At 61.2% G+C, this 115,018-nt stretch carries 102 protein-coding genes and 5 pseudogenes (2 of these 107 only partly in view); 49 read left to right on the top strand and 58 right to left on the bottom strand.

Annotated features, from left to right (window positions below; all coding sequences use genetic code 11):
- Window positions 1-259, top strand: the 3' portion of a protein-coding gene (locus AC0L2M_RS06605; RefSeq protein WP_473534381.1) for a thermonuclease family protein. Its footprint begins 188 nt before the window's first position; only the last 259 of its 447 coding nucleotides appear in the window; its start codon lies off the left edge, out of view; it ends in the stop codon at window positions 257-259.
- Window positions 260-373: 114 nt separating this feature from the next.
- Window positions 374-688 (top strand): sunset domain-containing protein, encoded by a 315-nt coding sequence (locus tag AC0L2M_RS06610; RefSeq protein WP_473534382.1) that lies wholly within the window; start codon window positions 374-376, stop codon window positions 686-688.
- Window positions 689-1,807: 1,119 nt separating this feature from the next.
- Here AC0L2M_RS06610 and AC0L2M_RS06615 read toward each other — a convergent pair.
- From AC0L2M_RS06615 to AC0L2M_RS06670, 12 genes and pseudogenes are all read right to left on the bottom strand, one after another.
- Window positions 1,808-2,461 (bottom strand): hypothetical protein, encoded by a 654-nt coding sequence (locus tag AC0L2M_RS06615; protein WP_473534383.1) that lies wholly within the window; start codon window positions 2,459-2,461, stop codon window positions 1,808-1,810.
- A 29-nt stretch (window positions 2,462-2,490) separates the two neighbouring features.
- Window positions 2,491-3,237 carry a hypothetical protein gene (locus AC0L2M_RS06620; protein ID WP_473534384.1) on the bottom strand — a complete coding sequence of 249 codons (747 nt, stop codon included), beginning with the start codon at window positions 3,235-3,237 and terminating at the stop codon, window positions 2,491-2,493.
- A 494-nt stretch (window positions 3,238-3,731) separates the two neighbouring features.
- The gene (locus tag AC0L2M_RS06625; RefSeq protein ID WP_473534385.1) at window positions 3,732-4,013 is read right to left on the bottom strand and encodes a hypothetical protein; all 282 of its coding nucleotides are present in this window, start codon (window positions 4,011-4,013) and stop codon (window positions 3,732-3,734) included.
- Window positions 4,014-4,521: 508 nt separating this feature from the next.
- Window positions 4,522-4,602, bottom strand: a pseudogene (locus AC0L2M_RS06630) (IS5/IS1182 family transposase); the annotation flags it as partial.
- Between the two features lie 659 nt (window positions 4,603-5,261).
- On the bottom strand, window positions 5,262-6,635 hold the full coding sequence (locus AC0L2M_RS06635; protein ID WP_473534386.1) for a transposase: 1,374 nt from the start codon (window positions 6,633-6,635) through the stop codon (window positions 5,262-5,264).
- A 151-nt stretch (window positions 6,636-6,786) separates the two neighbouring features.
- Window positions 6,787-7,254, bottom strand: a complete 468-nt coding sequence (gene ligD / locus AC0L2M_RS06640) for a non-homologous end-joining DNA ligase LigD (protein WP_473534493.1) — start codon at window positions 7,252-7,254, stop codon at window positions 6,787-6,789.
- 51 nt (window positions 7,255-7,305) lie between these two features.
- On the bottom strand, window positions 7,306-7,437 hold the full coding sequence (locus AC0L2M_RS06645; RefSeq protein ID WP_473534387.1) for an SHOCT domain-containing protein: 132 nt from the start codon (window positions 7,435-7,437) through the stop codon (window positions 7,306-7,308).
- A gap of 384 nt (window positions 7,438-7,821) precedes the next feature.
- A complete protein-coding gene (locus AC0L2M_RS06650) occupies window positions 7,822-8,154 on the bottom strand; it encodes a sunset domain-containing protein (RefSeq protein ID WP_473534388.1) in 333 nt (110 codons plus the stop codon).
- An 87-nt stretch (window positions 8,155-8,241) separates the two neighbouring features.
- Window positions 8,242-8,508 (bottom strand): hypothetical protein, encoded by a 267-nt coding sequence (locus tag AC0L2M_RS06655; RefSeq protein WP_473534389.1) that lies wholly within the window; start codon window positions 8,506-8,508, stop codon window positions 8,242-8,244.
- 56 nt (window positions 8,509-8,564) lie between these two features.
- A complete protein-coding gene (locus tag AC0L2M_RS06660) occupies window positions 8,565-9,332 on the bottom strand; it encodes a thermonuclease family protein (protein ID WP_473534390.1) in 768 nt (255 codons plus the stop codon).
- Window positions 9,333-9,753: 421 nt separating this feature from the next.
- A complete protein-coding gene (locus tag AC0L2M_RS06665; protein WP_473534391.1) occupies window positions 9,754-10,254 on the bottom strand; it encodes a hypothetical protein in 501 nt (166 codons plus the stop codon).
- Window positions 10,255-11,006: 752 nt separating this feature from the next.
- Window positions 11,007-11,357, bottom strand: a complete 351-nt coding sequence (locus AC0L2M_RS06670) for a hypothetical protein (RefSeq protein ID WP_473534392.1) — start codon at window positions 11,355-11,357, stop codon at window positions 11,007-11,009.
- A 730-nt stretch (window positions 11,358-12,087) separates the two neighbouring features.
- On the opposite strand from AC0L2M_RS06670, the gene AC0L2M_RS06675 reads away from it, so the two are divergent.
- Together AC0L2M_RS06675 and AC0L2M_RS06680 are read left to right on the top strand one after the other, a co-directional pair.
- Entirely contained in the window at window positions 12,088-13,680 is a 1,593-nt protein-coding gene (locus tag AC0L2M_RS06675) for a hypothetical protein (RefSeq protein ID WP_473534393.1), read from the top strand.
- Entirely contained in the window at window positions 13,664-14,875 is a 1,212-nt protein-coding gene (locus AC0L2M_RS06680) for a PAN domain-containing protein (protein WP_473534394.1), read from the top strand. Before AC0L2M_RS06675 ends, AC0L2M_RS06680 begins: the two co-directional genes overlap by 17 nt.
- Window positions 14,876-15,653: 778 nt before the next feature.
- Here the strand turns inward: AC0L2M_RS06680 and AC0L2M_RS06685 are convergent.
- Complete coding sequence (locus AC0L2M_RS06685) at window positions 15,654-16,823, bottom strand: recombinase family protein (protein WP_473534395.1); 1,170 nt, start codon at window positions 16,821-16,823, stop codon at window positions 15,654-15,656.
- A 63-nt stretch (window positions 16,824-16,886) separates the two neighbouring features.
- On the opposite strand from AC0L2M_RS06685, the gene AC0L2M_RS06690 reads away from it, so the two are divergent.
- Window positions 16,887-17,084 carry an nSTAND1 domain-containing NTPase gene (locus AC0L2M_RS06690; protein WP_473534494.1) on the top strand — a complete coding sequence of 66 codons (198 nt, stop codon included), beginning with the start codon at window positions 16,887-16,889 and terminating at the stop codon, window positions 17,082-17,084.
- Here the strand turns inward: AC0L2M_RS06690 and AC0L2M_RS06695 are convergent.
- The 9 genes and pseudogenes from AC0L2M_RS06695 to AC0L2M_RS06735 form a co-directional block, all read right to left on the bottom strand.
- A pseudogene (locus AC0L2M_RS06695) lies at window positions 17,003-17,227 on the bottom strand (NAD-dependent epimerase/dehydratase family protein); the annotation flags it as partial. The gene AC0L2M_RS06690 and the pseudogene AC0L2M_RS06695 sit on opposite strands and share 82 nt — an antisense overlap.
- 15 nt (window positions 17,228-17,242) lie before the next feature.
- Window positions 17,243-18,313, bottom strand: a complete 1,071-nt coding sequence (gmd, locus tag AC0L2M_RS06700) for a GDP-mannose 4,6-dehydratase (RefSeq protein ID WP_473534396.1) — start codon at window positions 18,311-18,313, stop codon at window positions 17,243-17,245.
- Between the two features lie 610 nt (window positions 18,314-18,923).
- Window positions 18,924-19,712, bottom strand: a complete 789-nt coding sequence (locus AC0L2M_RS06705; protein ID WP_473534397.1) for a hypothetical protein — start codon at window positions 19,710-19,712, stop codon at window positions 18,924-18,926.
- Between the two features lie 41 nt (window positions 19,713-19,753).
- On the bottom strand, window positions 19,754-21,091 hold the full coding sequence (locus AC0L2M_RS06710) for an NAD(P)H-dependent oxidoreductase (protein WP_473534398.1): 1,338 nt from the start codon (window positions 21,089-21,091) through the stop codon (window positions 19,754-19,756).
- Window positions 21,092-21,137: 46 nt separating this feature from the next.
- Window positions 21,138-21,671, bottom strand: a complete 534-nt coding sequence (rfbC, locus tag AC0L2M_RS06715) for a dTDP-4-dehydrorhamnose 3,5-epimerase (RefSeq protein WP_473534399.1) — start codon at window positions 21,669-21,671, stop codon at window positions 21,138-21,140.
- A 102-nt stretch (window positions 21,672-21,773) separates the two neighbouring features.
- Window positions 21,774-22,856: a GHMP family kinase ATP-binding protein gene (locus AC0L2M_RS06720; protein ID WP_473534400.1), complete on the bottom strand. Its 1,083-nt coding sequence runs from the start codon at window positions 22,854-22,856 to the stop codon at window positions 21,774-21,776.
- 33 nt (window positions 22,857-22,889) lie between these two features.
- Window positions 22,890-23,945 carry an NAD-dependent epimerase/dehydratase family protein gene (locus AC0L2M_RS06725; protein WP_473534401.1) on the bottom strand — a complete coding sequence of 352 codons (1,056 nt, stop codon included), beginning with the start codon at window positions 23,943-23,945 and terminating at the stop codon, window positions 22,890-22,892.
- Complete coding sequence (locus AC0L2M_RS06730) at window positions 23,938-25,206, bottom strand: HAD-IIIA family hydrolase (protein ID WP_473534402.1); 1,269 nt, start codon at window positions 25,204-25,206, stop codon at window positions 23,938-23,940. The genes AC0L2M_RS06725 and AC0L2M_RS06730 overlap by 8 nt, the downstream gene beginning before the upstream one ends.
- Window positions 25,203-25,820 carry an SIS domain-containing protein gene (locus tag AC0L2M_RS06735; RefSeq protein ID WP_473534403.1) on the bottom strand — a complete coding sequence of 206 codons (618 nt, stop codon included), beginning with the start codon at window positions 25,818-25,820 and terminating at the stop codon, window positions 25,203-25,205. Before AC0L2M_RS06735 ends, AC0L2M_RS06730 begins: the two co-directional genes overlap by 4 nt.
- 166 nt (window positions 25,821-25,986) lie before the next feature.
- On the opposite strand from AC0L2M_RS06735, the pseudogene AC0L2M_RS06740 reads away from it, so the two are divergent.
- From AC0L2M_RS06740 to AC0L2M_RS06780, 9 genes and pseudogenes are all read left to right on the top strand, one after another.
- Window positions 25,987-26,109 (top strand): annotated as a pseudogene (locus tag AC0L2M_RS06740) (bifunctional Delta(1)-pyrroline-2-carboxylate/Delta(1)-piperideine-2-carboxylate reductase); the annotation flags it as partial.
- Between the two features lie 164 nt (window positions 26,110-26,273).
- The gene (locus AC0L2M_RS06745) at window positions 26,274-27,062 is read left to right on the top strand and encodes a WecB/TagA/CpsF family glycosyltransferase (RefSeq protein WP_473534404.1); all 789 of its coding nucleotides are present in this window, start codon (window positions 26,274-26,276) and stop codon (window positions 27,060-27,062) included.
- A 164-nt stretch (window positions 27,063-27,226) separates the two neighbouring features.
- Entirely contained in the window at window positions 27,227-28,540 is a 1,314-nt protein-coding gene (locus AC0L2M_RS06750; RefSeq protein ID WP_473534405.1) for an oligosaccharide flippase family protein, read from the top strand.
- A gap of 12 nt (window positions 28,541-28,552) precedes the next feature.
- Window positions 28,553-30,373 (top strand): Wzz/FepE/Etk N-terminal domain-containing protein, encoded by a 1,821-nt coding sequence (locus AC0L2M_RS06755; protein WP_473534406.1) that lies wholly within the window; start codon window positions 28,553-28,555, stop codon window positions 30,371-30,373.
- Between the two features lie 8 nt (window positions 30,374-30,381).
- The gene (locus tag AC0L2M_RS06760) at window positions 30,382-31,692 is read left to right on the top strand and encodes a hypothetical protein (RefSeq protein ID WP_473534407.1); all 1,311 of its coding nucleotides are present in this window, start codon (window positions 30,382-30,384) and stop codon (window positions 31,690-31,692) included.
- A gap of 311 nt (window positions 31,693-32,003) precedes the next feature.
- Complete coding sequence (locus AC0L2M_RS06765) at window positions 32,004-33,302, top strand: polysaccharide biosynthesis/export family protein (RefSeq protein ID WP_473534408.1); 1,299 nt, start codon at window positions 32,004-32,006, stop codon at window positions 33,300-33,302.
- Window positions 33,303-33,323: 21 nt separating this feature from the next.
- On the top strand, window positions 33,324-33,458 hold the full coding sequence (locus AC0L2M_RS06770) for a hypothetical protein (protein WP_473534409.1): 135 nt from the start codon (window positions 33,324-33,326) through the stop codon (window positions 33,456-33,458).
- Complete coding sequence (locus AC0L2M_RS06775; RefSeq protein WP_287288813.1) at window positions 33,458-34,354, top strand: glycosyltransferase family 2 protein; 897 nt, start codon at window positions 33,458-33,460, stop codon at window positions 34,352-34,354. The genes AC0L2M_RS06770 and AC0L2M_RS06775 overlap by 1 nt, the downstream gene beginning before the upstream one ends.
- A 76-nt stretch (window positions 34,355-34,430) precedes the next feature.
- Window positions 34,431-34,844, top strand: coding sequence for a recombinase family protein (locus AC0L2M_RS06780; RefSeq protein WP_473534410.1), 414 nt, complete (start codon window positions 34,431-34,433; stop codon window positions 34,842-34,844).
- Window positions 34,845-34,958: 114 nt separating this feature from the next.
- Here the strand turns inward: AC0L2M_RS06780 and AC0L2M_RS06785 are convergent, their stop codons facing one another.
- Window positions 34,959-36,176: a right-handed parallel beta-helix repeat-containing protein gene (locus tag AC0L2M_RS06785; RefSeq protein ID WP_473534411.1), complete on the bottom strand. Its 1,218-nt coding sequence runs from the start codon at window positions 36,174-36,176 to the stop codon at window positions 34,959-34,961.
- 206 nt (window positions 36,177-36,382) lie between these two features.
- Here AC0L2M_RS06785 and AC0L2M_RS06790 point away from each other — a divergent pair, with 206 nt between their 5' ends.
- The 6 genes from AC0L2M_RS06790 (at window position 36,383) to AC0L2M_RS06815 (ending at window position 44,078) form a co-directional block, all read left to right on the top strand.
- Window positions 36,383-38,038 (top strand): GMC family oxidoreductase, encoded by a 1,656-nt coding sequence (locus tag AC0L2M_RS06790; RefSeq protein ID WP_473534412.1) that lies wholly within the window; start codon window positions 36,383-36,385, stop codon window positions 38,036-38,038.
- A gap of 35 nt (window positions 38,039-38,073) precedes the next feature.
- Window positions 38,074-39,234 carry a glycosyltransferase gene (locus AC0L2M_RS06795; RefSeq protein WP_473534413.1) on the top strand — a complete coding sequence of 387 codons (1,161 nt, stop codon included), beginning with the start codon at window positions 38,074-38,076 and terminating at the stop codon, window positions 39,232-39,234.
- A 432-nt stretch (window positions 39,235-39,666) separates the two neighbouring features.
- Window positions 39,667-41,106: an exopolysaccharide biosynthesis polyprenyl glycosylphosphotransferase gene (locus AC0L2M_RS06800; protein ID WP_473534414.1), complete on the top strand. Its 1,440-nt coding sequence runs from the start codon at window positions 39,667-39,669 to the stop codon at window positions 41,104-41,106.
- 452 nt (window positions 41,107-41,558) lie between these two features.
- Window positions 41,559-42,731, top strand: a complete 1,173-nt coding sequence (locus AC0L2M_RS06805; RefSeq protein WP_473534415.1) for a PqqD family peptide modification chaperone — start codon at window positions 41,559-41,561, stop codon at window positions 42,729-42,731.
- On the top strand, window positions 42,728-43,732 hold the full coding sequence (locus AC0L2M_RS06810; RefSeq protein ID WP_473534416.1) for a nucleotidyltransferase family protein: 1,005 nt from the start codon (window positions 42,728-42,730) through the stop codon (window positions 43,730-43,732). Before AC0L2M_RS06805 ends, AC0L2M_RS06810 begins: the two co-directional genes overlap by 4 nt.
- A 106-nt stretch (window positions 43,733-43,838) precedes the next feature.
- Window positions 43,839-44,078 (top strand): hypothetical protein, encoded by a 240-nt coding sequence (locus tag AC0L2M_RS06815; protein WP_473534417.1) that lies wholly within the window; start codon window positions 43,839-43,841, stop codon window positions 44,076-44,078.
- A 211-nt stretch (window positions 44,079-44,289) separates the two neighbouring features.
- Here AC0L2M_RS06815 and AC0L2M_RS06820 read toward each other — a convergent pair whose 3' ends face one another.
- The 3 genes from AC0L2M_RS06820 to AC0L2M_RS06830 form a co-directional block, all read right to left on the bottom strand.
- Entirely contained in the window at window positions 44,290-45,735 is a 1,446-nt protein-coding gene (locus tag AC0L2M_RS06820) for an HlyD family type I secretion periplasmic adaptor subunit (RefSeq protein ID WP_473534418.1), read from the bottom strand.
- 73 nt (window positions 45,736-45,808) lie between these two features.
- Window positions 45,809-47,602 carry a type I secretion system permease/ATPase gene (locus AC0L2M_RS06825; protein WP_473534419.1) on the bottom strand — a complete coding sequence of 598 codons (1,794 nt, stop codon included), beginning with the start codon at window positions 47,600-47,602 and terminating at the stop codon, window positions 45,809-45,811.
- 217 nt (window positions 47,603-47,819) lie between these two features.
- On the bottom strand, window positions 47,820-48,695 hold the full coding sequence (locus tag AC0L2M_RS06830) for a right-handed parallel beta-helix repeat-containing protein (protein ID WP_473534420.1): 876 nt from the start codon (window positions 48,693-48,695) through the stop codon (window positions 47,820-47,822).
- Here AC0L2M_RS06830 and AC0L2M_RS06835 point away from each other — a divergent pair.
- Together AC0L2M_RS06835 and AC0L2M_RS06840 are read left to right on the top strand one after the other, a co-directional pair.
- A complete protein-coding gene (locus AC0L2M_RS06835; RefSeq protein ID WP_473534421.1) occupies window positions 48,676-49,059 on the top strand; it encodes a hypothetical protein in 384 nt (127 codons plus the stop codon). The genes AC0L2M_RS06830 and AC0L2M_RS06835 overlap by 20 nt on opposite strands.
- 311 nt (window positions 49,060-49,370) lie before the next feature.
- Window positions 49,371-49,516: pseudogene (locus AC0L2M_RS06840) on the top strand (DegT/DnrJ/EryC1/StrS family aminotransferase); the annotation flags it as partial.
- Between the two features lie 870 nt (window positions 49,517-50,386).
- Here AC0L2M_RS06840 and AC0L2M_RS06845 read toward each other — a convergent pair.
- The 3 genes from AC0L2M_RS06845 to AC0L2M_RS06855 form a co-directional block, all read right to left on the bottom strand.
- Window positions 50,387-51,142, bottom strand: coding sequence for a LuxR C-terminal-related transcriptional regulator (locus tag AC0L2M_RS06845; protein ID WP_287062366.1), 756 nt, complete (start codon window positions 51,140-51,142; stop codon window positions 50,387-50,389).
- Between the two features lie 678 nt (window positions 51,143-51,820).
- On the bottom strand, window positions 51,821-51,961 hold the full coding sequence (locus tag AC0L2M_RS06850; RefSeq protein ID WP_128246330.1) for a helix-turn-helix domain-containing protein: 141 nt from the start codon (window positions 51,959-51,961) through the stop codon (window positions 51,821-51,823).
- A gap of 288 nt (window positions 51,962-52,249) precedes the next feature.
- Complete coding sequence (locus AC0L2M_RS06855; RefSeq protein WP_128246329.1) at window positions 52,250-52,456, bottom strand: hypothetical protein; 207 nt, start codon at window positions 52,454-52,456, stop codon at window positions 52,250-52,252.
- A gap of 169 nt (window positions 52,457-52,625) precedes the next feature.
- Here AC0L2M_RS06855 and AC0L2M_RS06860 point away from each other — a divergent pair, with 169 nt between their 5' ends.
- The 5 genes and pseudogenes from AC0L2M_RS06860 (at window position 52,626) to AC0L2M_RS06880 (ending at window position 56,700) form a co-directional block, all read left to right on the top strand.
- Window positions 52,626-52,988, top strand: a complete 363-nt coding sequence (locus AC0L2M_RS06860) for a CoxS/CutS family dehydrogenase iron-sulfur subunit (protein ID WP_473534422.1) — start codon at window positions 52,626-52,628, stop codon at window positions 52,986-52,988.
- Window positions 52,985-53,281, top strand: coding sequence for a (2Fe-2S)-binding protein (locus AC0L2M_RS06865; protein ID WP_473534423.1), 297 nt, complete (start codon window positions 52,985-52,987; stop codon window positions 53,279-53,281). The genes AC0L2M_RS06860 and AC0L2M_RS06865 overlap by 4 nt, the downstream gene beginning before the upstream one ends.
- Window positions 53,281-55,689 (top strand): xanthine dehydrogenase family protein molybdopterin-binding subunit, encoded by a 2,409-nt coding sequence (locus AC0L2M_RS06870; protein WP_473534424.1) that lies wholly within the window; start codon window positions 53,281-53,283, stop codon window positions 55,687-55,689. Before AC0L2M_RS06865 ends, AC0L2M_RS06870 begins: the two co-directional genes overlap by 1 nt.
- A gap of 28 nt (window positions 55,690-55,717) precedes the next feature.
- Window positions 55,718-56,362 (top strand): annotated as a pseudogene (locus AC0L2M_RS06875) (FAD binding domain-containing protein); the annotation flags it as partial.
- Window positions 56,363-56,499: 137 nt separating this feature from the next.
- The gene (locus tag AC0L2M_RS06880) at window positions 56,500-56,700 is read left to right on the top strand and encodes a hypothetical protein (RefSeq protein ID WP_473534495.1); all 201 of its coding nucleotides are present in this window, start codon (window positions 56,500-56,502) and stop codon (window positions 56,698-56,700) included.
- A 541-nt stretch (window positions 56,701-57,241) separates the two neighbouring features.
- On the opposite strand, the gene AC0L2M_RS06885 is transcribed toward AC0L2M_RS06880, so the two are convergent.
- On the bottom strand, window positions 57,242-60,424 hold the full coding sequence (locus AC0L2M_RS06885) for an efflux RND transporter permease subunit (protein WP_473534425.1): 3,183 nt from the start codon (window positions 60,422-60,424) through the stop codon (window positions 57,242-57,244).
- On the bottom strand, window positions 60,421-61,632 hold the full coding sequence (locus AC0L2M_RS06890; RefSeq protein WP_473534426.1) for an efflux RND transporter periplasmic adaptor subunit: 1,212 nt from the start codon (window positions 61,630-61,632) through the stop codon (window positions 60,421-60,423). Before AC0L2M_RS06890 ends, AC0L2M_RS06885 begins: the two co-directional genes overlap by 4 nt.
- 1,097 nt (window positions 61,633-62,729) lie before the next feature.
- Here AC0L2M_RS06890 and AC0L2M_RS06895 point away from each other — a divergent pair.
- The gene (locus AC0L2M_RS06895; RefSeq protein ID WP_473534427.1) at window positions 62,730-63,410 is read left to right on the top strand and encodes a hypothetical protein; all 681 of its coding nucleotides are present in this window, start codon (window positions 62,730-62,732) and stop codon (window positions 63,408-63,410) included.
- Window positions 63,411-63,460: 50 nt separating this feature from the next.
- Complete coding sequence (locus AC0L2M_RS06900; protein WP_240992696.1) at window positions 63,461-63,676, top strand: hypothetical protein; 216 nt, start codon at window positions 63,461-63,463, stop codon at window positions 63,674-63,676.
- Window positions 63,677-63,798: 122 nt separating this feature from the next.
- Here AC0L2M_RS06900 and AC0L2M_RS06905 read toward each other — a convergent pair whose 3' ends face one another.
- The 10 genes from AC0L2M_RS06905 to AC0L2M_RS06950 all read right to left on the bottom strand — a co-directional run bounded on the left by AC0L2M_RS06905 (window position 63,799) and on the right by AC0L2M_RS06950 (window position 72,930).
- Window positions 63,799-64,815 carry a formate dehydrogenase subunit gamma gene (locus tag AC0L2M_RS06905; protein ID WP_473532869.1) on the bottom strand — a complete coding sequence of 339 codons (1,017 nt, stop codon included), beginning with the start codon at window positions 64,813-64,815 and terminating at the stop codon, window positions 63,799-63,801.
- 54 nt (window positions 64,816-64,869) lie between these two features.
- Entirely contained in the window at window positions 64,870-65,466 is a 597-nt protein-coding gene (fdh3B, locus tag AC0L2M_RS06910) for a formate dehydrogenase FDH3 subunit beta (protein ID WP_027151217.1), read from the bottom strand.
- Window positions 65,467-65,481: 15 nt separating this feature from the next.
- Window positions 65,482-68,394, bottom strand: a complete 2,913-nt coding sequence (locus tag AC0L2M_RS06915) for a formate dehydrogenase subunit alpha (protein WP_473534428.1) — start codon at window positions 68,392-68,394, stop codon at window positions 65,482-65,484.
- Between the two features lie 7 nt (window positions 68,395-68,401).
- Window positions 68,402-68,620, bottom strand: coding sequence for a formate dehydrogenase (locus tag AC0L2M_RS06920; RefSeq protein ID WP_287305002.1), 219 nt, complete (start codon window positions 68,618-68,620; stop codon window positions 68,402-68,404).
- A 33-nt stretch (window positions 68,621-68,653) separates the two neighbouring features.
- Window positions 68,654-69,313, bottom strand: a complete 660-nt coding sequence (locus AC0L2M_RS06925) for a TorD/DmsD family molecular chaperone (RefSeq protein ID WP_128246372.1) — start codon at window positions 69,311-69,313, stop codon at window positions 68,654-68,656.
- A 115-nt stretch (window positions 69,314-69,428) separates the two neighbouring features.
- A complete protein-coding gene (locus AC0L2M_RS06930) occupies window positions 69,429-70,124 on the bottom strand; it encodes a DUF3306 domain-containing protein (protein WP_287219760.1) in 696 nt (231 codons plus the stop codon).
- Entirely contained in the window at window positions 70,121-70,633 is a 513-nt protein-coding gene (locus AC0L2M_RS06935; RefSeq protein WP_023797599.1) for a DUF3305 domain-containing protein, read from the bottom strand. Before AC0L2M_RS06935 ends, AC0L2M_RS06930 begins: the two co-directional genes overlap by 4 nt.
- A 13-nt stretch (window positions 70,634-70,646) precedes the next feature.
- On the bottom strand, window positions 70,647-71,663 hold the full coding sequence (locus tag AC0L2M_RS06940) for a DUF6352 family protein (RefSeq protein ID WP_473534429.1): 1,017 nt from the start codon (window positions 71,661-71,663) through the stop codon (window positions 70,647-70,649).
- A complete protein-coding gene (locus tag AC0L2M_RS06945) occupies window positions 71,660-72,202 on the bottom strand; it encodes a DUF6505 family protein (protein ID WP_473534430.1) in 543 nt (180 codons plus the stop codon). Before AC0L2M_RS06945 ends, AC0L2M_RS06940 begins: the two co-directional genes overlap by 4 nt.
- A complete protein-coding gene (locus AC0L2M_RS06950) occupies window positions 72,193-72,930 on the bottom strand; it encodes a biotin/lipoate--protein ligase family protein (RefSeq protein WP_473522919.1) in 738 nt (245 codons plus the stop codon). Before AC0L2M_RS06950 ends, AC0L2M_RS06945 begins: the two co-directional genes overlap by 10 nt.
- Window positions 72,931-73,031: 101 nt before the next feature.
- On the opposite strand from AC0L2M_RS06950, the gene AC0L2M_RS06955 reads away from it, so the two are divergent.
- Window positions 73,032-75,071, top strand: a complete 2,040-nt coding sequence (locus AC0L2M_RS06955; protein ID WP_287171287.1) for a 4Fe-4S binding protein — start codon at window positions 73,032-73,034, stop codon at window positions 75,069-75,071.
- Window positions 75,072-75,317: 246 nt separating this feature from the next.
- On the top strand, window positions 75,318-76,553 hold the full coding sequence (locus AC0L2M_RS06960) for a GGDEF domain-containing protein (protein WP_287171350.1): 1,236 nt from the start codon (window positions 75,318-75,320) through the stop codon (window positions 76,551-76,553).
- Window positions 76,554-76,562: 9 nt separating this feature from the next.
- Here AC0L2M_RS06960 and AC0L2M_RS06965 read toward each other — a convergent pair whose 3' ends face one another.
- Window positions 76,563-77,849, bottom strand: coding sequence for a hypothetical protein (locus AC0L2M_RS06965; protein ID WP_473534431.1), 1,287 nt, complete (start codon window positions 77,847-77,849; stop codon window positions 76,563-76,565).
- A gap of 109 nt (window positions 77,850-77,958) precedes the next feature.
- Here AC0L2M_RS06965 and AC0L2M_RS06970 point away from each other — a divergent pair, with 109 nt between their 5' ends.
- Window positions 77,959-78,165 carry a DUF6494 family protein gene (locus AC0L2M_RS06970; protein WP_031254328.1) on the top strand — a complete coding sequence of 69 codons (207 nt, stop codon included), beginning with the start codon at window positions 77,959-77,961 and terminating at the stop codon, window positions 78,163-78,165.
- 42 nt (window positions 78,166-78,207) lie between these two features.
- On the opposite strand, the gene AC0L2M_RS06975 is transcribed toward AC0L2M_RS06970, so the two are convergent.
- Window positions 78,208-79,083, bottom strand: coding sequence for a helix-turn-helix transcriptional regulator (locus AC0L2M_RS06975; protein ID WP_128166296.1), 876 nt, complete (start codon window positions 79,081-79,083; stop codon window positions 78,208-78,210).
- 100 nt (window positions 79,084-79,183) lie between these two features.
- On the opposite strand from AC0L2M_RS06975, the gene AC0L2M_RS06980 reads away from it, so the two are divergent.
- From AC0L2M_RS06980 to AC0L2M_RS07000, 5 genes are read left to right on the top strand one after another with little or no spacing between them, the layout of a single operon-like run.
- Window positions 79,184-79,876 carry an ABC transporter permease gene (locus tag AC0L2M_RS06980; RefSeq protein ID WP_128173391.1) on the top strand — a complete coding sequence of 231 codons (693 nt, stop codon included), beginning with the start codon at window positions 79,184-79,186 and terminating at the stop codon, window positions 79,874-79,876.
- Between the two features lie 2 nt (window positions 79,877-79,878).
- Window positions 79,879-80,601: an ATP-binding cassette domain-containing protein gene (locus AC0L2M_RS06985; protein ID WP_473534432.1), complete on the top strand. Its 723-nt coding sequence runs from the start codon at window positions 79,879-79,881 to the stop codon at window positions 80,599-80,601.
- Window positions 80,602-80,609: 8 nt separating this feature from the next.
- Entirely contained in the window at window positions 80,610-81,461 is an 852-nt protein-coding gene (locus AC0L2M_RS06990) for an ABC transporter substrate-binding protein (protein ID WP_473534496.1), read from the top strand.
- Between the two features lie 50 nt (window positions 81,462-81,511).
- Entirely contained in the window at window positions 81,512-82,633 is a 1,122-nt protein-coding gene (locus AC0L2M_RS06995) for a molybdopterin-binding protein (protein ID WP_473534433.1), read from the top strand.
- 7 nt (window positions 82,634-82,640) lie between these two features.
- Window positions 82,641-84,602, top strand: a complete 1,962-nt coding sequence (locus AC0L2M_RS07000; protein WP_128246308.1) for a molybdopterin biosynthesis protein — start codon at window positions 82,641-82,643, stop codon at window positions 84,600-84,602.
- Between the two features lie 10 nt (window positions 84,603-84,612).
- Here the strand turns inward: AC0L2M_RS07000 and mobA are convergent, their stop codons facing one another.
- Both mobA and fdhD read right to left on the bottom strand, forming a co-directional pair.
- The gene (mobA, locus tag AC0L2M_RS07005) at window positions 84,613-85,245 is read right to left on the bottom strand and encodes a molybdenum cofactor guanylyltransferase MobA (protein ID WP_473534434.1); all 633 of its coding nucleotides are present in this window, start codon (window positions 85,243-85,245) and stop codon (window positions 84,613-84,615) included.
- Window positions 85,235-86,125, bottom strand: coding sequence for a formate dehydrogenase accessory sulfurtransferase FdhD (gene fdhD / locus AC0L2M_RS07010; RefSeq protein ID WP_473534435.1), 891 nt, complete (start codon window positions 86,123-86,125; stop codon window positions 85,235-85,237). The genes mobA and fdhD overlap by 11 nt, the downstream gene beginning before the upstream one ends.
- A gap of 181 nt (window positions 86,126-86,306) precedes the next feature.
- On the opposite strand from fdhD, the gene AC0L2M_RS07015 reads away from it, so the two are divergent.
- The 4 genes from AC0L2M_RS07015 (at window position 86,307) to fdhF (ending at window position 92,604) form a co-directional block, all read left to right on the top strand.
- The gene (locus AC0L2M_RS07015) at window positions 86,307-87,563 is read left to right on the top strand and encodes a molybdopterin molybdotransferase MoeA (RefSeq protein ID WP_023797618.1); all 1,257 of its coding nucleotides are present in this window, start codon (window positions 86,307-86,309) and stop codon (window positions 87,561-87,563) included.
- A 129-nt stretch (window positions 87,564-87,692) separates the two neighbouring features.
- Entirely contained in the window at window positions 87,693-87,932 is a 240-nt protein-coding gene (locus AC0L2M_RS07020) for a sulfurtransferase TusA family protein (protein WP_031254334.1), read from the top strand.
- Between the two features lie 207 nt (window positions 87,933-88,139).
- Entirely contained in the window at window positions 88,140-89,813 is a 1,674-nt protein-coding gene (locus tag AC0L2M_RS07025; RefSeq protein ID WP_473477784.1) for an NADH-ubiquinone oxidoreductase-F iron-sulfur binding region domain-containing protein, read from the top strand.
- Between the two features lies 1 nt (window position 89,814).
- On the top strand, window positions 89,815-92,604 hold the full coding sequence (gene fdhF / locus AC0L2M_RS07030; protein WP_473534436.1) for a formate dehydrogenase subunit alpha: 2,790 nt from the start codon (window positions 89,815-89,817) through the stop codon (window positions 92,602-92,604).
- A 69-nt stretch (window positions 92,605-92,673) separates the two neighbouring features.
- Here fdhF and AC0L2M_RS07035 read toward each other — a convergent pair whose 3' ends face one another.
- The 6 genes from AC0L2M_RS07035 to AC0L2M_RS07060 all read right to left on the bottom strand — a co-directional run bounded on the left by AC0L2M_RS07035 (window position 92,674) and on the right by AC0L2M_RS07060 (window position 99,191).
- Window positions 92,674-93,423, bottom strand: coding sequence for a ribonuclease activity regulator RraA (locus AC0L2M_RS07035; protein ID WP_023797622.1), 750 nt, complete (start codon window positions 93,421-93,423; stop codon window positions 92,674-92,676).
- A 23-nt stretch (window positions 93,424-93,446) separates the two neighbouring features.
- Window positions 93,447-94,610, bottom strand: a complete 1,164-nt coding sequence (locus AC0L2M_RS07040) for a mandelate racemase/muconate lactonizing enzyme family protein (RefSeq protein WP_473477777.1) — start codon at window positions 94,608-94,610, stop codon at window positions 93,447-93,449.
- 84 nt (window positions 94,611-94,694) lie between these two features.
- Window positions 94,695-95,792 carry an ABC transporter ATP-binding protein gene (locus AC0L2M_RS07045; RefSeq protein WP_473534437.1) on the bottom strand — a complete coding sequence of 366 codons (1,098 nt, stop codon included), beginning with the start codon at window positions 95,790-95,792 and terminating at the stop codon, window positions 94,695-94,697.
- Window positions 95,793-95,802: 10 nt separating this feature from the next.
- Window positions 95,803-96,693, bottom strand: a complete 891-nt coding sequence (locus AC0L2M_RS07050; protein WP_473534438.1) for a carbohydrate ABC transporter permease — start codon at window positions 96,691-96,693, stop codon at window positions 95,803-95,805.
- Window positions 96,690-97,649, bottom strand: coding sequence for a carbohydrate ABC transporter permease (locus tag AC0L2M_RS07055; protein WP_473534439.1), 960 nt, complete (start codon window positions 97,647-97,649; stop codon window positions 96,690-96,692). The genes AC0L2M_RS07050 and AC0L2M_RS07055 overlap by 4 nt, the downstream gene beginning before the upstream one ends.
- Window positions 97,650-97,715: 66 nt before the next feature.
- Entirely contained in the window at window positions 97,716-99,191 is a 1,476-nt protein-coding gene (locus AC0L2M_RS07060; protein ID WP_473534440.1) for an ABC transporter substrate-binding protein, read from the bottom strand.
- A 212-nt stretch (window positions 99,192-99,403) separates the two neighbouring features.
- Between AC0L2M_RS07060 and AC0L2M_RS07065 the strand changes: the two genes are divergently transcribed.
- The 6 genes from AC0L2M_RS07065 (at window position 99,404) to AC0L2M_RS07090 (ending at window position 106,829) form a co-directional block, all read left to right on the top strand.
- Complete coding sequence (locus tag AC0L2M_RS07065) at window positions 99,404-100,111, top strand: GntR family transcriptional regulator (protein ID WP_027151244.1); 708 nt, start codon at window positions 99,404-99,406, stop codon at window positions 100,109-100,111.
- Between the two features lie 59 nt (window positions 100,112-100,170).
- Window positions 100,171-101,337, top strand: a complete 1,167-nt coding sequence (locus AC0L2M_RS07070; RefSeq protein WP_473534441.1) for a mandelate racemase/muconate lactonizing enzyme family protein — start codon at window positions 100,171-100,173, stop codon at window positions 101,335-101,337.
- Window positions 101,338-101,400: 63 nt separating this feature from the next.
- Window positions 101,401-102,756, top strand: a complete 1,356-nt coding sequence (locus AC0L2M_RS07075; protein ID WP_473534442.1) for a mandelate racemase/muconate lactonizing enzyme family protein — start codon at window positions 101,401-101,403, stop codon at window positions 102,754-102,756.
- Window positions 102,757-102,774: 18 nt separating this feature from the next.
- A complete protein-coding gene (locus AC0L2M_RS07080; RefSeq protein WP_473534443.1) occupies window positions 102,775-103,974 on the top strand; it encodes a mandelate racemase/muconate lactonizing enzyme family protein in 1,200 nt (399 codons plus the stop codon).
- Window positions 103,959-104,864 (top strand): 5'-3' exonuclease, encoded by a 906-nt coding sequence (locus AC0L2M_RS07085; protein WP_473534444.1) that lies wholly within the window; start codon window positions 103,959-103,961, stop codon window positions 104,862-104,864. Before AC0L2M_RS07080 ends, AC0L2M_RS07085 begins: the two co-directional genes overlap by 16 nt.
- Window positions 104,865-105,323: 459 nt before the next feature.
- On the top strand, window positions 105,324-106,829 hold the full coding sequence (locus tag AC0L2M_RS07090; RefSeq protein WP_473534445.1) for an Ig-like domain-containing protein: 1,506 nt from the start codon (window positions 105,324-105,326) through the stop codon (window positions 106,827-106,829).
- A gap of 247 nt (window positions 106,830-107,076) precedes the next feature.
- Here AC0L2M_RS07090 and AC0L2M_RS07095 read toward each other — a convergent pair whose 3' ends face one another.
- The gene (locus AC0L2M_RS07095; protein ID WP_236473698.1) at window positions 107,077-107,280 is read right to left on the bottom strand and encodes a DUF6074 family protein; all 204 of its coding nucleotides are present in this window, start codon (window positions 107,278-107,280) and stop codon (window positions 107,077-107,079) included.
- Between the two features lie 31 nt (window positions 107,281-107,311).
- Here AC0L2M_RS07095 and AC0L2M_RS07100 point away from each other — a divergent pair, with 31 nt between their 5' ends.
- Window positions 107,312-107,584 (top strand): hypothetical protein, encoded by a 273-nt coding sequence (locus tag AC0L2M_RS07100; protein ID WP_473534446.1) that lies wholly within the window; start codon window positions 107,312-107,314, stop codon window positions 107,582-107,584.
- A gap of 3 nt (window positions 107,585-107,587) precedes the next feature.
- Here the strand turns inward: AC0L2M_RS07100 and AC0L2M_RS07105 are convergent, their stop codons facing one another.
- The gene (locus tag AC0L2M_RS07105) at window positions 107,588-108,457 is read right to left on the bottom strand and encodes a LysR family transcriptional regulator (protein WP_473534447.1); all 870 of its coding nucleotides are present in this window, start codon (window positions 108,455-108,457) and stop codon (window positions 107,588-107,590) included.
- Between the two features lie 234 nt (window positions 108,458-108,691).
- Here AC0L2M_RS07105 and AC0L2M_RS07110 point away from each other — a divergent pair, with 234 nt between their 5' ends.
- A complete protein-coding gene (locus AC0L2M_RS07110) occupies window positions 108,692-108,847 on the top strand; it encodes a YjiS-like domain-containing protein (protein ID WP_084833633.1) in 156 nt (51 codons plus the stop codon).
- A gap of 49 nt (window positions 108,848-108,896) precedes the next feature.
- Here AC0L2M_RS07110 and AC0L2M_RS07115 read toward each other — a convergent pair whose 3' ends face one another.
- From AC0L2M_RS07115 to AC0L2M_RS07135, 5 genes are all read right to left on the bottom strand, one after another.
- The gene (locus tag AC0L2M_RS07115) at window positions 108,897-109,979 is read right to left on the bottom strand and encodes an ABC transporter ATP-binding protein (RefSeq protein ID WP_473534448.1); all 1,083 of its coding nucleotides are present in this window, start codon (window positions 109,977-109,979) and stop codon (window positions 108,897-108,899) included.
- Window positions 109,980-109,987: 8 nt separating this feature from the next.
- On the bottom strand, window positions 109,988-111,040 hold the full coding sequence (locus AC0L2M_RS07120; protein ID WP_419694133.1) for a carbohydrate ABC transporter permease: 1,053 nt from the start codon (window positions 111,038-111,040) through the stop codon (window positions 109,988-109,990).
- Window positions 111,037-112,062, bottom strand: coding sequence for a carbohydrate ABC transporter permease (locus tag AC0L2M_RS07125; protein ID WP_473534449.1), 1,026 nt, complete (start codon window positions 112,060-112,062; stop codon window positions 111,037-111,039). Before AC0L2M_RS07125 ends, AC0L2M_RS07120 begins: the two co-directional genes overlap by 4 nt.
- Window positions 112,063-112,077: 15 nt before the next feature.
- Window positions 112,078-113,340 carry an ABC transporter substrate-binding protein gene (locus AC0L2M_RS07130; protein WP_473534450.1) on the bottom strand — a complete coding sequence of 421 codons (1,263 nt, stop codon included), beginning with the start codon at window positions 113,338-113,340 and terminating at the stop codon, window positions 112,078-112,080.
- 82 nt (window positions 113,341-113,422) lie between these two features.
- A protein-coding gene (locus AC0L2M_RS07135; RefSeq protein ID WP_473531651.1) for a hypothetical protein crosses the window boundary here: on the bottom strand, window positions 113,423-115,018 show its 3' portion. It continues 930 nt past the right edge of the window; only the last 1,596 of its 2,526 coding nucleotides appear in the window; its start codon lies off the right edge, out of view; the stop codon is at window positions 113,423-113,425.

Here is a 115,018-nt window from a genome sequence, read left to right on the forward strand (position 1 = left end):
AGGCCTCCAGAGCACGATAACAAATTGGACAGAGCCGCTGCCTAGGCCGATGCAAGGCCGGGCATCTATCATCGACGGCGACAGCGTCGAGATTGCTGGCCAGCGCATCCGCTTCAATGGCATCGACGCACCGGAAAGCCGGCAATATTGCAGCGACGCCAAGGGCTTTGACTACCCCATGCGGGCGCCGCGCTGCCCAAGCCTTGGACAAGTTCCTGGCAGCTTCGCGACCGCTGCATTGCAGGTTTGTCGATCGTGATCGGCACGGGCGTCTTGTCGGTAACTGCGATCGCGCCGACGGCCGAAGCGTTCAGAAAATGGCTCGTTGAACAAGGCCTCGCTCTAGATTGGCCTCGCTATTCGAACGGCGCATTTGCCGCCGAGCAAGTCTCAGCCAAGGCCGCGCATCGCGGAGTTTGGGCAGGGCCGCTTCGATCAACCATGGGACTGGCGGGATGCGAATGCCGACAAGGTCGAGACCGTCAGCGAGCAATCGACCGGCTTCGGTCTGCTCGGCTCCGGCTGCAACGTCAAAGGCAATATCAGCGTGAACTCGGGTGAGCATATTTACCATCTGCCGGGCCAAGAGTATTACGATGAGGCAGTGATCACGCCGAGCAAAGGTGAGCGCTGGTTCTGCAGCGAGGCCGAGGCGCGCGCGGCCGGCTGGCGTAAGGCAAGGCGGTAAGGGTCGACAAAAACGTCGATTTTTCACATACGGCCAAGACCAAAACGCCCCGCGTGCTCCCTCCGCCATATCAATCGATTTTATCCGACGCGTCACATCCGCGTGATCTAGCGGCCTCTAATGAAACCGGCTAAGGGGAAGCGCGGGTTTGGGGGAAACTTCTCGTGACTAGCCACAAAGATGCAGAGCGTATCCGTGCCGAAATGTCGATCGCACAGGCGATTTACGATGCCATTTGCGAGATGAACGGATCTTCGTACAGGCAAGACAAAGCACCTTTGCGGTGGGACACTTCGTCAGGCCAACCATTGTGCCTAATGAGTATTGACGGCTTTTTCGAATTGCGGGAACTCGCCAGGCGCATAGCGTCCAAGATCGACACGCCTGCGCTCATCAGTCTCCAAAGCCACACCTCGCAGTCGTCAAAAAAGATTGACTTCCACTAGGTAGAAACTGCGGTCGCGCTGCGACGTGCCTCTGGTCTGAGCGCCGACAAAACCCGGCGATCGGGAAGCGCCCGCCGCACCTTTCGGCACGGCGGGCGATCAGTCGTTCGCCAGGCACGGGGTGTGGGCGGGGTGGTGTGCCCGGTGCACGGATTAGAAACCTATGCTCGTCGGCGGCGTGCGTCTACCAACCGGCAGTTGGAATGTTTCAACAGCTTGCCTGGTACGACCGCGGCTCGATCAAAACCATCAACGATCGGAGTTGCTATAGTGTTCCTAGCTCATCGCCACGCAAAAACCCGCCGCTACTTGATTGCGGCCCAGTGACCCAGCGGCCGATTCACTCCTCCGCCGCCGGCCTGAACTTCCGCACGATCAAGTCCAACGTCAAACGTCCGCTGCAAGTCGCCTAATCGTGTCGGCAACACAAGACGGCCTGCGGGAGGCCGCCAGCCAATAGCCGCCGCTCCCGTTGCGTCGTTCACTAGATGGAATGGGGCAGAGCCGGTGGGCTGGGTAGAGCTCTACAACCGCTCGCAAGCCGTTTGCGTGCGGGGGTCATCAGCCAGCTAACTCAGGTTCCGGATCATCAGACAATGACGACGAATGATCGTTACCCTCCCCGGCCACTCGCTACACGGTGCTGTTGCTGTTGCTGTCGCGAGGCAGTTGTTCAATCCCATCGCCCGCCGATCCGCGTCCCGGCATATCGCGCTAGATACCGCCCGAAGCGCTTGGACGAAAATGCGCCGCTTCGTTCGATGAAGCCGCCTAGCGATTCCTTGAGAGGCAGGCTATCGGCGACCCGGAGAGCTATTTCCCGTGTCGTGAACGGCCCGTTTGGCAGGGCTTCGATGATCTCGGCAAGTTCGTCCTTCTCCGGGTCCGCTGTTCTCTGAGCCGCTACATCGCCCCGGAAATCAGCTAGCCCGAGCCAGATCAAGGAAGATCGTATCAGATCGCTCCAATCTTCAAACCCGCCCATGGGTGACGCTCTGTTAGGTGCGGCCGCCGACAGGTAGGCGCGCTCGACTGTCAGTGCGGCCGCAACAAGCTCGGGCCGCTTGCGCATGGCCAGGTCAATCGCGTCGAACTCGAAAAGCCTTTCCTCAGGCCGCTCACACTTGGCGTCTAGCCGGATTTGGATTGTTCGCCTGTTCAAATCACCACAGACCGTGAGATTGTTTCCCGTGGCGCAGATCAGGCTGGTCGCGGGAATGCGGACGTTCTTTGATGACCCAAGCACGCGGACCTGAACCTCATCTTGCGTGAGCATCTCGCAAAGTTGGTCACTGCGCAGGATGCAGGTGACGTTGTCGATGCTCATGATCTGATCGCCAGCGAGCGCGCACGCCCCTATCCTCTTTTCAAGTTCCGCCTCGTCCGGCGTGGAGTGATGACAGCCGCCCGCCGACCCGTCGCCATCACCGCCGCGACATCGACCACAAGGCTCTTGCCCGTGCCTGCAGATGGGGCGGATACCGCGAACATAGGCGCGCTTTTCAGGCTGGGGCGCAGAACGCTGGTGATCAGCAGTGCCAGGGCAGCGGCGCGGTCGCTTTCGTTCACGAAGTGAAGCGCGGCGATCGGTTCTGACAAGACGGCAAGAGCTTCCGTAGCTTCGCGTTTAGACGGGCTTTCAGGTACATGCCGCCAGAGCCGTTCACCTACAAGGAGTAGGGCAGTCTCAGCGTCATACCCCGGCTCGCTGATCACTATTCCGTCAGGCCGGAGCGTCGGCGCGCTGATAACCGCTCTCAGTCGCGGCATGGTCCAGTTATGGCCCTTTCTCGCAAGGATCATTTTTGCCACCTTAGGCGGGCAGTCGCATGCAACGAAGTCATTGACCCGCAGATTGAACTTCATAAACAGCGCTGCTTCCGTTAGGGCCTCAGTTAGCGCGGCCTCAGTAAGGGTTGTGACGACCACCGATCCGTCAGCGCGGCTGATATTCTCGCCCTGCTTGGCAACGGTCAGGGTCTGAGAGGGAGAGCGGTGGGTGACCGGGCGAACAAGTTCGTCTGCGCGTGAGAAGATGCCAAAGTCCCGGTTTGAGAGGACGGCGATCGCTTGGTTGACTGCCCGGTGGATTTCGCCCTTCACGACATTGATCCGGGGCTTGAGGCGTGGGGGCTCAGCCTGAAGCGTGGAGATTGTCTCGACCGCGCGCTCGCTCTCAGCGGGCTCGCCTGCCGGTTTCTGTTGCGGTGGCGACCACGGCCTAGCGGTAGCCACCCGGCCAAGGCCGCCCGGATTGGCTTTTCGGTCTCGCAATCTCTGCGGTAAACCGATTATGCTGCTGACCAAAGCGACTGCCGCCATAATCGGAGACTACCCTGATGCATGAACGGAATGAAAATGCGAAGCGCGCCCGCGAAATCCTGAAGGCGTGCGAGATCGATATATGCACAGCCTTCGAGGCGCTGGATGGGCGGCAAATCGATGCGCTGCTCGCACATCTGGATCAGCATCGGTTCAACAAGTACGGCCCTATGAGCAAACTTCGCCAACCGCCGGGAAGCGTTAATTCGCGAGTGCGATCGTATCACGGCCTGCTTCAGGGCCGCGCTGCACTCCGGCAGCCTCGAATCGCTGCATCAGTGGGTACTGAACTCAGGTCGGAGACTGAAGAGTAGCTTGGCGACCGGATAGCTTCTCTCAGCTAGCCGTCCGCAGTCGGTTAGTCCCATGTGCTCGGTGGCTACGGTGAAGAGATAACCCGCGATCTCGCTCGCGGTGGCGCCTTCGTCCATCAGCATGACGTAGGCCCTGTTTGCGTGTGCGTCGTATTCGTCGGTGGCCTCTGGTATGCCGTAGAGACCGATAGGATCCGCAGCATCATCGACCAAATCAGCGGCCGGTGGTAGCTTTGGCGGCATGAGCAAATCCGAAAAGATTCGCGAATTGGCTAAATCCGGTGACCACGGCCGAGATCGCTCGCGCCCTCGGGATCCGTTATCAACATGCCTACGGTGTGCTTCAAGGTTCAAACCTCGGCCAGAAGGGTCGCCACGGCCGCCCCAAATGCCACCGCGGCCAAACCTAACAAAGAGCCGCTTCTATGGCCGTCCCGCAGTTTCGCAGCGGACAAGCCTTCGCATCAACGATCATTTCTGAGTTGGCGGCGTATCCTAGAATAGATGTTTACGCTGCCTTTCCACGCGATATGGAGTGGAATGGCCTTCCGGTTCACGGCAGCGCCGGGCTAGAGTTGGGTCTGATCAAGAAATACGCCCTCCCTTGGAACATCCGGGCGCCAGATAAGGTTGCGCGCTCTGTGTTTCCTGATTAGGACGGATGGAACCAAGAGAATCTAACAATGGCAAACGAGGGTGAAGCAACTACAAGCGCAGGTTTGTTGGAACTCACTGCGGACATTGTGGCGGCCCGCCGCTCATCTACGCGCGGTACCCCTCGCGGCTTGTTGGGCAACAGCGGCTCGATCGCGCGCCATTCGAAATCGGTCAGGTCATATCAGCTCATGCTGAACCTGAATCAGATTCCGCCACAATATAAAGTCTCGGTAGGAAAACGCCCATTGGGGATTGGTGCTCAGTCAGTCAGACAGGAAGGTCTCCATGGCGCCTCCACGGCACGCGTGAAACATTCCGATGAACACTGCGCCACGAGCCGAAAGGCCCGCCCGGCCCCAAAGCGCTTTGCTTGACTTTCTGTCCGCTGCAGTTGTGCGGAGAGCAGAGGGAAGTGTGCTGTTCATGCAGCCGAGGATGTGGGCTCGAACTGCGCCGATCCCGCATTGAGCGCCACGCGCGTTGAGAGCGCGAGACTGCACCTCCTTTAGCCGCTGTTCTGCACCAGCCAACAAAAAGGCCCGCTCGTCCTTTGAGAAGCCATTTGATGACAGAAGCTGTTGCAGCTTGCCGCGTTCTGATGCTTGGTTGAGGCTCTGGCAAGCGCTCGCGGCATCAGCTATGTCCCGCTGCAGGCGAGAAGTGTAAACGTGAGGCCGAGGCTCAAGGTGAATTTGGAAAGCGAGAGCATCTGGGAAGCCTAGTGGCACTCACCAATGTCCGCAATCCACCGATTGTGTTGAAGAAGTCGGTGATTAAGCCGGGCGTTCTTTTCGCCGCGACGAGTTGCGGTTGGGTCGAGGCGGCTCCTTGGCCCTAAGTGGCTGGGATTGGTGTCCGGGTGGTGCAGATCTTGGCCAATTTCCTGAGGTTCTGGGCGGTGGCTGCGAGGTGGAACTCATCGCGGGCACCGCAGGGACCGCGCAATCGCAGTCTGTCGAGCTTCAGGATGCGCTTGAGGTGCGCGAACAGCATCTCGACCTTCTTCCGTTGATAGCGTGAGGTTTGGTAGGCATCGGTCTTGGCGATATCGCGGGCCATGTCGCGCGCACCCTCATAGATCGAGCGCAGCACTTTGCGCGCCGGCTCCTTCGGGCAACAGCGGAGCTTCAGGGCACAGGCGTCGCAATCCAGCTTGCTGGCGCGATAGCGCATCATGCCATTCTCGTCGACGAGAGGGTGTGGCACCCGATAGGTCTTCTGGCGCTGCCTGAGCGTCTTTCCGCCCGGGCAGCGGTAGGTATCGCTTGCATGGTCGTAGGCGAAATCCTCACGCGAGAAGGTGCCGTCCTTGCGCTTCGAGTGGTCGAACACCGGGATGTGCGGCTCGATCCCACGCTCATGCACCAACCAGTTCAGCATTTCGGCCGAGCCGTAGCCGGTGTCGGCAATCAGCCGCTCCGGCCAGAGGCCGAACTCGTCGTGCGCCCGCTCGATCATGGTCTTGGCGGCCGTCACCTCGGCTTGGCGCACCGCGGTCGAGGGCTCCACATCGACGATGACGGCGTGCTCCACGTCGATCAGATAGCTGGTGCAATAGGCGTAGACGGCCGGGCCGCCCCAAGAGGCGGTCCAGCGTGCTGCAGGATCGACAGGCGATACGAACTTTGGCTCTACCGGCGTGGCGGCCCCGAAGGCGGCGTCATCCAGAGTGGCGAGATACTCAGCCACGGCCCGCTTGGCTTTAGGATTGAGGTCCTCGGCCGTTTCGATCCCGCGCTGACGATGGGCGTCGGCGACGATCATGCTGGCATCGACCGCAAAGCCTTCGCCGCCGACGAGCCCTTCCGCTATGCAGCGCCGGACGACGGTCTCGAACAGTTCGCGCAGCAGATCGGCATTGCGGAAGCGGCCGTGGCGGGTCTTGGAGAAGGTTGAGTGGTCAGGCACATCACCCTCGAGGCCAAGCCGGCAGAACCACCGATAGGCCAGGTTCAGATGTACCTCCTCGCACAGCCGCCGCTCCGAGCGGATGCCAAAACAATAGCCGACGATCAGCATGCGGATCAGCAGCTCAGGGTCGATCGAGGGACGGCCGATCGGGCTGTAGAAGGGCGCCAGATGCTGGCGGATGGCGGACAGGTCGACGAAGCGGTCGATCGCTCTGAGCAGGTGATCTGCCGGCACATGCCGCTCCAGGCTGAAGCCGTAGAACAGCTCCTCCTGCATCACACTTTGCTCGCCCATCATCGACTCAATCTCCTCTTACGACGAACATTGAATCAGTGCTTCAGGACTGCTGCAACCCGGACTTTTTCAACACAATCCACCCATCCCTGTCATGAGGTGTTTATGAGTTCACGGCCTAACCGAACAAAAGCACCACGTCCCAGCAGCGACATCACGCTGCCGCCGCCCTGAATGGGCGACTAATGTCGAAGGCGTCTGGGCGGATACATCGCTCGACCTGTTTCCAAGTCACAGGATGGGCAATTGGGAAGCCGGGCCGAGCTCGTGGGGAGAAGGCTCCGACCGCCGTGTTGCCTCTTCCATTGCGAAGGTAATCGATGAAGATACGGCCCCTTCGAGCGGAAGGTGCGGCGGACAGGAGATACCTATCAGGATGAGCCTGAACGAGTTGTTGGGCGAACGTCCGCGCGAGGGTCCGGGCATCATCGTGTGTGATCTTCGTCTCAAGCGGTGCCATCAGGTGAATACCCTTGCCGCCTGTCACCTTCGGCCAGCTCTTTAGGCCTTCTGGTTCCATGATGTCGCGGAGCCCCAGCGCAGTCGCGATAACCTCCTCCCATTCGACACTCTCGCCCGGATCGAGGTCTAGAACGATGCGGTCGGCTGATTTAACCCGCAGCTAAGCATGATCTGGCGGGGCGATGCAATCTTGGGACCGTGGCGCCGGTCACTAAATCCGCGCCAATATCTCCGCTTTCTTGGCCTTGAATTCCTCTTCGGTGAGGATACCGGCTTCACGCAATTGACCCAACTTTGAAAGAAGGTCTGAAGGCGCCTCGGTCGGTGCGGTATGCACATTCATTGGCGGGTGCCGCAGTGACTCTAGGCTTTAGTACGCGGCGTCAAAAACCTCTTTCACCTCGAACGTTTTGAACGCCAAATCGTCGTGCGAAGTGTGCAACCGAAGCACCCGGTATCCCATGCCCGAAAGCGTTTCGACCGAAGTTATTTTCGAGAGGGGTATCGTTTCAAAGACTTCTCCCACAAAGCCCTTGCGGAAAAACACGCTCGCTCGTTCGTTAGTATGAATTGACCGTTACGTTGTGTATTGCGGCCAGTTCCCATCATTTCGCCGATCCAGCCTTCAAGGTGAGCTTTGATGCTCTCCCCAGGTTTCAACTTACTTCCACGGAAACCTATGACGTGTTTGTTGTCTTTGCCTTTCATAATGAGCCCCCAGATCTCCTTATCGTCTCGCCTTGCGCCAACCGGCCGCTCGTGCGGCCTCTTCGCTGCAGAACCATCGCTCGCCCTTCAACAGGCTGATGCGCGTTTCGGAGTAATATTCCTGGCCGGGGACGTGATAAATCTTCTCGCCACCGTTGTAGCTGATGTTCCCTTTGATATTGCAACTGGTGAACTCGGGGCCGATCTGGATTGCCAAACCGATGCCCAGCAGCGTCAGGAGCCCGAGCAGCCCAACCCACCATTGCGCCCGTTCGGGCGGCCGCCTATGCCGGCGATACCGTCGCCGGTTGTACTCGTTGTCCGCGACATCGCGGTAGCGCTTGTTGCTCACGCGCTTCCCTCCAGACGGCAGATTGCGTCCGGGGCGTCCCGGCCGCGCTGCACGCGCGTGTATTCACGGCTGAAGCGAACTGATGCACTATCCATAGTACGTCAGGGTCTCGTTTCCGGGCGCCGAAATCGATACCGATGAGGGCAACCGCAATGAAAATGTAAATTCTTGAACCCCAACTTCGGCGAGCATCAAGCCCGAGCCGATGCTTAGTGGGATCGGCGGCGTTTGGCGGATTTGCAGGGTGTTGTCATTCGCGCCCATCCCACCGCGGACAATCATTAGCATCGGCGGCAAATGCTCAAAGTTGCATGAGATCATTGTGGGTTTGCCTGCCATGCTAGCTGTAGTCACGACGCAACTCCCGGCACATAGAAGTGCCGCTCGCACTGCACTCGTTCGAACGACGCTCAACACATGCCCTCGCAAGGGATGCCGTCCTTGTCGCGATCGAGCTTGCCGCCCCAAGAGCAGTTGGCCAGATACCAATTTGCTTCGTCGCATGAACTGATCTGCGGGCACGTTCGCCGCGGCTGACATGAGAAGCCAGATGCTTGCGATTGGCTGCTAATGATGCCCAAAGGTTGACGGGATCTCGCAGCCTGTTCAGCGCGCCAAGTCCAAGGCTCCTCAAAGAACCCTCTCCAGAGGCCGAGCTTAGCAGCCTTGGCCGCCGACTGTTGGCTTGCATAGGCACCCTGACTGTATTTCGGCCATTCGAGCGCTAGCCCATTCTTGACGAGCCAGGCCGCGACGTCGGCTCCGTCCGCTCGGTAGCAATTGCCTACGAAGCGTCCGTACTGATCCCAAGTCACAAACTCACACCGTATGGGCTTCGATGCGGCCATGAATTTTTCAAGGGAAGCTCTGACCTCCCATCCGCATGAATACCGAAAGTGCTTCGCATCCTCGCATTGCTGGTCATATTCGGGAGCGTCGATACCGTTCAAACGAACGCGCGTGCCATTGATCTCAATCGTGTCCCCATCAACGGCAGATGCGCGACCCTGAAGCACTTCCGCACTACCTTGCTGAACGGGTGCGGCCTGCTCCTCAACCTTTTGCGAAACAATCTGGGTCGGACTGCTGGTGTCCGGTTCTGTCTGAACTGTAGCCTGCGGGTTCGCCGGACTAATGTCCGGTTGTTGGTGCGGAACGGGATAGTAGTAAGCGACCAACGCAATGACCGCGAGCCAGCCTAGCCCTCTCGCTCTGGACAATCTATTTCCCCTCACACCCAATGCCGTCGTGGTCACCATCGAGCCTGTTAGTGTCAGGGCCGTTGATCGTCACGGGTCCAACGACGACCGGCCTATTCCCCTGTCCACCGGCACAATCCAAGTCGCCACTACCGCTCGGGGCCGTACCTCGATATCGTTGGACGACTGCTACAGCCCGTGCGCCATCGCCCTCGATGTGCGTGTTCTGGCTGTTCGGATTAAACGGGTCCACGGTCTGCGCGAGGCTGTTGGCGCGGTTCGCATCGCCGGCCGCGAGCGTCACCGTGTCGTAGTTGTTGAGGTAGTCCGCAGCGCAGCCGCTGACCGCCACAGCGATGCAGAAACAGATCGGAACTCGCCGTTTCATCTGCTGCGCTCTTTATACAGGTGACGGGTTTATGCCGGCGGCTCTCAGTTGCGCACCAAGCTTCGCCCGAGTAGCACAAGCGGCCTTGTCACCCGCGATGCACTTGTTGTTGGCGGACGACCAATCGAGCAACGCCGTATTGATCCAACTGCCAGGCGCGCGCTGTATCCGATAGGGCGTCGGTGGCGCGCCAGCAGCAACGGCTGCAGCAGCCGTGCCACCCTGGCCACGCGGGGCGCGCTTCCACCCGCTTAGGATGAGGCAGTTCTTCATATATTGGTCTTCGGCAGCCAAGTTGCCCACGGCATTGCCAATTCCGGCTCCCGCAACAAAGCCCGGAGACCCGATAGCAATATAGCCTTGGTCAACCGACCCCTTTTGCATTTCGCATTGAGCATGGGCTACGTCGAAACTCGGCCCGTAGCCTATTTGCATGTAGTCGGCTTGATTGCTTGTTTGACAGCCACACAGCGCTGCCGTGGCACCAAGTGCCATGAATGCTTTTATTTTCATCCCCCAGCCCTCCCAAGGCTGAGTTAACATCTACTAAAGTTGGGATTGGCGCAAGAGTGAAGAACACATCTGGTAGGTTCTGCCAAGTTTGGCCGCTGGCAATTGGTAGACTTTCCCGCAACGCCGGATATATCCTGTTATTGTCAATCGATCCTTGAGATTATAGATGCGAGACAGCAATTTGACCGAACGGCCAGGTAAGGGCTGGATGTCATAGGGAGGGGTCTGTACGATCACGACAGCGACGGAGGTGTTACACTTCGCGTTCTCAACTACAGCTTCTGGTTATAGCTAACTGTTAATCTGCCGACCCCTTCGGCTCTCGATAGTGTGAACGGAATCTGATCACTTAGTTCGACTCCGCCGCCGCTTCACTGCATAGCGCAAGGACCGCGTGCAAAGCGACTGCTCTGCGGCTCCTGTCCCTATCTGTCAAGAATAGGAGCGCCACTTAGACGAAAAAGTATCTCGCTGTACGGAAGCCGGGCCAAGATAGTGCTGTGGTTGGCAATCGCTGCCGCCGTTATTCCCCGACAAAGCAGGCTTACGCCTCCTTGAGTTCGCTGGCAGATGGCATCAGGACTATCGATAAGGCGTAGGTTGGGGACGCCGTAGACGATCGCAGTCACACCATCAGGGATGGCCCCTATTGGTTGGATTACAAGAATGCGCACCCCTGCCAACCATGCGATTAGGATGGCGACTATACAACTAGCGATCGCGAGGACAGCGGGCTTCCTCACACCGGCGCCCTATTGTCCGCATCCGACGATGGTGCCTGACGGCGTGATGGTGCATTCGTTTCCGTCGCTGTCCATTGAATGGACACCGCTGCTGTCAGACCAAGAGCGAATGGAATAGGATTTTCCATCGCTGTCGCTGCTGGTGATTTCTTGGCCGCCATTCGGCAGCTTCTGCGTATCAGTGTCGATCGAGTAGCTATTGCGCTCGGTGTCGTACGAGCGAATGTGTTGATCACCGTCAGGATCGGAGTAGGAATCGGTGCAAACTCTGTAGTCGCCTTCACCGACGCATTCAGCGTGGGCGTACGGCATGTAGCCAAATACAATTGCCGTAACCAGTGTTATGATTTTAGCCCTCATGGAAGTCCCCATCCCCAAAATACTCTACGCAGCAAAGATCACGCGACTAAATCGCTACGTTTTTCAGTCTAATATATTACTGCCAAGTATGCCCCTGCTGAACAATTGCGCAGTTTATGGAAGCCGTCAACGAAGAAATGAATTTGTTTTACGAGTCGATGCCGCGTTGAAATTCCGAGAGAAACGTTGCCTACCGCTTCGACAAGGTTTGCGGGGAAGCATGCGTAGGTTGTTGGGTCTTCTTTTACGCGGGTGCGGCGGCGAACGCGCAGGCGTTCACCTCCAACCTTTGTTAGCGGGCCGCACGTCTGTCTTGCAGTGACATGGAGTCGATCGTAATCCCAGTGCTTTGACCAGATGACGTGTTTTTCCGGGCGGCTTCGTCTGTAAGTCAGGCCTGGAGGAGTTACGAACCAAGGCCAAGCGTATTGCCTCCAAGTACGATGATTTGCGCCTCTGCTTGTCGCACGTGACCGATATGGCAGGTTTGAATTCCTGCTCGTGCTGACCTGCTGCATCAGTGTTGATCAAAAAGCAGGTCATCGTGCATTGTACCTGTTCTACGGTCCGAATGCAGGCATGCAGAGTAGTCCGGCAAGAAACGGTTGGCGGCGGCTTTAACTACGAGTCCCGATATTTGCCGGTTACGCATCAAGAACAGTTGCGAACATAGTTACTTTTCGGTGTAATGCCCGGAATCCGCGAGTGGGGTACGGGTTGGGGGTGTAAAATGCAAACGACGATGAGCCAAAAGCTCGCGACCTATGGGCAATGGACCTATAGAGGTGCGTGGGCGCTGGAGATAGCGGCGGCAACTATCGGTCTCACGACCGGTGTTGCGCTTGGTTATCAGGCCTTCGCGGCAAGCGAATCCGTCACTGCAATGGATTTGACGTTGGCGAGTGCGCCATTTCTCATGGTTGCGATTGCCGAGCTAACTAAGATCCCGATTGCGACGCTGCTTTTCAGCGTATCCTGGATCTGGAAGCCCATTGTGCTTGTCTTCCTCTTGATCCTGGCCGGTATCACCTTCGAGACGGTCTTCATGGGCATGGAGCGCGCAGGCGCGCTTCGTCAGCTCCGCTATGAGGAATTGGTCAACAAGATCGACGCGCTTGAACAGGAGGCTTCAAAGCTCGCCTCTGCGGACGAGCTGGGACGCAAATCTGACCAGGTTGACCAGGCTCGCGCCGAGTATGACGAAATCACTGCCCTGTCGGAAAAGTCCCGCGCCAGCTTTCAGACACAGATTGCGGAAGTCGATGCTGAATTGCAGGGGTCCACAGCTCTTACCCCGGAGGCGTCTCGTGTGCGCGACCAGATCGAAGAGAAAAATGCGGTTCGATCATCGCTGATTGAGCAGCGCGACGCTGAGATCAAGGGCGCCGTCGACCAATTTGAACGCCAGCGCGACAGCTTTGTTGAACGCATCAAGATGGCGCGAGACTCGGGCGATAGTGATTCAGCACGGAAGTTGGAAGCTGAGGTCGCAAAGCTGGCAAATCCACGATCCAAGATCGGTGCCAAATTCGATGCCCAGATCGATCCGCTGGATCAGGAGATAGCGTCTCTACGGTCCGATTTTGATCGGCTGCGCGCAAACAGCCCGCCGATGACAGCCGATCAGCGGCAAAAACTAACAGATCGGAGGTCGAATCTTGAGCAGACACGCGATGCAGACGCTGCAGGCTGGCAGAGAAGGCTCGACGATGCGGGTAAGAGGCTGGCCAACGCCCAGAGCACTGAAGCCAACAAGGCGACCGTGTCCGCGCAAAATCAGGTTAGGCAGGATCAAATTGCCAAGGAACTCGCGGCCCTGGAAAAGGAGCGGATTCCAATGGCGCGCACCGACCAAGTCCGAAGAATTGCGGCCAGGTGGTACGGTGTAAAGCCGGAGAAGGTGACACCTGAACAGGCAGGTGTGATCTCAGTCATTTGGTTTAGTTCGTTGGCGGTGATCGCGGCTCTGGCAGGGCCAATCACAGCGATGGTTGCACTCGCTCTGCAGCGGATAGCCGCTCGCGGAGAAGTCCAGTCGCAAAGTCGTCTGTCGTCTCTTATTCGCCGCATGCTGTTGAGATGGCGGTGGCGCCGCGTTCGTACGATCGAAGTGCCGGTCGAAAAAATCGTTGAGAAAGAAGTCGAGAAGCGTGTCGACGTGCCCGTCGAGATTGAAAAGGTCGTCAAAGAAATCCTCTACGTTCCGCTGTTCACTGATGATCCAGAGGTCCTGCGAACGACTTTGAACCAAGAGCTGCCGCCAGATGTTGCCGATCTGGTGAAGCTGTCGATGAAGGGGCAGGGCAATGCTCGTCCGGCATAATACGGCTCTTCTTGAGCAAGCCGTTGGCCTCGTCGTCAAGCGGTCCGCAATTCCAACGCTTCAGGCAGAGGCCGCTGCTCAGGACAAAGTCGCTAAAGCGGCGGCGCTCAGGCGGATGGCGACCGGAGGCGCGATTGCAGTGGCTGCAATTGGAATAGGCTTAGGTTTAAAGTTGGGACTTTGGCAAAAGCCCCAAGTAACTCCACCACCGACGACTTTTCCGCGGACAGAGTCCCCTGAGACGCCCGTGGAAAAGAAAGCGGATCGACCAACCGTACCGGTTCCCACCCCACGGCCGACGCAAGTGCCGGTCCCGCCCGCTCCGCCAAAAGATCCCGACGTCGTCACCGTGGACTTTACGAAGTTCGCTAATAAGACGGTCGATTTCCAAGGAGACAAATGGGAGTTGATTTCAGGCCATCATTTCAAGGATGAAAAAGACAGCTCCTGGGACACCGCTTGGTGCTATTCGCGCCGAGTGGTTGGCGGGGTCGACCTGAACGTTGAGCTCGTAAACAGACTAGGTCCAGATGCTCAACCGGTCTCTCCTATCTCGACACCGGAAACTTTAGCGCAAGTCGGCTTGACGGATGCCACGGCAAAGCAGTTGGCAACGAATTGTGCTTGGCTCGACGGCCGGGCTTTTGCCGCCGAGGATTTCGCAACAGATCCTCGTCGACAGACGGCCGGGTTGCCCCCCCAGCCACCAGCAATGCGCACTGGGCCGGACCCCGATGGTGGATTTGTCGTCGTGTCCGGATGGGACGCTATCGGGAACGACTTTCCCAATATGCCCATAAGAGGCATCACTGCCGAGGAATGCCAGAGTGCGTGCGACCGCGATTTCAAGTGTCTAGCCGTAACGTACAATACCAAATATCAGGCCTGCTTCATGAAAGGCGACGCGTCCATTCTTGTGAAGAGCGAAGATTCGTTCATGGCGGCCAAGAAGGTCGTGGAGAGCAACCTCCATTACTCGAATCTCGTGTTTGCAAAGAACACGGAAGTTTCGGGCGATCCCTACTGGTCAGGGCAACTGAGATATCCAGACTGCATTTTGCAGTGTGCGAATGAAAATTCGTGCCAGGGGTTCAATTTCCGCAGCAAGGAGATGTCGTGCACGCTGCTCAGCAACGTCTCGCAATCGTCGGACAATTCGGCGGTCGCCTCCGGAATTAAGAGCGTCGGGAACTAACAAAGCTGCACCGCCAAGGACGGCAAGCAATACGTCAACACCTATCCCTGGTTCCTCGATCTCGACAACGGCAAGATAGCAAGGATCGGCCTGCTTCGATTCCATCGCCTTCAACGATCTGTGGTCCTCGGTGAAGCCCTAGGTTCGTGAAGAGATGCACCGAGCAGCTGGCGCCGTGTTTCGAGGTTGCCCCGTGTCTGATTTCTGTGGCTATCAGCCGACAGCAGCCGGTCCGCTTCCTGCCAAATGCGGTCATTCTGGAGTATGACTCCCAACGCTTGCAAACGAGGCTAGGATGGGCTGTATGGCGTCACGGGAGCATGCGGAACGATACGGGAAGATTTCTGATTTTGGCCCACGAAAAACGCAACAAAATCAAGGATTTTAATACACCCTCCGGGCCCACCATTCAGTCCACCGGATTTCCGGGTTTTTCGCCCGTCTCAGAATAGCTACGACATGTCCGTGGGTTAGCGCCGAGTAGTGGGCAACACTTGGCTGAGGCTCCGCAGTGAGCGTCCAAAACACCTGACTTTTGGCCGTCCGTCTCTGTCGGGCGAATTCCGTAGCCAAGTGTTTGGCAAAGCGATGGTTGGCTGATCAGCCAGATGCACGCCGGATTGGTGTCAGAAGCCGAGGAGAGCAGTCTGGCTGGTCCAGGCGTGTGGCAGGTCAGAGACCCGCAAGAGTCTGTGCGCCGTCAGTTGGACAGGCTGATCACCGGCAACGATGCTGGCCGTTATTTTCGGAGCGAGGAACGCGAAGGGAAGAAGTCGACTCACCTCAGACGTGTCGGTGCCATTGAGCATGGCAACGTCGGTGACGCTGCGGTTGCTCCGTCCGTAAGTTGCTCCAGGTAGAGGCGGGCTCGACGCACAAGGTCGATTAAGGCGCCGTCGGGTTCTCGGCTGATGTTGGACCCGTCTGTAAGCACGATCCGCGTCTCGACACCGCGCCGCTTCATACCGCTTGGACATTCGATCGAAGTTACTTGGGCGCTATCGTTGGGAGGCAGAGTACGGTCGAGAAGCAATTCCGATAGCGAGCGGCAATCGAGTTCGATCGTCAACGATCCGGGCTTGAGGGTGATCCTCCGAACGATCTTTTGAAGCATAAATCGCTTCGCTTCCGCAGTGTCTGATGCCCAGCACGACCGCATCACTTCTGCCCGCCGCATCGCCGACTGAATTTCGCCAGCGTCGGCCCATTGCTGAATCCAACCAGACAGTTGGGCCTGATCACTGAGAATTCGATTCAGGCGATGCTCAACAACTGATTCAAGTGTGGGCGCTGGAAGACGCCAACCCGATGACCCTTTCCGGCGCTCATCGACGAATTGCTTTGAGACATAGTATCGGTAGCGGACACCTTGCTTGTTGGCATGAACCGATCGCAATTTCTCGCCGGCTTCGTCGACGATCAAACCGGTGAGCAGATGAGGCTGCGTGACATTGGACTGGCTTCGCCGCCGTGGCGCTTGCGAGGCGAGAAGTGCCTGGGCCTCCTCGAATGTGGCAGACGTGACGATCGGCTCGTGCTCTCCATCGTAGACCTGATCCTTGTGCCTGATCTTGCCGATGTAGATCGGGTTCGAAAGCAGGTGGTAGAGATTGCCGCGACCAAACGGCATTGTGACGGCAACAGATCCGTCTTTGCGTTGTCGCGTCCTTGCCGAGAGCCCGTCACTCGACTCATCGACAAGATCCCGGACCGACTTCAGGGCGAGATAGCGATCGAATAGGTGTCTAACTGTTTGCGCTTCGGTTTCGTCAATCGCCAGCTTGCGGTTGTCGACGCGATAGCCCAGGGGCACCACGCCGCCCATCCACATGCCTTTCTTCTTCGATGCGGCGATCTTGTCGCGGATACGCTCTGCTGTGACCTCTCGCTCGAACTGAGCGAAGGACAAAAGCACGTTGAGCGTGAGCCTGCCGAGATTGACGAGCAAGCTGAAGGTTTTATCCAGGCCACCGGCGCGCGCATCGAGAGCGGCGGCAGCCGTGCATGTTATGTGCGCGATGCCGGCGCCGAGCGGGCGCTCGTGGTTCTCGGCGCTTCAGGAGCTGGCAAGTCGTCGTTCCTGCGAGCGGGGTTGTGGCCGCGCCTGCGCCGGATGACATTCGCTTCGAGAATCCCGCCGACCTTTGCGGCTGCAAGGACCACGGCGTGGGGCCTGGTTTCTGTCATCCAGCGATACACGGCGTCCTGATTTCGAAGGTCGAGAACGTCGCGCGGAGCCATTAGGACCTCGCAGTTTTCCTCCTCCAATCGCCGCGCCACAGCCGAGCCGACCATGCCGCGGTGGCCAGCCACGAATACGCGTTTTGCGTCGAGCCGATAAGTGTAGTCCATGACCGGTGGCCCACTCTAGACGCTACTGTCCATGTGCCAGCTCTCTCGCTCCAGACGTTTCAGATCGGCGGCCACCATTTCCGCCACGAGGTCGCTGAACGTCGTCTTAGGCGACCAGCCGAGCTTTGAGCGGGCTTTCGCCGGATTTCCCATCAGGAGATCGACGTCCGTCGGACGGAAATGGCGTGGGTCGACTCGGACGAGGATCTCTCCTGTCTTGCCATCCCGGCCGATCTCGTCCACCCCCTTACCTTCCCAGACGATGACGCGGCCGACTGCCCGAAAGGCACGTTCCACGAACTCGCGCACCGAATGGATTTCGCCCGTGGCGAGGACGAAGTCGTCAGGCTCGGCGTGCAGAAGAATCCGCCACATGCCCTCCACATAGTCGCGAGCATGCCCCCAGTCGCGTTTCGCGTCCAGATTTCCAAGATAGAGGGTGGACTGAAAGCCCCGCTCGATACCTGCAACCGCACGTGTGATCTTGCGGGTCACAAACGTCTCGCCGCGCGTGGGACCTTCATGATTAAACAGTATGCCATTGGAAGCGAACATTCCGTACGCTTCACGGTAAGTGATCGTGATCCAATAGGCATAGAGTTTGGCCGCCGCATAGGGAGAGCGCGGGTAGAACGGCGTCTTCTCCGTCTGGGGCACCTCCTGGACTTTGCCGAACAGCTCGGAGGTTGACGCTTGATAAAAGCGCACCCGCTCTTCCATCTTCAGGATGCGTATGGCTTCAAGCAGCCTGAGTGTGCCAAGGGCATCGGCGTTGCCGGTATATTCCGGCGTCTCGAAGCTTACCTGGACATGGCTTTGGGCCGCAAGATTGTAGATTTCGGTAGGGCACGTCTGCTGAATGATACGAATGAGATTGGTCGCATCGGTCAGGTCGGCGTAGTGGAGAAAGAAGCGTGCGTCCGGTTCGTGCGGATCGACGTAGATGTCGTCGATGCGTTCGGTATTGAAGGAGGAGGATCTGCGTTTCAGTCCGTGGACAGTATAGCCTTTCTCCAGCAGCAGTCTTGCAAGGTAGGCACCGTCCTGACCGGTCACACCAGTTATGAGCGCAATGCGATCTGTCATCGTGTCCCATCCAATCGTTGAGGGCTGTGGTGGCGCCGTCGAGCTACGGTCCGCCCCCGCACTCCTCAAATGAAAGGCGAAAGCGCTGTGTTCGACCAGAGTGTCATTGTGGGAGGCACGCCACCAAACGGAGGTAATCCCACCGCTCAATGCCCGTCACAGCTACTTCCCGTGCGTCCCCTTTCTGCTTGGCTAGCCTCGTCGGACGTAGCCGCCCGCCGCGAGCCGTCAGTTCACAAGCGCTTGCGCCCATGCTGCCGTCGGCAATGCCGAACATGTGGGTCGTTTGACCAGTGCGGCGCGGCCATGCCGGCTGAGAAACGTTCGCGTCCAGCCTGTATCTCGGGTCACCTGGCAAGCGTGGCGTCGGGGCGCTTGTTGCCGACGATCCCCGCCACCGACGCTGGCTTGTCGAAGTTCTCGTAAGGCTTGTTATCGCGTCAGCAAAAATGACAATTCGTGCCCGCAGGAGAAACCGTGGAGGGGCCTTATCCAGCTGCCGGATTTTTGACCTGTTGCATTGAGGTAATTCGCCGCTGTTGCGAACCCTTCAGCATGATTGTTGTTGCTTGGCCAAGATGACGTTTCCTGGCCGGCTTCACACCAGTTCCTACTGGAGAAGCCCTTTGGCAAGTTCGCGCAAGTCCTGAAACGCAATAACAAGGTATGAGACCAGAAAGCTGCACAGATAGAAGCTTGGTGCGGCGCCGCGCTCCCACCGGAGAAACAAGGCGCCGAGTTCAAGGCTCGGGCGCGTTTGTGCTAGCCATGCCAGGGTCGCGGCCAAGGCGAGGCTACCCAGAGCATTGGTCGGATAATGCAGCCCCAAGTAGACTCGCGCAAGCTCTATTACCAAGGTGCAGGCCAGGGCGAGGAGTCCAAGTTCGAAGCGAACGAGAAGAATGGCGATCGCTAAACCCGCGAACAGAACCGCTCGCTCACTGGGGAACCCGGGGCTGCCGGCGAACGGCGCTGAGCGCAGGACGGCAGCGTCGCCCAGAACCTCCGGGATATGAAGCCCAAGTGCGGCGTCAAAAATCGGCTTTGGCGTCGTCGGCAGAGTGCCCTGCAGGAAATGCGCGACGAGCGCCGCGAGGACAGCTGCGCAGACGCCGCTCACCAGCCTTGCCCTCGATTCCGGCCTGTCATGGGCGAACCAGCAGTACCAAAGCAAGGACACAACTATAGCGCCCTCGGTTGTTGGGTAGACGGCACCGAAAGCGAGCCGGCTGGCGAAGGGCTGATTGCTCGCTACGGTGTTAATGGCCTTTACGAGGGGCCTGTCGATCCAATCCGGGTTAAGGGCCAGGAAAGTCGTACCCACAAAGAGGAGGCAAAGCGCGGCGGCATGCTTCAGGTAATGGAAGTCGGATAGCATTCGCGCCATCGGTTCGGCCATCTCGAACCTCCTCGGGCTCGGTCTGCGGAACATCCCGCTAACTAAGCGGTTGTAAGAACCTCGCGCTGCGGTGACGCGGCAGAGCTGCCGAAGAAGACAAGATCCTGCGCCCGGCGCAGCGCGTCGCACAGCCGCCCTATCGGAAGATCGATGTCGTCATAGCCGAGCACCTCGTCGCGCTTGACGTCGCGCAGCAGTCGGCAGCCCTCGGCGAGCCCGATCGGCACAAGCCGCTCGGCGTGCACCGTCCGCGCGTTCTCGCAGAGGCCATAGGTCATGTAATGTCCGAGGCCATCGAGGATCTCTCCGGCACTAAGGTCCCGCTTGGCGGCGGCCACCACGTCAACGGTCGGCGCGCCCAGGGGCGCAATCGCAGCATCGCGGAAGATCGCGGCCCTCGCCACTGTGAAGGGCACCTCGAAATGACACAGATGATAAGGCCAATAGAAACAGTAGAGCGGCCCGGGGCCCATCTTGTAGAGTGACAGATAGTGTTTCTCGACGGCATTCTCAGTGGTGCCAAGAACGAAGACGCCGGGGTTGGGCATGGCGCCGACACAATAATCAACTATCCCCGGCCCCTCGAGGAGCTGATTGAGCGGATACCAGCCGACCGCCTCCTGGATCGGGGTCCCGGGCTCGACCACAGGCCCGTACATGCCGCGCTTGGCCACCAGCATGCCTGTGGCGTTGGCGACGATGGCGTTCTCGAATGAGATCTTCGTGCCGTCCGCGAAGGAAGTGACCATCGGGGCCTTCATCCCCCATTTCTTGGCAAATCCCTCCTGGGTCGTCGGATTTCGGTAGGGATCGTGCAGGCCCTTGATGTTCCCGCAAAGCACGGGACGTATGCCCAGGCCCCTGACCCAACGGTAGAGGTTCATGATGACGCCGGGCTGATCCCCCTCCACATTGGTGAGGACCACGCCTGCCTGGTCGGCATACACTTTCAGGATTGGGCCGATCGTGCCGTCGAGTTCGGCATTCATCAGGGCGACATGCTTGCCGTGCCCGATCGCGCGCATTGTGACGTGGGCAGCGAACTCGATCGCGCCTGTCGCCTCGACGACGATGTCGATGCCTTCGGCCTCGCAAATGTGCATCGGGTCCGCCGTGATCGCGCGGCGGCCGCGGGCCACGAGATCCTCAAGCGCTTTGGTGCTGGTCGCCTCCGTCACATCGTCCGCGCCTGCAGCGGCATAGGCCTCTCTCGCCTTTTCCACGTGTCTGTTGGAAATGGCTACGAGTTCCATGCCCGGAACATATCGCAGCATCTGCATCGCGATGCCTCGGGCCATGAAACCGGCCCCCACCATACCCACGCGAATTGGACGCCCCTCAGCCTGGAGCAACTCCAACTCCCTGTCGACGATGAACATTTGCGTCTCCTCTGTAGCGCTCCCGCAAGTTCGTCGCCGAGAAAGGTCAGTCGGCGTAGTCCGGCCAAGTCCGGTCCTTATCTGAGATCACCGCCGGCTCATCCACTGGCCACTTCACGGCGAAAGCAGAATCGTTCCAACGAACACCGCGTTCGGCTGCCGGTGCATAGAATTCGGAGACGAGATACGTGGCCTCGGTTTGGTCCTCAATGGTGAGAAAAGCATTCGCGCAGCCCTTCGGTATCACCAGCATCCGTTGGTTCGCCGCGGAAAGTTCCACAGTGAGGTGCTGCTTATAGGTGGGCGACTCGGGCCGCAGGTCGATCAACACGTCGTACAGGCTGCCCCGGATGCAGCGAAGCATCTTGTCCTCGCCATGGGGAGCCAGCTGGTAGTGGAAGCCGCGCAGTGTATGCTTGTGCCTGTTGAATGAAATATTCATCTGCACGACATGATCCGGAAGTCCCTGCTCGGCAAATTCCCGTGAACACCAGCCGCGCGCGAAAAAGCCCCGCTCGTCTTCGAATTTCTGCAGTTCCACCAGGGTGGCGCCGGGAATATCGGTCTTTGTGAAAACCATCGTAGATCCATTGATCAAATGAGTGTCACGTCGGGTCGCATCTCCGACGCTCTCCTCATGGTTGCTCTCGCCGGCGATCCGCTTGTGCGATCGGGGACGGCATTAGACTTGCGCCGGATGCAAGAGCCGCGAGCCGTGGACTTCATAGCCGATAGGCACATAGGCTAGGTGTGAAAGTGCGCGTCTTACGCTTTCCCGGCGTTCCGGCTTGACCGCGAACATAAGGAACCCGCCGCCGCCGGCGCCGCACAGCTTGCCGCCTTCCGCGCCTGCGTCCCTGGCGAGGTCGTAGTGGCCATTGATCGCCGCGTTACTCACGCGGGACGCCAAACTCCGCTTCATCTCCCACCCTGCGTGAAGGACGGCACCGAAGCGTTCTATGTCGATGACGGGCTCCGAAAAGATCTCCTGAAGCATGAAGGCATCGTCCCGCATCCGCCTGAGCGTATCGAGATTGCTTGACGTGTTCGCCTTCTGCTCTGCCAGCACGGAACTGGCCGGTCGCTGATGCGATGTCCAGAACATCATCAGGTTGCTGAAGAGATGTTCGACGGCGCCATTGCGCACCCGCTGCGGCTCGACCGTTACCGCGCCGCCAGGCTGGAAGCGGAACAGGTTCATGCCCCCGAACGCGGCGGCATACTGGTCCTGCTTGCCAATCGGCTCCTTGAGGATGTGCATCTCGATGTGACATGCCTCTTCGGCGAGTTGGCCAGGGGTGACACGTTCTCCCCGGAATGCATGCAGGGCGTTGAGCAGTCCCACCGTGAACGAGCTCGACCCCCCCATGCCCGTCGAGGCCGGCATGTCTCCGACCGTCGAGATGTAAATGGGCGGTTCGACCTCCAGGAAACGCAGGCATTCGCGAGCGATGTTGTTCTTGATCTCCCCAATGGTGTTTACCTGCTCTGTCTGTGAATAGTTCAAGCGGATGGGTTCATTAAAAATCTCGCTGTGACGCTTGACGGTGACATAGATGTACTTGTCCACTGCCGCGCTGAAGACCGCGCCGCAATCGAGATTGTAGAAATCGGGCAGGTCGGTACCGCCGCCAGCAAAACTGACGCGCAAAGGAGTGCGCGTCAGGACGAGAGACGGTAGACGCTGTGCAGCGCGGTCGATGATGGTCGGAAGGTCCAGTCCTGAGCGGCGCCCCACGGCTTTGGTATCGTCTAGCTGTTCCATATTTTGCCCTCACGAAAATCAACGGAATGAAAATTAGGCAACACGCGGCTGTGCGGTTCGCCAGCGCAGCTGATCATCGAGCATCCCCGCCTTGAGCAAATGATCGAGCCAGCGCAGCCGCGTGAAGCGCTTGTCGGTAAAGTCTTCAAATCTAAGTGCGATCGAGCGGAACGCCTCGTAAAGCTCCTGCGCTCCCTTTCGCGCCGTCGACTGAAACTCGAAATCCGGGAAAGTCCGTGAGAACTTGGTGAAGTCCGCCTTGTAGGTCCTTTGGTCCGCGCCCGGCTTCGGTGTCATTGTGAGCTGCGCGCCGGGGACGGCCTCAACGGCGATCTCCGCTATCTCGCGCACCTGAAGATTGAGGCCTTCAACACCCATGTTGAACGCCTCATTGTGAATGTCCTGTAGCGGCGCCTCCAGCATCAATTTGAAATAGCGCGCGACATCCTGGACATGAACCACGGGCCGCCATGGCGTGCCATCGCTGTGGACTTCGACACGTCCAGTTGTGAAGGCGCTGCCCATGAAATTGTTCAGCACGGTGTCGAAGCGCATTCGCGGCGAGAGACCATAGACGGTGCCGTTGCGGCAATAGACGGGCGAGAACCGGTCGTCCGCCAGCGAGCGCAGCGCTTCTTCGGCAACAGCCTTCGATCTTGCGTACTCTGTTTGCGGCGCCAGCGGGGCGGTTTCGTCGACGACGGCTGCTTTCGACATGCCATACATGATGCAGGAGGAGGAAAATAGGAACCGCCGGATGCCGGCCGCCTTAGCCATCGTGGCCAGACGAACTGTCCCGTCCGCATTGATCTGCCTCGTCCAATCCGCGTTGAGATTTCCGATCGGGTCGTTCGAGAGTGCCGCCAGATGGATCACCGCGTCAAAGCCTTGGAGTTCCGGGGGTTCGATGGCGCGCAGATCCTTTGTGATCTCGGGCACACTGGTATTGTCGGCTCCCAGGGTGCACGCACGAAAATATCCCACGTCCAACCCGACCACCTGATAGCCCGCTGCCTGCAACACGGGCACTATGACAGAACCGAGATATCCATTGTGTCCGGTGACGAGAACGCGTGTTGGTTCATTCATGTCTGCCCTGCTCCGCTTTCGAAAGAAGTTGACGGGTGAGGTCCAGAAGCGAGCATTGCTCGCTTACTTGCGCATATAGGCAGTCCGCGGCTTCGGCCGCTTGACGGTCACGATCGTCATCGCCGACAAAGAGTGTGCGTGTGAGGTCGAGATCAAAGTCGCGCTGTGCCTGATACAGCATGCCGGGTTTGGGCTTGCGGCAGTCGCAGCCGTCGTCCCAGCCATGTGGGCAGTGGTAGATCTCCGCGATTTTGCCGCCGACGGCTTCGGACTCGGCGCACATGCGCTGGTGAAGCGCCTCGAGATCAGCGGCGGTCATCGCTCCGCGCGCTATCCCTGCCTGGTTCGAGATGATGATTACGCGGTAGCCGGCCTCGTTCAGAAGGGCCAACGCCTGCTTTGCACCCGGAACCCACTCCCACTGGTCCCATGAACACACATATTGAGCCCGTGGCGGTCTGCAGTTGAGTACGCCGTCCCTATCTACGAGCATGGTTTTTTCGCGCCTCATAAAGCGCTCCGTCGCGGGTAGACGCTCGATCGAACCCACGCTGTAATAGCGGTGCTCGCTCACGAAGCTGGCGAGGCGATGCTGCGTCGCGAGCGGCGTGTAGATGGCCTCCTCGAAGAGGACGTCCTCGTCGGGCAGGAGTTCGAGGGCGAGATCGGTCAGTATGGCATAGCTGATCTCGACTCCCTGCAGCCCGGGCGTGGTGCGGAGCCGGTCGAAGACGGTCACATTGTCGTCCGCATCAAGGATCACGCTGCCGCGTGAATAGCCGTCCTTGTTGCTGTAGACCGTGATCATTCCAGGCTTGCCGGCCGCACAGAAGCGTTGCCACAGCCGCTCCATGCGCATCGGCCAGTAATTGTCACAATACAGCAGCAGGAAGCACGGATCTATGAGGTGACGGGCATTGGATACCCGGCTGCTGGTGAGGTCGTCGGGACGGGTGACGGCATATTCGATACTGAGGCCCAACCTGCTGCCGTCGCCGAAGTGGTCCATCACCACATGGGGCAAATACCCGAGTAGAAGAAGAACCCTTTCGAACCCCTCCTGCCGCAGCTGTTCGATCTGGTATTCCAAAAAAGGCCGGCCGAGCACGGGCACCATTGGTTTCGGGCGGTCGAGTGTGATCGGCCGCATGCGCGTGCCACGCCCGCCGGCCAGGATGACCGCCTGGCGCGGCCGGCTGTAGGTGCGGCCCTCGACATTTGCCTTTTGCAGGCGGGGAGAGCTCGGCAGGACAATATTCATTGACCGCGCTCCGGTCGGTCGGCGACGAGGTATCGCGTGATGGCATGACAGATCGCGGCGTGGGCGTCCTCGACGAGTTCGTAGGTGCCTTTTTCAGACCGCACCCATACTGGCTGATCGACGAGCTCTTTAAGCGTGCCGCCGTCAAAACCGACAATGCCGATCGTGGCTACCTTCCTTTCGCGAGCGAGTTCGACTGCCCGCACGAGATTAAACGAGTTCCCGCTGGCTGAAATCACTATGAGCACGTCACCCGGCTTGGCGAAGTTCTCCATCTGGCCGGCAAAGATGCGCTCGTAGCCTTCGTCATTGCCGAGCGCCGTTATCCAGGAGACGTTGTCTGTCAGGCCCATGACCCGGATTGGCCGCCTTCCCGAGCGTTTCGTGGCCTTACCGAGGTCATTGACCCAGTGGGAGGCGGTCGCTGCGCTGCCGCCGTTGCCGGCGACGAAGACTGTGCCGCCTGCATCGCGTACGGCGCGCAGCATCTGTATCGCCTCCTCCACGGCATCCGTATCGATCTGCGCCAATGCGATGCACAGCGATGCCAGATAATCCTGCGCGAATTCTTTGGGCTGCAACCAGAGGGCATCATCCGCGAACATTTGCGACATCTCACCACTCCCTGATCGATCGCGAGCTCTGTCACCTCGATTGCTGATAGGTGAGCTCCATCACAGCCTGCGAGCACTTCGAGTTCAATTGCTATTCCGACGGGAAGCTGGCGGGCGGCGCGCTCACCGGAGGTACCTAAAAGGAAACTCCCTTGTTCTCTCCGTTGCGGCCGGCACGTCGTCAGGCGGCCATATCGGCGTCAAGATCGTCACAGTGTCGCCCGACAACAATGCCGTAGGCAAACCCGCGGTGATGGGGCTTTGCCTCCTGCTCGACGACGCGACGGGCTGCGCATTTCATGCGCTCTTTCGGCACCACGAAGAGAACGAGGGAGTTTCCTTTTAGGTACCTCTGGTGAGCGCCCCGCCCGCCAGCTTCCCGTCGGAATAGCAATTGAACTCGAAGTGCTCGCAGGCTGTGATGAAGCTCACCTATCAGCAATCGAGGGTGGCATGACAGAACTCGCGATCGATCCGGGACAGTTGCGCGAGCAAGTGCTTGAGATACCCGTGCACGCCCTTGACTGGGCGCAGGCAGTCAACTGCGTCTTCGACTGGGCCCTACGGCGAGAGAGCCGAACGGTTTTCCTGGGCAATGTCCACAGTGTCGTCACCGCCCGCCGCAATCGCGCCCATGCCGAAGCGATGGAAAGCGCCGACCTTGTCGCGCCGGATGGAGCGCCGGTAGCCTGGGTCCTGAGGCGGCAGGGACACCCGGATCAGCCGCGCATCAGCGGACCGGACCTGATGTGGATTTGTTGCCGGAGAGCGTCAGAACTCGGCACGGAAATGTTCCTGTACGGCGGCAGCCCCGGCACCCTCCAGCGTCTTGAACATTGCATTCGAACCGAGTTTGCCGGCATAAACATCGTGGGCTCTTACTCACCTCCGCGCCGCCCTCTGTCGGCCGAGGAGGATGAGGTAGTGGTCAGAATGATCAATCAGTCCGGTGCGAGGATCGTGTGGGTGGGGCTCGGATGTCCCAAGCAGGAAAGCTGGATGCAGGCGCATCGCGGCCGGATCAATGCGGTCATGCTGGGGGTAGGAGCAGCTTTCGATTTCCACGCCGGAGACGTCAGGCGGGCGCCGCAATGGATGCAGAGGAGCGGGCTGGAATGGCTGCACCGGCTCTTCCAGGATCCCCGCCGCTTGGCGAGCAGGTATCTCGTGACGAACAGCCTGTTCATCCTGGCTTTGCTGCAGGCATCGCTCCTTCCCGGGCGCGGAGTTCGTAACGATTAGAGGGAGGGCGGAACCAGTGAACACACTCGGACCGCCGTGTTGCCGATTTGCGCCAACTCCTCCACGGGCGGCTGTTTTTGGCTCTGCTGCTGGGAGGCGGCGCTGCCCATATCTGGACGGTGTGGTTTGCATTGCCTCGACAGGCACCTGACGGGAGGCTCTCCATGACTCTGAGCAAACAGGCCGCCAGTCTGGCTGTCCTGCATGCCACCGACGTCCTGCAGCCGCTGATCATCTTGCCCTATGCCGGGCGTGTCCTCGGACCCATGAGTTTCGGGCAGTACGCGTATGCGCTCGCCATCGGACAACTCGCTGCCGTCGCCGTGGCCTATGGATTTCACTGGACCGCGCAACGCAGAGTTGCTTCCCTTCGATACGAGCCGGCGGAGATCGCGTCACTCTTTGCTCAGGTCATGGTCACCAAGGCAGTGCTGTTCGCTGCCGTATGTCTGGTTGGTCTTGTGCTGGCCGGCGACGTCCTGGCGCTCGACAGGCCGACATTCCTGTGCGCGATGCTCTCGGCCGCCGGCGGCGTTATTTTTCCGGCCTGGCTCTTCGTCGGCCTGGAGCGCGCCTGGCAGGCGGCCGTCGCGGGGGTTGTCGCTCGCGTTCTGGCGCTCGTCTGTTTCGTCGCCATGGTTGCATCACCTGACCAGGTCGCGCTCGCCGTTGCCATCCAAAGCGCAGTTCCCGTCGTCAGTGGCGTCATTTGCTTACCCTTCATCCTTCCGATCGGGTTCGGCGGCTTCAGGTCCGTGACGCTTTCGACGATTGGAATGCAGCTACGCAACGGCTGGAGGGGATTCCTCTTCACCGCCGTGGATACTGCCCTCGTCACCCTCCCTGTCGCCCTTGTCGGACATTTCGCAGGTTATGTTGCAGCCGGACAATATTCTGTCGCCGAAAAATTCCTACTAGCCGCGCGGGTATTTTTCAGGTTGCTTATGGATACCCTCATACCGAGGGTTTCATACTACGCTCATGTCGACCCTGCTGCCGGGGTACAACTAATAAGGAGGTCACTATTCACCGTAGCAGGCGGAGCGGCGATGAGTATCGGAATGTTCTTTGTTGCTCCATATATAATATTGACCCTCTTTGGAGATGAATTTTCAGGAGCGACACCTATCGTGCGCGCAATGGCCATTATACCATTGCTGATGAACATAAATACATTCACATCAAATATATTCATGTTTAGTTACGGATACGAAAATGAATGGACCGCCCTTAACGCATCCGGTCTGCTGGTATTCCTGGTGGCCTCGTATTTTTTATCTTTCGTCATGGCAGAGCAAGCCATTGTTTATGCGATGGTGGCGAAGGAAGTCGTCGTGCTGGTGGTTTCAACCGGCTTCTTCCTCATTGGCGGAGCGGCCGTCCTTCGCACGGCGGCGGCTTGCGACGCAGGCCGGGTGCGAAGATGTCTGCCAGCGTCCGCGCCGTTGGAGCATGATGCCGATCGTTTCCGGCCGTAGGAGATTCTCTACATGTTCGCGTCCGATCACTTTGTCGTTCAGCCGTCCGGGTCGCCTCACCAGCCGATCCCCCCCAAGGATCGCGACGAGCTGACCGTGAAAGACATCTTGAGATTTGTTCGAAGCAGTTGGCGCCTTTGCCTCCTCTGGATGGTTTTGAGCCTCGGTGTCGGCGGCGCATATGCGGTCCTTTCGCCTGGATATTACACCGCCTATGCGACGATCCTCCTTTCACCTCCGCCCGCTTTGGAACCGGGCGAAGCTGAGGCAGATGAGCGGGTCTATGTAGAGAGCCAGATACAGGTCATTCAGTCGGACGAGGTCGTCGGACGCGTTGTTGACGACACTGACCTAGCAAACGAAGAGTTTGTGATGGATGACAGCTTGCGCGCGCGGATCTCCAGTTACGTGCGGAGCCAATTGGCGTCTCTCTTCGGCACCGAACTGCCGACGGTGGAGCCCAATATTCGGCATCAGGCGATGGTCCTTGTTAGGCGCGCGTTTTCCGTTCGTCAGTTGGGTTTCTCCAGCGCCGTCGAGATCGGGGTCACCTCTACCGATCCTCAGTTCTCGGCCATGCTCGCGAACGCGATCGCCGCCGGTTACATCGGAAATCAGCGCGAACGCCGGCGGGCTGCTCGCGCGGAAGAAACATCTGATCTGCACAAGCGGCTGGCGGAACTTCGGGAAAAGGCTTTTGTGACCGAATCACTGAAGGAACTCCCGTCGGACCCTGAATCCGCGGAGAGGGCAAGAGTCCTTTTCCGCGAGCAGCAGAGCGCGGCCGAGGTTTATCGCTCGCTTTACAATGCCCTACTGCAGCGGAGCCACTCCGATTTTAGCGCCTCGTCGCTGATCCCGAGCGCAAGGGTCATCACGGCGGCCGAACCGCCTCGCAAACGCAGTTGGCCGCCCACGGTCCTGGTGGTAGCGCTCTCCGTTATGGCGGGTGGGGTTGCCGGCGTTGGTCATGCATTGATCAGGCAAGCAATGAACCACCGCCTGATGACGGTCGAGGATGTGCACAGGTCGACCGGCCTCGATCGGATTGTAGGGATCCCCAGAATTCCCCGCCGCAGGTGGACTGTCGTGGGGCCATGCGAGCAGTCTTTGCAGCCCGTCTACTCAAAGGACGCTCCCGAGCTTCACAGCTCGCTGAGCAAGGTTGCCACTCGGATGCGCGGAGTTCAGGGCCACCAAGTGAGCAAGATTGCCACCCGGATGCGCGGAGTTCAGGGCCGCCAAGGCGGATTTGTAATCGGCGTTGCTTCACCCCTCGGCAAGTCCGGAAGCTCCACGGTGGCGGTTCATCTCGCAAGGGTCATTGCGGCGACCGGGCAAAAGACACTGCTCGTTGATGCCAATTGGCAAAAGCCATCAATGGACCAGCCAATGCTGAACGCGGAGCCAGGTCGCAAGCTCGCCAGGGCGTTTGCCACCATTCCCGCGGATCAGGAAGGGCTGGAAGTTCTGGCTCTCAGGCCCACGGGGTCAATCTCCGACTTGAATGCCTCGCTCTCCATCTCCGCTGCACTCCAGCATCTGCAGCAAGAATACAGTTGTATAGTGGTTGATTTTCACAGCACCGACCGCACCGCTGATCTGGAAGCGGCCATGGGCGTCATCAGCGAGGTCCTCCTGGTGCTGAAGGCACGCCGCACTTACGCGGACCATCTCGAGGGAATTCTGCGCATCATCCCCGCAGAGAAACTCTCGGCAGTAATTTTGACCAGGATCAACCGTGCGCCATCCTTCGCCGTGCGCCGCCGCACTGATCGCGGGAATCCACGCGGACCAATCTGGCTCGCGAAGGCTTTCAGTGCTAACCGGTGACACAGGCCATGGCCTCGCCAGCGACATTGTCACGCAGGAAGGGTTCAAAGCCGGTCGACCTCGTTTGCAGCCATTCCCCTGACGTGCTCGACTACACGCTCTTTCTCTCCGGCATTTGGCTGGCCTGCGCCCTGGCAATATCGCTTAAACTGCTTGGCCCTTTCTTCATAGTGATCCCGGTCGGTGTCTGTCTGGCCTATGCCGTGCTGCGGCAGACGGTGCCGCCTCGTCTGCTGGCGGTCTACACCGCCTTCTGCCTCTTCATTGCCCTGCTGTCCAGATACAGGCTGATGCCGGATTCCTGGCAGGTTTACTTCCTTCAAGAAGCAGTCATAAGGCAAATCGTCCCGATTGTGGGATTCTTCGCCGTCGCATGGGCATCCAAGGCTTATTTCCGCCGCAGGCTGAAGAGCGGCAATGCCTTTTTTGGGGCACCCGTTTTCCTGTTCCTGTCTCTCGTTGTCGCGCCGGCGGTGATGTTTCAGCAGGGTGTGCAATACGAGGGCGCACCTCCGGGAGCCACGATGCTGATTCTCTACGGCTCGCTCCTCAATAACATTGCAATTGCCGTGTTCTTCATTGCAGGCAGTATTTTTCTGACGAATGACTGGCGCCGCTACGGCGGCATTTTGCTCTTATTGGGATTTGCCCTTGTGAGCCCCTTGGGTCAGTTCAAGGTGCTCGCGGTCACCATAGTGGTCATTCTAATTGGCGTGCCAGGCCGATTGGTAGCTATAGCTCTGGCGACGGCATTAACTGCTGCCTATGCCCTCGGGCTGAATTTCATACCTCAAACCTTTGCCTTGGACCCGAACGCCGGGATCCGACTTGCGTTCATTTCGGACGCACTCGCATCCGTGGCGGATACATACGGCATTGGCATAGGATTTGGAAAAGAGTCGGTTCAGTGGCGATATGAGATCCCAGGTTTCTTGGATTTCACCTTTCTTCCTGACACCAGGAACATCACGCATGCCAGGATGCTTGAAATACTCTCAACGGGAATCCACAACTCGTTCCTTCAATCCATGCTGCGGACGGGAGTCATTGGATTCATTTTGATTGTATCTGCAATTGCGGCGGCGTTCCCACCACGCAGACTGCCGCGCGGCGTTCGAAACCATGCTTCGGCGGTCTTCGTCATGATTTTCCTCGCGATGTTCGTCAATGCAGTCCTGGAGACTCCTCTACAGATAGTGGGAATTGCATTCTCATACGGCTACCTGACTGCACTTCGCGCCACTGCTTGGGCCGAGGATGCGGAACCCGTTCCGCCAAATGGGATCGAAATGCAGCAAGGCGGTTCTTGGCGTACCTGACCGAATACGGATGCGGTCCGTCCGAAACAGGCGATCCACCGGTCTCGGTAGAAGGGGTGCGCGTCGTACCGGTTTTGGCACGGTAGGGGCATGAGAGCCGTCCGGCCAGTGCGCACACGCCTGCGATTAGGCGTCCTCGTCCGTTTCCATGAGGGGTGCCTCGAAAGAGCCAGCGAGCCAGCCATTTTGCCTCGGCCTCGGCCATGCCTCTTCTGGTAGCATAGGGCCATCCACTGCGCAGGTTCGCCCGCGCCGGAGAAACCCATGCTCAGTCGCCCGTAGAGATACGGGGGCAACCCGTTGGGGGACCCATGAAGCTGTTGAGAACCTTGTTGTCGGCGCTGTCGATGACCATGGCTTCGACCCGCCTCGCTTCGTTCGCTGGCGCCATCGCTCTGATTCCGACAGCGGCACTTGCCGACTACAAGCTACAGCCCGGAGATACGCTGGAAGTCTCGGTCCCTGGTATTCCGGATTTCAGGCAGCGATTGCAGATCGGAGTGGACGGCGAGGTGAACTTGGCGCTGGTTGGAGCGGTTCAAGTCAGCGGCCTTTCCATTCAACAAGCGCAGGAAATAATCGCTGGCAGTCTCGCCAGCAAGCAGTATCGGCAGGGGACCACGGACGGCCGTGAGATAACGCACCTGATCCAGGCCGATCAGGTCTTCATTTCTGTTGCCGAATACCGGCCCATCTATGTTTATGGTGATGTGGCCAGGCCGGGAGAGTACATCTTCCGGCCGGGTATGACTGTCCGACAGGCTGTGGCGGTTGCGGGTGGCTACAGCGCTGCCCAAGTTCGCATCGCCAATCCGCTCATGGAAGCGGCCGATTTCCGTTCGGAATACAAAGCCCTATGGGCGCAATTCGCAACGGAACAGGCTCGCATTTGGCGCCTTCGCACCGAACTCGGCGAAGAAGTAAAACATGTCGAGAACGTGGCCGTGCCTGAGGCGCTCGCCGAACGATTGAAGCAAGCGGCAACAGCGCATATCGAAGCTCGTCTGTCAGACAGTGAAAAGGACAAGGAGCTTCTGCGACGTGCTGTCGAGGAGACCAGCCTGCAACTGGAGCTCCTGTCTGAAAAGAAGAAGAAGGACGAAGAGGGAAGCAAGGCCGACACCGACGATTACGAGAGCGTCAGGACGCTGTTGCAGAAGGGCCTAGCGCCGACCACGCGCCTATCTGAGGCCCGTCGAGCGGTGCTTATGTCATCAACCCAACTGCTCGAGACGATCGTCCAGGCATCGAACATCGAGCGCCAGCGCGGCGAATATGTCAGACAGCTGAACAAGATCGACAGTGAACGACAAATCGCGGCCTTGGGAGAGCTACAGGGGGCCTATATGAATCTGGCCCAGATCTCGGCGCGTCTTGAGGGTACCGCGCAGAAGCTGGCGCTTACAGGTCAAGCGCAATCCAGCCTGCTGACAGCCGCGGGTCGGCCCGAGATAAAAGTCCATAGAAAGCGAGAGCAGGGCGACGAAACGCTCCCCGGCAACGAAGATCTCGGGCTTGCGCCCGGCGACGTTGTGGAGGTCGTTTTGCCAAAGGTGGACTTTGCCGGAGCCGTCGCGTCCTCGCCAGGGGCGTCAGCAGTGCCGAACTGAGTTTCAAAGGAGCGACCACCGATGCGCGTCTTGCTGGTTCTCGCCGCACTTCTTTGGAAGGATGCTCTCGACGGCCTTCTGTTGTGGAATGCGCCCGAGCCGGTCTTTCTGTGCGCGCGCTCGGCCTATCGGCTCGGCCGGAAGGTGCTTGCGTGATGAGCGTCACCGTCCCTCTCCCCTGCGATATCGTCTTCCTGGGACTCGCGCGCAATTGTGCGAGGACGCTTCCAAACTTCTTCCGCTTCATCGCCGAACTGCGGGGGGCGGGCCTGCGGGTCCGGGCAGTCATCGGCGAAAACGGGTCAACGGATGACACCCGCGCGCTGCTCCTCGAGCACTTCCGGGCCGATGCTTCGGTCGAGATCCTTGCGACGGATTTTATGGCGACGATCCCCGAGCGGCTGCCGCGCATGGCGGCCGGTCGGGAATTCCTTCGCCTGCACGCGAGCAAAAACCATCCCGCCACGCACCATGTCTGCGTCGTCGACCTGGACTCCGTGTTCGCAGCCCCCCCTACGGTCGCCGCGTTCGTCTCATCGCTCGATCGGCTCGCCGCCGACGCGAGCCTCTTCGCCGTGGCCGCGAGCTCGAAGCCGCGCTACTACGATCTGCTGGCGCTGCGGTGCGAGGGCCTATTCATGGAGAATCTTCAGCATATTATCGTTCGCGCGAAACGAAATCCGCTCACCTATCGCTCCACCCTGGCACGATGCGTCCACGATGCACAGGAACGGGTGTCGGCGAGTTCTCTGCGGCACTGCGTCTCGGCTTTCAACGGCCTCTGCCTCTATCGGGCGGAACCCTACTATGCCCACTCCTACATCGATGCCCAGGATCGCGAGAGCTGCGAGCATGTCGTCCTCAATACGGCGATACATGCCTCGACCGGCAGTCATGTCCTTATTGACGACGGTCTGATTGTGACCGCTCCGCCCGAGCATCTTCGCGAGCAACCGCTTCGCTTTTACACGGTTCGCCTTTTGCGGCTGATGAGGCGCGTGTCGATATGGTGTGCTGGCTCAGGCCCACTCGGCTCGGGGCACCGGCCATGACTGCGATCACGTCATCGGTACGGCGGGAGCCGCCCGCCCTCGGCCTCTCATCGTAACGGCGCAAGGCTTCTTACGATTGGGCAAGGCGATGATCATCGGCTACTGTCGTATCAACACCTTCGAACCCACCGCAAGGCTGGAGGCGCAGAAGCTTTATCTTGCCCGGCTGGGAGCCGAGAACTTCTTCTGCGAGAGGGCCAGCATGTTCGGCTCGACGCCGGAGCTGGAGAGGGCGATCGCATGTGCCAGGAAAGGAGACGTGATTGCTGTCACGAAGCCCTACCGTATTGCGCGCACAACCCGGCAGGTTCTGGCGCTCATCGAAAGGCTTGGCAACAAGGATGTCGGTCTCCGCATCGTCGACACACCTGTCGATACGAGCACGACGACGGGACGCATGATCCTTGCGTCAGCGCCTCTCTGGACGCTTGGGATGTCCCCGCCGCGGTCAATGTTGGCAGACCTGTTTCTCTTTTGGCGTCGCGGGTAGGGCATGATCGGAGGCAACGCTACTGCATGTTTCCTTGTAAATCCTAACCGATTTAAGGATACAGCGACCTTTGCGCGTCTGATAAGACGCGCGGCGCTGTAGCGCCCCCTCCGCTCACTGCCAGTCGAAGGCAAGCTGCAATGGCGGCCTGGGATCAAATGCCTTGCGCTCGATGGACCACCCGGCATGCACAGCCGCCGTTTCCCAGATGATGTTGCCGGGATTGGCGAGCGCGTAGACGCAGCAGTTCTTAATGCTGTGCTTTTCAGCGCCTTCTGATATCCGGGTCTGGAACGACAGGCCGTTGGATGTCGGGGCGTCCCGGCCGTCCCGCTGCTCGTTGTAGGTGTTCCGGATCCGGCAGCGATTGAACGAGCATCCGCCACTGCCGACCTTACCCTGCGGGACAGCCGAGAAGGCGCCGTTGCCCTGTTGAACGGTATCGACGTCTTCGACAAGGCAATTGAAGCTTCCCTCCAGCATGACGCCAGCCCCGGTCGGACTGTTGTTATAGAAGACGAGTCCACGCCGAACGACACAGCGGTCCGAGTGAAAGACAGAAATATTGTCCTCGGTCCAGGAGGTGGGACCATTCTCGGCCGAGAAGTCTTCCAAGCTCGTATCCGGAGAGCGGTTGAACTGCACATTCTGTCCACGCGGGAACGGCCCGCGCGCGTCGTGGAGTTCGAGGAAGCTCATCTGGCTGCCCGGACAGTCGACGACATAGATGTTGGAAGAGCCGCGGGACGCCTTGACTCGGGTGATGATCGCATCCGGGCAGCTTTCCAGCTTTATGTTGTTGCGGTTCTGGCTTGGTCCGGTCCCCGAGGGGGGAGCCCCGACATGATCGATCTCGAGGTCCTGCAAGCGTATTCCGGCGGCTCCCCGGGCGTATATCCCGCTGCCCATGGCATGACGGATGCGGCAGCTGCGAACAATGACGCCCTGATGGAGTATCGTGATCCCGTTGCCTTGGGGCGCATAAATGTCAAGATTTTCAATGATCTGCCCATCTGCGCGCGAAAGCACCGGTCCGCTTGGACGCAGAAAGGCGGCCGCTCCCCCGAACCATTTACCGCCGTCCGATCGCCCCATGCCCAGATGCAGTTCTGCGCCGACGACGCCCGAGACGGGCAGCGCCAGCAGCCCGGCAAGGAGATAGCGCCGATTAAGGCGGGGTTTCAAGAGACTGCCGGCCGCGCGACCCGTTCGGGTGCCAGACGTCGGCTCCGCTTGTGCGGAGACGTCGAGGTGGCCGACGAGATGCAGATGGGCCTGCCGCGTCCGTCCTCTCGGCAAGGCGGCTTCCTCGGCAAGATTGTCGTCAGGCATCCCCATCTCCCCCTGTGCGCCAGCCGGCGCAGGTTCCCGAAGAATGCGGATTGGCGGCAGGCTTATGCCCGCACAGCATTCCGCACACCATCTCTCTATTCAGCCCGCCGCGAAAGCCTTCATAAGGCTTAATCCCGATGGGCAAAGTGCCATCTGCCGGATTCCCTGCCATTCTCTGAAGCTGGCGATAAGCTGAGCGCGAAGCGATGTCGGTTGAGGCGGATGTCTTTGACTATGTGATCATCGGAGCCGGGGCGGCAGGCTGCGTGTTGGCCAATCGTCTGGCGGCTGATGGCACCAATACGGTCTGCCTGCTCGAGGCGGGGCCATCCGACAGCAGCATCCTTCTGCACATTCCCGCGGGACTCTACAAGACATGCTCGAATCCGAAATATGCCTGGCAGTTCGAAACGGAGCCGAGCCCGGGGACCGCCAATCGCTCTATTCCGATGCCGCAGGGCAAGACACTGGGTGGTTCGACCGCAATTAACGGGATGATCTACAACCGTGGCGCCGCCGCGGACTTCGACGAGTGGGCCCGCCAGGGCAATCGAGGCTGGCGCTACGCCGACTTGCTGCCCTATTTCAAGAGAAGCGAGCGCAGGATTGGGGAATGCGATCCCTTCTACCGCGGGACAGACGGGCTACTTCCGGTTACAGACTGCGATTGGCGACATCCGCTTTGTGATGCATTCATCGAGGCCGCGCTCAATGCCGGCGTCCCGCGCAATCCCGACTACAATGCGGCGAGCCAGGCCGGCGTGGGCTACTATCAGCGCTATATCGACAAGGGATGGCGCGTGAGCGCTGCGCGGGCTTTCCTGCGGCCGATAGCCAAAAAGAAGAACCTGGAGGTCCGCACGAAAGCGCAGGCCACTGCCGTCCTGTTCGAGGGAAGGCGGGCCATCGGCGTTCGGTATGCACGAGGGCCGGGTCATCCCATGAGCGAGGTGAAGGCCCGTAGCGAGGTGATCCTCTGCGCCGGAGCCGCGAACTCACCAAAGCTGCTGCAGCAGTCCGGCGTGGGTGCCGCGCGTATGCTCTGCGAGCTCGGGATTCCGGTCGTGCACGATTTGTCCGGTGTCGGTGCAAATGTCCAGGACCACTATGCGGTCCACCTGATCGCCCGGGTAGAGGGCATTGAAACGGTCAGCGGACACGGCGTCACCCTCCTGCGCGAGGCGGCCAAATGGATGCTGGGTCGCCCGAACTTTCTCGCCGTCGGCCCGTCGCTCGTCTACGGGTACCTCAACTCGCGGGATATTCACTCCACCCCCAATATCCAGCTTGAACTTGCATTGGGCAATTATACTGACCACCGCGCGCGGCGGTTTCCTGTCATCAAGCTTGGATACTATCAGTTGCGGCCGAAGAGCATCGGACACGTGCGGGCCGTCTCGGCCGATCCGTTTCGAGCTCCGCTCGTCCAGCCCAACTACCTCGCCGATGATCAGGACCGACAGGTCGTCGTCGATGGCATGAAGACTGTCCAGCAGCTGTTTCGCGCCCCCGAGCTAAGGCGCTACAACTGCACGGAAGAGCTTCCCGGCCCGAAGATAACGGACGACGCTGACCGTCTTCAGTTCGCCCGCGAAATCGGGCTGACCACCTATCATTTGTGCGGATCGTGCCGAATGGGCCCATTGGACAGTGCAGCATCTGTCGTGGACGACCAGTTGCGGGTCCACGGCCTCGAGGGCCTGCGGGTCGCTGATGCTTCCATCATGCCCGCCGTTCCCTCGGCCAACACCTCGGCCGCTGTCTTTATGATCGCGGAAAAGGCGGCAGACATGATCCTTGGCCGGCAACCCCTCCCGGCACTGGAGCGCGACAAGCCGCCGTGGCGGGCTGCAGCGGGGTAGCCGAAAACCTGAACGACAACTGCCGGGAGAATTCCTTGAAGAGACGTACGCTGGTTGCCTCTGAATTCAATGCGAAGGACCGAGCACACTTTGCGTTGGCGTATGAGTTCTGCCGCATTGTTGCGGAATGCGAGGACGCCGATCTTATCGCCCCCGGCCTCGACAACTACCTGACGAGACACTTTCACGCCATCTTGCCAAAGCACGACCCTCACAACGTCCAGCGTGACTTCAACCGACTGACGAATGCGGTTCGGAAAGGGCTAGGCTTGAGGAACGCGCCAACCATGGAGCATGCTCAGCTCACGCAAGACTATGACCTTTTCTTCTTCGTCGCCTGGAGCCCGCAAAGTCTTGTAGAATTGTCTCGGATCCACGACTGGCGCGGCCGCTGCAAGGTTGCTGTCGCGTATCTGTTCGAACTCTGGTCGAGCACGCTCGAACAGGACCGCCAATATCTGAAGCTCCTGGACCAGTTCGACCACGTGTTCCTGTTGCACAGCGCGTGCCTACCGCGCCTGCCTCAATACACCCGCACGCCCTGTTCCTTTCTTGCCACGGGTGTCGACGGCCTTATTTCAACGCCGTATCTGGCCCCGGTCAAACGCGTGGTCGACGTATACTCGTACGGCAACCGAGCCGCGAAAATACACCGGCAGCTTCTGAACCGAGCCCAAGACCGGGACTTCTTCTATCTCTACGACACGCTCGCAAGCACAGATTCCCGGGTCAGGGACTGGCATGAGCATCGGTTGCTGCTCGCCAATATCATCAGGCGCGCGCGCTATTTCATGGCATTCAGTCCAGCGGCACTTGCAAACTCCAAGTCCGTCACGGTCGCTGGCGAGCAGGTGCTGCCTGCCCGTCTCTTCGAAGGGGCCGCGGGCGGCGCCGTCATGCTTGGGACCGCGCCGCAATGCGCCGAATTCGGCGAGCACTTTGACTGGCAAGACGCGGTGATCGAGGTATCACCAGACTCGAGCAGTATCGCAGACGTAATTGGCGAACTCGACGCAAACCCCCGCCGCACGGAATTGTTGCGCCGGACAAGCGCGGTCCGTTGCCTAGAGATGCACGATTGGGTTTACCGTTGGGAGCACATCCTTGCCACGATCGGAATGGAGCCGCTGCCGCGACTCCATATTCGCAAGTCCCTGCTGCGACAGATCGCCGCCGATGCGATGGCGCTCGCCTAGACGATCAGGCCCGAAAGTGGGAACCGGTTTCGGGTTCGGTGCTCAAACAATGAGAAGAGCGGCAGTTCCGAACCGGTTGCTTCCGTCGGAGCGTCCGCCGCTCCAGTGCTGCGCGCGAGAGCATTTCATTTCGAGCTACTCCGAAGAGCTAGCAGGCGCGGGAAGCGGGCAAGGAGAAGGTCGTGTGTCCGCCGGCTCTGCCCTTTGGAGTTAGAGCTTATGCCGAATTGGATTCGCACAGTGTCGCTGCCATTCTCTCAACTCCAAGAACCGAGTGCTACCGCAGCCCACGGCAATCGAACTTCGCGTGAAGGGCAATGACCGCAGGCGGCGGATGCAGTCACGCTGGGCATTTCGGCGGTTTTCAGCCGAGGAGGGGGCGGTCGTCACGACATTGGTGGATCGATGCGGCTTTGAACGCAGGTGAACGTCATGGCACTTCTTCATGAAGACCCCCGTGCGGGCGTCACGTCAAACGCGCCGCGGTGGAACCTCAAGGGCAATGTTCTTCTGCAGTCGTTTCCGCTTCTCGAGGCAATGTCCGTCGTGCTGCTCAGCATCGTCTCGGGAATGGTATATGATCTTGTGAGTTTCGGACATTTCGGCGAGTACGGCCGGAACTTCGGGCTCGGTGTTGTTGTAGCCGCCCTTTTTTCGACTTCCGCATATGCGCGCGGGCTATATCTGAGTTCCGAGCCGCGGTCGCTGGCCTCTCAGATCAAGGAGGTCGTGCTGATCTGGACGGCGGTCTTTCTTTGCCTGTCGGTTGTGGCGCTTGCACTCAAGGTGGGAGACATGTTTTCGCGCCAAGCCGTCATGCTGTTCTTCGTGACGGGAGTTGGCGGCATCATCTTCGTGCGCTTGGGCGCCGGACGACTGGTTGCCTCCTTGACCAGGTCGGACATGCTTGCCAAACCGCAAGTAGTGATCGTAACGCAATCGGACGTGCGCGTGCCAAGTGGCGTAGTCCAGGCAATCGAGGCTTCCGGATGCGACGTCTGCCAAACGATTACATTGCCGGCGGCATCCAGCGAGGGCTCGCTCCTTGGGTGTATGGATAACCTCATTGAACATGTGCGTCGGCGTTCTGTCGACGAGATAGTCCTTGCTGTCAGTTGGGCTGACATATCCCTGATTGAGAAAATCACGGCTCACCTTTGTGTGGTTCCGGTACCTGTAAGGCTCCTTCCGGACCACGTCGTTAGCGCGCTCTTGAAGCGACCTGTCGTCAACCTGGGGGGGACGAGGGCGATAGAACTGCAACGCGCGCCCCTAACGGCGCCTCAGCTGCTTACGAAGCGGCTCTTCGACGTTGTGCTGACCACTGCCGCCCTTCCATTTCTTCTGCCCCTTCTGGCCGTTGTAGCGGGGCTGATTGCGCTCGAATGCGGGAGGCCGGTGCTCTTCTGTCAGCGTCGGGCTGGATTCAATGGCCGCACGTTCAAGATCTATAAGTTCCGAACGATGACGATCCTGGAGGACGGGCCTGTTGTCCCTCAAGCCTGCAGGGGCGATCCCCGCGTCACCCGCGTTGGGCGCATACTGAGAAGGTTCAGTATCGACGAGGTTCCGCAGCTGTGGAACGTGCTGAAGGGCGACATGTCGTTGATAGGCCCGCGGCCGCACGCGCTGGCGCATGACAGCGAATACAGCCAGATCATTTCTCTCTATCCGGCTCGGCACAAGGTGAAGCCGGGGATCACCGGCTGGGCACAAATAAATGGCTGCCGCGGCGCGACGCCGCATGTCTACATGATGATCAAGCGTGTCGAACACGATATGTGGTACGTCAACAACTGGTCGGTCTGGCTCGACGTAAAGATCCTGCTTCTGACCATCCCCCGCATCTGGACGGGGCGAAACGCCTTCTAGCTCAACTTTGCCGGTCCGAGGCCGCTGGAGGCGATTTTGTGTGGCAAGCGATTGATTGCAAGGAGTGGCGGGGCGGCTGGCAGACGACCCCATCAATTAACTGCCAAGCGACACACTCGGAAAAAGCGAACCTCTTCTTCGACGCTATCAGTTGAATACCACTTTGGATGAGGCTCGACACCATGAGATGCGGCTCTACTACCAAAGGCGCTGTTACAGAATAGCTGTTACAGAACATCTGAATGCAAGCGATGATCAGGGCGAAACACAGCGACCGCTCAATGCATAACCTGCGACTTCAAGCAAAAGTGGCCGCACGGCAACGGCGTTTGGCAAGGTACCGCTATGGGAGCGGAGAGGAATGCTATGACTCGGGCGATTGACGAAGATCGTGTCTCTCTGATCGTGAGTTCCACTCGAATCGAACGATCTCCACGCCCAGACAAACGAGGATGACGGCTTCTGTGAGTCCGCAACAAACCCGGACCACTGACCGAACTGCGGGGCCTCCCCTTGTCGAGTATGCTGCGGGGAGGTTAGTTCCCCAAGGTCGGCTTGCATGCATCAAAGGGCAAAATATCCTGCTCAGCTCGACACAGGGGGCAGTTTTTGCGCTCAATGACACTGCGGCGGATATCTGGCGCTCGCTTCAAGAAGGCGCGCCGGTCGAGGCTATTTTGGGCGAGATGGCAGCCCGTGGCGTTGATAGGCAAGAGGCCTATGGCTATGTCGAGGCTGCCCTTCGAGACTGGGAACGGCTCGGCTTAATCCAGCCTGCTCCACCGCCGTCCCCAACCGCAGTTCATCAATATCTCTGCCAGGTCGTTGCTGTTCCAGGCGTGTGTGCGCGCATACTGTATCCGGCCGCCGGCGCCTTTCCGGCCGCGACCGTACTGCAGCATCTCGAGGTTCGAAACAGGACCGTCGACGTTCTATTCCATCTGGTTGAGCGCGGGGAGCGGATCCACCTGTTCCGGGATGGCCACTGGACTGATTCCTGCGGTCGCGACGAGATACCCATTATGGTCAAAGGGCAACTGCTGGCCGAAGTGCTTGAGCACAGTGAATATGAACTCGCCCTCCATGCGGCGGCCCTGTTCAAGAACGACCGCACGCTCCTCCTTTGCGGCGGCCCTGGCTCGGGCAAGACGACCCTGACCTTAGCGCTGGTCCACGCGGGGTTTGGCTTCGCGGCAGACGATGTGATACTTCTCGACTCGGCCGGACAGGGTATCGGCCTTGCTTTTGCGCCTGCAGTCAAATCGGGATCATGGCCCATTCTGGAAGAACATTTCCCCGAACTCGGCAGGTCTCCGGTTTACCGGCGCCCCGATCACAGGCGCGTGCGTTTTCTTCTGCCTAAGGATCATGTCCCTCCCGTTCCCCGGCCCGTGGGCTGGGTGGTCATGCTCTGTCGGACGCAGGATGCCAAACCTTCCCTGCGGGTGATTGAGCCGACCGACATCCTGGGTGGCCTGCTGAACGGCGCCTTTGCGCGGAACAAGGAGCTAAGCAGCACTGCGTTTGACGTTCTTTGCCAAGTCATCCGATCGGCACAGGGCTTTTGCCTGACCTATGCCAAACTGGATGACGCGTTGGAACTGCTGAAGGCGGCGTGCCGATGAAGCCCACCAGGAATGCGCTCGAGGCCCTGATCGCGGGACTTAGCGGCCGCCTGGTGCTAACGGCCGACTGGCAGGCGGTGATTGCACTCGCCAATCATACTCTGCTTACGCCCGCCTTGTTCGCCGCTCTTGCGCGTACGGGCCAGCTTGACCGGCTCCCCGAAGACGTGGGCGAGTATCTTCAGTTCATTTACCGCTGCAACCGGCAACGCAATTTGCGCTTGCGCAGGCAGCTGAATGAAGCCGTTGCTGCCCTCAATCAGTGGGGCATCGTTCCGGTCCTGCTCAAAGGGGCCGCTCCCTTGTTCCTTTCGTCGAGCGGCAGGATTCCCGACAGGATGATGAACGATCTCGACCTGGCTGTGGAAACGAACACAGTAGAAGCTGCCCGCGCTTGCCTAGCCAAGCTTGGCTATGCCGAAGCGGCGTTCTCTTGCGACGGCATGGGACGCCCACAAGACGTCGGTCTCCTGGAGCTCCGGCCGTACCGGGAGATTGACCGCGAGTCCCCGAGGCTTGCCCGCCGTCACGGCCTTAGGACGAAAATCCCCGCCCCACAGTCGCGGGCCCTCCACTGGATCATGCATGATCTCATCAAGGAGGCGGACTACTGGCGCGGAAGGACCGACTTTCGCCACCTTTATGATCTGGCACGGTTGGCGGAACAGCATAAGCTGGATTGGGCGGTGCTCCGAACATCCTTGCCTGACCAGAGCGCGCGGAACGCGTTCGATACTCAACTCCTGGCATTGAGTCACTTCTTTGGCGTCAGAGCACCGGCGCAATATGTGCGGCGCCCATTGGTTCGCTTTCAACACTGGCGGCGTGTCTTCCCCTTGTACCATCCCGTCCTCGGCGTTCCATTGCGCCTGGTCGGCAATTCGCTGTGGGGTATGTGGCGACTCTTACATGGCGATGGCTTGGGCGGACGCAATCCGCTCGACTTTGGACGCCGCGCCACTACCATCCTCCTTGACGGCGATCTCGGGTCAAAAATGTAGTAATACTTAAATTCCTGAATTGTATCTTGACGGCGCGTATGTCTTCACGAGTCGCATATGATAGCTTATTTGGTTAGAGCTGTTATTATAAGTCTGGAGTACGTTGATGAAGAGAGGGAAATATTCCAAGGGAAAGACAGATAAACTTGTCCCGGAAGAACAGGCACGTCGCGAATTTCTAAAGAATGCCGGGCGTTTTGCTGTTGTAACACCTCCATCCATTGCTCTGTTGCTTGGCACGAGCTTGAACTCGCAAGCTATTGCCGCATCGCATGGCGCACGTCCCGGACATGGATGGGGCGGCAAGAAAGGCATCCACTCTGGTCCTCCTGGCCGCAAGCGCTAGAATGTTCCTTTGGTCGCTCTGGCCGACCATAGATGACGCGTAGTCCGGAACGCCTGAATCGGTTGGAGGCGGCCGCGGAAACGGAAGCGCGCTTGGCCCGATCTTTGCGCCAGCGGTCATCGATCCTGCCATAATTGCCGCGTCTCTGCGGTCTACCCTGATCCCGTCTCAGGAAGGGTCGATCGCAGAATGGCAGCAGCCCGGCAAAGGCTCAGTTTTCGCGCATGCCGAGACGGAACGCGTCCGTCAGAGGTTGCGTCAAGTAGGACAGCACGGTCGTCTCGCCGGTCGCAACGATCACCTCCGCCGGCATGCCGGGCCTAAGTTTCTCGCGGACCTGTTCGGGGAATTGAGAGACCTGCACGGAAACTTTCAACTCGTAGTAGGGCTCACGCGTCACTTCGTCATGGAGCGCGTCTGCGGCAACGGTCTGCACCTCGCCGATCGCGACCGGCGTCGAGCGAGCCTTGAACGAAGGCAGTCGGATCTCGGCAGGAAGGCCCTCGGCAACATTGTTGATGTCGACCGGCGACATCTTCGCCGAGACGATCAGAGTGTCGTCATCAGGGACGATCTCCATCAAGGTTTCGCCGGGGCGAACCACGGCTCCTATCGTGTGTACCTTAAAGCCGACAACGCGCCCGGACCGCGGTGCGCGTATTTCGGTGCGGTTGAGCACGTCATCTGCAACGTGCAGCTTTTCGCCGGCGTCGGTAAGCTTGGCACTGATCTCGGCAAACTGTGCCGAGACCTCTTCGATGGCCTCGCGCCCGACTTGCTCGATCTGGAGTCGCGCCTCGCCGATAGTGTGGCGCTCGCCCGCTATTTCGGCAAGGAAGGCACCAAGCTGACCTTGGAGATCGGCCTGCTGCCGTTTGAGCGCGGTCAGCCGCGTGCCCAGAATGATGCCCTTATGGGCTAAGGGCGCCAGCATATCGTGCTCTTCTGTGATACTCTCGATCTGCAAACGGACAGCCTCGCTTTGGGATTGCATGGCCTCGATCTTCCGTTCGGACTGGGCGATGCGCTCCTGCAAAATGGGAACCTCGTTCGTACGGGCCAAGCGGCGCTTGTTGAACAGTCGCAACTGGTCTTCCATCGCGCGCTGGGCGAGGGGGGCGCTCCCTAGCGTAAGTTCGCGCGGGAAAGTGACCATTTCGGCTCCGTCCAATTCCGCCTGCAGCCGTGCCTTCTCGGCAAGCAGCGAGAAGACAGCGGACCTCGCGATTTCGCCCTGCGCCTGCGCCTCGGTGAGATCAAGGCGCACGAGCACCTCACCCTCGGTCACATGTGCGTTGGGCGAGACGAGAATGTCGCGCACGATACCGCCCGCAAGGTGCTGAACCGCCTTGCGGTCGGTTTCGACCACAACTGTACCCGAAGCGATCACCGCGCTGTCGAGGCTGGCCAGAGAGGCCCACCCGCCGAGGATGCCGAAGGTCAGCACGACGATGCCAAAGCCCATCCGCGCGGGCTTGCGCCAGTCGCCGGAGAGGTTTGCGTGCGCCGGCTTGTGGTCTGAGCCGGCAAGATCTAACGGCGCGAAAATCTGCGGGAGGCTAGCTCGAGTCACGCGTCCTGCACGCAAGAGCGCGGAAAGTGTCGGCCCCACCGCGCTTGTACAAGCGGGGGCAGGGGTCGAGCGGGCCGCCCGCATCGGGAGCCCGCGAACCCGTGCTATGATTGCCGTCCTTTTCGAGGTGTCAGGCATCATCATTGGTTTCGACTCGTTATGCATCGACGCGTGTCCGGCGGAGGAGAGAGTGCGCTGGATCTGACGCCGGCGGTCCGGCGCGCCCTCCATCCCAGACGGGCCGCCGCGGTGCCGGCGCTACGTTCGGGCCGACGAGCGACGGCAGCAACTGGTCACGACTGCCCATCTGCGCTATTCGTCCTTCCTGCATGACGATCATTCGATCCACCGCCGACAGGAGGTTCGGCCTGTGGGTCACGATCACAACGGTCTTTCCATCTCTCCGCAACCCTTCGATTGCCCGGATCAGTGCGCGATTGCCATCGCTGTCCAAATTGGCATCAGGCTCATCGAGCACGACGAAGCTCGGCTCGCCAAACAGGGCGCGCGCGAGACCGACCCGCTGCCGCTGCCCACCCGACAGTCCGACTCCATCCTCCCCGATGTCGGTCATATACCCTTTGGGGAGGCGCTGGATCATCTCGTGCGCAGAGGCGAGTGTTGCCGCCTCGGTCACCTGCGCATCGACCGCGTCAGCTCGGAAGCGCGCAATGTTGTCGCGCACGGAACCGGAGAACAGCTCAATATCCTGGGGCAGGTAGCCGAGCGCGGTGCCGAGTTGGTCCGGATCGTAATGGCGCAAATCGTTGCCATCGAGTCGCACGCATCCTTGCGCCGGCGGCGACGCACCCACAAGCGCACGCGCGAGCGAGGATTTGCCCGAGCCCGATAAACCAACGAGGGCGACGACCTCTCCCGCTTTCAGCGTGAACGTCGCGCCCATGACGACCGGCGTGTTCGTACCGGGGGCGAGGACGAAAAGGTTCTCGACGGAAACCGCACCCCTGACGTCAGGCAGACGCACGCGTCCGGCAATGGGCGGGTTCTCCTCGAATATGCGTTCCAGGCGCGCATGGGCGCTGCGCGCGGACACGATACTTTTCCATTGCGCCACCATGATCTCAATAGGGGCAAGCGCCCGACCCATGATAAGCGACGCCGCAAACAGGACGCCCCCGGAGATTTCCTGGTTAATAGCCAGGTACGCACCGATGCCCATCATGGCCGTTTGAATGGCCATGCGCAGAAACTTGGATAACGCAAGAAGTGTGCCGCCGCGCTCGCCCGCGCTGACGGAGTAACCTAGCGCTTCCTCGCGGATTCCGGTGCACCGTGACCGGATAGCGGGCCCCATCCCGAGCCCCCGAATTGCCTCTGCATTGCGCAGCGAGGAGCCCAGCCTGTCGATCGCGCGAGTGTTCGTGAGCGAGGCTCGCAAGAGCAAGCCCTTCGTCGCTCGCTCATTTACGAGTGCGATCGTCACTATCGCCACCGCGCCGACGAGGGCCACAAGGCCGATCAACGGGTGAAGTAGGAAGCAGATCACGATGTAGATCGGAGCCCAGGGCGCGTCCATCAGCGCCATGATGACGCCGCCCGAAAGAATGTCGCGCATGAGGTCGAGATCGCGCAGGGTCTGTGCATGATTCGATCCGCGGGCACGCAGCGCCGAGGAAAGCGCCGCCTCGAAGGCGGGACCAGACAAGAGCCGGTCGAACCGCACGCCAGCCTGCTGGAGGATACGAGCCCGATAATGTTCGAGGGTCCCATAGGTCATCAGCAACACGCCAACGATCACCGAAATAATGACGAGCGTATCGGCATTACGGCTCGTTAGGACGCGATCATAAATTTGCATCGTGTAGAGCGGAGACACGAACATGAGAAGATTGATGAAGAGCGAGAGCCCGCCGGCCGCGCAGAGGCCCGGACGGATCTCGCGCAAGGCCACCGCCAGCGGCGAGGGCACGTGCAAGGAGAAATTTGTCATCTATTATCCGAATCCAGTGAAGCGGTCGCAGGGCGCTCTAACCTGGCCATCTTCAGGCCTCTGTTCACGAGCGAGGAAGGCGGCAGGGCAGGCGAGGTCTCATGCAAAAATCCCCCGACGGAACCACCCGCCGAGTTGGTCCGAGCGCGAGCCCTGCCCCATCACACCGTGCTGAAGTGTGGCGCAACCGTCTGCTGCAGCCGGTTGCGCCACCTGTTCAGACTGCGTAGTCCCAGGCGAACTGGTTATCGACGTGTGCCATTGGGGTGGCGGCGGCATCCTCGTGCACGTCGGCTACGACCGCCTTTGACTTGTCCCAAATGATGTTGTCGGGATTGCCTGGGTTGGTGTAGCTCGAGTTCAGGACGCTGACCCCGCCGGAGCTGACATTCCAGATCAGTCCATTCGACGAGGAAGCCCCGCGGCCTTGGTCGGCGTTGATACCGTCGAACGACCTCGTATCGTCGAAGGTCACATCGCTCGCGTAGGACGAGAACGCGCCATTGCCCTGATGGATGGCGTCAACGTTCTGCACCCTGCCGCCGGTCGATCCGTTCTCGAACATCACGCCGACGCCGGTCACGGAGTTGTTACCGTCGATCACCCCGTTAGAGATCGTCGTATTCGGGCTGCCATAGACCGAGACGATGTCCTCAGGATGCGAGTTGGCGGCGTCGTTGACAGCATAGAAGTCGGTCAGCGAACTATTGCCCGAGTTGTTGAACTGGACGAACTGACCGCGCGGGAAGGGGCCATGGAAGTCGTAGCCATCGACGTGCGAGAGATTCGCACCGGGCGAGTCCACGAGATAGATACCGGTCGAGCCTTCCCGCACCGTGGTGTTTTGAACGGTCAGGTTCGCGGCGTTTTCTGCCCTGATGTTGATGATGTCCGGGCTCGTCTCGGCGTCGATTCCCGCCGGCGGGTCGGCGTTGATGACCTCGGTGTTCTCGATGGTGACGCCGGTTGCGCCCGATACCGACACCCCGTCGCCTTCGGCGTGATGAATACGAACATTGCGCAGGATGACATTGTCGTGCGTAATCGTGACCGCGTCCCCGTTGGTGACGTAGATGTCAAGATTTTCAATCACCTGGCCATCGTACTCCGATTGGATCGGTGTGGTGGTGTGGGTAAGACCCTGCGCCGGCTGCGTGGGTGCCGTCGGCGCGGAAGCGGCGGAAGTGGGAGCCTCGGCCGTCACGGTCGATGTCGGGCTCGACGCGGCTGTCTCCGTCGGCGCGGAAGCGGCGGAAGTGGGAGCCTCGGCCGTCACGGTCGATTTCGGGCTCGACGCGGCTGTCTCCGTCGGCGCGGAAGCGGCGGAAGTGGGAGCCTCGGCCGTCACGGTCGATGTCCGACTCGACGCGGCTGTCTCCGCCCTCGCGCGTAAGTTGTTCAACCATTCCGAGTGTTCCCCCAGTATTCCATTTTCAGAATTCATCCACTTCATGTGATTCATGTGCTTCTCCAGTTAAAATATGAATTCACTATAAGTATCACTAAGGATACCCATCGACGATAAATGATATTTTATCGTCTTAACGAAACTCGGCTTATACAACCAGAAATTTCGTCTGGTAATATAATGCTAACCTTCATGTCCAGAATACGGCGTGGATAGGGCTATACTGAGACTCTCCCGGGCGATCGGCGCTGCGTTCAAGCCTGCGCCTACGTCGGATTGCAAACGTCGCTTAGTACTCGGATCACGCGTGACCCTACCCCCGAGCAGCAGGAGACAAGGTCATGCATGCTAGGCGGCCAACGGCACGGCTCGAAACAGGTGATCTACGAGAGCTATCCTGAACTCGGCTACAATTACCGCCTGACTGACCTGCAGGCTGCCATCCGCGTGAGCAACTGCAACGGCTTCTCGCACTCTTCACGCGGCGGAGGCAGCTTGCGGCGCAATAAGGTGAGCGCCTTCGCGCAGCAACTGGCAAAGCTTGCTACGTGGACGACCTGATGACGGCTTGACGCGCCAGATGAATTAAGACGCGAACATCGACCAAGCCGTCAATCTTGGCAATCGTATCGAGGTAACCATAATCGGAACTGGCCGCCTCATGGTTTTCTTTCATCGGCCCGCGGGAAGTCCCGGTAACCCTGACGGCCGCGCATCGGCGCCACGATGGCCGTCGCCCGTAGCGGCTGAAAACTAGGGCTCGTGCCCTTCCCCAAGGCCTCAGGTTTGGGAAATCCGGATAGGCCTCGACGATGCTGCCCTACGCCTAATGAGGGTGTTTTGGCGTAGGGTTTTCCTAAAGAATATGCGGTTGGCGTGTGGGCTTGGACTCGGATCAATTGCCTCGGAACGGTCGCTCAATCTGCAGTGTAAGCAGGCTCGGGGAAGGTGTATCTGCCAACCCATCTTATTGCCTCCTCTATCGTACGAAATTCTTGTGCTGCCCGCTTAGCAGCCCGAAGCCCGTCTCGAGAAACCATTTGCCTTTCGTCGAGTAGGCTTCCTCGTCGATCTGCGTGAGGACCGCCACCAGTTGGTCGCACTTCCACACCAGAACCCCGATTCTCCGCCCTCGACCGTTCCGATCCGCACTTCGCTAAACGAGAATCCAGAAGTAATTTTTGCTTTGCCCACTTTGATAAAGCCCTCAACTTCAAAATGGCAGTAACACTGGTGGGGTCCCCCTCATGCGCCCCTGCGATGCCGTCTCCACCGCGCTACCATCGCCGGGGGATGATTTGAGCGTATGGTTCTAGATAGCGGAGGCTCATATCAGGGCGAAGCTTTGGCAAAAGCGAATGCACCAGCCCGAATGATTATATATTGTAAGACGGCTGAGTTGCCATGTCGCTCCCCGACGGGGCATTGCCGGATGCGGGAGTAAGCATGCCATGGTTCATCGCCCAAACTGCAGCCTGTGTACGGTTGCGGACCCGGATCTTTCGGAGGATGGCCTTGACGTGTACCTTCACCGTAGCTTCGGCAATGTCGATCTCGCGCGCGATGGCTTTGTTAGACTCCCCTTCGATTAAGCGGCGTAGAATACAGTTTTCCCGATTTGACAAAATTGATAGTTCATGATCCTCATGCTCCACGTTAACAGCCACCTTTGTTAACTCATCAGCTGCGTCAGGTTTCAGATCATGCCTTATTTCTTGAATAGCCGTTGAAGTTTCGGCAGGTAACACCGTCTGCCCTAGCATAACCAATTCCAGAGCTTTGATGAAGGTGTCGTAAGCAGCGACTTTTATCAAATACCCGTCTGCCCCCGCACGAAAAGCTGAAACTATATCGGTCGATCGACAGTGATCGGCTAACGCGACGACATGGCTGGTCGGATAAATCGCTTTGAATTCTGCAATTTGAGCGAAATCAGCATCCGCATCAGTACCGCCGACATCTATGATGAGCAAGATGGACCGGTGCTGGGCTAGCGGCTTCTCCAGAAGATCGTGAACACAAGCCGCAGAGAAAAGGACACGAAACTTTGTCGCATCCAGGATTCGACTAAGGCCTTCTCGGAGTAACTCGCTCGGCCCGACAAGTACTGTTGTAAAGGATTCTCCTGTCATCATTGCCTCCCGCTTCGGCGCGATCGAAGTACACGCGTCGAGTAGAGCACTCCACGCCCCAACTGCACTCGATGCCCTCGGATTGAGTCTCTTGCAGTTCCTCACTCCCTCCTGGCGAGAACAGATTGGGCAGTGTAAGGACTATTTATAAGTAGTCACTAACATAGGTTGCTTTTTCGTTAAATTTCGCCGCAAACCGACGTAAAGCTAGAACCCCGGGTCGGCAATCTGCCTGAAGACGCAGGGATGGCACGGGTTAGCCATCTCAAGCCGCTGGTAGTCGAACGACGATCGGGTAGTGCCTGCGGCGATTGCAACGATAGAGGAGGATTCCTGAAGGTGGACGTTGGCGTGGTCAGGTCTGCCGCAGTGTGTCAGGCACCTGCACGTATTCGGCAGCACTCTCTCGTCGCGCGATAGGCCGTGTCGCCGTCATGATGATCGGACCTTTCTGCATATTGCTCAACACGAACGAGGTTGAGTTTCGTTCGGCCCGTCCTTCACCGCAAGCCGGATGCGGATACCGTGTGGTCGAGATAATATCACTGCCCCGCCAGGCCGCGCACGACCAGTCGTCCCGAAAAACTCGGCTGGAACTGTTCCAGCGACGGCCGAGGGGTCGTCTTCCGGCAGAGAATTTGCTAATGGCCCATGCGTTGCCGCGCTAGGAGATAGCCGTTACCTGAGATACTCGTTGTCGAATCCGATTATTTCGACCAGCTTCTTGCGGTTGATCACCTTTACATGGCCGCCCCTGAACGAGACGAGATCGGCCTTTCGGAGTTCCCTCAACGTTCGGTTGACGTGAACGGTGGTCATTCCGAGGATGTCAGCAAGTCGTATTGCGTAAGGGGAGACTCATATCTTCCATAGGCCGACAAGCAAACCAGCAGTAGCGCTCGACAATTGAGCTAGCGAGCCGGCCGCCAGTCCGCGATTTGCCATCTTGGCCTGCTCCGATTTGGATTCCCTGCTAGCTGCTAAACAATTCCCTGTTAGTACGTGTAGGGAATTTGGCGCTAAAGCATTGAATCTGCGCAGCGATTTCTGATTGAAAATTGGGTCAGGCCCTCAAAAACCTCGAAGTTCACTGTTTTTCGGCGCCTATCAGGGAAAATTGGACAGAGACCGGTTCGCCAGAGACTGCGACAACCACCATTTTTTCTTTGTTATCAATGGGTTATAATGGGTGCTGCCAAGCCGATTTGGCAGCATTTGGCAGCGCCCCGGCAGCAACGAAAAAGGGCGGCTCGCGCCGCCCCGGTTTCTTTGCTGACGATCCGCAGCGGCGGCGGCGCTGCCGCCGGCGATCATGGTAAGCCTCAAGCCGCTTTGTGCCCTCGACGGCATGCCCAGCGTCGCGATCGCCTCGACGGTCACTTCGTTGTGATGGCGTCTGGCGCGAACCGATCGGTCCCCTAGCTTGGTGCTGATCCGATCACCCTAGTTTTGGTAACCGCTGTAACAAATCCGGAGGTACAGCATGGCAGAATTGAGCCGCAGTCAAGTTCCGGGATCCACGAGATCGGGCATCTCTCGTCGGACGTTCCTGAAGCACGGTGGCACCTCGGCCGTAGGGGCGGCGTTGCTGGAAGCAGGGGCGGCGCAGGCAGCCGTTGATGGTTCTATGCAGGACGATGCCAACGAAGTGCTTGGCCCTGGTCTGATCCCGATCGACCTCACGATAAATGGACGACGGGTCCCGGTGCAGGCGGAACCCGCCACCACGCTGGTCGACGTCCTCCGCAATCACCTCGGCCTGACCGGCACCAAAATCGGCTGCGATCGCAAGCCTGTTCTGCCTGCACGGTCTGGCTCGATGGTCAGCCTGCCAGCAGTTGCATGACGCTGGTGCTCGACGCCCGGGGCAGGAACATCGCCACGATCGAGGGGCTGGCCAAGGGCGGCAAGCTTCATCCGGTGCAGCAGGCGTTCGTCGAGCACGACGCCCTTCAATGCGGATTCTGCACGCCCGGAATGGTAATGAGTTGCGCAGCGCTCATAAATCGTAAACCCGACGCCGGCATCGACGAGGTGAAGGCCGCGATAAGCGGTCACCTGTGCCGCTGCGGCACCTATCCGAACATCTTTGCGGCAGTGCTCGCCGTCGCCGGCGAGAATCGGAGGAGGGGCACCTGATGGCTACCGAAAATCAGGCACGGGCCGACCGGCCTTCGTTACGGTCCCAGTCCTTGCTCTACGGTATCGTCGGGCAGGAGATGAGGCAGGTGACTCGGCAGGTGCCGGACGATGAGCCGCCGCAGTTGCCAGTGAACGCCGAACTGCGCTCCATCGGCAAGTCGATCCCGCGGCTCGATGCCGTGCAGAAGGTGACGGGCGCGGCGAAATACACATTCGACGTGCAACTGCCGGGAATGCTCTACGCACGACAGATCGTCTGCCCATGGCCGCATGGCAGGGTGATCTCGATCGACACCTCGGCGGCTGAGCGTTACCCCGGCGTCCGTGCTGTACATGTGCTCGAGACACTGCTGCAATCCGCCAGGCTTCGCGATCCGGACGCCGAGGCCCGCAACAAATACCCGACGGTCCGCTTCGCCGGCCAGACCGTTGCCGCGGTCGCCGCCGAGACGCAGCGGATCGCCGACCAGGCGGCGAAGCTCGTCAAGGTCGAATACGAGCGCTTGCCGCATGTCACTGACCTCGATGCGGCGATGGACGATGAGGCACCAATCGTCTTTCCAGGACCGGTCGAGCAGCCATCGACGGCCGGCGGCGGCGGCGCACCGGAAGGCTTGCCGCAGAAGGGCAATGTGCGCGGTCCCAACTTCGGCATGCCGGGTATGACGCCCACGGGCGATATCGACCAGGGCCTGGCGGAGGCGGACGTGATCGTCGAGGCCGAATATCGCACGCAGGTTCAGACTCATGTGCCGATGGAAACACATGGCATCGTCGCGGATTGGCAGGATGACGGGCTGACCATTTATGCCTCCACGCAGCACACGCACAGCGTGCGCGATGAGGCCGCCGAATATTTCGATCTGCCCAAGAGCAAGATCCGGGTAATCAGCGACTTCACCGGCGGCGGGTTCGGCGCCAAATATGGGATCAACAATTTCGGCCTCCTCGCCATTCATTTGTCGCAAAAGGCCGGCGCGCCCGTGCGCATGATGCTGGACCGCCGTGAAGAGCATGTTTCGGCGGGCAATCGCCCCAACAGCTTGCAGCGCGTACGGATCGGCGCCAAACAAGATGGCACCCTTACCGCCATCGACGTCATAAGCTGGGGCTCCGGCGGCATCGCTGGGGGCGCCGGCATAGGCTTCTGCTACAATGCGCTATATCCGTGCCCGAACATGCGCACCGAGCAGTATGACGTGTTCACGAATGCCGGCCCGTGCGCGGCTTTCCGCGCACCCGGACAGGTGCAGGGCATCTTCTCGCTCGAGCAGGCGATGGACGAACTCGCGGATCGGCTGCAACTCGACCCGCTGATCCTGCGCGATCGCATCGACACAAAGCCCACCGACGATATGCTTGCACGGGCGCATGAACGCAAGGTCGCGGCCGAGCGGTTCGGCTGGGGCCGCCGGCGTCGGCCGAACGCCGACGCCGGGCCGATCAAGCGGGGGATTGGCATGGCGCAGGCGCAGTGGGTGTATGTCGTCAGCCCTCCGACGACGGTGGAGGTGCGGGTCGCCGATGACGGGTCGGTCTCCGTCTACAACAGCACGCAGGATGTCGGCACCGGCACGCGGACTGTGCTTGCCCAGGTGGTTGCAGAGGAGTTCGGCCTCAATGCCAAGGACATCGGCGTCTTTATCGGCGACACGCGGTTCCCGTGGGGACCGCCGTCCGGCGGCAGCCGGGTGACTGCGTCGGTGACGGCGCCTGCCCGCAATGCGGCCTATGCGGCGGCACGCGACCTGGCCGCGCGCCTCGCGCCGCTTTTCGACGACGCCGATCCCGATGACATTTTTTTCGCCTACGGCAAGGTGGGCGTCCGCGGCAAGGAAGGGGCCGCAAGGCCGCTCAAGGATGCAGCCAAGGAAGCCAAATTCGGCGAAATCTCGAAACTCGCCAAGCGGCACGACGACTATGAGGGATTTGCGGTGCCGGGAGAGCTCTCCATCAGCCGGCATGGGCTGGGCGGTGTCCAATTCGCCGAGGTGGCGGTCGATGTCGAGACCGGCGTGGTCAAGGTCGAGCGCATCGTCGCTGCCAGCGATTGCGGCAGGCCGATCAACCCCAAACTGGTCGAGAGCCAGGTGATCGGCGGCATCATCCAGGGTGTCAGCTACGCGATCTACGAGGACCGCATCATGGACGCGGCGAGCGGCCATCAACTCAACGCCAATGTCGATCAATACAAGATGGTCGGATCACGCGAGACTCCGGCGATCGAGGTGCTGCTCATGGAGCAGATCGGGGCGCAGTCGTCGACCGACGCGCGAGGCATCGCCGAGGCAAGCAATGTGGCGACCAGCGCCGCGATCGCCAATGCATTCTACAACGCCACCGGAAAGCGGATCCGCACTTTGCCGATGAACCCGGCAAATGTGCTGGCGACGCTCAGCGCCTGAGATCGGCCAGAAGGAGTCCATCATGGCCATGAACAGCTTCGAATGGGTGGATGCCACGACGGTCGAGCAGGCAGCAGGTCTGCTTGCCGAAAGCACCGAGCAACGCCCCGTCATCGCGAAGGCGGGCGGGATCGACCTTCTGGACTTGATGAAGGAAGGGATTCTAGCGCCGATGCGACTCGTAAATCTGAAGACCATCCGCGGTCTCGACGAAGTCGACACGGAAAACCGGCTGTCGCTCGGCGCGCTTGTGACGCTGGACCGCATCGACAACGATCCACAGGTCCGCGCGCGCTACTTGGCGCTGTCGGATGCTGCCGGACATGCGGCGACGCCGCAGGTCCGCAACGCCGCAACGATCGGGGGCAATCTGCTGCAGCGGCCGCGCTGCTGGTATTTTCGGCACGACCATTTCCATGGCGAAGGTGCAGATGAGATGGGGAGCAGGGGCGCTGACGAGAACCAGCATCATGCGATCTTCGACAACGACAAAAACGCGATGGTCCACGCCTCGACGCCGGCGACGGCACTGGTCGCTTATGATGCAAGCGCCGAACTTGCCGGCGGCGCCAACGGCTCACGCGTCGTGAAGCTCTCGGATTTCTTCTTGCCACCCGAAATGCAGCGCGCTCACGATGCCAGGATCGAGACTGGCGAGGTTATGACGCGCGTGATCGTTCCGCCGCTGAACGCCGGGGCGAAGGCCGCCTACCGCAACCAGACCGAGCGCGACAGCTACGACTGGCCGATCTGCGATGTGGCGGTGGTGCTGACGATGGAGGGCCAGACAGTGCAAATGCTTCGATCGTCATGGGATGGGTCGCACCAACGCTTCGCCGCGCCGTCGAAAGCGAACGTCTCCTCATCGGCAACAGGCTTACCGACGGCTTGGCGCGACAGGCGGCCCGTGCCGCGGTGGCCGGCGCTACGCCGCTGGCGAAGAACGGCTATAAGGTGCCAGTGCTGGAGACGGTCGTTCGCCGCACGATCCTGGCTGCTGCCGCGGGCTAGCTGGGGCCGTCCAAAATGGGTTCGGCAACGTCGCAGCCACACGCGGCGCCGGCAGTCTGCCGACGGTTGCGCTCCAAGGGCGCACCCGGGACAGGTTACGGGAGCGGCGTCGACTTCAACGCAGGCTACAGTTCGACCGCAACATTCTGGTGTACCGCCACGGCCGGCGTCGTCGGGCCTGATGACTCCTACGTCCATCCGCACGTATGCATAGGCGATCGGATATGCTTCCTGAGTCCTTCAGAGCAGGATCGAGCTTCGTGACATTGGCGGAGAAGGCGACAACCAACTGTTGTGGGTACGATTAACTCTGGGGTAGCAAGTCGTCTCTCTGTGAGCGCCGTGACGACGGTTGGCACGCGGCTCACGGCAACCGGCCATTGAGCGTGCACGGTGCCACCAGAAGTGAATTGCTCGACGTTGCCATCAATCGCGGAGCAATACGGAACGATGCGAGAGGGTTTTTCGAAACTAAACTAGCCCATGAAAAAACCCGCCGGTCCGGCTTCAGCCTGAACCCGGCGCCTCATCGGCTCGGCGTCTACTCGGCTGCGCCGCTCTCGGAAGCCAGGGTCGGGCCGGCTTCAGGCCGCCTGCGCCGGAATGTCCTGCGCAGAGCAACGTAGAAGACCGGCGTCAGGAAGAGGCCGAACAACGTCACGCCCAGCATGCCGGAGAACACGGCCGTGCCGAGCGATTGGCGCATTTCCGCGCCAGGCCCGCTGGCGATCACCAGCGGCACCACGCCCAGGATGAAGGCGAATGCCGTCATCAGGATCGGCCGCAGCCGCAGCCGGCAGGCCTCGACAGCCGCCTCGACGGCGTCAAGGCCGCGCTCCTCACCTTGGCGCGCGAACTCGACGATCAGGATCGCGTTCTTCGCCGCCAGGCCGATGAGCACGATCAGCCCGATCTGCACGAGGATGTTGTTGTCGAGACCGCGGAAGGCGACGCCCAAGAGGGCGGCCAGCACGCTGAGCGGGACGATAAGCACGATGGCGAAGGGCGTAATCCAGCTTTCGTATAGCGCGGCGAGCACCAGAAAGACGAACAAAACCGACAGGCCGAAGATGAAGACTGCCGTGTTGCCGGTCTGCCGCTCCTGGAAGGCGAGTTCAGTCCATTCGAAGGAAGTGCCCTGCGGCAGCGATTCGGCTGCGATCCCCTCCATCAGGTCGAGCGCCGTGCCCGTGGCGACACCCGGCGCTGCATTGCCCTGAAGCGGCACGGAGACATACATGTTGTAGCGCTGCACGAGCGAGGGACCGGTGACGTCGCGGATCTCGATCAGTGTGCCGAGCGGCACCAGGTCGCCGGCCGCCGAGCGCACCTTCAGCTTCAATATGTCGTCGCGATCGATGCGGAAAGCCTGGTCGGCTTGCGCCCGCACCTGGTAGACACGACCGAAGGCATTGAAATCGTTGACGTAGGCGGTGCCTAGATTGATCGACAGCGTCTCGAAGATGTTGGGGATCGGCACGTTCAGCATGCGCGCCTTGTCGCGGTCGATCGCCAGGAAGAATTGCGGGCTGGAGGCCGAGAAGGTGGTGAAGACGCCCATCAACCCGGGCGTCTGGTTGGCCTTGCCGGCGATTTCGTTGGCCAGCGCCAGAATCGGCCGCATGTCGGCGCTGTTGCGCTCCTGGAGCATCATCTTGAAGCCGCCGGAGTTGCCGATGCCCCGCACTGGCGGCGGCGGCAGCGCGATGATGAAGGCCTCCTGGATGCTTTGCAGGCTGCCAAACAGCGTGCCGATGATCTTGTCGGAAGTATCGCCGCTCTCGAGCCGTTCCTCGAAGCTCTTGAATGGCGCGAAGATCACGCCGGAATTGCTGGCGTTGGTGAATGTCGCGCCGTTGAATCCTGCGAAGGCGACGGCGTTGGCGACACCCGGGGTCTCGCGGATGATATCCGACGCCTTCTGGATGATTGCGTCCGTTCGGGCGAGCGAAGAGCCCTCCGGCAATTGCACGACGACGATCGCATAACCCTGGTCCATGTTCGGGATGAAGCCGCGCGGCACCGTCTGCAGCATGTGATAGGTCGCGTAGAGCAGGCCTGCGAAGACGAGCAGCATGGCGGCAAGCGCCAGAGTCGTTCCGACCAGTCTGTGCACCAGCCACGCATAGCCGTCCGCCATCCTGTCGAACCCGTTGTTGAACCCGTTCGCCAGAGCGCGGCCGAACCTTGCCAGGAAGAAGTTCGAATGTTCCTCGCTGTGCGGCTTGAAAAGCACGCCAGCGAGAGCCGGCGAAAGCGTCAGCGAGTTGAATGCGGAGATCGCGGTGGAGACCGCGATGGTGATGGCGAACTGCAGGTAGAACTGGCCGGAAATCCCGGGAATGAAAGCCGCCGGAACGAAGACGGAGATCAGCACCAGCGAGATCGCGAGGACCGCGTTTCCCACTTCATCCATGGTCTTGTGCGCAGCGGCGCGCGGAGCGAGCCCCAGCCGGATGTTCCGCTCGATATTTTCCACAACCACGATGGCGTCGTCGACAACGATGCCGACCGCCAGCACCAGCCCGAACAGAGTGAGCATGTTAAGCGAGAAGCCGAAGGCGAGCAGCACGGCAAGCGTCCCGATCAGCGAGACCGGTATCGCCACGATCGGCACGATCGCCATGCGCCATGACTGCAGGAACACGATGATGACGATCACCACCAGCAGGATCGCCTCGGCGATGGTGACATAGACCTCGTTGATAGATTCGGCGATGAACTCGGTCGGATTGTAGATGATCTCGTAGGCCAGCCCCTCCGGGAAATCCTCCGAAAGCTCCGCGATGGTCTGCTGGATTTCTTCCGCCGAGGCCAAGGCATTGGTGCCCGGCCGCTGGAAGATGCCGAGCGCCACCGCCGCCTTGTTGTTGAGATAGGAATTGGTGACGTAGTCCCTGGCGCCGAGCTCTATGCGCGCCACGTCCTGCAGGGAGATCAAGCGGCCGTCCTCGGTCGACTTGACTATGACGTAGCGGAAGTCGCGTGCGTCTTCGAAGCGCCCTTGCGTGGTGACCGTATACTGGAAGGCCGAGCCGTCGCCAATCGGCGGCGCGCCGATCGAGCCGCCCGACACCTGGACGTTCTGGTCGCGCAGCGCCTGGACTACGTCGCCTGCGGTCATGCCGTAGGCGGACAGCTTTTCCGGGTCGAGCCAGACGCGCAGCGAATATTCGCGCTCGCCGAAGATCTGCACGTCGCCGACGCCGTCCAGTCTCAGCAGGACGTCGCGCACGCGCGAACGCGCATAATTCGAGACGTAGAGCTGATCATACGTGTCGTCGGGCGACAGCATATGGATGACCATCATCAGGTCGGGCGAACTTTTCGCCGTGGTGATGCCGAGCCGGCGCACCTCTTCCGGCAGGCGCGCTTCGGCGATCGAGACGCGGTTCTGGACCAGCACCTGCGCCGCGTCGAGATCGGTGCCGGGGCGGAAGGTGATGGTGAGCGACATCGAGCCTTCGCCGGAGGAATAGGACGACATGTAGAGCATGTGCTCGACGCCGTTGATTTCCTGTTCGATCGGCGTCGCCACGGTCGCGGCGACCGTCTCGGCGTCGGCGCCCGGATAGGAGGCGCGCACCACGATGGTCGGTGGCGCGATTTCGGGATATTGCGCGACCGGAAGCTGCGTATAGGCGATGCCGCCGACGAGCACGAGCACGATCGACAGCACCACCGCGAAGATCGGGCGGTTGACGAAGAAATGGGCGAAGTTCATTGCGTCTGCCCTTCCGCTTCAACCTTGGGCGGCAATTTGGTCATCTCGGGCTTGACGGTGACGCCCGGCCGCACTCGCACCAGCCCGTTGACTACCACAGTCTCTTCGCCGGTGAGGCCCTCACGGATAACGCGATAGCCGTCGATGCGCGGGCCGGTGCGGACCGGCTTGGCCGAGATCAGGCCTGCCTGGTCGACAACGAAGACGATGCGGCGGTTCTGGTCGGCGCCAATCGCCTCGTCAGGCAGAAGCACGCCCGGATGCGGAAGCGAGCCGGGCACGTTGATGCGGCCGAACATGCCCGGCTGCAGCACGCCGTCCTTGTTGTCGAAGCGCGCCCTGGCCCGCATCGTGCCGGTAGCTTCGTCCAGACGGTTCTCGGCGAAGTCGAGCTTGCCCTTGACCGTCGCTTCATCACGGTCGGCGACACGGACGATAACATCGACGCCGCCGGCGCCCTCCTGCATGACGCCGCCGCGCTCGCGGGCGTCGCGCGCATAAGCGAAGTAGCTCCGCTCATCGATGTCGAAATAGAAGTCGATCGGGTCGATCGAGACGATGGTGGTCAGCACGGTCTGGTCGGCCTGCACCAGATTGCCCGGCGAGATGAGCCGGCGGTCGACCCGGCCGGAAAACGGCGCCTTGATCTCGGTGAATTCGAGATCGAGACTTGCGTTTTCAAGTGCCGCCTCCGCGCCGTCCAGTTGCGCTTGGGCGGCGAGATATTCGCGGCGGCGGTCGTCCAGTGTCGAAACCGGTATGTTGCCTTCGCGCGACAGTGTCTCGGCGCGCTCGAACTGCATCTTGCTGAATTCGACCAGGGTCTTGGCCGAGTCGACCTGCGCCTGCGCCTGGTTCAGCGCCGCCTTGAACGGCCGCTGGTCGATGGTGAACAGGAGGTCGCCCTGCTTGACCAGCGTACCGTCCTGGAAATGGACCTGGTCGAGATAGCCGCCGACGCGGGAGCGCAGCGAAACCTGGTCGACGGCTTCGAAACGGCCGACGAACTCATCGTCCTCGACGATATCGCGCACCAGCGGCTTGGCTACCGTGACGACGGGCGCGGGAGGCGCTTCCTGCGCCTGTGCGGCTGGGGCCGCGAGCAAGCCGAGCGCCGCGAAGGCCGCGGCGGCGAGCCATTTTGCAGGGACGTTTCTGCTGGAGGGGGCGGCCAGAGAATCGTGGCGGAGGCGTGCAGCGTGAACCATGGTTACCCCTCGTAATCGGTCCTTCATGCGAAGTCCGTAACATCTAGGCAGCGGGTGTGCCGCACAAATCAATTTTTTGTACTGACCACCACAACCGACAGCTTGCTACTGAACAAACATCGAACATCGTCAATCTTGACAAGGAAGCGGCTAACCGCGGAGCGCGAACGCACATCTCGCGTTTATCCGCTGCGTAGGCATCGCCATGCGCTCGAGCCAAAGCGGATCTGACAAGCCATTGCGCATCCCGACGTGCGGCGGTTGTGTCGGGAGGAACAGGGCCGCTCCCGCATAGAGGTCCGACCTGCTTCTCATTCTGCGGTTATAGGCGGCGATATAGACTTCGATTAAATCGGCAGATTGGACATTTGCTACACTCCGAAAACGCTATTGCACCACCCGCATAGCATTGGGACGTGACAACCGCACGTCCGCTCGTCTCCTGCAGTTTGGAAAAAAGATCGTCGATAAGCGGCGCATGTATGGCGCGAACCGGTCAAGCACCTTATCGGAAGCGTGCTGCTGTGGTGCGGGCGATTTCAATCAATCTACAAGGTTCGACGCGAATCGAAGTCCGGACGGTCATTTTGCGCGCGTCCTGGAGCTTATCTTTCGACTTGGTCTGGTAAGCGCATGGCATGAATTCCACGACGAAAGGTTCGGCGAGGAAAAGTCACCGACCTACTTCCATCGATGGAAGCAGGATCAGGCCTTCCATATCGACTACATATTTGTGCCTCGGAACGTTCCCATTCCTTTGTCGAACTCGGCACCTATGACGAGATCGCCATAACAAAGCTGAGCGACCACGTACCCCTCTCGGCGGACATTCGAATCCCCGTCCGCAATTGGCCTTCGCTTTAGCCAAGGCGGGCGCATCCAATCGCTCGCCAAGCAGCCCTTGCGACTTCAGCAATCATCGGTGCTCGCCTCGTCGAGGGCGGGCGCATTCGTTGAGCTGAAGAGTCGGGAAGGCCGCGGGATCGCCCGATGGCCGAATTGCGAGGCAGGCGTCGCAATTCCATGGATCGTTCGGGCACCTCTGACGTTATGTTGTCGCGGAGGCGGGTGATTTTCATCACGGAAGGAGCAAGGCGATGAAAAAAATGCTTCTCGCAGGAATCGTTGCCCTGTCGGCGTCAACATCGCTGGCGCAGACGAGCACTGCCCCCGAGCCAGCGGCTCCAGCGGCTCCAGCGGCTGAAACACCTGCCCAGCAGGCAGGCGGGCCTGCAAATCTCTGCCAGGAGCTCCTCGCCTTCATGAAGGCGCCTGCGGAAGCGGTCAGCCCGACCGCTGCTGCCCCGGCTCAGCAGTCTGGCACATCCTCTACCAGCGCAGCCGCGCCGGCCAAGCCGGAGGCAGGGACCGGCTCGGCGCAGAAAATTACCGGGCAGGCTGGGGTTGCCAGCGATGCTCCACAACCGAGCAAGGAGAAGGTGGCCAGCGGATCGGCGACGAACGCGCCCCAGAAGGAAAGCAGAGCCGCGCCGGTGCCCCCCTCCGATACGTCGAGCACTCCCAAGGATTCCGTGATCAACGCCGCGAAAGCGGAGGAACTGGCCGCCGCCAATGACATTGCACAATGCCAGAAGACCGCGCGGGAAATGCGAGTGGCCGGCGTCGCCATGCCGCCGCCGTTGCTTGCACTGGCGGCGCTCGACTTGCAGTATCAGCAAAAGTCCGGTGCGGCCCCTCAGGGATCTGGCAATCCATCTGTGACGGGGCAGGATCCTGCGCCGCAGACTCCAGCGCCGCAGACGCCACCGCCACAATGAGAGCATGACTGCGGACTTTGAGAAGGTGAAAGGGAGAAGGCGGGATGGGTATGATCTTGACCGGAATTGTCGTTTCGATCGCAATCGCGTTCGGGGCCGGCTATTTTCTTCTGAGCGCGCAGCAGCAACAGCCGGCATGGCAGGTTTACAGCAGCGAGAGCACTCGCGTCGGCGATCCGGGGCACAATCTGGTCGGTCAAAACTGGACCGGCGAACCGGGCGACAACTCAACCGCAGCCGCGGGCGGCGAGGAGACGCCTTCGTAGCCTGGATATCCACCTGCGCTCGCTGCCGTGGATTTTGAGGCTGCGCAATGAAAGCCTAGTGGCACTCCCAAAAAAAATGCCCGGACCATTGGCCCGGGCATTCCGATTGTGCGCAGAAGCTTTTATTCGGCCGGTTCGGCCGCCGAGCGCGGCGGTATCGTACCTTTCGCCTCCTGCGTTTCGACCCAAGCGCTATGATGCTCCTTCGCCCAGTTGATATCGACCGTGCCCGAGCCCATTGCTTCGTAGGCGCCTTCCATCCCGAGCGTGCCGATATAGATGTGAGCGATAATAACAGCGATCAGGATTATGCCGACAGTCGCATGAACATACTGGGCCGTCTGCATGCCGTTTATGTCGGTGAATGCGAACGGGAACAGCATGAATATGCCGGACACCGACAGCGCAATCCCACCGAGCACGACGGCCCAGAAGATGAGCTTCTGGCCGGTGTTGAAACGTCCGGCCGGCGGATGCGTCCGGTTGGTCTTGTCGAAGAAGCCGCCGCCGACTCTGAGCCAATGCGCGTCATGGCGATCGGGAAGGTTGTCCCAGACCCATGTCACCAGCATGACCAATATGCCGAGCATGAACGCCCAGGAGACGAAGTCGTGGGCGTATTTCGCCCAGATCGACCAGGTTGAAAATGCATCGGCCCCGATCAGCGGCATCAGCAGACGCTTGCCGAAGATAAAGTTCAAGCCGGTGATGGCCAGGATGATGAACGCCGTGGCGGTCATCCAGTGGGTCAGCCGCTCCAGGGCACCGAAGCGCAAAATCCTTACGCTCGATTCGGGCGCCAATGTACGGATGCGGCCCCGGTAGACATAGAACAGCGCCAGCAGCAGCAAAATGCCTGTTATCGCGATGCCGCCGATCCAAGGCAGCCAGCCCTCGTGGAAGCTGCGGTAATCGCGGCCTTGCGGCTGCTCGAGCAAGCCGGCGGCCGTATTGGGCAGGGTGACGCGTCCCTCGATCTTCCGCAGCTCATCAAGAAGCTGCTGTTCGTTCACCGCCTGAGCGGTCGGGTTGCTCCCGGATGGGGCTTGCGCGTACACGGGCGCGGCGACCAGCAGCGTGAGCGTCATGAACGCCGCGATAGCCTGCGGCATCAGTCGACCAAGCCTGTTGTCCGGCATTTATGCGTCCTCCGTGAAAACTCCGTTTGCGCGCGGGACGAGCCCGACTGCCTCCTACACGTCGATCGTTTCTCGATAGGCCGTCTGCCAGCCCCAGGCTCCCGAACCATAGCCACGCTGCGTCACACGCTCCTTGTAGATCGCCGCGATGATCTCGCCGTCGCCGGCCAGGAGCGACTTGGTTGAACACATTTCGGCGCAAAGCGGCAGCTTGCCTTCAGCCAGCCGGTTGGCCCCGTACTTGGCATATTCGATTTCGGTGGAATCACCTTCCGGGCCTGCGGCGCAGAAGGTGCATTTGTCCATCTTGCCGCGCGAACCGAAGTTGCCCACACGAGGATATTGCGGGGCGCCGAACGGGCAGGCGTAGAAGCAATAACCGCACCCGATGCAGAGGTCCTTGGAGTGGAGCACCACCGCGTCGGCCGTGGTGTAGAAGCAGTCGACCGGGCAGACCGCCGCGCAAGGCGCGTCGGTGCAATGCATGCACGCCATCGAGACGGATCGTTCACCGGGCTTGCCGTCATTGATGGTGACGACGCGGCGCCGGTTGATGCCCCATGGCACGTCGTGCTCGTTCTTGCAGGCGGTGACGCAGGCATTGCACTCGATGCAACGATCAGCGTCGCAAAGGAATTTCATCCTGGCCATTTCTGTTCCTCCCGTTCACGCCGCAACGATCTGGCAGAGCGTGCACTTCGGCTCCTGCATGCCCGTCACCGGGTCGTAGCCGTAGGTGGTGATGCTGTTGACGCTCTCTCCCAGAACATATGGATCGGTGCCCTGCGGATAGTAGGCCCTGAGATCCTTGCCCTGGAACCAGCCACCGAAGTGGAAGGGCATGAACGCGACGCCGCGGCCGACGCGCTCCGTGACCAGAGCCCTCACCCGCGCCCTCGCGTTGTTCTCGGCACCATTGACCCAAACCCAGGTCCCATCGCCGATGCCGCGTTCGGATGCATCGGCCGGGTTGATCTCGACGAACATCTCCTGCTGCAGCTCGGCCAGCCATCTGTTCGACCGCGTTTCCTCGCCGCCGCCCTCATATTCGACGAGCCGGCCGCTGGTCAGGATCAGCGGGAACGTCTTGGCGATGCCCTTTTCCACCGCCGCCTGCTGCACGCTGAAGCCTATGTTCGGCAACCGGAACTGTGTGGCGTCGGGATAGGTCGGATATTTTGCGACCAGATCCACCCTCGGCGAATAGATCGGCTCGCGATGGGTGGGTACCGGGTCGGGCAGGTTCCACGCTACTGCGCGCGCTTTGCCGTTGCCGTAGGGATGGCAGCCATGGCTGAGCACGACGCGCTGGATCCCGCCTGACAGATCCGTCGACCACGAGACCTTGTTGATGTCGTCGCCGATCTTTTCGATCACGGCGCGTTCTTGCGCCGTCAGATCCTTGTCCCAGCCGAGTTTCTTGAGCACGGCCATGGTGAACTCCGGATAGCCGTCGGTGAGTTCCGAGCCTTGCGTGTAGGAGCCTTCCGCCAATAGGGTCTGGCCGTTTCGTTCGACGCCGAAGCGGGCGCGGAACGGGCTGCCGCCGTCCATGACATGCAGGCCGGTGCTGTAAAGATTGGCCGTACCCGGGTGGCGGATCTCAGGCTTGCCCCAACATGGCCAAGGCAGGCCGTAATAGTCGCCGCCGACCTCGGGATCGTCCTTGGGAGCCCGCATCGTCACCAGGTCGAACTTGTGCTGGTTCTTCATATGCGCCTTGAGCCGCTCCGGCGACTGACCGCAATAGCCCGTCGACCAGCTGCCGCGGTTCATCTCGCGCAGCACGTCCTCCGGCACCGGACGGTCGCCCTCGACGGCTATCTTCTTGAACATCTTGTCGGCAAGCCCGAGCTTCTTCGACAACAGATAGATGACCTGGTAGTCGTCCTTCTGCTCGAAGCTCGGCTTCACGATCTGCTCACCCCACTGGATGGCCCGATTTGAGGCGACGCGCGAGCCTGACGTCTCGAATTGCGTGCAGACCGGCAACAGATAAGTGTTGTCCTTTCGCCCCGCCTCCACCGCCAGCGATGCCCAAGTGGTGGGATGGGGATCGGCGACGACAAGCAGCTCCAGGCCTGTCAGGCCTTTCATCGAATCCGGGATACGGGTGATACTGTTGCTGGCGTGGCCCTGAATGAACATGGCGCGCATGCTGTCGCGCTGCGCTATCTTGTCCTTGGGCAGCGAGACGGAATCGAACCACCTTGTCAGCGGTATGCCCGGGGTTTCCATGGCATCCTTCGAGTCGAACTGGCTCAGCAGGTCCTCGTAGGGGATCTCCCAAACGCGCGACCAGTGCTTCCAGGCGCTTTCCGTCAGCCCGTAATAGAAGGGCAGGGTGACCACATCGAGCCCGATATCCGTCGCGCCCTGGACGTTGTCATGGCCGCGGAAGATGTTCGCGCCCGTCCCCGGCTTGCCGACATTGCCGGTGGCGAGACACAGTATGCAACTTGCGCGTGTATTGGCCGTGCCAACCGTGTGGTGTGTCTGGCCCATGCACCAGATCATCGTCGACGGCTTCTGCGTGGCGAACATCTCGGCGACACGCTTCACCTGATCGCCAGGCACGCCGGTGATCTGTTCAACCTCCTCCGGCGTGTATTTCGCGACTTCCTTGCGGACCTCATCCATCCCGTAGACGCGCTGCGCGATGAATTCCTTGTCCTCCCAGCCGTTCTCGAAGATGTGCCATAGCATGCCCCACAACAGCGCTATGTCAGTGCCGGACCGGAACCGGACGTACTCGGTCGCATGGGCGGCGGTGCGCGTGAAACGGGGATCGATGACGATCAGATTGGCCTGGTTGAGTTCCTTGCCTTCCAGCAGATGCTGCATCGCTATCGGATGCGCCTCAGCCGGGTTGCCGCCCATGATGATCATGGTCTTCGAATTGCGGATATCGTTGAAGGAGTTCGTCATCGCGCCGTAGCCCCAGGTGTTGGCTACGCCGGCGACGGTCGTCGAATGACAGATGCGGGCCTGGTGGTCCTGATTGTTTGTTCCCCACAGCGCCGCGAGCTTGCGGAAGAGATAGGTTCCTTCGTTGGAAAACTTGGCCGACCCCATCCAGTAGACGGATTCCGGGCCGGACTTTTCACGGATCTCGAGCAGTTTGTCGCCAATCCCATTGATTGCGTCGTCCCAGGAGACACGCTCCCACTGCCCTGCGGTGAGCTTCATCGGGTATTTCAGCCGGCGGTCGCTGTGTACGAGCTCGCGTACGCTTGCGCCCTTGGCGCAATGGGAGCCGCGGTTGATCGGGCTGTCCCACGAAGGCTCCTGACCGGTCCAAACTCCGTTCTGGACTTCGGCGGTAACGGTGCAGCCGACCGCGCAATGGGTGCAGACGCTTTTCTTCAGTTCTATAGGCACGCCCGGCTGCGGCGGACTGATGGCCGCCGCCTTCTGAACGGTGCCGAGCTGGAACGACCCGAGTGCAGCCATTCCGCCGGCCGCGAGACCGGAACGGCGAAGGAAGGTTCGCCGGTCGATGGGAGCGGAGGCGACCGTGCCCATCAGTGTGTGCAATCTTGTGCGGCTCGCCTGACCGCTCTTGCGCTTGGTCAGCATGGCGCCCTCATTTCTTCAACGTCTCATAACCGTTCACACGGTAGAATGCCTTGACGTGTTCGGTCTCGCGGTAGCGAGCCCTCGTCTCCTCCTCACCGGGATCGTAAGCTTGCGCTTCTCCTGGGGTGAGCGTCACGGCGGCGGCGGCCACGGCGGTAGTGGATGCGCCGCCGAAGGCGCGAAGGAAACTGCGGCGGTTCATTGCCGTCCGTTGCTTTTCCTGCATCTGCCTTCCTCCCTATGCGTCGACGCGATCAGGTCACGAGCTTGGTCGCGCCTCCATGGCAAAGCCTTCGGCTTCGATGTCGATGAAAATCCGCCCCAACGCGCCGACTGCCCGGTAAAACCTGGCCGAGGCCGCGTTTTCCAGATCGGCCAAGAAACGGCTCGCCCACGGCGCGATGTGACGTTCAAAGAAGTCCCGCTCCTCGCCGGCGGGAACCACGAAATGGGTGGCGGCAAAGCCGCTCATGATCTCGAACAGCGTGCCGAGATGATCTTCCGGGTCAAAATGACCTTCCGCGCGTTCAAGGCCGAGGCGCCTCATGTCCCCGCGCAGGCGGGCAAGCGGCCGTTCGTTGAGAAAGCCGGTCAGGTAGTAAGAGGCGTAGGGAACGAGTTCGCCGCGCCCGACCCCGATGAAGAGCTCGAAATACTCGCGACTGACGGCAACCGGAGAGGCTGAAGAAGCGGCCTGGCCGAGTGCGGCATGAGCCTTGCCGAGCGGGGTCTCGGCGTCGCCTCGCAACCCGGAAAGCCGCGCCATGAGGTTTGCATCCGGAGCGGCCAGGAGAAGCGTGGCGAGCAGCGCGTACTCATCCGCGCGTGCGCTGTTCACGTCGTTGACGGCAGCATCTTCTACGCCGGGAACCAGAGCGTCAGCTCCGAACGACGTGCCGATTGCCTCCTCCAGGCGCAAGTCTGGGTTCATCTACTGACCTCGACCGTGCCCCTCAACGAGTGGGTAAAGTGAATACTAGTGCCCCGCCCGGCAATTGCAACAGCGACTGTGCCAAAATGGCAACAAATCCAGATCAGCGCGGCATGGCGCCGCCATGGCGTCGCTGGCGATCGATCGGCGATGATTCCGCGGCGCCGGCGCCTTCGTCGCGGTCGATGGCGGTCCCGGCGCCGTCGGCCGAAGGAGATTCGGGGTTTGCCGGTTCGATCGAACTGTCCGGCGTGACAGAATCCGACCCATCGGCTGAGGCGTTCACGCCCTCGTCCGCCAAAACGGCGCTGGTCGCTGGCGCCTTCTCCGGCGCCTGCGAAGCCATGGCGGCGGGTGCCGGATCGGTCGGGTTGCCGCCGTTCGACAGGAAATCCACGACAGCTTCGCTGGATGCTTTCAAGGGGCCGAATCCCGCCATGGATCCAGGGCTGTTGAAGTCCCAGGCATATTCGGAAGGCCCGATATGATCACGAATTGCCGGATCGAGCGACCACATCTTGCGCAATGCGGCGCGCTTCAACATTTTGGGCACGCCTTTGCGCAGGAAGGCTGAGAGATCGCTTTGAGCGGTCAGATCCTCGAGGCGAGGGAGGGGCTCGGCGGGCTCGGCGGCCTCCGGCTCGACAATTGCTGGTGCAAGCTGCTCACCAGTATCGGCTGGCGCCGCAACTTCGTCAGGCGAAAGCTGATCGTTCTGCGGCCCCGCAGTCGAACTGTAACGCGCCGCCTGTTTCAGGCGCGACCAGCGGGCGAAGACATTGTCGCGTCCCGCGCTCATTCGGCATCATCCGTCGTTCCGGAACGAGGACCGCGCCTCGCCAGGGCATCAGGGTCCGCCCGATCGCGCTTGCGCTTGATGAAAGGACGCTCGACGTGATGCGTCTCGACAAAGGCGGCCAGCCATTGCTGAAGCTCGATCGGCATCGGCACGGCCTCGATGATGTCGGGGCCAGCCTCGGTCAGCGACTCGCCCTCGAAAGGGTCAGCGGTCACCAGGTGCAGCACAACTCCGGGTGGAGCATCGCTCGACCGGAGCGCGATCCACAGGCTAGGCCGCCCCGAACGGAGGTTGTCCCGGTACATGCCCGTGTCGCACCCGAAGAGCTCAAGCTTGAAAGTTCCGGCATAGAAGCGCGTCACGCCGTCTGATTCGTGCAGCACCGACCATGGCGCCGCGCTCGGCGCGCCCGCCAGCACGGCCACGGGAACCCAGACATGGTCGATCCACGGGTTGTCCAGAGCCCGTCGCTCGACGATCACCCCGACTTCCGCCGTCTCCCGCACCATGGCACCAATCCTCCTAGTTCACCGTCCCTGGGGCGCGAAACGGCAGGCCTGCGACAAGGTTCTGCGGCTTCATGCGGATCGTTCGGTCAGGGGTCATGGCAATTATGAGCCAGACGGGCCTGGCGCCCACCTGCGGCAGTACTTCGCCTGTGTCGGAGAAGGTGAGCCGGAACAGTGCAATCACGCGCTGTGCAGCCTCCGGGTCAAGTTCATCGCCGGCCCAGAGCGTGTTGCCGATGCGGGTCGCTTCGGCGTCGAGGCCGACGAACCAGGCCCAGTCCTGGTCCTCGATCCGCTCCACCGGCTCGATCTCCACGTCCACCGCAAGTAGATGGCGAACCCAGATCTCCATTGCGGTGGCAAGGCCGCGCCGGGTCGGACTGCGCGCGCTGCCCAGCTTGAGCACCATATCGAAAGCGTCGCTCCTGGCAAAGTAACTCTCGGAATTGTTCTCGTCGAGTATCTCCAGTTCCGTGACAGCTGGGCCACCAAGCATGCCGAGGAGCGGCGAGGCATGGCGGTTCTGTTCATGCAGTTCAATGGTTTCGGCATCGGCGAGAAGCACCGTCCCCTCGTGGCACGTCACCCGTTGTGGCCGATAAAACAGCTCAGCGGCTCGCACGACGCAGGCGTCGTGCTGACCATCCAGCGCATTGCGCAGGACGACCTGCGCAAGCTGGTTCATGAACAGCGGCGGGATATTTTCGGCCGAGCCGCGCGCCAGCGCGAGATATGCGGCCTCGAGCGAGGGAGCGGCCAGCACATGGTCGCGAAAGGCGATCATGAACTCCCAGTTCTCGCGCGCATCCGGATCCTCCAAGGCGGCGATCTCCTGCTTGGCGACCGGCCGGCGCGGATGATGCATCAAAAGTTCGTGATGCAGGCGCAACTCCGCCGGGCAGGCCGTTTCGGGGGGAAGAAGCTCTGGCCGCGCAAAATATGCCTTCAGAAAGGAGTCGGTCACTAGCAGGCGCCCGGCCTCATCCCTGTCGAGAAGGTGATGACCTGAGGAAACCCAGAAATCCTTCACTTCTGCCTCCCGGCCAATGCAAGGAGATCGAACTTTTCCGTCGACGCGTCCTCGCCCTCGATTTCGACAAAGCGGAATGCCGTTGCCGGCTCCAGCCGGCTCGCCTTGCGATGCAGGGTGCGGAAACACTCCCGGGTGCCGGTCTGTTCGCTGGTGCGGTTGACCCCTATCAGCGTGTTTGGCGGGTGGTCGCACAGCGATTGCGCGAAGGCTATCTCCTCTTCGGCGGCGGCCCGCGCCGTTTCGATGTCTGGCGCACCGCATCGCACCACAAGCTGCTCGGCCAGCCGATCGACGGCGGCCGCGCGATCAAGCGCGGTCGCGTCGGTGACCACGACGAGGGTGGACCAGCCGAAGCTGTCAATGCCGAGGAACCCGGCGCGGAACGCCTGTCGTTCCTTGCCGGAAAGCCTGGCCACATCGGCGCCGAAGAACAGGAAGGTGCCGGTCACCGCCCATTCGCCCGGTTCTGCAGCGCGCGAATAGACAAACGTGTCCGATGGATCGAGGCGGATCGTTCGCGGCAGCTTCAAAGCCATGGCGTGCCCGTCATCGGATCGAGCCAGGAGGGCCTGGCAAGCGCCTCGGGCAGGCTTCTTCGCTCGCGAAGCCCGTGAGAGGCCGTGTCGGAAATCAGCAGATCGCCGTTGCCGGCAAGCTCTGCATGCTCATCGCCCTTTCGGGGCAGCCGGTCGAGCCAGCGGCTGGCGATCGAACCGAAGCCGGTATCGCTCCATTCGTGGAATGCGGCCATCAGATGGCGGGAGAAGCTCGCAACGATCTCACCGGCATCGAGCGCCACGAAGCCGAGTTCGTCAAGCGCGCCAAGCAGCGGCCGCAGACCGGGCTCGCCGGCGCGGATGACGGCGGTGCGGATCATGCCGGAGAAGACGATCCAGTCGGGGATTTCGTTCTCCCGTGCCCCTTCCGGCCAGCCCAGGCGGGCGCCGCCGACGAGAACCCCGTCGACGCGAACAGTGTCGGGCCAGTCGAAGGTGATGGGCCGCGACGGCGGAGCATGGACTGCAAGCGCATCGGCAAGTGCGTTCATGCCGGCATAGATCGCGCGACGCGCATCCTCCAGCGGCTCTTCAGGCTCGAGCACCACTGCGAATTCGGCCAGATCGTAGCGGCGCACCCAGGCAAGCGTGCCTGCCCCTTCGTCTGCCGCAATCGCGCAGGCGTGCGCAAAGGCGTCACCGGCCTCTCTCAGCGGCACGAGGCTGTAAGGCGGTGGCAGTTGGAGGTCGCTGACAGAGGGCCGCATAGGCCGATCCATATTTTGATGACGGCGACTGTAATTTCTTTATAATACTTCCAGGCAAGAGGCGCTACCGCGTGGACAAGGAAGATGCCACGGGAGTCGGAATGAGCCTGGACAAACCACGCACGGTCCTGGTCTGCTCGTGCGAGCGGAGCATGCCACGCTTCGGCGCCAGCGTCGCCCGCGGATGCAAGGGCGCACGGGTCGAGGCGGGGGACCAGTTCTGCGGCGCGGAACTCGACCGGGTGCGCAGCGCCCTGAGCGGCGGCGAAGCAGTCACCATCAGCTGCACGCAGCAGGCGCCGCTTTTCGGCGACCTCGCCGAGGAACTCGGTTTCGCAGGCGATCTGGTTTTCGCAAACATTCGCGAGACGGGCGGCTGGTCGCAGGATGCTGCTGCTGCCGGCCCGAAAGCGGCGGCTCTGCTCGCCATGGCGGCCGAACCCGCTTCGCCACCCGCGCTGGTTACGCTTTCGAGCAATGGTGTCGTCCTGGTCTATGGCTGCGACGCCACGGCGATCGATGCGGGCCGGCAACTCGCCGAAAAGCTGGACGTCACTGTGTTGCTTAGCCGTCCGCGCGAAATCGCGCCGCACCGGGTCTGGGATTTTCCCGTCTTGCAGGGAACGATCCGGCAAGCGCGCGGCCATCTTGGCGCCTTCGAGCTGACAGTCGACGATTTCGCGGCGCCCAATCCATCTTCGCGCGATCGGCTTGGCTTTGGGATATCGCGGGATGGAGCGGTCTCGAACGCCGACATCATCCTTGATCTCTCCGGCGGGGCTCCGCTTTTCCCTGCTCATGAATTGCGCGACGGCTACGTGAAGGCCGATCCCGGCGATCGCGCCTCCGTCGCCGTTGCGATCGCAACGGCAGCCGATTTGGTTGGCGAGTTCGACAAGCCGCGCTTCATCGATTTCTCCTCCGATCTGTGCGCCCATTCGAGATCGCGCATCACCGGCTGCACACGGTGCCTCGACCTGTGCCCGACTGGGGCGATAACGCCCGCCGGGAACCACGTCGCGATCGATGCGGAAGTATGCGCCGGCTGCGGCAGCTGCGCGGCGGCATGTCCCACGGGCGCTGCCGCCTACGCCGTGCCGGATGCCGAGTCGCTGCTTCGGCGGCTGCGGACGCTTCTTGTCACCTATCGTGAGGCGGGCGGCCTGGATGCGATTGTGCTTTTCCATGATCTCGGCCATGGCGAGCCGCTGATCGACGCACTTGCCCGCTTCGGAGCGGGTCTGCCCGCAAATGTCCTGCCGGTCGCGGTGAACGAGATAACCCAGTTAGGGATCGAGGCGTGGACCGCGCCGGTCGCCTGGGGCGCTTGCGCCGTAAGGGCGCTGTCGTCGGCCAAGCCAAGGCATGAGCTTACCGGAATTGCCGCAAACATCGCAATCGCCAATCTTTTGAGCCGGTCTCTCGGTTATGGCGCGGAGGTCTGCGGATTGATCGAAGTGGACGATCCCGACATACTCGCCTCGGCGCTCGACCTGATTACTCCAGATGTTGCGTCGCGGCGCCCGGCGGCATTCCTGCCGCTCGGCAAGAAGCGCAGCCTGCTGACGAGCACCATGCTCGAGCTCCATCGAGCCGCGCCGACGCCGGTCGACCGGGTGGCGTTGCCTGCTGCAGCTCCGTTCGGCGGCCTGGACGTCAATGTCGACGGCTGCACGCTCTGCCTCTCTTGTGTCTCGGCCTGTCCAACCGGGGCGCTTTCCGACAGCGAACAGCAGCCGGCCCTGTATTTTTCCGAGAGCGCCTGCGTGCAGTGCGGCCTTTGCGCCGCGACCTGCCCGGAGAAGGTCATCACCTTGACGCCGCAGGTGGATTTCCAGGCATGGGGTGCTCGCAGCCGGGTCGTGAAGCAAGAGGAGCCGTACAACTGCATCCGCTGCGCAAAGCCGTTCGGCACAAGGAGCACCGTCGAGCGGATCGTCGCCAAGCTCGAAGGCAAACATTGGATGTTTGCAGGCGAGAACGCACGGCGGCTCGACCTTGTACGGATGTGCGACAATTGCCGCGTCGATGCGGCGATGAATGAGGGCTTCGATCCTTATGCAGGCCCTGGTCGCTCGCCGCCGCGAACCACTGAAGACTATCTGCGGGAGCGCAAGGCCTCGAGCGACAAGGCGGTCTGAGCCCTCGGTCTGAGCCCTCGCTTTGGACTGCCCCTCGACATAGGTCGGGTGCACCGCCTTGCCGGCGTCAAGCGGAGAGCCGGCTTCGAGGGTTGCAATCAACGCGCAAATAAACGGTTTTAGCAATCAAATCTTCAGCATAGCGTGACATGCTTGCCGCTCGGCTGACCACCGGGTGGCTCGAATGGATGTATGGGAAAGGGGGGCCTCAGGGCCCGTCGATTGGTAGATCGAACGCACCTCGACATGCAGGACGATCCTGCCGTCACGGCGGAAGTTGAGCGACTTCTGGCGCAGCGCACGCGCGACATCCGGCTCAAAGGCGAGATCAAGCGCCTGTTTCAGGCACGTGTCTGGTCGCAAACGGCCAAGATCATCCGCGCCTGGATGACATGGGTGGCGTTCCTGGATGTCCTGACGCTGGCGCTCAACCTGGTGATGCTTCCAAGGTCGATCGCGCTATCCATGCTCTTGCCTGGCGCCATCATCCCTCCCGTCGCTGCAGCCGTGGTCCTTGTCTGGCGAAAACGGCGCCCGTCCTGGGTCCAGGGGGTTTCCCTGATCACAGGCATGTTCCTCATCCTGTTGTCGATCGTATTGGTCGGCGCAAGCGCCGGCGGCGAGTTCTACGAACGGCACTTGAACATCATGCTGTTCGTAGCGATTACCGCCATCATCATCTTCGGCGTCCCTCAGGCATGGACCGTGACGGTCGCGGCTTTGGCTCTCGGTCTCTATCTCGTCTTCCAGGTGCAGAACCCGGGCCTTGAGATTGGCAATGCGGTGGCTGCCACGTTGTTTTTTGCCAGCGGCATTCTCGCTACGGTCGCCGCGCGGCGTACGATGACAATTCTGGCTCAGAAGACTTTTCTGTTCGAGCTTCGAGACCGACACAGGGTTGCCGAACTGGCAGAAGCGAACGATCGGCTGGAGCTTCTGGCGAGAACCGATCCGCTGACCGGCGTCGACAATCGGCGCCGGATGACGGAAACGCTCGACCACGTCTGGGGCGGTGGCGGCAAATGCCCCGGCGGCGCCGCCATGCTGATGTGCGACATCGACGACTTCAAGAAGCTCAACGATCGTCTCGGTCATGCCGAGGGCGATCGTTGCCTCATCGAGGTCGCCCGCTTGATCCGGGAGAACGTGAGGCGCGATCGCGATCATGTTGCGCGCTACGGCGGTGAGGAATTTCTCGTGCTGCTTCCAAGTGTGAACGAGCAGGAGGCCGCCATTGTAGCCGAGCGAATTCGCGAGTGTGTGGAAGCTGCTCGTCTTCCTAATCCTGGATCCCGCGTGTCCCGCTATATCACCCTCAGCATCGGCGTGGCGGTCCAGGCGCCGGACCAGGCCATTTCGCCGGAGCAGCTCCAGCGCCAGGCCGATGAAGCACTCTATGTTGCCAAGCAGACTGGCCGCAATCGGGCGGTGTTCCACAGGCTGGAGTCATCGAGCCTTTTGGGCGCTCGGTCGATGCGGTGATGTCGAAGTTCAGTCGGTGCGTGTCTCGGCCTGAAGAAAGCGGATCAGGGCTGCCCGATCCTCGGCATTGCTGATCGTCTGTTCAGGCATCTTGGTGCCGGGGGTGTAGGCGTTCGGACCCAGCTCGAACAGCTCTGACACGGTTTCCGGTGTCCAGACGATGTCCATTTTCCGGAAAGCGGGCGAATAATGGTAACCCGGCACGGACGCTATCTTGCGCCCGAAAATGCCATGCAGCGTCGGCCCGGCTCGATGGCCATCGTTGGGGTCGAGCGTATGGCAGGCAACGCAGGCGCGAAATACTTCTGCGTCCGGATTGCCTGCGTATCTGGCCATCGGATCGGTCCTGCCTGCTGTAGCGGCTCCAAGGCGCTCGCCCGTCTCGACGTTCCATTCCCGCACCAGATGGTCGGCGCCGCCAGCCAGAAGCGTCTTGCCGCCAGCCGCGAACGCAAGCGACCATACCGCCACGCCGGAGGTGTCGAGCGTGCGGATGGTGGAGAGGCTGATGGCGTCCAGCAACAGGATTCCATCTCCGATGCCGGCGACGGCGAGATAGTTCGCGTCTGGGGTGGCGGCGAGAGCAATCACCGGTTTGCCCAAGACCGGAACTTCCAGCTGCACTTTGCCGCGCCGGTCGAGCAGCCGCAGCTGCCCGTCAGCACCTGCGACGAACAGGCGGTCGCCGGACGCTCTTGCTAGCGCGTTGAGCGGCGTCGGCATGATGGCCCGAAGCGGAGCCGCCCCAGCCTGGCTCGGCCAAAAGATGACTGTCGCGTCATAGCCGGCGCTGACGAGGGTTGCGTCCGCCAAGAAGGCGAGCGCATTGACGTTTGCACGATGGCCTTCGAGGACGCGCGCTGGCCCACCGGCAAGCGGCCAGAGCCGGACGGTGGTGTCCCAGGACGCCGAAGCCAGCATCGATCCGTCGGGTGACAGTTCGAGGTCGGCGACAGGCCCGGTGTGGCCCTCCAGGATGCGGGCCGGCTCGCCTCGACCGATTTGCCAGATCGCGATGCGACCATCCGTACCGGCGCTGGCAAAGCGCCCGTTCGGCAATGCAGCGACGGCAGTTACCTCACCTTCATGAAAGAGCAGCACGTCGCGTGCTTCGCCGGTCTCAAGCGACCAGATGATTACCTTGGTATCAAAACTGCCGGTTGCCACCGTCTTTCCGTCCGGCGCCACGGAAATCGCCCGCACCGGACCGCCATGCCCGCGCAGTTCCGCACCATGTGCCGTCGCGCCGGCGAGGAAAACAGCAGCGAGCAAAGCTGTTGCGAGCGTCTTATGCATTGCGCATCATACGTTTCCGTGTTCCGCTGGCGGGCAGCGACTTTGCCGGGGAACAGCATGCGATCGCGACCCGACCAGCCGCACAGTCCAAGCTATTAGAGGCAATCCTATGACTCAAAACATGGAAACCGATGCCTTCAACGTGTCGATGCGCAAGTTCCTGAAGCAGGTCGGCGTCACCTCGCAGCAGGCGATCGAAAAGGCCGTGGCGGATGCGGGACTGAAAGGGCAGGGGCGCCTGACCGTGAGGGCCGTGATCACGGCCGAACGCGCGGGTCTGCACCACGTCGTCGAAGGCGACATCGACCTTGGCTGAACAGGTTCGGCGGTGCGCCCGGCGCTCCATCGACACCCCACATCAATGGAAGAATCGGACCTGCCCGGCCGGGTCGGTGTCATAGCCCGTAAGTTCTGCGGCGCGCTGGGTGAAGCTGTCCTCGGCCATGAGGCGGATCAGCGCCTGGATCGAAGGCTGGAAATAGGTTCGCTGCCGCATCAGCAGATCGAAATTCTCCCACGCCAATGACACGAATTTGAGGCCGGCGGCGCGCGCGGCGGCGCGTGTGGCGATGCCGCAATCGGCCCTGCCGGTCCGGATCGCGGCAGCGAGTTCCGGCCCTGTCAGGCATGGCGGCTCGAGCCGGTTCAACCGCCTCTGGCTGGCGCCGGCGCGGGCGACCAGGACATCCAGCAGCATTTGGGCTCCGGCCCCGACCTGGCGCATCGCGATCTTGGCGCCGCTTTCTAGGACATCGGCCAGGCTGTTGAGCGATCGGGGGTTGCCCGGCGGCAGCAGCAGCCCTTGTTCGCGCCGCGTGAAACCGATCAGCACCGCATCGTGCAGCCGCGGCATGGCGCGCGCGGCCTCCACATTGGGGTCGGCGGCATCACCGTGGAAATGGATCGCCGCAGCGGCAATCTCGCCACGCAAAAGACGCGCAACGCCGCCTGCCGTCCCCTCGGTAAGCGAGGCGAGGCCAGAGCCCGCCTGACGAAGGCTCCATTCAAGCAGGTCGTCCTGGCTGCCGCCGACTATGGGCGGCGGCTCGGGCGCAATCATTCCGTCGGGACGCGCCAATCCCGACAGAACCCACCGGTCGAGCTCGTTACGCGGAAACAGCCATTTGCCCGTCACTTTGCTGCACGGGATGCTGTTTTTGGCGACCAACTCGTAAAGCTTGCGTTCGCCAAGGCGCAAATAGTCTGCGGCTTCTGCAGTCGTCAGCAAATCCATCCTGCAATCTTATGCATATTCCTGCGCAGGTTCAATTGTTTGACGAATGCGGAGTAAATGCAGCAGAAATAGCAGGACGACGCAGCGCAGGTGAAAGGGTATGTCAGAAGGCCTAAATGCATGGCAGCTTATCGCGAGTGGCGACGCGACGCTGATCTCGATAGTGCGGCTTTCGCTGACCATTACCCTGGCCGCCGTTGCAGTTGCGGCCGTCGTGGGACTGCCGCTCGGGGCGTTGCTGGCACTGACCCGTTTTCCGGGACGTTCCGCGCTCGTCGTGCTTGTCAACGGCTTCATGGGCCTGCCGCCCGTAGTCGTCGGCCTGACCGTTTACCTGCTGTTGTCGCGATCAGGGCCGCTCGGCGCGTTCGGCCTGCTGTTCACACCGGCCGCCATGGTCATCGCGCAGGCGCTTCTCGTCCTGCCGATCATCGCGGCTCTGACGCGCCAGACCATCGAGGATTTGTGGCGCGAATATCGCGACGAACTGACGGCGATGGGCGTCGGCCCGACAGGCCGGGTGGCGACGCTCTTGTGGGACAGCCGTTTCAGCCTGATTACCGCAATGCTCGCCGGCTTCGGCCGGGCGGCCGCCGAAGTCGGCACGGTCATGATCGTCGGCGGCAATATCGAGGGCTTTACCCGAACCATGACCACCACGATCGCGCTCGAAACATCAAAGGGAGACCTGCCGCTCGCGATCGGGCTCGGCGTCATCCTGATCGGCCTCATTCTTGCCATTAATGCCGCTGCCTGGGGCCTGCGATTGTGGTCGGAGCAACGGGTGGCTTGATGATGCGGGCCGCGCTAACCGACCTTCCTCTCGTTCTGGACCGGGTCTCGCTCAGCGCCGGCGCCACGACCATGCTCGACCGCCTGAACCTGGCGATTACTCCCGGTGCGCCGACACTGGTGCTCGGTCCCAATGGCGCGGGCAAGACGTCACTGCTTCGGGTTTGCATGGGACTCGCCGCGCCTTCCGCAGGAACTGTGAGCTGGGGTGGGCGCACCGATCGCGGCCTCGGGCGCCGGGCAATGCTGCTCCAGAAACCGGTGATGCTGCGCCGCTCCGTCGCCGCCAACGTGGTTTACGCACTGGCGCAAGCTGGCTGTCCGCGCCATCGTCGCGCGGCACGCACCGAGGAACTTCTCGATCGTGTGGGCCTTCTGGGCCTGGCGGCCCGACCTGCGCGGCGCTTGTCCGGCGGCGAGCAACAGCGCGTGGCGCTTGCCCGCGCACTGGCGCGCGAACCCGAGATCCTGCTGCTCGATGAGCCCACCGCCAGCCTTGATCCCGCTGCAACCCGCCATGTCGAGGAGATCATCCTGATGGCCTCCCAATCGGGTACCAAGATCGTCATGGCTTCGCACGATCTCGGCCAGGTGCGACGGCTCGCGGGAGATGTCGTCTTCCTCGTTTGCGGCCGACTGTGCGAGCACGCCAGCGCCGGTGATTTTTTCGATCGCCCCGCATCCGCAGAAGCTGCCGCCTTTATCCATGGGGAACTCGTGCTTTGACCGCGGAAATGGAGCTTCCAGTGCTGAACCGTCGACTGTTTACCGCAATTGCGATCATTTTGACTTTCCTCGCTTCCAGCGGCGCATCGGCCAGCGCACAGGAACAGTCGATCGTGGTGGCCTCGACGACGTCGACACGGGATTCCGGCCTTTTCGACCACATACTGCCTTTGTTCACCACAAGGACCGGAATCGAGGTGAAGGTGGTCGCGCAGGGAACCGGCCAGGCCCTCGACGCCGGCCGCCGGGGAGACGCAGACGTGGTCTTCGTCCATGCCAGGGAGCAGGAGGAGAAATTCGTCGAGCAAGGTTTTGGCGTGAAACGCTTCGATGTGATGTACAATGATTTCGTCCTGATCGGGCCCAGAGGCGACCCGGCCGGCATCAAGGGTTCGCCGGATATCGCAGTCGCCTTGACATCGATCCAGAGCAAAAAAGCTGTTTTTGTTTCCCGCGGCGACAAATCCGGAACCCACTTTGCTGAACTCGGACTCTGGAAGGCGGCAGGTGTCGATATCGCGGCGGTGGGGGACCACTGGTACAAGGAGATAGGGCAGGGCATGGGCGCTGCGCTCAACACAGCCAGCGCCATGGATGCCTATGTGCTTTCCGATCGCGCCACATGGTTGGCGTTCAAGAACCGCGGCGAACTGGAGATCGTGGTCGAAGGCGATAAAAGGCTGTTCAACCAGTACGGTGTCATGCTGGTGAATCCCGCGAGGCACCCGAGCGTCAAGGCTGAACCCGGCCAACGCTTCATAGATTGGCTGATCTCGCCTGAAGGACAGCAGGCGATCGGCGAATACAATATTGACGGCCAGCAACTGTTCTTCCCGAACGCTGAGCAGAAGCGCTCCTGAAGTCGGTTGCAAAGCGGGTTGCATCTGCCCCATCATCGGACATGATGAGAATGCAGCCTTCCGTCGGCGCGCTGACCGGTCTCGAAGCGGCTCTCGCCGCACTCCTCGACGGAGTGGAGCCGGTTGCGCCCACTCTTTTGCCGCTTGACCAGACGCTTGGGAAGATAGGCGCCGCCATGCCGCCCCGGGCACGCGCGCAGCCCATCCGCGACACCGCAAGGACAGATGGCTGGGCGTGCCGCGCGCTCGATCTTGCCGGTGCGTCGGCCTATTCGCCGCTGCCGCTGACGGCAATGCCGGTCTGGATAGAGGCAGGCGGCGCCATGCCGGAGGGATGCGATTGCGTTCTCGATGCCGATCTCATCGATTGCAGCGGCCCGATGCCCCAGGCGCTCGATGAAGCGGCACCGGGCCAGGGCGTGCGACGCGCCGGCGAGGACATGGCGGCGGGCCGACCGCTGATCATTGCAGGGAACAGGCTGTCGGCCGCTGACCTCCTGACAGTGCGAAGCGCAGGGATTGGTGAAATTGCGGTGCGGATGCCGCAGGTGCACCTGATCGATGTCGCCGCCCCGACGAGCGATACTTTCACGGCGCATTTTATCGCCGACCTTGCAAGAGCCTCTGGCGCGACCGTATTCGATATCGAAACGGTTGCGCGCGACGCCAGATCCGTCGCCCAGGCGCTTGGCAATCCAGCCGGCGATTTGATCATCCTGATTGGAGGCACTGGTGCGGGGCGCGCCGACGCTACCGCCGACGCGCTTGCCGCGCGTGGGGCGCTCATCGCCCACAACATAGCGCTACAGCCCGGCCGAACCGCGGCGATCGGACGGCTCGATGCGGTCCCGATCATTGCTCTGCCCGGCGCGCCCGATCAGGCTCTTGCCGCCTTTCTGGCGCTGGTTCAGCCGGCTATCGATCGCCTGACGGACAGGAGCGCCCGGCGACAGACGGTCCTGGCGCTGGAGCGGAAAATCTCGTCCACGGTCGGACTGGCCGAGATCGTCCTGCTGAACCAGCAACAAGACAGATGGCGGCCGCTTGCGATAGGAGATTTTTCGCTGGAGGCGATCCGCCTGGCGGATGCATGGCTTGCCATTCCAGGGGGCAGTGAGGGTTGGGCCGCGGGAACACCTGTCGGCGCCTTTGTGTTCGACGATCCCAGATGAGTCGGTGATGACCAGATCCACCCGCCCAGATACCGGCCAGGAGCATACCGGCCAGGAGCAGTTCCTGACGGTCCTGTCGCGCGACGAGGCGCTCGCCCGTTTCGAGGCGGTGCTATTTCCCAGGACGACCCCGACCGAAGAACTGATGCTGGCGGATGCGCTTGGGCTGCCGCTTGCCGATGATGTCACGGCTCCGATCGACGTGCCGCCCTTCGACCGTTCGAACGTCGATGGTTTTGCCGTGCGCGCCGCCGACATCGCCACCGCGTCGGAGGCGCTTCCTGCCAGGCTCCTGCTCAACCGCGAAACCATCGCCTGCGGTGTCGCCCCGCAAATCCCTGTGCTCGCAGGCACCGCCACCTCGATCGCGACGGGCGGGCCGGTGCCGCGCGGCGCCGATGCCATCGTCATGGTGGAGCACACACACCCAGCCGAAGGCGATGCCATCGAGGTCAGGCGCGGAGCCTCGCCCGGCCAGTTCATCTCGCATGCCGGATCCGACATTGCCCGCGGTGAGGTTCTGCTGCGCGCCGGAACGGTGATCGGCTCGCGTGAAATCGGCATGCTTGCCGCCTGTGGAATTGCGCTGGTGACGGTGGCGCGCAAGCTGCGGGTGGCGGTTTTGTCGACCGGCGACGAACTTGTCCAACCAGGCGACACCCTGCGACCCGCCGGCATTTACGACGCCAATGGCGCAATCGTCAGCGCCGCGATAACCGAAAATGGCGGCCAGGCGAGCTTTCTCGGCGCCTATCCGGATGACGAAGCCACACTCGAAGCCGCCATGCGCGAGGCGCTGGCGGCGCATGACGTGCTGATACTGTCGGGTGGGACGTCCAAGGGCGCGGGTGATGTCAGCCACCGCATCGTGAACCGTCTCGGCGCGCCCGGCATCGTTGCCCATGGCGTGGCGCTGAAGCCGGGAAAGCCGCTTTGCCTCGCCGTCTGCGACGGCAAGCCGGTCGTCGTGCTGCCGGGATTCCCGACTTCGGCCATGTTCACCTTCCATGACATGATCGTACCCGTGCTGCGCCGCATGGCGGGCCTGCCGCCTCGGACCGAAGCGAAGGTCGCTGCAAAGGTCCCACTGCGCATTCAGTCCGAACTCGGCCGCACGGAGTTCGTGATGGTATCGCTGGTCGAGGGTGAGCAGGGGCTGGTCGCCTATCCCACCGGCAAGGGCTCGGGGGCGATAACGTCCTTTGCCCAGGCCGACGGCTTCATCAGCATCGAAGCTCTAGCCGACAATATGCCTGCCGGAAGCGAGGCGTCGGTGACGCTGTTCACCCCGCACGTTCGTGTTCCCGATCTCGTGGTGATCGGCAGCAACTGCACCGGCCTCGATCTTGTCGTGGGCATTCTGTTTCGCGCCGGCCTGACGGTGCGGTCCATCGCGGTCGGCAGCCTGGGCGGCCTGGCCGCGGCCAGGCGAGGCGAGTGCGATATCGCGCCCATCCACCTCTTCGATGCCAAGACGCAAAGCTACAATGCGCCGTTCCTGAGCGAAGGCCTCGAACTCGTGCAGGGATGGCGACGCATGCAGGGCATCGTCTACCGCCCGGGCGACCTGCGCTTCCAGGGGACCGACCCAGAGGAGGCGGTGCGAGCCGCACTCGCCGATCCCAATTGCATGATGGTCAACCGCAACCAGGGCTCGGGCACGCGCATCCTGATCGACCAACTGCTTGGTGCCGCGCGCCCCGACGGATATTGGAACCAGCCCCGCTCGCACAATGCCGTCGCGGCGGCCGTGGCGCAGAACCGAGCCGACTGGGGCGTCACCATTGCGCCGGTGGCGCGCTCAGCCGGGCTCGGCTTCATTGCGCTGAAGGAAGAGCATTATGATTTCGCGCTGGTCTCTGCCCGCAAACAGCGACCCGCGGTGCAGGCCTTCCTAACCGCGCTCGCTTCGCCTGAATTCAACGAGGCGGTCGAGCGCATGGGTTTTACCCGCCCTGGCCAAGTGTGAGATATCCGGGTTAAGGGTCGGCAAAGTGCCCAACCAGCCATTCGGCCTCGGCAAAATCTTCGACCGTGTTGACATTGAAGAAGGGATCCACCGGCTTGTCCGGCCAGGACTGGGTTGCAACCTTGTAGCGAGCTGTCCACAGGTCGATCTTGCGAACGCCCTCTTCGACCAGTGCATGGCGTAGCGCATCTCGCATCGCCACTTGCCACAGCCCGATGACAGGATGCGTCCGACCCGCTGACATCGCCACCGCCAGATCCGCAGCTTTCGCCATGCGCGCCCGATGCAGCCGTTCGACGAGGTCGCGCGGCAAGAAAGGACAGTCCGCTGCGACGCTGACGATCCATTCGACATCGGGCCTGTTCGCCGCGGTCCAGTCGAGGCCCGCAAGCACGCCGGCAAGCGGGCCCGGATAATTCTCGACCGGGTCGGCGACGACTGGTAGGCGAAAGCGGTCGAAGCGGGCAGGGTCGCCATTGGCGTTCAGCAACAGCCCGTCGCATTGCGGGCTGAGGCGCTCGAGGACACGCTCGAGGATGGTGAGTCCGTCGATCCGACGCATCGATTTGTCGCCACCGCCCATGCGCCGGGCGAGCCCGCCGGCGAGAACGACGCCCAGGGTCGGCACCTTCTCATTCGCCATCGTCGGCTCCCTTGCGTCTGTGACGCGGTGCTTCCTCGTCGACGGAAGCGAGGTCCTGGTCGAAGACGATGCGGTCCGCGCCCGATAGCACGGCGAACCGCTTGCCGCGCGCCCGACCGACCAGCGTCAGGCCGGCCTGACGCGCCAGATCTACTCCCCAGGCGGTGAAACCCGAGCGCGAGACGAGGATCGGAATGCCCATTCGAACCGTCTTGATCGTCATTTCCGACGTCAGCCTGCCCGTCGTGTAAAGGATCTTGTCAGCGGCATCGATGCCGTGGCGATACATCCAGCCGGCGATCTTGTCGACGGCGTTGTGGCGCCCGACGTCCTCCATGTAGCAGATCGGCGTGCCTTCGTTGCAAAGCACGCAGCCATGAATCGCGCCCGCTTCAAGATAGAGCGACGGCGTCGTGTTGATCGTGCGGGTCATTTGGTAAAGCCAGGAGGTGTGCAGCGCGGCTGGCGGCAGAGTGATATCGAGCGCCTCGAGAAGATCGCCGAAAGCGGTCCCCTGCGCGCAGCCTGAAGTCTGCGTCCGTTTTCTAAGCTTCTGCTCGTAATTTGTGTTGCGCTCGGTACGGACGACCACGACCTGCACGTCGTCGTCATATTCGACCTCGGTTACGACGTCGTCAGATTTGAGCATGTTCTGATTGAGCAGGTAGCCCAGCGCCAGATATTCGGGATAGTCGCCGATCGTCATCATCGTGACGATCTCCTGGGCATTCAGATAGAGCGTCAGCGGGCGTTCAACGGGGACGCGGATTTGAATAGCGGCGCCCGTATGATCGATGCCGCTGACCTGTTCGGTCAATCGGATGTCATCCGGGCTCGGCATGATGATGGCGGGGTCTGGTCGGGTTTTCATCTGTTGCATGGCGCTCTCTTGAAATTGCAATCCCGCTCGCCGGAGTGGACGCGTTACCTCCGGCTTGACCTGCACTATATAGCCTGTTCAAACCGATGCCGGTCCACAAAAGCGCGCACAGGCGCAGACTGGGCTTGCCGGATGGCGCCGAGCTGCCGGCTCGGCCAGATCCATAGAGGCTGAAGGCTCGATGGCGCAACTTTCAGATGACTGCTTCGCTTTCGGCGGCCCGATGCGATCGCTCGATGATACAGCCGCACTGATTGCTTCACGGCTGACCGTTGTCGACGAGACCGAAACCGTCCAGCTGGCGATTGCCGATGGGCGCGTCCTGGCGAGTGATCTGGTGGCGCCGCTGCCCCTGCCGCCTTTCACCAACTCAGCCGTCGACGGCTATGCACTGCGCGGCGACGACCTGCCGGGAACCGTTGAAAAAGCCTTGCCGGTGAGCGGCAGGATCCAGGCTGGGATGGCGCCGGATCGGCACGCCGCGCCCGGACAAGCCATACGCATCTTCACCGGCGCTCCGCTGCCGGAGGGGGCAGACACGGTCTACATGCAGGAAGATGTCCGTGTCGACGATACCGGCAGGGTCATTCTTCCGCCCGGCCTGAAAAGAGGAGCCAACGTGCGGCCGGCGGGCGAGGACGTCGCAGCAGGCAAGGTGGTCCTGCAGGCCGGCCAGCGCATGCGCCCGCAGGATGTTGCGCTCGCCGCGGCGCTCGGCATGACGCAGATCGATGTGCGGCGCAAAGTTCGCGTCGCGATCTTCTCGACCGGCAACGAGATCGTCGCGCCGGGAAAGGTCCGGGGACCGGCCCAGCTTTTCGATTCGAACCGCTTCATGCTGATGGCCATGCTGGCAAGATTGGGCTGCGAGACCACCGATTTGGGCATTCTGATCGACGACAGCAGGCTGATCGCGGATGTGCTGAGCAAGGCTGCGCCAGGACAGGACCTGATCCTGGCGTCCGGCGGGGTCTCGACCGGGGAGGCCGACTGCGTCAAGGCCGCCGTCGAGAGTGTGGGCACCCTGGTCTTCTGGCGGGTGGCCATAAAACCCGGCCGCCCAGTCGCCATGGGGGTGATCCGGGGAACAGCCTTCATTGGGCTGCCCGGCAATCCGGTGGCGAGCTTCGTCACATTCGCCCATATTGCGCGCGCCGCGATCTTTGCACTGGCCGGCGCACGGCAGCAGCCACCAATTTCGCGGCCGGTGCGGGCCGCCTTCTCCTACCGCAAAAAGCCGGGGCGACGCGAATATGTGCGGGTAAGCCTGCGTGGGACGCAGGATGGCACATATGAAGCCGTCAAATTCCCGCGCGAGGGCGCTGGCATGCTGTCTTCTTTGGTTCAAACGCACGGCCTTGTCGAACTCGGCGAGGAAATAGCCGAGGTCGAGCCGGGCCAGACCGTTCAGTTCCTTGCCTATTCGGACCTGTATTGACGAACGCCGTCGAGCCGGTGGGCATGCAGTATGCCAAAATGCGGTGCGACGACCTGGCCGCTCTCAACTGCAGTATACCCTGGGTCGGCGCGTTGACGACCGGTAAGCGGTCCGCCATGGTGCGCCACCATGACGACGAGACAGCTCGATCTGACGGGATTGAAATGTCCCTTGCCGGCGCTGAAAACCCGCAAGGCGCTCAGCGGCATAAGCCCAGGCGAGCGCCTTGAGGTCCGTTGCACCGATCCGCTGGCAGCCATAGACATTCCCAATCTGATCAACGAAATGGGCGACCGCCTGGAGGCGATGCAACGGCAGGGAGACCACATCGTTTTCTTGATCGAGAAGGCGCAAGCTGCCCCGGTATAGGCCGTGCGACAAATCAGGGCGCAGATCAGTTCTGTCGCGGCGCCCCGGCCATGCTAAAATTGTCAAACCGGCATTTGGTTCAACTTGTCTGCCAAGTCGATTTGTGTGCCAAATCCTTGATCCAAGGTGCGCCGGGCTGAGGGAGCTCACAACCACATTGGTGGCGGGAGCCGCCTTCCTCAGACGAAGGGTCCGGGAGGAGAGAGGATGACAATGCAGCAACGGCGATCTCCCGATCGCGGACCCAAAGGGCGGGCGCTGGATGATGTTGCCCTGGCCGAGGTCCGGGAACTTCTTGGCCATCGCGAACGGCGCCGGGATCTGTTGATCGAATTCCTGCATCTGATCCAGGACCGCTACGGTTGTCTGTCGGCCGCGCATCTGCGCGCGCTGGCCGAAGACATGCGCCTGTCCCAGGTGGAGGTTTACGAGGTCGCCACCTTCTACGACCATTTCGATATCGTCAGGGAAGGCGAGGCGAGGCCCGCGCCGCTGACAATCCGGGTGTGCGAATCGATAAGCTGCATGCTGGCGGGCGCCGAGCACCTGATTGGCGAACTGGCCGCCAAGGCCGACCCGAAGACGGTCCGCGTCATGCGTGCGCCCTGCATGGGCCGCTGCGCCACAGCGCCCGCGGCGCGCATTGGCGACCGTGAGGTCGACCAAGCCAGCAGCCATATCCTCATCGATCTGGCTCGCTCGGGCGATACGAAGGTTGTCGTGCCCGATTATGTTGGCCTTGATGCCTATCGGGCCGCTGGCGGCTATCAGCTTTTCCGGAAGGTGAAGGCGGGCGAGACCGGCATTGACGCCATCATCGACACCATGGAGCACGCCGGTCTGCGCGGTCTCGGCGGCGCCGGCTTTCCGGCCGGCAAGAAATGGAGCTTCGTGCGTGGCTATCCAGGGCCGCGGCTGATGTCGATCAATGGCGACGAAGGCGAACCTGGCACTTTCAAGGACCGCATCTATCTTGAAAAGGATCCGCACCGCACCTTCGAAGGCGCGCTGATCGCCGCCCACGCGGTCGAGGCCGAGCGCATCTATTTCTACATGCGCGACGAATACCCTGCCGTGCTCGCCATTTTGCGCGCCGAGATCGCGGCGCTCGAGGCAGCCGGCATCGTCAAGCCCGGTTTCATCGACCTGCGGCGCGGCGCCGGCGCCTATATTTGCGGCGAGGAAAGCGCGATGCTGGAAAGCATCGAGGGCAAGCGCGGCATGCCCCGTCACCGGCCTCCCTATATTGCCGAAGTCGGACTTTTCGGACGCCCGACACTCAACCACAATGTCGAGACGCTGTGGTGGATTCGCGACATCGTCGAGAAGGGACCCGATTGGTTCGCCGCGCAGGGCAAGCCCGGCCATCAGGGAATTCGCTCCTGGTCGGTTTCCGGACATGTGAAGGAGCCGGGCGTCAAGCTGGCCCCGGCCGGCGTCACCGTGCGCGAACTGATCGAGGATTATTGCGGCGGCATGGCAGACGGGCATGAATTCAAGGCCTATCTGCCAGGTGGAGCCTCGGGCGGCATCCTTCCGGCGTCGATGGGCGACATTGAACTCGATTTCGGCGGCGAACTCGCCAAACAGGGCGCCTTTGTCGGCTCACATGCGGTGGTCGTGCTTTCGCAAGCCGACAACATCAGGGATGTGACCCTCAATCTCATGAATTTCTTCAAACATGAGAGTTGCGGGAAATGCACGCCGTGCCGGGAAGGAACCGAAAAGCTGGTAACGCTCTTGAAAGAGAAGGGCGTGCCGAATGAGACGGCGATGCGCGACCTTGAAACAGTGATGCGCGATTCCTCCATCTGCGGTCTCGGCCAGGCGGCGCCCAATCCGGTCAATCACCTTTTGACGCATTTTAGGGATGATCTTTGAAATGGCAGATGGCGTCATATTCACCCTCGACGGCAAAACGGTCACAGCCGCTGACGACGAGACGATCTGGGACGTTGCAAAGCGCGAAGGCACCAGGATCCCGCATCTGTGCCATGTCGACATGCCCGGCTATCGGCCAGACGGCAATTGCCGCGCCTGCATGGTTGATGTCGAGGGCGAACGGGTGCTTGCCGCCTCCTGCATCCGCAAGCCTTCCGCCGGAATGGTGGTGAAGACGAATACCGAACGGGCTACGAAATCGCGCCAGATGGTGTTCGAGCTGCTCGCCAGCAACATGCGGCCGGCGGCCGACGGTCCGGATCAGCAGTCGATGTTCTGGCAGTGGGCTGGTTCGATGGGCATTTCCGGCGGTCGCTACAGCTCGAAATTCGCCACGGATGATGTTCGGCCAGAATTCGACATCACGAATCCCGCCATTGCCGTCAATCTCGATTCCTGCATCACTTGCGGCGCCTGTGTCCGGGCCTGCCGCGAAGTCCAGGTCAACGATGTGATCGGCATGGCCGAGCGCGGCAATCACTCGCTTCCCGTCTTCGACATGCACGATCCGATGGGCCTGTCGACCTGTGTCACCTGCGGTGAATGCGTGCAGGCCTGCCCGACCGGCGCGCTCTACGAAAAGTCGCTGATGGATGAGGCAGGCAAGACCCGGGTCATCCAGGAATTCGACAAGGTCGTCGACACGCTGTGCCCGTTCTGTGGCGTCGGTTGCCAGACCAGCGTTGCGGTCAAGGACAACAGAATAGTCCAGGTCGATGGCCGCAATGGCTATGCCAACGAGAACCGGCTCTGCGTCAAGGGTCGTTTCGGCTTCGATTATGCGATGTCGCCTGAACGGCTGACCAAGCCGCTGATCCGCCGCGACGATGCGCCGAAGTCGGGCGATGCCGATATGCGCGGCGTCGATCCGCTGACCGTTTTTCGCGAGGCTAGCTGGGAAGAGGCGCTCGCGCGCGCCGCCGGCGGGCTGAAGACGATCCTCAGGGATCATGGCGGGCAGGCGCTGGCCGGTTTCGGCTCGGCGAAAGGCTCGAACGAAGAGGCCTATCTGTTCCAAAAACTGGTGCGCCAGGGTTTTGGCACCAACAATGTCGACCATTGCACGCGGCTTTGCCACGCATCTTCGGTGGCGGCGCTGATGGAAGGCGTCGGTTCGGGTGCGGTTTCGGCGCCCTTCAACGACGCGCTGAAGGCCGAATGCATCATCGTCATCGGCGCACGGCCGACCACCAACCATCCGGTCGCCGCGACCTATTTCAAGCAGGCGGCCAAGCGCGGCGCCAAGCTGATCGTCATGGACCCGCGCGGCCAGGACCTGATGCGCCATGCGTCGCATTCGCTGCGATTCAAGGCTGGCAGCGACGTCGCCATGCTGAACGCGTTGATCCACGTCATCGTCGAGGAAAAGCTCTACGACGAGCAATATATCCAGGCCAACGCTTCCGGATTCGAGGCCCTGAAGGCCAAGGTGAAGGATTTTTCGCCCGAGGCGATGGCCGAGGTCTGCGGCATCGAGGCGAGCGTGCTGCGCGACGTCGCCCGCACCTACGCGACCGCCGAGCGGTCGATCATCTTTTGGGGCATGGGGATTTCCCAGCACACACACGGAACCGATAATGCGCGCTGCCTTATCGCTCTGGCGCTGATCACCGGACATGTCGGCCGGCCGGGAACAGGCCTGCACCCACTGCGCGGCCAGAACAACGTGCAGGGCGCATCCGATGCCGGGCTCATCCCGATGTATTTCCCCGACTATAAATCGGTCGAGAACATCGACATCCGCGGCGCATACGAGAACTTTTGGGGTCAGACGCTGGACCCGAAACGCGGCCTGACGGTCGTCGAAATCATCGACGCCATCCATGACGGCGAAATCAAGGGCATGTACATACTGGGCGAGAACCCGGCCATGTCCGATCCGGACCAGACCCATGCCCGGCAAGCACTGGCCATGCTCGACCATCTCGTAGTGCAGGACATCTTCCTGACCGAGACCGCCTGGCACGCCGATGTGGTGCTGCCGGCCTCGGCGCATGCCGAAAAGCTCGGCACATACACCAACACCAACCGGCAAGTGCAAATCGGCCGGCCGGCGCTCGACATGCCGGGCGAAGCGCGCCAGGATTGGGAACTGATTGTCGAACTGGCGAGGCGCATCGGTCTGGACTGGAATTACGGCCATGTCTCGGATGTTTATGCGGAAATGGCGGCCGTGATGCCGTCCTTGAAACATATCTCCTGGGACCGCATCGAGCGCGAAGGTTCGGTGATCTATCCGGCCGACGGTCCCGAAAAGCCCGGCAATGAGATCATCTTCTCGTCCGGATTCCCGACCGCGGACGGACGCGGCCGCATCGTGCCGGCCGATTTGCTGCCGCCTGACGAAGTGCCCGATGAAGAGTTTCCACTGGTGCTCACCACCGGCCGCCTACTCGAGCATTGGCACACCGGCTCGATGACCCGCCGGGCGGGCGTGCTGGACGCGATCGAACCACAAGGCATCGCTGCGATGAACCCTTATGAGATCAAGCGGCACGGCCTGCGCCAAGGAGAGATGATTGCGGTCGAGACCCGGCGCGGGACGGTAGACGCCATCCTGCGCGCCGACCGGGAGGTCGCCGACGGTATGGTGTTCATGCCGTTCTGCTTCAACGAAAGTCCGGCCAACATGCTCACCAATCCGATGCTGGACCCCTACGGCAAGATCCCGGAGTTCAAATACTGCGCCGCGCGAATTGCGCCGGCGGCGAGGGCCGAAGCTGCCGAATAAACCAGTACCGCGCGCCATCTGTGAACGGTTGCCAGCTGCCGCCCGCCACGGGGTAATCCAATCCATGCGCTAACCGGGGTTCTCCAAGCGGTTTGTCTTGCGCCACTCCTCGTACTCCCCGCGGGCATCGTCATGCAGCGGATAGTAGCGTTGCAACGGCCCGCCCTCCATCAGCTTCACTCGCGAGAACTCCTCCCAATCGTGATGCTTCTGTGATTCTTCGATTACCGCCGGGGCCATTGCGACGGGAAGCACCACCACCCCGTCGTCGTCGGCGACGATGATGTCACCGGGGATCACCGTGACACCGCCGCAGGCAATCGGAACGTTGACGGCATTGGGATAAATGCTGGTCTGCACATGATAGTTCGGCGTCCAGCCGCGCAGCCATAGAGGCAGATCGAGCTTTTCAACATTGGGCCGGTCACGCATGCATCCATCGATGACGATGCCGGCGCCGCCCCTGCCTTTGAAATACGTCGACATCATATCGCCGAAGACGCCCGAGCTCATGTCGCCGCGCGCGTCGACCACGACCACATCGCCCGCCTGTGCGTGATAAAGCACGTGCCGATGCAGCTGCGTCTCCGGATCGGCATATTCTCCCTCGGTGAACAGGTCCGGCCGCTGTGGCATGAACTGCAGCGTCAGCGCCGGCCCGACGATCGACTTGCCGTGGTTCTGCGCCACCGGTCCGACCATGTGCGGATTGCGAAAACCCATGTGGCCAAGCGTGCCGGCAACCGTCGCGGCGCCGATCCCCCTCAGCGCGTCGATTAGGTCTTTTGGCGGCCGCGTGATGTCGGGAGCATGTGTCATGGTGGACTCCGGTTGAAAGGCAACTACCAGTTCGTAACAGAACCGTCGCGGCGCTTAAGGTGAGGCGCTTCCCAAAAACGAAAGCTCGCCGCCTGGATCGCCTCCTCGTTGACCTCGACGCCGAGCCCCGGCAAATCGCCGACCGGATAGTCGGTCCCGTCAAGCCGTGGTTGCACGGGGAAGAAGTCGGAATTGTCGAAGCCCAGCTTTGTTTCGGGTTCCCTGGTCTCGAGCCACGCGAAGTTGGGTACCGCGGCAGCGAGATGCACGGTCGCGGCCGTGCACACCGGACCAAGGGGATTGTGCGGCATCAGGTCCACATAGTGCGCCTCGCTCCAGCCAGCGACTTTCATCGCCTCGGTAAGCCCGCCGACATTGCAAACATCGAGCCGGTTGAACTGATGAATGCCGCGCTCGATGTAGGGCAGGAACTGCCACTTGCTGGAAAACTCCTCGCCGATGGCAAAGGGGATGTCGGTCATCGTACGCAGCGATTCGTAGGCACCCGGTGTCTCGTCCCGTATCGGCTCCTCGAGGAAATCAAGCACGCCGCGGCCGAGCTTGTTGCAGAAGCTCGCCGCCTCGGCCACCGACAGCCGATGATGATAGTCGATGCCGAGGACGACGTCATCGCCCAGCGCCTCGCGCGCCCTGTTGAGGATACTGGCGGTAGCGCCGATCGACTCGCGCGGCTCGAAGATGTCCCTGCTGTTTTGCCCGGCGGGGAAGAAGCGGATCGCCTGCCACCCCTGTGCGCGCAGCTCGCGGGCTCGTTCGATGGCAGCGTCACCTTCGGCCTCGTCTCCGGTCGAGGCGAAGGTGGGGATGCGGTGGCGCTGCTTGCCGCCTAGCAGCTCGTAGACCGGCACTCCCAGCGCCTTGCCCTTGATGTCGTGAAGGGCGATGTCGATGGCGGAAATCGCCGCCTGCAGAACACGTCCGCCTTCGAAGTACTGGCTGCGATAAAGCTCCTGCCAGGTCCGGCCGATCTGCATCGGGTCGCGGCCGATGAGAAACTCGCGATAGTGCTCGACCGCGCCGGCCACCGCCTTCTCGCGACCACTCAAGCCGCTCTCGCCCCAGCCGAAGATGCCCTGGTCGGTCTCGACCTTGACGAGCATCTGGTTGCGCGTTCCTACCCACACTGGATAGGGCTTGATCGCGGTAATCTTAAGCTTCGTAGTCATCCACGCCCACGTTTCAAACGCATCCGCCCTGTATTAGTTGGCGCCCCGTCACGGTTGGCGCCCGGTCTCAGTTTGGCGCCCGTCTCAGTTGGCCTTGAGGGCCATTTCGGTTTCGCCGTCGAACAGATGCATCCGCTCCTGGTCGAACTCGAGCCAGATCTGTTCATCGGGGGCGACGGCAATGTTCGGCGGCACGCTGACGTTGACGATGGCGCCGGACAGGAACGCCTGCACGAAGGTGACGTCCCCGGTCGGCTCCACCGTGTAAGCCTTGGCCGGAATGGCACCGGGGACCGCGCTGTTGCGCAGCTTGATCGTCGAGTGACGTGCGCCGAGCACGACTTTCCTGGTCGTTGCCCTTGCGACCTTCCGGGCGTTGCGCGGCGAGAGCTCGAAGCTCCAGCCCTCCGCGCTGGTCAACACAGCGTTGCCGTTTGCCGTCGATGCCTGCAGCGGAATAAGGCTCATCGCCGGGCTGCCGATGAAGCTGGCGACGAACATGTTGACGGGATGGGCAAAGACCTGCGCCGGTGAATCATATTGCTGCAGGTAGCCGCCGTTCATCACCGCCATCTTGTCGGCCATGGTGACGGCTTCGAGCTGGTCATGCGTCACATAGATGATCGTCGCCTTGAGGTCCTGATGGAAGCGCTTGATCTCAGACCGCATTTGCACGCGCAGTTTGGCGTCGAGGTTGGAGAGCGGCTCGTCCATAAGGAACACGGCGGGGTCGCGGACAAGCGCACGGCCCAGAGCCACCCGCTGCTGCTGCCCGCCCGAAAGTTCGCGCGGCTTGCGCTCGAGCAGGTGCGTCATGTCGAGCACGCGCGCCGCTTCCTTGACCTTCCTGTCGATCTCGTCCCTGGGCAGTTTGCGCATCTGCAGCGGGAACGCCAGGTTCTTGTAAACCGATTTCTGCGGATAGAGCGCGTAATTCTGGAACACCATGGCGATGTCGCGGTCCTTGGGGTCGAGGTCGTTGACCACCCGATCGCCGATGACGATGTCGCCCGATGTGATCGGGATCAGCCCCGCGACGAGATTGAGCGTGGTTGTCTTGCCGCAGCCTGAAGGGCCGACGAGCGCAACGAACTCGCCGTCATTGACCGTCAGTGACACGTCATTGACGGCTTTGAAGCCGCCATAGGATTTTACGAGATCTTTGAGGGCCACGTGGGCCATCGGCAACTCCCTAGTGCTTGACCGCGCCTTCTGTAAGGGCGCGTACGAAGTATCGTTGCAGGACGAGGAACAGCACCACGACGGGCACGCTCATCATGAAGCTGGCCGCCATCAGGCCCGGAAAGTCTGTCGTGTTTTCCGAGAAGAAGCGCTGGATGCCGACCGGCAGCGTCAACTGGTCGTTCTTGGTGAGGAAGGTGTAGGCGTAGATGTACTCGTTCCACGCGCCGATGAACGAATAGATCGCGGTGGCGATGATCCCCGGCGCCGAGAGCGGCATCACAATCAGGATGAAGGCCTGGAACCGCGTTCCCCCATCGATGCGCGCCGCCTGCTCGAGCTGCACCGGAATGTTGTCGTAAAAGCCCTTGAGCAACCAGATCGCCAACGGCAGGCCGAAGGTGAGATAGGTGAGAATCAGCGAGCCGTGCGTGTTCATCAAGCCGAGCAGGCGCATCAGGATGAACAGCGGTACGAGAAATATCACCGCTGGGAACATGTTGCGCAGCAGCACGGAAAAGAACAGGAAATTCCGGCCGGGGAAACTGAAGCGCGAAAACGCGTAGGCCGCAGGGACGGCGACGATCACCGAGAGGATTGTCGTAACGGTCGACACGAAAAGGCTGTTCCAGAAGAAGCGGAGAAAATCCTGGCCGACGCTGTTCTGGGGATCGAGCAGTTTTTGGTAGCTGGCGAGCGTCGGTTCGTCCGGCCACCATTGCGGCGGGAATTCCATAGCCGCGAACCCGGATTTGATCGAGGTGATCAGCATCCAGATCATCGGCACCGCGGTGTAAAGCAGCATGAACGCGAGGAAGATGCGCCCGGTCCACCGCCATCCGTCGACGCGCACCCGGCGACGGCTCAGGGCTCGCGGGGCTGTCTCGGCAGTCGTGCTCATGCGCTCCCCTCTTGCCGCTCGTTGCCGCTTAGCGCACGGACGTAGAAGTAGCCGAGCGTCATCAGGGTGAGGAACAGCAGCACCGAATAGGCAGATGCCACGCCCCAGCGCTGCCGGCCGAAGGCGAGCTCATAAATGTGAGTGATCCAGATATGCGATGCGTTGGACGGCCCGCCGCCGGTCATGATCCAGGGGATGATGAAGGAATTGAAGTTGGCCACCGCCAGCAGCAAGATTGTCACCGTCGAGACGTTGCGCAAGTGCGGGAAGGTGACGTGCCAGAAGCGCTGCCAGGCGCTGGCGCCGTCGACCTGCGCGGCGCGCAGCAACTGCTCGGGCACGGTCTGCAGGCCGGCCATCATCATGATCATGGCAAACGGAAACTCGCGCCAGATATTGACGACGATCAGGGATGGCAGCACCGTGCTGACGCTGTCGATGAAATTCGGCGGTCGGTCGGCCAATCCGAGGCCGACCAGCACCGCACCGATGATTCCGAAGTCCGAATGATAGATCCACTTCCAGATATAGGAGGCGGCGACCGCGCTGATGACCCAGGGAATGATCAGGACTGCGCGCAGCACGCCGCGGCCGACAAACTCGCGGTGGAGCGCCAGCGCGGTGGCAAACCCCAGGACAAAGGCAATCAAAGTGGAGCCCAGCGTCCAGATCAGAGTGTTCCAGGTGACCCTCCAGAACACCTCGCTGGTGAGGATAGTCGTGTAGTTGTCTAAGCCGATGAAGGTCTTGTCGCGAAGCTGCAGGCCAGGCGGCGTCTTGAAGAACGACAGCTCGATCGTGTAGTAGATCGGATAGGCGATGACGATCAGCATCACGACGATCGCAGGGAGCACGTACGCGTAGTCGGCGCGATGCTCCCATATCAGGCGTAGCACGCCGGACCTGCCGGATTGCACTCTTCGGCGAGCCTCGGCCTTGCCGGTCACGATCGTCACTATGGCGCGCCCTTGTTTGTTCTTAACGAACCGGCTGCACTATCGGTGCAGCCGGTCAGGCCTGGATTAGAGTCCGCCCATCAGGTCTCTTACCTTCCTGGCCGCGTCGTCCGCTGCCTCGTCGACGGTCATCGCTCCGGTCAGGGCATTCTGCAGCATGTCCGGCACGATGATGTTCATGATCTCGGGAGCCTGCGGCAGCGCCGGGAACGGGATGCCGTATGGCAGCATCGAGGTCGTCACGTCGAGGAACTTGATGTTGTCCAGACGTTCCTTCATCCATTTGGTCTTGAAGCCGTTAAGATTGCCCGGGTTCGAGCCGGCATAGGCCATCTTCAGCGACCATTCAGGGCTCGTCCACATGCAGATGATAGCCTTTGCGGCCGGCTCGTCGACCTTGCCGCCCTCGACATATTCAGGCTTCAGGATGTGAATGTTCGAGCCGCCGAAAACGACTGCGCGCTTGCCGTCGGGGCCAGTGGGAATCAGGCCGTAGCGCATGTTGTCGATGACGGTCTGCGCCTTGTCCTTGTCGGCGCCCGTCGCCTTCTTCTGCAGGTCGAGCATGACGTCGTAGTCGGACGGATGCGAGATCATCATGCCGAGTTGGCCGGCGAGGAACAGGGGCTGATTGTCGGCCTGCTGGTTGGTGAGTGCCGAAACCGGAACCGACTTGTCGCGAACATACATGTCGTACGAGGCTTGCAGCGCGGCCTTGCTCTGCGGGCTATCGAGCCTGACCTCCTCATAGGTCGGGTTCTCGGTGGCTTCGTCGAAGACGCCGCCGCCATAGGCCCACAGCTGCGGCATGAAGCGGTACGGCGTATTGCCGGCATTCTTGCGTGCCACGAGGCCATAACCGGCAATGCCGAGCTTGTCGTGGATCTGCTTGGAATACTTGACGACGTCGTCCCAGGTTGCCGGAGCCTTGTCCGGATCGAGGCCCGCACGCTTGAAGATGTCGGCGTTCCAGATGAACGCCATCGTCTCGTTGTTGGTTGGAATGCCGTAGGTCACCCCCTCCCAGGTCACGGCCTTCATGGCGCCGGGCCAAAAATCCTCGGTGGAATACCCGACATCCTCGGGTTTGAGCGGCTCCAGGTGGCCCTTTGAGGCGAACTCGGTACCACCCAGGATTTGCAGGCGGACCGCCATCGGCGCGGCATTGCCCAGGAGCGCCGTGCGGAACTTGTCAAGAAGATCGTTGTAGGTGAGGGCCTGTTCCTCGAGCTGGATGTTCGGATAGGTCTTGCGGAAGGTCTCGAAGAAATCCTTGTAGTACTGGCGCAAAAGATCGGGGTCGCCCTCGAACACGCCCTGATACCAGAAAGTCAGTCGCCCCTTGTAGTCGAGCGGAGTGACCTTGGCGCAATCGGCCGCGGTGTCAAAATCCTGTGTGCCGGCAATGGAGCGCACATATTCCGGCGACCACTTGCTGAGGTCGACTGGCGCTCCCAGCGCCGATGTGGACATCAGCGATGCTATCAAAGCAGTGGCGACAGTGCCGCGCAGGACCGCACTGCCGAGCGTAATCCTCGTCATAGGTATCCTCCCTGGTTCTCCATGCCGCCCTGCGCCGAGGCAAAGCGGTCTAGCTCGTTCGACCGCGGGACGCCTTCTGTTCTATGTATCCCTTCGATCATTTTGTACGTTTTCAGATCACGGATTGCCTGTCAACGCGCTGGATCGTACATTGTTTGTGAAAACCGTGTGTGATAACGGGCAGGGCATGTATTGATCAGGGGAGCCGGGCTTTGGCCGAAATAGATGATTTTAAAGCCATGCCACCGGTGGAGACTGACCCCATGGCCTCCAGCGAGGGCGCCTCGCTTTATGAACTGATCAGGGAGGACATCATCGAGGGACGGCTCGCCGCCAACGAACGGCTTGTGGTCACCGATCTCGCCCGGCGTCACGGCACCTCGACCAACCCCGTGCGCGAGGCCCTGCAGCTGTTGCGCGGGGAGGGTTTTGTCACCTTTCTCCCCAACCGCGGGGCGCGCGTGCGACCGATAGATCAGGATTTTGTCCGGGATATCTATGAAATCGGTGTTCTGATCGAGCCGGCCCTGACGCGATGGTTTGTGAATATGGCGACCGGCGAGGACATCGCCGAACTCGAACGTCTCCAAGGGCTGATTGAAGAGAACAATTTTGCCGACACATTCAGGCACAGCGAACTGGATACCGCCTTCCACACCGTGATGTACCAGCGGCACTATAACCGCCATGCCGCTGAACTTTGGTGGAAGCATCGCGAAGTGCTGCGAGCCGTGAGCCGGCGTTTCAATTTCACCCTGGCGCGTCGTGCCGCGATCATTCGCGAGCACCGCGAACTCATCGCGCACGTGAAAGCGGGAGAAGCCGACAAGGCGGCCGAACTCGTTTCCCGCCATGTCGAGGGTTCCGGCCGGCATATCCTCGAACAGATGCGTGCGCGCAACGCCGCTCGGGCCGGATAGGAACAAAGGTCCAGTCTCGAACACCGTTAGCCCTAAGCATTTCAGATAAAGGGATTGAGATGAAAATCACGAGCATTCGGCCGTGGCTGATCAAGTCCGATGCTTCTTATTGGGGAGAGTTCCTGTTCGTCGAAGTGACGACCGACGAGGGGGTGAGTGGCTGGGGAGAGATCACCACCACGACAAGGCTCGCCAACCGCGCTCTCTGCACGATCCTGCGGCAGATCGGCGTCGCCGTGACAGGCGAGGATCCAGCGCGTATCGAGCATCTCTGGCACAAGATCTTTCGCAGCTTCACCTATATGGGCAGCCGCGGCGCCGCCGTCGAATGCGTGAGCGCCATCGATATAGCCCTCTGGGACATCCGGGGCAAAGTCCTCGGCAGGCCGATTTACGAGCTGCTGGGCGGACCGGTACGTGATGAAATCGCGCTATACACCCATCCCAACCAGGCCAAATTCACCAGCAAGGAGGCGGTGGTCCGCGAAATTCTGGACATCGTCGAGTCCGGACACACTGCGCTCAAGTTCGATCCTTTCCCCCACCAGGGCCACAGCGCCGATGGCCTGCCCCGCGAACAGCGGGACGGCTACCTCGATGGCAGCATGACCCGCAAGGACGAGCGCGAAGCCGCCGAACTCACGGCTCTGATCCGCGAAACGGCGGGGCCTGACGTCGACGTTCTCATCGACGCGCATGGCCGCTTCGACGTTCCCACCGCCATTCGCCTCTGTCGGAGTCTTGAGGAAGCCGGCCAGATCGACTGGTTCGAGGAGCCTTGCCCGCCCGAGAGCCTGAACGCCCTCAAGCAGGTGCGTGAAAAAGTCAGTGCTGCCATCTCGTGGGGCGAGCGCGGCCACACGAAGTGGGATTTCGTGCCGGTACTCGAGAACAGGCTCGCTGACTACATCATGCCGGACGTCACCTGGACCGGCGGCATTACCGAGCTCAAGAAGATTTCTGCCCTATGCGAAGCCTACTACATCCCGGTCTCGCCACATGACGCCGCGGGACCGATCAACGTGGTTGCGGGAGCACAGGTGATGATAACCGTTCCTAACTTCTACAGGCTCGAAACGTCGGAGTGGAACCTGGGCAAATACGATCACCTCATCGACAGACCGCTCGACGTCTCGAACGGCAGCCTCAAGCTGACGTCGAAGCCTGGTCTCGGTATCGAGATGGACCGTGACTATCTGCAGGCCCACGAGATCGAGCTGGGCTAGCAACGCCCTATGCCGGCCCGGCGTGCGGGCGACATGCCCCATCCACCAGAACGAGGACAAGTCATGGCAAAGACGGCCGACGAGGCGCTCAATCGGGTGAATGCGAACTCCAAGCCATCCGAGCTCCGCATCACCGACATGCGGGTTGCCGAAATCGTCGGCGCGCCGTTCACCTCGACCCTGCTGAAGATTTATACCAACCAGGGCGTCGTCGGGCTTGGCGAGGTGCGCGACGGCGCCAGCGCCACCTATGCGCTGATGCTGAAGAGCCGGCTGCTTGGCGAGAATCCTTGCAACATCGATCGCCTGTTTCGCCGGGTCAAGCAGTTCGGCGGGCACGGCCGGCAAGGCGGCGGCGTCTCGGCGGTCGAAATCGCGTTGTGGGATCTCGCCGGCAAGGCCTATGGCGTGCCCATCTACCAGATGCTCGGCGGCCGGTTTCGCGAGAAGGTGCGCCTCTATTGCGATACCGACGCCACCGTGCCGAGCGGCACCGAGACCGGCAAGCGCCTCAAGCAGCGCATGGCGCTCGGCTTCACCTTCCTCAAGATGGATCTGGGATTGATGCAGATCGCCGATGTCCCCGGTGCGGTCGTGTCTCCTGCCGGCTCACTTGATGGGTACCGCGTCCAGCCCGGCCGCGGCCAGGTCAAGTCCCTTGGAGAGCGGCGCGCCCGCAACGCCGCCTACGATCTGCATAACGTCCCCCACCCGTTTACCGGCCTCCACTTTTCCGACAAGGGCCTCGACTTGCTTGAGCAGTACATTGCCGAGGTTCGCGAGGTTATCGGCATGGATATTCCGCTCGCCATCGACCACGTCGGCCACATCTCACTGCAGAACGGTATTCGCCTCGCCAGGCGGATTGAAAAATATGTGCCGGCCTGGCTCGAGGATGTGATCCCATGGCAGTACACCGAGCACTACCGACAACTGCAGGACGCCACCACGGTGCCGATCTGCACCGGCGAGGACATCTACCTCAAGGAGGGCTTCGAGCCTCTGCTCAAGAGCGGCGGCCTCTCCATTATCCACCCAGACCTGCTCACCAGCGGGGGCATCCTCGAAACCAAGAAGATCGGCGACATGGCGCAGGACCACGGCGTCGCTATGGCCATCCATATGGCGGAAAGTCCAATCGCGGCAATGGCCGCGGCACATGTCGCGACTGCGACCGAAAACTTCATGGCGCTCGAATACCACTCTGCCGATGTCGACTGGTGGGACGATATCGTCACCGGCGTTGCCAAGCCGCTCGTGAAGGACGGCTTTATCACCGTTCCCGACAAGCCGGGCCTGGGGATTGACGACGTCGTCGACGAGGTGATCTCGCAGCATCTGCAGCCGGGTGTCACCGGCATCTGGCAGCCCACGGATCACTGGGACAACGAGTATTCCTGGGATCGCACCTGGAGCTGAGGCGGAAAAGAGCCGAAGATGAAGATCACCGACCTCCGTTGCGCTGTTATCGGCAAGCACCCCATCGTTCGCATCGTCACCGACGGGGGCCTCCATGGCCTGGGCGAGGTCGAGTACACCAAGCCCTACCTCAAGCCCTGGGTCCTGCATTTTCGCGAGGCGCTGATCGGCGAGGACCCGACCGACGTCGAACGGGTGATGCTGAAGATCCGCCAACGCGGCTCTTTCAAGCCCTATGGCGCAGCGGTCAGCGCTATCGAGCATGCGCTGTGGGACATTGCCGGCAAGGCCGCAGGCGTGCCGGCCTACAAACTGCTCGGCGGCAAGGTGCGCGACCAGGTGCGCGTCTACAACGGCTCGATCCGCAGGAAACGCACGGGCGACCGGCCGGAGGATTACGCCGCTGACGTCAAATGGATGATGGAGCAGCCGCAGAACTTCTTCATGATCAAGCAGGGAATCTCGTTCCACTCCAACATGAAGGACACCATTGAGGGCTTCCATTACGGCGTGACGCAGAAGCAGGCCGGCTATCACGGTGCCATGGATCAGGGTGTGATCAGCGAGCGTGGTTTCAATCACATGCTCGACTGCGTGATCGCGATGAAGGAAGTGCTGGGCGACAAGGTAAGCCTGGCGCTCGACTGCGGCCCGGGCTGGATGCTGCCCGATGCGATCAAGTTCGCTCGCGCGGTCGAAAAATACAATTTGATGTGGCTCGAGGACATGCTGACTGGCGACTATGTGCCGTGGGTCAATCCGCAGGCCTATCGGGAGCTGACCACCTCGACCTCGACGCCAATCCATACCGGCGAGCAGATTTACCTCAGGCACAATTTCAAGGAACTGATCGAGACGCAGGCGGTGCGCGTCATCGGCCCCGATCCTGCCGATATCGGCGGCATTGCCGAGCTCAAATGGGTCGCCGAGCACGCCCATATGCACTCGATCCTGATGGCGCCGCACGGCACGGCGAACGGCCTGCTTGGCCTCGGCGCGCTGATCAACGTCTGCGCCACCTTGCCCGCCAACTACATCGCCTTCGAATATCCGAGCGCCTCCGACCCTTGGTGGGAGGACCTCGTAATCGGCCTGCCGTCGCAGATCGTGACGGACAGCATGGTGGATCTGCTAGATGCGCCGGGGCTGGGCCTCGATCTCGACGCCGAAGCAGCCCGAAAGTATCTCAGGGAAGAGGATGCGTGCTTCTTCGACTGAACCATCCCTGGATGCCGCTATCGGTATGGCAGACCGGGCCGGATGTTGTTTCCCTAAGGATTGCGATGATCATTCATTTGGTAGACGGCACATACGAACTGTTTCGCCACTTCTATGGCCAACGCCGGTTCAACAATGGCCAGGACAAGCCGTTTGGCGCCGTCGTCGGCGTGCTGAATACAGTGCTGGAGATGATCGAGAACGGCGCCACACATATTGGGGTGGCCACCGATCATGTAATCGAATCGTTCAGAAATCAGCTCTGGCCCGGCTACAAGACCGGGGATGGCATCGAGCCGGCATTGCTCGCGCAGTTCCACCCCCTCGAGGACGCCCTGGCGGCGATGGGAGTGGCGGTCTGGCCGATGATCGAGCTGGAAGCCGACGACGCGCTGGCATCCGCGGCACACAGCGCGGCTGCCGATGAGGGCGTGCAGAAGGTGTGCATCTGGACGCCGGACAAGGATCTCGCGCAGTGTGTGCGCGGTGACCATGTGGTCCAGGTAGACCGCAGGACCCAGAAAATTCGCGATGCCGCCGGCGTGCGCGAGAAGTTCGGAGTTGAGCCGGCCTTGATCCCAGATTTCCTCGCGCTCGTGGGTGATGCCGCCGATGGCTACCCGGGTCTCGAAGGCATCGGCCTGGTCTCGGCCGCCCGGCTGCTTGGCCGCTACGGCCCGCTTGAAAGCTTTCCGCAGGAAATCCTCGGCAAGCGGAGAGAGATCGCGCTTTTGTTCAAAAATCTCGCGACGCTGCGCACCGACGCTCGCCTCTTCGATAATGTCGAGGAGCTGCGCTGGCACGGGCCGACCAAAGCGTTCGAAATCTGCGCTACCCAGCTAAATGACGCCCGGCTCCTCACCCGTGCGCTCAAGGCTTGGCGTTGCTGACTGCGGGAGGCGACGTTAAGTGTCGTTCGGCGCGAAACCAACGCTTTGCCCTCCTACGAGAAATGGCGCATGAGATGCTGCCGCCAGGGCCGGTCGCCGCGTCCAACGAGCGAGTCGAGATAGGCCGTCCGGTTCGCAAGCGGAAGGTCGGGCCGAACGGGCGAGACGAGTTGAGGGTGATCCTGCGAATGATCCTTTGGAGCAGAGATCGCTTCGGGTCCGCAGTCCCTGATGCCAGCACGACCGCACCTCGTCGGCTCGCCGCATCGCCGACTGGATTTCACCAGCGTCGGCCCATTGCCGAATCCAATCAGACAGTTCGGCATGATCACCGAATTAACCACATTCGTAGAAGGCGAAAGGCGGTTGGGTTTGTCACCGATCCGTCTCGCGTAACATGTTACCGTTGGAATTGGGGCCATCCGCAGCACGTCCAGGCAAAGGCAAGGAAGAGACAGGATGCCGACCTTAAGCAATGGCAGCGAACTCATCGTATGGAACGAACCCGAGAATCCCAATCCGAGTCCTGACTCGGTCCTTTTCAGCATTACGGAAACAGACGGCGACGTAATCGGACCGATAGGCGCAAAGCCGGATTTCCCTTTCGGTGGGATCGAACTAGCTTCGGTCGATGTCTTCGATGGCTTCTTCACCATCACCAGCTTCACCCACGAGGGCAGGACCGAAACCTGGACGACAGTGGAAACGCAGGTCTTCGACAACGAAGGCAATTTTCTCCGCACCGTGTCCGACCAGGCGGCCTTCCAGTCGGTCCGGATCATCTCGATCAGCGCCGACAGCCCCGACGACCTCACGGTGACATGGGTCGGGGCGAACGAATATTTCGGCGGCGAAAACACTCAATACGGTCAGCATCAGATCATCTTGAAAGGGGGCGTGCTTCAGTCCGACACCTTCGTTAATCACGCGCCCAACGTTGCCGACCTGGACTTGTCGATTTCGCAGGCGCAATCTCTCGACGACGTCAAGTTCAGCGCGACAGATGCCGACTACGATCTCTTGAACTTTATCGTCTTGGACGGGCCGGACAGCGGCACCCTGGAGCAGGAGACGAGTTTCGACGGTAACCACTACCCGTTTCACCAGGGTCATTATGGCACTACCCTGCACTATCATGCGGATTTTCTGAGCGGAAACCTGTTCGATTACACACCGGAGGCAGCGTTCATCGGCACCGACAGCTTTACGGTTTACGTTACGGACGGCCAGGGCAACAGCAATGTGGCGACGATTACGATCACCGTCACTCCGCCGGCCGAATCCATTACCCTGACCGACGCCAAAAACGTCGCGAGCTACGCAAGCCATGATCATGCCGTGCTCGTCGCCGCGCTGGGCGGTGGCGACCGCATCAGCGGCACCCCGTTCAACGATACGCTCGACGGCGGCGCCGGCCACGACCAGCTGTTCGGCGGCGCGGGCGCGGACGACATCATTGGAGGCGCGGGCACCGATTGGCTGAAGGGCGGCGCTGGCAATGACGAGATCAGCGGTGGTGAGGGCGCAGACGGCGTCCGCGGTGACACTGGCGACGACGTCCTCGACGGCGGCGCCGGCGCCGACGACATGCGAGGTGGTGCTGGCGACGACATCCTCAATGGCGGCGCCGGCCGCGACCTGCTGGCCGGCGAGGGGGGCAGGGATGTCTTCGTGTTCGACGCACTTGGGCCGGCGAACTACGACAGGATAGAAGACTTCAATGCGCTCGACGATGTGTTCTGGCTGGACAGCTCCGCATTCGTCGGGCTGTCGGCCGGCTCGCTTTCCGCTGCGGTTTTCGTCGTCGGCAAGCACGCCATCGATGACAACGACCACATCATTTACGACAAGGAGACCGGCGATCTGCTGTTTGATGTGGACGGAGCAGGAGGCGCGGCGACTGTCAAGTTTGCCGTCTTGGACCCGAGCACATTCCTCACAGTGGACGACTTCTTCGTGTTATAGGCGCGCATGGTGGGGGCAGCTACATAGACCGAACGTGATCGCGCCCATGCGCAGGATTTCCTCCCCGATTGCGCAGTAAGGGGCGTCAGGGCTCATCCGAGCCCTTCATGACCCGACTGGCTGGTGTCTGCAACGGTGAGGCATGATTTCGACGAACGCGGCTATCTTTTCATCCGCATTGAAAAACCTTGCATTTGACGGATGCAGTGGTGCCACGCGGCAATCCATCGTCGTGAGCCAGCCAATGCTATTGTGCTAGTTTCGCCGCACTGCGGGTGGCTATATCATCCAAGACAGCATGAAGAAGCGTTCCGACTTCCTGTTCGGCCAGCCCGGGTGCAATTCCTGATTCGGATAATTGAACGAGAATTGCCTTGGCGGTGTTGCGCCAGAAGGCGTTCGCGTCCTCCCCGTTCTTGGACTCCAGGACCAGGGCGATCCCTTCGACCAATTTCCGCCGCCGATGCAGCGGAAATGCGCTTATGTTTGAATCGCACATCGATCACCTCACCCCTTCAATCGCCCGAATAAGCATTGGCGGGTTAGAAAATTTGGTTAACAGCGCTCTTTTTGACGGTGGTCAGCCATGGAACAAAGCGTCCTCTGGGCTCGAATGCCGTGCCGCGAATAGCGGCTGGACACAGCGGCATGGCGAGTTGGAGTCCCTATTGAAGTATTACGGCCTAGGCCTGACGGCGCAGGAATCCGGCACGAGTGCCAGCATGCCGTTCAGCTGGCGGCCGATCGACGCCTGAGGCTTACCGGATCGGCGTCTCGCCGTGAAACAGCGGCTGGTGCGCCCGCATCAAGGCGGCAATCCGGTCGGCGACTTTTCGTACCGGCGGCGCGTGACGTTCCTCGTGGTGGGTGACGATCCATTGGTCGGTTTCGAGTTCGGGGATAGGCTGAGCGACGCGGACCAGCCGCGGATCGCTGTCACCGACGAAGCACGGGAAGATCGAAAGGCCGGCGCCGGCGGCCACCAGTTCGCGCACCGAATGGGTGTTGTTGCCGCGCACCGCGATGCGGTCGCCGTGATGGGCTTGCAGCCAGCGCGCCGAGGCAAGGTTTGCCGCTTCGCCGGTGACGCCGACGAACAACCCGGCGGCGATGCCGTTGATCAGGTGGCGTCCGGAATAAATGGCGTAGGCGACCTTGCCGCTCTGACGGCCGGCCAGCCACTGCTCGGTCGGTCGCTCGCTGCGTATGCCGATGTCGGCGGCACGGCGGCCGATGTCGACACGGTCGGTGGTGGTGACGAGCTCCACCCTTATGCCGTCATCGACCGTCCAGATCTCGCCGATATGGGCGGAAACGAAGGCTGAGGTCCATGGCCCGGCCGAGACGCGGACAATGCGGTCGGGCAGGTTTCCCTCGCGCCAGCGGGTCAGCGACTGCATTGCTGCCTCGACGTCTTCGGCGCGCCGCAGCAGTTCTTCACCGACCGGGGTCAGCCGGTAGCCTGCCTGCTGGCGCACGAACAGCGGTTCGCCGATCTGCCTTTCGAGCGCAGTGACGCGTCGTCCAAGTGTGGCTGCGCTGAGGCGCGTGGTTCCCGTCGCTGCGCTCAAGCCACCCAGCCGCGCAACGTCGAGAAACAGCCTCAGATCGTCCCAGTCGATATTCATTTTGCAGAAATGAAAAACTCCTTGCGACCTTGGCTGTAGCGCGAAGCGGGCATCACGCGCAAGCATGCAGGCATTGAAGGCGTTGGACAATCCTGCCTGGAGCGACAGTGACAAGCGCCTCGGCTGGCCAAGAAGCCAGCGAATCCTTTCGATCGCGCATGCGCTTCGCGCAGATGCTTTGCGTTTTCGACCAACCCAGGCGCGCGGGCTTTCTGCGCGCCAAAGGAGACGATCATGTTCGACAAACTTCGACACCGTTTCGCCCGCTGGCTTGCCTATCGCCAGACGCTTGCGAGCTTGAGGCAGGCCCCAGACAGCACACTAGCGGATGCTGGCATTTCTCGCGAAGAGATCCGCGAGCATGCCCGCCACGCCAGCCTGCGTCGTTGAGGAGGCGGGGCATGCAGATGATGACGCCCCAGACGGGGTAAGCCGACTTCTAACTCACAGCGATGCGCAGGCCGGTGTCATCGAAAAGATGCAGATGGCTGGTATCGAACTTCAGATCCACCGTGTCGTCTGAAGCCACCTGGCATTGTCCGGCGACAACCGCAAGCATGATCTGGCCGCCGCTTGTCCTGGTGTGGACGATTGTCTCGGAGCCGAGGGCTTCCACCAGCGCGACACGGGCCGCAACATCTCCCTTGCCGGCATCGGCGAGGCTGATGTGATGTGGCCGCAGCCCGAGCGTCACGTCGCCATTGGCCGCGCTGACCTTCCCATCGATCTCGAATCCAGCTGAACCGTCCAGCGTGAGGCTTGACCGGCCAGTGCCCCCGGGTGCCAGCTTGACCGGCAGAAAGTTCATACGCGGTGCACCGATGAAACCGGCGACGAACAGATTGGCCGGATGATTGTAGAGGTCGAGCGGCGTGCCGATCTGCTCGATGCGGCCGGCGCGCAGCACGACGATGCGGTCGGCAAGCGTCATCGCCTCGATCTGGTCGTGCGTGACATAGACCATCGTCGCCGACAGCCGCTCGTGCAGGGCGGCCAGTTCGGCGCGTGTCGAGATGCGCAGCTCGGCATCGAGATTGGACAGCGGCTCGTCAAGCAGGAAAGCGGTTGGATTGCGCACGATGGCGCGGCCGATCGCAACGCGCTGGCGCTGGCCGCCGGAGAGCTGGCCGGGGCGCCGGTCGAGATACGGCGCGATTTCCAGCATCCGCGCGGCTTCGGCGATGCGCGCATCGATTTCGGCACGCGCCATACGGGCGTTCTCCAGTCCGAAGGCCAGGTTCTGGCGCACGCTCATGTGCGGGTACAGCGCGTAGGATTGGAACACCATCGCCAATCCCCTGTCGGCGGCCGGAACGGTGGTCACGTCCTTGCCGTCGATCGCGATCGCGCCACCTGTAGGCCGATCAAGCCCGGCGATGAGCCGCAGCAGCGTGGACTTGCCACAGCCGGAGGGGCCGACGAAGACGATCAGCTCGCCGTCAAGGATATTGAGATTTATGTCGTGCAGCACGCCGACCTTGCCGAAAGCCCTCGATACGCCGGTGAGTGTGATCTGGCTCATGGTAGCCTCTATTTCAGACCGGAGCCGGCAATGCCGGTGGTGATGAAGCGCTGAAGGAAAATGAACACCAGCACGACCGGGATCATGGTGACGACGGTCATGGCCAGGATGTAATGCCATTGCACGTTGAGTTGGCCGGCATAGGTGTTGAGACCGACCTGCAGCGTATAGACCTCCTTGCGCGACAGGACGATCAGTGGCCAGAGGAAGTCGTTCCAGCGCCAGACGACGGAAAAGATCGCCAGCACCGCCAGCGCTGGGGCGGTCAGCGGCAGGATGATGCGCCAGTAGATCTGCCATTCCGACGCCTTGTCCATGCGCGCTGCGTCGATCAGCTCGTCGGGGATCGTCAGCATGTACTGGCGTAGCATGAAGACGCCCGTGGGCGTCGCCACTGTGGGCAGGATCACGCCCCATAGCGAATTGAACAGTCCCATTGCCGAGATCACCGAATAGAGCGGCACCAGGATGACGGAGAGCGGCACCATCAGCGTCGCGACGATGAGCATCATCACAGCCGAACGTCCCCGAAAATTGTACTTCGACAGTGCGAACGCGGCCATCGAATTGGTCAGGAGCGTAATCAGGGTGGCGACCACGGTGACGAAGACCGAGTTGCGCAGATAGAGGAAGAAGTCGAAGGCGAGGAAAGGCTGGACATAATTGTCGAGCGCGAAGGCGATGCTGCGCTTGGGCGTACGGTTTTGGATGTTGACGCGTATGATCTCGCCCGGGTTGGCGGGATCGACCATCTGCGCGACGGTGCCGAGGCGGCGCACTTCGGCGAGCACGCGCACGCTGCCGTCGTCATTGCGCACTTCAAAGAGCTGCAGCGGCTCCTCATACCCTTCCACGATCGCTTCGGCGGTGACATAGGGCAATACAGTCGGCGGGAACTCCGCCAGCGCCGCAGGCGTCTTGAACGACGAGTTGACGAGCCAGAGCGCCGGGCCGAACATGACAATCAGCCCGCCGATCAGCCAGAACCAGGTGAAAACGTCGGTCCAGTGCCAGCCGGCGCCGCCGCGCCGGCGGAACAGAAATTCCGCAACCCTGCTCATCGCATTTTGCCCCGCTGCTCGTTGCGCCTTGCGATGCCCAGCTGGATCAAGGTCAGCACGACCAGCACCGCTCCCATGAGGATCGAGGCCGCGGAGGCGAGCCCCGGATTGCGCAGCATCGAGGCGAAGCCGACCTCGTAGATGTACTGCGTGAGGAACAGCGTGCTGGTCCCGGGACCGCCGCCGGTCAGCACATAGACTTCATCGAATATCTGCACGGCGCGGATGAGTGTCAGCACCAGCACCACCAGGAGGTTGGGCGCCAGCAAGGGCAGCGTTATGCGCCAGAAGACGCGCAAGGGCCGTGTGCCGTCCATCTCGGCGGCCTCATAGAGGTCTTTCGGAATGGCCTGAAGGCCAGCGAGAAGGATCAGCGCATAGAAGCCGACATGAGCCCAGACCGACACCATGATCGTCGCCATGAAGGCCCAGTTGCGCTCCACCAGCCAGTTGAGCGGGGTCCCGCCCGCCTCGAACACCATCAGGTTGAGCAGTCCCTGCCGCTGCAGAATCCAGCGCCAGATGAGACCGACCACGACCGGCGACAAAAGCACAGGGAAGAAGAACACGGCGCGCCAGAAACTGCGCGCACGCAACTCACGGTTGAGCACGAGTGCGGTGACAAGCGCTACGGCGACCATCATCGCCACTTGCAGCACGACGAAGGCCAGGGTGTTCCAAACCGCGATCCAGAACAGGTCCTCGGTGCAGCTCTTCGGATCGAGATAGCTGCCACAACTGAACAGCCGCCCATACTGCTCGGCGCCGACGAAGGTGCGGTCGCCGAGGAACAGCGCCCCGCCACCGGTCATCGAATAGAGGATGTTGATGACCAGCGGAAACAGCACGAAAATGCCGAACACCAGCATGTTCGGCGCCAGGAAGAACACGGCCATGCCATTGCTGCCGGTGCGCCGTTGCAACATGCGCAGTGGCGCATCGAAGACATTCGCAAGCCAGCCGACCGGCGCCAGGATGATGGCGCCGGCGCGCGTTGCTATGCCGTTTCGGACGTCTGCCATGACACTGCCGCGACGCTACTTCGATGCCTCGGCCACCTGTGCCTTGATGTCCTCGTCGATGCGGACGAAAGCCTCGTCGAGCTTCAGCTCGCCGGCCATGACCTGACTGATGCGGGTCACCAGCGCGCCATAAACCGGAGTTCCCCATTTCCATGCCGGCAGCGCGGCGGCATTCGGCGCGATCTTGCCCGATGCCTTCAGGAAGGCTTCGAGCGACGCCTTGACGTTCTCGTCGTCGGTCTTGTAATCGATCTTGCCGGCCAGAACGCCCTTGTGTGCGGGCAGGAACAGGGTGCGCTCGGTGAATTCGCGCATGATGTCCTCGCGGCCCAGGAAGTCCATCACCTTGCCGACTTCAGCGGCGTTCTTCGTGTATTTGACGGCGACCAGCGCGGCGCCGCCCGGCATGCCGGTGCAGGCGGCGGTGCCGCACGGCGAGCCCGTCGCCACCCAGTCGAAGTTCTTGCCGATCTTGCTGGCCAGGTTGGCGACCTGCCAACTGCCCGAATAATAGTAGGCAATCTGCCCATTGATGAAGTCGTCGGCCCCGGCGCGATAGGTGGTGCCCGACGCCGACACCCAGATCTCCTTGTTCATGCGGCCGTCGGCAACCCAATTGACCAGCTTTTCGGCGAAGGCTTTCGTGCCGGCGTCAATCGGCGCCGGCAGTCGATCACCGCCGATGTAGTTGGCGCCATAAGAGATGTTCGCCGCCGAGATACGATGGCCGCTGCGGTCGATGGCAAAGGCTGCGTTGAGTTGCTGGCTCTGCTGCACCTTGCCGGCGGCATCGACCCATTCGTCCCAGGTTGCGGTGTCGGCCGGGATCGGCACGCCGGCCTGTTCGAAAAGCGTCTTGTTGACGAAGCCGCCGGTCAGCGTGATCTGGGTCATGAAGCCTGGAATGACCTTGGAACCGTCAGGGCGCATCCAGTCGAACTGGTCGCTGAAATTCGTCTGCCAGTATGCTGGATCGGCAACCACAGGCGTCAGGTCGAGCCAATGATCGGCGAGTTCCTTGATGTTGGTGACGCGGGCGATATCAGGGCCCCGTCCTGCCTCGAGTTCGACCGGAAGCTGCTCCTGAACAACCTTGTAGGCGACATTGTCGAGAATGACGTTGATGTCCGGATTGTCTTTCATGAAGCGGTTGAGCAGGTCCTGTATAACCTCGCCCTCGACGCCGTCCGAGTACCACATCACGCGAACGTCGCCTGCGAACGCGGTCGACGACAGAAGGCCGGCCGAAAGGCCCAGGATTATCGAATTCATTCTCATGGTTCACTCCTCCGCTTTTGCGGTCTTCACCGCTTGATTGTCGCTGTCCGAGCTGCTTGTCGGGCTCCTTTTGATCCGATCCTCACCTGGTTCCGATGGCGTCGGCTGTGAAGAACGTGGCTTCGCCGCTGACCTGCCAGTCGGCCGGATCGATGACACGGTCTTCAGTCTCAATGCGGCCATCCGGATGGAACAGCACGTCGCCATATTCCGGGTCATTGACATGCAGAAGGCCGCTTTTTCCGTGGCCGAGCGCGAGCTGAGAAAACTGCGCCTCGAATTCCTCCAGCGACCCGTATTGCCGGCGCCGGCCCAGACGGATGATCCACGCGGCTTGATGGCCCGGCACGCGCAGCTCGTTTCCAGTCGTCGGCCCGCGGCCGACGAGCTCGAAGGCGCTGTCGGCCTTCAGCATCGCGAGCCCATCGCCGCCGCGCGCCGAAGCTATATGTTCCTTGACCCTCGCTTCGTCGAACGCGCTCTGTGGGAACCAGGCATGGGTAAAGTCGGGTTGCTCGGCAGCGCAGCTGAACATCACAACCGCCAGGTCGCGGTATTGATGCACGCGCGGCAGAGATCCGGAGCCGCCCCAGTAAGACGGACGGCCATAGCCCGAATGAATTGTCTCGCCCGGATGGTTGATCCATATCTGCGCGTCGGGATTGCCGCCGAGGCGCAGGTGCAGCACCGTTTCCTGATAACCCCATTCGTTCCAGCGATAGGCTGCTGCGCTTCCCATGGCGAAATCGCGGGTCTTGTAGTGGTAGAGCTTGGCGATCCGGTTCTGGCCCTGCGCGAAGCACCATTCCTGCGCGTCGTCGCCGGCCATGCAGGCGATACCGGTCAGTTCTTGCGGGACGTGGAGCCCATGGTCGCGCAGGCAGAGCGCAAGCTGCGGCAGGGCGTGGAAGCGCATGCCGTAGAAACCTTTGCCCCACAGCATGCGTGCAATGCCGGAAAGTTCCAGCGAACGGGCGGCGCGCAGCGTGTGTTCGTAGGAGCGGCCCTGCGCGCCGGTAAGCATGCCCTGCTGAGCCGAGCGGGCGACGATCTCGAGCAGGCGGTTGATCGCAGCCCCGGCGCGCCGGCGCACATCGGCGTCTGGCCCAAGCGCGTACAGGATCGTCAACCCTTTGAGATCGATCGGGAAATAAGGGGCGGAGTTGAATTCCGCCATCTCCCATGCCTCGAAATGATCAAGCCAGGCGCGCACGCGCGCAAGGCCCACGGTCGACTGCTCCGCGCCGGTGCGCCCCGAACGGACAAAGCGGGCATCGGGCAGGAGGTGGCCGCCGAGATAAGCCGCGGTGTGAAACAGAAGCGCGTGGTTTTCGGAAAAGTACCACTGCACGTCGTTGCCCGGCTCATCCATCCAATAGCGATAATTGAGGATCGCCTCGTCAATGCGGTGACGGAGATCGACCGCGATCCTGTCGCCATAGGCACGACGGCACCAGAGCAGTGGAACCAGGATGAAATCGGCGCAGTCGTGGCAATCCTCGATCGCCGGCAGTGCAGCAGCAATGATGGCGTCGGTTTCGGGGCCGCCACGGCCGGTCGCCAGCCGCGCCAGCGCCCGCACGGTATCGGCCTCTGCGAAGTTGGAGACCTGTTCCAGGGCTTCGCCGATCCTGTCGGCAAGGACGGCGGGAGCGCGGCCCTGACGCGCCGCATGACA

This window comes from Mesorhizobium sp. WSM4806 (assembly GCF_055811635.1).

Bases quoted from the DNA above. Each gene is read 5' to 3' on its own strand.
- AC0L2M_RS06615 (WP_473534383.1), bottom strand. From the start codon at position 2,461: ATGAGCATCGACAACGTCACCTGCATCCTGCGCAGTGACCAACTTTGC.
- AC0L2M_RS06625 (WP_473534385.1), bottom strand. From the start codon at position 4,013: ATGCCGCCAAAGCTACCACCGGCCGCTGATTTGGTCGATGATGCTGCG.
- AC0L2M_RS06635 (WP_473534386.1), bottom strand. From the start codon at position 6,635: ATGATGGGCGAGCAAAGTGTGATGCAGGAGGAGCTGTTCTACGGCTTC.
- AC0L2M_RS06645 (WP_473534387.1), bottom strand. From the start codon at position 7,437: ATGAATGTGCATACCGCACCGACCGAGGCGCCTTCAGACCTTCTTTCA.
- AC0L2M_RS06665 (WP_473534391.1), bottom strand. From the start codon at position 10,254: ATGAAAATAAAAGCATTCATGGCACTTGGTGCCACGGCAGCGCTGTGT.
- AC0L2M_RS06670 (WP_473534392.1), bottom strand. From the start codon at position 11,357: ATGAGGGCTAAAATCATAACACTGGTTACGGCAATTGTATTTGGCTAC.
- AC0L2M_RS06675 (WP_473534393.1), top strand. From the start codon at position 12,088: ATGCAAACGACGATGAGCCAAAAGCTCGCGACCTATGGGCAATGGACC.
- AC0L2M_RS06680 (WP_473534394.1), top strand. From the start codon at position 13,664: ATGCTCGTCCGGCATAATACGGCTCTTCTTGAGCAAGCCGTTGGCCTC.
- gmd (WP_473534396.1), bottom strand. From the start codon at position 18,313: ATGACAGATCGCATTGCGCTCATAACTGGTGTGACCGGTCAGGACGGT.
- AC0L2M_RS06705 (WP_473534397.1), bottom strand. From the start codon at position 19,712: ATGGCCGAACCGATGGCGCGAATGCTATCCGACTTCCATTACCTGAAG.
- AC0L2M_RS06710 (WP_473534398.1), bottom strand. From the start codon at position 21,091: ATGTTCATCGTCGACAGGGAGTTGGAGTTGCTCCAGGCTGAGGGGCGT.
- rfbC (WP_473534399.1), bottom strand. From the start codon at position 21,671: ATGGTTTTCACAAAGACCGATATTCCCGGCGCCACCCTGGTGGAACTG.
- AC0L2M_RS06720 (WP_473534400.1), bottom strand. From the start codon at position 22,856: ATGGAACAGCTAGACGATACCAAAGCCGTGGGGCGCCGCTCAGGACTG.
- AC0L2M_RS06725 (WP_473534401.1), bottom strand. From the start codon at position 23,945: ATGAATGAACCAACACGCGTTCTCGTCACCGGACACAATGGATATCTC.
- AC0L2M_RS06730 (WP_473534402.1), bottom strand. From the start codon at position 25,206: ATGAATATTGTCCTGCCGAGCTCTCCCCGCCTGCAAAAGGCAAATGTC.
- AC0L2M_RS06735 (WP_473534403.1), bottom strand. From the start codon at position 25,820: ATGTCGCAAATGTTCGCGGATGATGCCCTCTGGTTGCAGCCCAAAGAA.
- AC0L2M_RS06745 (WP_473534404.1), top strand. From the start codon at position 26,274: ATGACAGAACTCGCGATCGATCCGGGACAGTTGCGCGAGCAAGTGCTT.
- AC0L2M_RS06750 (WP_473534405.1), top strand. From the start codon at position 27,227: ATGACTCTGAGCAAACAGGCCGCCAGTCTGGCTGTCCTGCATGCCACC.
- AC0L2M_RS06755 (WP_473534406.1), top strand. From the start codon at position 28,553: ATGTTCGCGTCCGATCACTTTGTCGTTCAGCCGTCCGGGTCGCCTCAC.
- AC0L2M_RS06760 (WP_473534407.1), top strand. From the start codon at position 30,382: ATGGCCTCGCCAGCGACATTGTCACGCAGGAAGGGTTCAAAGCCGGTC.
- AC0L2M_RS06765 (WP_473534408.1), top strand. From the start codon at position 32,004: ATGAAGCTGTTGAGAACCTTGTTGTCGGCGCTGTCGATGACCATGGCT.
- AC0L2M_RS06770 (WP_473534409.1), top strand. From the start codon at position 33,324: ATGCGCGTCTTGCTGGTTCTCGCCGCACTTCTTTGGAAGGATGCTCTC.
- AC0L2M_RS06775 (WP_287288813.1), top strand. From the start codon at position 33,458: ATGAGCGTCACCGTCCCTCTCCCCTGCGATATCGTCTTCCTGGGACTC.
- AC0L2M_RS06785 (WP_473534411.1), bottom strand. From the start codon at position 36,176: ATGCCTGACGACAATCTTGCCGAGGAAGCCGCCTTGCCGAGAGGACGG.
- AC0L2M_RS06790 (WP_473534412.1), top strand. From the start codon at position 36,383: ATGTCGGTTGAGGCGGATGTCTTTGACTATGTGATCATCGGAGCCGGG.
- AC0L2M_RS06800 (WP_473534414.1), top strand. From the start codon at position 39,667: ATGGCACTTCTTCATGAAGACCCCCGTGCGGGCGTCACGTCAAACGCG.
- AC0L2M_RS06805 (WP_473534415.1), top strand. From the start codon at position 41,559: ATGACGGCTTCTGTGAGTCCGCAACAAACCCGGACCACTGACCGAACT.
- AC0L2M_RS06810 (WP_473534416.1), top strand. From the start codon at position 42,728: ATGAAGCCCACCAGGAATGCGCTCGAGGCCCTGATCGCGGGACTTAGC.
- AC0L2M_RS06815 (WP_473534417.1), top strand. From the start codon at position 43,839: ATGAAGAGAGGGAAATATTCCAAGGGAAAGACAGATAAACTTGTCCCG.
- AC0L2M_RS06820 (WP_473534418.1), bottom strand. From the start codon at position 45,735: ATGCGGGCGGCCCGCTCGACCCCTGCCCCCGCTTGTACAAGCGCGGTG.
- AC0L2M_RS06825 (WP_473534419.1), bottom strand. From the start codon at position 47,602: ATGACAAATTTCTCCTTGCACGTGCCCTCGCCGCTGGCGGTGGCCTTG.
- AC0L2M_RS06835 (WP_473534421.1), top strand. From the start codon at position 48,676: ATGTCAAGATTTTCAATCACCTGGCCATCGTACTCCGATTGGATCGGT.
- AC0L2M_RS06845 (WP_287062366.1), bottom strand. From the start codon at position 51,142: ATGACAGGAGAATCCTTTACAACAGTACTTGTCGGGCCGAGCGAGTTA.
- AC0L2M_RS06850 (WP_128246330.1), bottom strand. From the start codon at position 51,961: ATGACCACCGTTCACGTCAACCGAACGTTGAGGGAACTCCGAAAGGCC.
- AC0L2M_RS06855 (WP_128246329.1), bottom strand. From the start codon at position 52,456: ATGATCGCCGGCGGCAGCGCCGCCGCCGCTGCGGATCGTCAGCAAAGA.
- AC0L2M_RS06860 (WP_473534422.1), top strand. From the start codon at position 52,626: ATGGCAGAATTGAGCCGCAGTCAAGTTCCGGGATCCACGAGATCGGGC.
- AC0L2M_RS06865 (WP_473534423.1), top strand. From the start codon at position 52,985: ATGACGCTGGTGCTCGACGCCCGGGGCAGGAACATCGCCACGATCGAG.
- AC0L2M_RS06870 (WP_473534424.1), top strand. From the start codon at position 53,281: ATGGCTACCGAAAATCAGGCACGGGCCGACCGGCCTTCGTTACGGTCC.
- AC0L2M_RS06880 (WP_473534495.1), top strand. From the start codon at position 56,500: ATGGGATGGGTCGCACCAACGCTTCGCCGCGCCGTCGAAAGCGAACGT.
- AC0L2M_RS06885 (WP_473534425.1), bottom strand. From the start codon at position 60,424: ATGAACTTCGCCCATTTCTTCGTCAACCGCCCGATCTTCGCGGTGGTG.
- AC0L2M_RS06890 (WP_473534426.1), bottom strand. From the start codon at position 61,632: ATGGTTCACGCTGCACGCCTCCGCCACGATTCTCTGGCCGCCCCCTCC.
- AC0L2M_RS06895 (WP_473534427.1), top strand. From the start codon at position 62,730: ATGAAAAAAATGCTTCTCGCAGGAATCGTTGCCCTGTCGGCGTCAACA.
- AC0L2M_RS06900 (WP_240992696.1), top strand. From the start codon at position 63,461: ATGATCTTGACCGGAATTGTCGTTTCGATCGCAATCGCGTTCGGGGCC.
- AC0L2M_RS06905 (WP_473532869.1), bottom strand. From the start codon at position 64,815: ATGCCGGACAACAGGCTTGGTCGACTGATGCCGCAGGCTATCGCGGCG.
- fdh3B (WP_027151217.1), bottom strand. From the start codon at position 65,466: ATGGCCAGGATGAAATTCCTTTGCGACGCTGATCGTTGCATCGAGTGC.
- AC0L2M_RS06915 (WP_473534428.1), bottom strand. From the start codon at position 68,394: ATGCTGACCAAGCGCAAGAGCGGTCAGGCGAGCCGCACAAGATTGCAC.
- AC0L2M_RS06920 (WP_287305002.1), bottom strand. From the start codon at position 68,620: ATGCAGGAAAAGCAACGGACGGCAATGAACCGCCGCAGTTTCCTTCGC.
- AC0L2M_RS06930 (WP_287219760.1), bottom strand. From the start codon at position 70,124: ATGAGCGCGGGACGCGACAATGTCTTCGCCCGCTGGTCGCGCCTGAAA.
- AC0L2M_RS06935 (WP_023797599.1), bottom strand. From the start codon at position 70,633: ATGGTGCGGGAGACGGCGGAAGTCGGGGTGATCGTCGAGCGACGGGCT.
- AC0L2M_RS06945 (WP_473534430.1), bottom strand. From the start codon at position 72,202: ATGGCTTTGAAGCTGCCGCGAACGATCCGCCTCGATCCATCGGACACG.
- AC0L2M_RS06950 (WP_473522919.1), bottom strand. From the start codon at position 72,930: ATGCGGCCCTCTGTCAGCGACCTCCAACTGCCACCGCCTTACAGCCTC.
- AC0L2M_RS06955 (WP_287171287.1), top strand. From the start codon at position 73,032: ATGAGCCTGGACAAACCACGCACGGTCCTGGTCTGCTCGTGCGAGCGG.
- AC0L2M_RS06960 (WP_287171350.1), top strand. From the start codon at position 75,318: ATGCAGGACGATCCTGCCGTCACGGCGGAAGTTGAGCGACTTCTGGCG.
- AC0L2M_RS06965 (WP_473534431.1), bottom strand. From the start codon at position 77,849: ATGCATAAGACGCTCGCAACAGCTTTGCTCGCTGCTGTTTTCCTCGCC.
- AC0L2M_RS06970 (WP_031254328.1), top strand. From the start codon at position 77,959: ATGACTCAAAACATGGAAACCGATGCCTTCAACGTGTCGATGCGCAAG.
- AC0L2M_RS06975 (WP_128166296.1), bottom strand. From the start codon at position 79,083: ATGGATTTGCTGACGACTGCAGAAGCCGCAGACTATTTGCGCCTTGGC.
- AC0L2M_RS06980 (WP_128173391.1), top strand. From the start codon at position 79,184: ATGTCAGAAGGCCTAAATGCATGGCAGCTTATCGCGAGTGGCGACGCG.
- AC0L2M_RS06985 (WP_473534432.1), top strand. From the start codon at position 79,879: ATGCGGGCCGCGCTAACCGACCTTCCTCTCGTTCTGGACCGGGTCTCG.
- AC0L2M_RS06990 (WP_473534496.1), top strand. From the start codon at position 80,610: ATGGAGCTTCCAGTGCTGAACCGTCGACTGTTTACCGCAATTGCGATC.
- AC0L2M_RS06995 (WP_473534433.1), top strand. From the start codon at position 81,512: ATGCAGCCTTCCGTCGGCGCGCTGACCGGTCTCGAAGCGGCTCTCGCC.
- AC0L2M_RS07000 (WP_128246308.1), top strand. From the start codon at position 82,641: ATGACCAGATCCACCCGCCCAGATACCGGCCAGGAGCATACCGGCCAG.
- mobA (WP_473534434.1), bottom strand. From the start codon at position 85,245: ATGGCGAATGAGAAGGTGCCGACCCTGGGCGTCGTTCTCGCCGGCGGG.
- fdhD (WP_473534435.1), bottom strand. From the start codon at position 86,125: ATGCAACAGATGAAAACCCGACCAGACCCCGCCATCATCATGCCGAGC.
- AC0L2M_RS07015 (WP_023797618.1), top strand. From the start codon at position 86,307: ATGGCGCAACTTTCAGATGACTGCTTCGCTTTCGGCGGCCCGATGCGA.
- AC0L2M_RS07020 (WP_031254334.1), top strand. From the start codon at position 87,693: ATGACGACGAGACAGCTCGATCTGACGGGATTGAAATGTCCCTTGCCG.
- AC0L2M_RS07025 (WP_473477784.1), top strand. From the start codon at position 88,140: ATGACAATGCAGCAACGGCGATCTCCCGATCGCGGACCCAAAGGGCGG.
- fdhF (WP_473534436.1), top strand. From the start codon at position 89,815: ATGGCAGATGGCGTCATATTCACCCTCGACGGCAAAACGGTCACAGCC.
- AC0L2M_RS07035 (WP_023797622.1), bottom strand. From the start codon at position 93,423: ATGACACATGCTCCCGACATCACGCGGCCGCCAAAAGACCTAATCGAC.
- AC0L2M_RS07040 (WP_473477777.1), bottom strand. From the start codon at position 94,610: ATGACTACGAAGCTTAAGATTACCGCGATCAAGCCCTATCCAGTGTGG.
- AC0L2M_RS07045 (WP_473534437.1), bottom strand. From the start codon at position 95,792: ATGGCCCACGTGGCCCTCAAAGATCTCGTAAAATCCTATGGCGGCTTC.
- AC0L2M_RS07050 (WP_473534438.1), bottom strand. From the start codon at position 96,693: ATGAGCACGACTGCCGAGACAGCCCCGCGAGCCCTGAGCCGTCGCCGG.
- AC0L2M_RS07060 (WP_473534440.1), bottom strand. From the start codon at position 99,191: ATGACGAGGATTACGCTCGGCAGTGCGGTCCTGCGCGGCACTGTCGCC.
- AC0L2M_RS07070 (WP_473534441.1), top strand. From the start codon at position 100,171: ATGAAAATCACGAGCATTCGGCCGTGGCTGATCAAGTCCGATGCTTCT.
- AC0L2M_RS07075 (WP_473534442.1), top strand. From the start codon at position 101,401: ATGGCAAAGACGGCCGACGAGGCGCTCAATCGGGTGAATGCGAACTCC.
- AC0L2M_RS07080 (WP_473534443.1), top strand. From the start codon at position 102,775: ATGAAGATCACCGACCTCCGTTGCGCTGTTATCGGCAAGCACCCCATC.
- AC0L2M_RS07090 (WP_473534445.1), top strand. From the start codon at position 105,324: ATGCCGACCTTAAGCAATGGCAGCGAACTCATCGTATGGAACGAACCC.
- AC0L2M_RS07100 (WP_473534446.1), top strand. From the start codon at position 107,312: ATGTTTGAATCGCACATCGATCACCTCACCCCTTCAATCGCCCGAATA.
- AC0L2M_RS07105 (WP_473534447.1), bottom strand. From the start codon at position 108,457: ATGAATATCGACTGGGACGATCTGAGGCTGTTTCTCGACGTTGCGCGG.
- AC0L2M_RS07110 (WP_084833633.1), top strand. From the start codon at position 108,692: ATGTTCGACAAACTTCGACACCGTTTCGCCCGCTGGCTTGCCTATCGC.
- AC0L2M_RS07115 (WP_473534448.1), bottom strand. From the start codon at position 109,979: ATGAGCCAGATCACACTCACCGGCGTATCGAGGGCTTTCGGCAAGGTC.
- AC0L2M_RS07120 (WP_419694133.1), bottom strand. From the start codon at position 111,040: ATGAGCAGGGTTGCGGAATTTCTGTTCCGCCGGCGCGGCGGCGCCGGC.
- AC0L2M_RS07125 (WP_473534449.1), bottom strand. From the start codon at position 112,062: ATGGCAGACGTCCGAAACGGCATAGCAACGCGCGCCGGCGCCATCATC.
- AC0L2M_RS07130 (WP_473534450.1), bottom strand. From the start codon at position 113,340: ATGAGAATGAATTCGATAATCCTGGGCCTTTCGGCCGGCCTTCTGTCG.